General features: G+C 63.9%; 110 protein-coding genes, 1 tRNA gene and 2 pseudogenes (2 of these 113 cut by a window edge). 66 read left to right on the forward strand and 47 right to left on the reverse strand.

Annotation, left to right across the window (positions count from 1 at the left end; genetic code table 11):
- Positions 1-119 carry the 5' portion of a LysR family transcriptional regulator gene (locus tag IC761_RS03190; RefSeq protein WP_195801858.1) on the reverse strand. The gene continues 1,093 nt to the left of window position 1, outside the view, so only the first 119 of its 1,212 coding nucleotides appear in the window; it begins with the start codon at positions 117-119; the stop codon falls past the left edge of the window.
- Positions 120-288: 169 nt separating this feature from the next.
- Between IC761_RS03190 and IC761_RS03195 the strand changes: the two genes are divergently transcribed.
- The 4 genes from IC761_RS03195 to IC761_RS03210 all read left to right on the forward strand — a co-directional run bounded on the left by IC761_RS03195 (position 289) and on the right by IC761_RS03210 (position 4,751).
- Entirely contained in the window at positions 289-1,260 is a 972-nt protein-coding gene (locus IC761_RS03195) for a PDR/VanB family oxidoreductase (protein ID WP_195801859.1), read from the forward strand.
- Positions 1,261-1,280: 20 nt separating this feature from the next.
- Positions 1,281-2,387: a Rieske 2Fe-2S domain-containing protein gene (locus IC761_RS03200; protein ID WP_195801860.1), complete on the forward strand. Its 1,107-nt coding sequence runs from the start codon at positions 1,281-1,283 to the stop codon at positions 2,385-2,387.
- 79 nt (positions 2,388-2,466) lie between these two features.
- A complete protein-coding gene (locus IC761_RS03205; protein ID WP_195804534.1) occupies positions 2,467-3,621 on the forward strand; it encodes an ABC transporter substrate-binding protein in 1,155 nt (384 codons plus the stop codon).
- Complete coding sequence (locus IC761_RS03210) at positions 3,618-4,751, forward strand: 5-methyltetrahydropteroyltriglutamate--homocysteine S-methyltransferase (protein WP_210338511.1); 1,134 nt, start codon at positions 3,618-3,620, stop codon at positions 4,749-4,751. The genes IC761_RS03205 and IC761_RS03210 overlap by 4 nt, the downstream gene beginning before the upstream one ends.
- Before the next feature lie 21 nt (positions 4,752-4,772).
- Here IC761_RS03210 and IC761_RS03215 read toward each other — a convergent pair whose 3' ends face one another.
- From IC761_RS03215 to cyoA, 7 genes are read right to left on the reverse strand one after another with little or no spacing between them, the layout of a single operon-like run.
- Positions 4,773-5,306 (reverse strand): response regulator transcription factor, encoded by a 534-nt coding sequence (locus IC761_RS03215; RefSeq protein ID WP_195801861.1) that lies wholly within the window; start codon positions 5,304-5,306, stop codon positions 4,773-4,775.
- Positions 5,296-6,681, reverse strand: a complete 1,386-nt coding sequence (locus tag IC761_RS03220) for an ATP-binding protein (RefSeq protein ID WP_195801862.1) — start codon at positions 6,679-6,681, stop codon at positions 5,296-5,298. Before IC761_RS03220 ends, IC761_RS03215 begins: the two co-directional genes overlap by 11 nt.
- Positions 6,653-7,501, reverse strand: a complete 849-nt coding sequence (locus tag IC761_RS03225) for an SURF1 family protein (RefSeq protein WP_195801863.1) — start codon at positions 7,499-7,501, stop codon at positions 6,653-6,655. The genes IC761_RS03220 and IC761_RS03225 overlap by 29 nt, the downstream gene beginning before the upstream one ends.
- Complete coding sequence (cyoD, locus tag IC761_RS03230) at positions 7,498-7,878, reverse strand: cytochrome o ubiquinol oxidase subunit IV (RefSeq protein ID WP_195801864.1); 381 nt, start codon at positions 7,876-7,878, stop codon at positions 7,498-7,500. The genes IC761_RS03225 and cyoD overlap by 4 nt, the downstream gene beginning before the upstream one ends.
- Entirely contained in the window at positions 7,875-8,504 is a 630-nt protein-coding gene (cyoC, locus tag IC761_RS03235; protein ID WP_195801865.1) for a cytochrome o ubiquinol oxidase subunit III, read from the reverse strand. Before cyoC ends, cyoD begins: the two co-directional genes overlap by 4 nt.
- Positions 8,505-10,502: a cytochrome o ubiquinol oxidase subunit I gene (gene cyoB, locus IC761_RS03240; RefSeq protein ID WP_195801866.1), complete on the reverse strand. Its 1,998-nt coding sequence runs from the start codon at positions 10,500-10,502 to the stop codon at positions 8,505-8,507.
- Positions 10,503-10,527: 25 nt separating this feature from the next.
- Positions 10,528-11,688 carry a ubiquinol oxidase subunit II gene (gene cyoA, locus IC761_RS03245; RefSeq protein ID WP_195801867.1) on the reverse strand — a complete coding sequence of 387 codons (1,161 nt, stop codon included), beginning with the start codon at positions 11,686-11,688 and terminating at the stop codon, positions 10,528-10,530.
- 181 nt (positions 11,689-11,869) lie between these two features.
- Here cyoA and IC761_RS03250 point away from each other — a divergent pair, with 181 nt between their 5' ends.
- Both IC761_RS03250 and IC761_RS03255 read left to right on the forward strand, forming a co-directional pair.
- Positions 11,870-13,207, forward strand: a complete 1,338-nt coding sequence (locus IC761_RS03250) for an MFS transporter (RefSeq protein WP_195801868.1) — start codon at positions 11,870-11,872, stop codon at positions 13,205-13,207.
- A 57-nt stretch (positions 13,208-13,264) separates the two neighbouring features.
- Positions 13,265-13,666 (forward strand): c-type cytochrome, encoded by a 402-nt coding sequence (locus tag IC761_RS03255; protein WP_195801869.1) that lies wholly within the window; start codon positions 13,265-13,267, stop codon positions 13,664-13,666.
- Positions 13,667-13,676: 10 nt separating this feature from the next.
- Here IC761_RS03255 and IC761_RS03260 read toward each other — a convergent pair whose 3' ends face one another.
- Positions 13,677-15,068 carry a M48 family metalloprotease gene (locus tag IC761_RS03260; protein ID WP_246791429.1) on the reverse strand — a complete coding sequence of 464 codons (1,392 nt, stop codon included), beginning with the start codon at positions 15,066-15,068 and terminating at the stop codon, positions 13,677-13,679.
- A gap of 135 nt (positions 15,069-15,203) precedes the next feature.
- Positions 15,204-15,974 carry a thermonuclease family protein gene (locus IC761_RS03265; protein WP_438265079.1) on the reverse strand — a complete coding sequence of 257 codons (771 nt, stop codon included), beginning with the start codon at positions 15,972-15,974 and terminating at the stop codon, positions 15,204-15,206.
- Between the two features lie 278 nt (positions 15,975-16,252).
- Between IC761_RS03265 and IC761_RS03270 the strand changes: the two genes are divergently transcribed.
- From IC761_RS03270 to IC761_RS03280, 3 genes are all read left to right on the forward strand, one after another.
- On the forward strand, positions 16,253-17,458 hold the full coding sequence (locus tag IC761_RS03270; RefSeq protein WP_195801871.1) for an ABC transporter substrate-binding protein: 1,206 nt from the start codon (positions 16,253-16,255) through the stop codon (positions 17,456-17,458).
- A gap of 123 nt (positions 17,459-17,581) precedes the next feature.
- The gene (locus tag IC761_RS03275; RefSeq protein WP_195801872.1) at positions 17,582-18,373 is read left to right on the forward strand and encodes an enoyl-CoA hydratase; all 792 of its coding nucleotides are present in this window, start codon (positions 17,582-17,584) and stop codon (positions 18,371-18,373) included.
- A gap of 2 nt (positions 18,374-18,375) precedes the next feature.
- Entirely contained in the window at positions 18,376-19,128 is a 753-nt protein-coding gene (locus IC761_RS03280; protein WP_195801873.1) for a VOC family protein, read from the forward strand.
- Between the two features lie 190 nt (positions 19,129-19,318).
- Here the strand turns inward: IC761_RS03280 and IC761_RS03285 are convergent, their stop codons facing one another.
- From IC761_RS03285 to IC761_RS03295, 3 genes are read right to left on the reverse strand one after another with little or no spacing between them, the layout of a single operon-like run.
- Positions 19,319-20,137, reverse strand: a complete 819-nt coding sequence (locus IC761_RS03285; RefSeq protein ID WP_195801874.1) for an enoyl-CoA hydratase/isomerase family protein — start codon at positions 20,135-20,137, stop codon at positions 19,319-19,321.
- Between the two features lie 15 nt (positions 20,138-20,152).
- On the reverse strand, positions 20,153-21,313 hold the full coding sequence (locus IC761_RS03290; RefSeq protein ID WP_195801875.1) for an acyl-CoA dehydrogenase family protein: 1,161 nt from the start codon (positions 21,311-21,313) through the stop codon (positions 20,153-20,155).
- Between the two features lie 16 nt (positions 21,314-21,329).
- Positions 21,330-22,394, reverse strand: coding sequence for an acyl-CoA dehydrogenase family protein (locus tag IC761_RS03295; RefSeq protein WP_195801876.1), 1,065 nt, complete (start codon positions 22,392-22,394; stop codon positions 21,330-21,332).
- 235 nt (positions 22,395-22,629) lie between these two features.
- Between IC761_RS03295 and IC761_RS03300 the strand changes: the two genes are divergently transcribed.
- Positions 22,630-23,415 (forward strand): SDR family NAD(P)-dependent oxidoreductase, encoded by a 786-nt coding sequence (locus IC761_RS03300; RefSeq protein WP_195801877.1) that lies wholly within the window; start codon positions 22,630-22,632, stop codon positions 23,413-23,415.
- A 160-nt stretch (positions 23,416-23,575) separates the two neighbouring features.
- On the opposite strand, the gene IC761_RS03305 is transcribed toward IC761_RS03300, so the two are convergent.
- Together IC761_RS03305 and IC761_RS03310 are read right to left on the reverse strand one after the other, a co-directional pair.
- Positions 23,576-23,848, reverse strand: coding sequence for a GlsB/YeaQ/YmgE family stress response membrane protein (locus tag IC761_RS03305; protein ID WP_195801878.1), 273 nt, complete (start codon positions 23,846-23,848; stop codon positions 23,576-23,578).
- A 41-nt stretch (positions 23,849-23,889) separates the two neighbouring features.
- Entirely contained in the window at positions 23,890-24,483 is a 594-nt protein-coding gene (locus tag IC761_RS03310; RefSeq protein WP_195801879.1) for a YidB family protein, read from the reverse strand.
- A gap of 169 nt (positions 24,484-24,652) precedes the next feature.
- On the opposite strand from IC761_RS03310, the gene IC761_RS03315 reads away from it, so the two are divergent.
- Complete coding sequence (locus tag IC761_RS03315; protein WP_195801880.1) at positions 24,653-25,660, forward strand: 2-dehydropantoate 2-reductase; 1,008 nt, start codon at positions 24,653-24,655, stop codon at positions 25,658-25,660.
- A gap of 26 nt (positions 25,661-25,686) precedes the next feature.
- A complete protein-coding gene (locus IC761_RS03320) occupies positions 25,687-25,890 on the forward strand; it encodes a hypothetical protein (RefSeq protein WP_195801881.1) in 204 nt (67 codons plus the stop codon).
- Positions 25,891-26,039: 149 nt separating this feature from the next.
- Here the strand turns inward: IC761_RS03320 and IC761_RS03325 are convergent, their stop codons facing one another.
- Positions 26,040-26,669 (reverse strand): hypothetical protein, encoded by a 630-nt coding sequence (locus IC761_RS03325; protein WP_195801882.1) that lies wholly within the window; start codon positions 26,667-26,669, stop codon positions 26,040-26,042.
- Positions 26,670-26,873: 204 nt separating this feature from the next.
- Between IC761_RS03325 and IC761_RS03330 the strand changes: the two genes are divergently transcribed.
- The 5 genes from IC761_RS03330 to IC761_RS03350 all read left to right on the forward strand — a co-directional run bounded on the left by IC761_RS03330 (position 26,874) and on the right by IC761_RS03350 (position 30,706).
- Positions 26,874-27,896: an alpha/beta hydrolase gene (locus IC761_RS03330; RefSeq protein ID WP_195801883.1), complete on the forward strand. Its 1,023-nt coding sequence runs from the start codon at positions 26,874-26,876 to the stop codon at positions 27,894-27,896.
- Between the two features lie 95 nt (positions 27,897-27,991).
- On the forward strand, positions 27,992-29,497 hold the full coding sequence (locus IC761_RS03335; protein WP_195801884.1) for an AMP-binding protein: 1,506 nt from the start codon (positions 27,992-27,994) through the stop codon (positions 29,495-29,497).
- A 21-nt stretch (positions 29,498-29,518) separates the two neighbouring features.
- Positions 29,519-30,157, forward strand: a complete 639-nt coding sequence (locus IC761_RS03340; RefSeq protein WP_195801885.1) for an RraA family protein — start codon at positions 29,519-29,521, stop codon at positions 30,155-30,157.
- 23 nt (positions 30,158-30,180) lie between these two features.
- Positions 30,181-30,552, forward strand: a complete 372-nt coding sequence (locus tag IC761_RS03345) for a cupin domain-containing protein (protein WP_195801886.1) — start codon at positions 30,181-30,183, stop codon at positions 30,550-30,552.
- A 77-nt stretch (positions 30,553-30,629) separates the two neighbouring features.
- Positions 30,630-30,706 (forward strand) — tRNA-Arg (locus IC761_RS03350).
- Positions 30,707-30,744: 38 nt separating this feature from the next.
- Here IC761_RS03350 and IC761_RS03355 read toward each other — a convergent pair.
- Positions 30,745-31,335 (reverse strand): helix-turn-helix domain-containing protein, encoded by a 591-nt coding sequence (locus IC761_RS03355; RefSeq protein WP_195801887.1) that lies wholly within the window; start codon positions 31,333-31,335, stop codon positions 30,745-30,747.
- A gap of 204 nt (positions 31,336-31,539) precedes the next feature.
- On the opposite strand from IC761_RS03355, the gene IC761_RS03360 reads away from it, so the two are divergent.
- The 10 genes from IC761_RS03360 to IC761_RS03405 all read left to right on the forward strand — a co-directional run bounded on the left by IC761_RS03360 (position 31,540) and on the right by IC761_RS03405 (position 42,914).
- The gene (locus IC761_RS03360; RefSeq protein WP_195801888.1) at positions 31,540-32,772 is read left to right on the forward strand and encodes a dienelactone hydrolase family protein; all 1,233 of its coding nucleotides are present in this window, start codon (positions 31,540-31,542) and stop codon (positions 32,770-32,772) included.
- 100 nt (positions 32,773-32,872) lie between these two features.
- Positions 32,873-34,411, forward strand: coding sequence for an ABC transporter substrate-binding protein (locus IC761_RS03365; protein ID WP_195801889.1), 1,539 nt, complete (start codon positions 32,873-32,875; stop codon positions 34,409-34,411).
- Positions 34,412-34,441: 30 nt separating this feature from the next.
- Positions 34,442-35,449 (forward strand): ABC transporter permease, encoded by a 1,008-nt coding sequence (locus IC761_RS03370; protein WP_195801890.1) that lies wholly within the window; start codon positions 34,442-34,444, stop codon positions 35,447-35,449.
- Positions 35,442-36,329, forward strand: a complete 888-nt coding sequence (locus IC761_RS03375) for an ABC transporter permease (RefSeq protein WP_195801891.1) — start codon at positions 35,442-35,444, stop codon at positions 36,327-36,329. Before IC761_RS03370 ends, IC761_RS03375 begins: the two co-directional genes overlap by 8 nt.
- Positions 36,326-37,201: an ABC transporter ATP-binding protein gene (locus tag IC761_RS03380; protein ID WP_195801892.1), complete on the forward strand. Its 876-nt coding sequence runs from the start codon at positions 36,326-36,328 to the stop codon at positions 37,199-37,201. The genes IC761_RS03375 and IC761_RS03380 overlap by 4 nt, the downstream gene beginning before the upstream one ends.
- Positions 37,198-38,052 carry an ATP-binding cassette domain-containing protein gene (locus tag IC761_RS03385; protein ID WP_195801893.1) on the forward strand — a complete coding sequence of 285 codons (855 nt, stop codon included), beginning with the start codon at positions 37,198-37,200 and terminating at the stop codon, positions 38,050-38,052. Before IC761_RS03380 ends, IC761_RS03385 begins: the two co-directional genes overlap by 4 nt.
- Positions 38,049-38,768, forward strand: a complete 720-nt coding sequence (locus tag IC761_RS03390; protein WP_195801894.1) for an SDR family oxidoreductase — start codon at positions 38,049-38,051, stop codon at positions 38,766-38,768. Before IC761_RS03385 ends, IC761_RS03390 begins: the two co-directional genes overlap by 4 nt.
- Positions 38,769-38,814: 46 nt before the next feature.
- Positions 38,815-39,417, forward strand: a complete 603-nt coding sequence (locus IC761_RS03395; protein WP_195801895.1) for a VOC family protein — start codon at positions 38,815-38,817, stop codon at positions 39,415-39,417.
- Positions 39,418-39,653: 236 nt separating this feature from the next.
- On the forward strand, positions 39,654-41,660 hold the full coding sequence (locus IC761_RS03400) for an SPFH domain-containing protein (protein ID WP_195801896.1): 2,007 nt from the start codon (positions 39,654-39,656) through the stop codon (positions 41,658-41,660).
- Positions 41,661-41,774: 114 nt separating this feature from the next.
- Positions 41,775-42,914: an amidohydrolase/deacetylase family metallohydrolase gene (locus IC761_RS03405; protein ID WP_195801897.1), complete on the forward strand. Its 1,140-nt coding sequence runs from the start codon at positions 41,775-41,777 to the stop codon at positions 42,912-42,914.
- Positions 42,915-42,965: 51 nt separating this feature from the next.
- Here IC761_RS03405 and IC761_RS03410 read toward each other — a convergent pair whose 3' ends face one another.
- Positions 42,966-43,832 carry a LysR family transcriptional regulator gene (locus IC761_RS03410; protein WP_195801898.1) on the reverse strand — a complete coding sequence of 289 codons (867 nt, stop codon included), beginning with the start codon at positions 43,830-43,832 and terminating at the stop codon, positions 42,966-42,968.
- Between the two features lie 97 nt (positions 43,833-43,929).
- On the opposite strand from IC761_RS03410, the gene IC761_RS03415 reads away from it, so the two are divergent.
- Genes IC761_RS03415 through catA form a run of 3 tightly spaced genes read left to right on the forward strand, consistent with a single transcriptional unit; the run spans position 43,930 to position 46,370 of the window.
- Positions 43,930-45,105: a muconate/chloromuconate family cycloisomerase gene (locus tag IC761_RS03415; protein WP_195801899.1), complete on the forward strand. Its 1,176-nt coding sequence runs from the start codon at positions 43,930-43,932 to the stop codon at positions 45,103-45,105.
- A 3-nt stretch (positions 45,106-45,108) separates the two neighbouring features.
- Entirely contained in the window at positions 45,109-45,399 is a 291-nt protein-coding gene (gene catC, locus IC761_RS03420; protein ID WP_195801900.1) for a muconolactone Delta-isomerase, read from the forward strand.
- A gap of 41 nt (positions 45,400-45,440) precedes the next feature.
- A complete protein-coding gene (catA, locus tag IC761_RS03425) occupies positions 45,441-46,370 on the forward strand; it encodes a catechol 1,2-dioxygenase (RefSeq protein ID WP_195801901.1) in 930 nt (309 codons plus the stop codon).
- A 32-nt stretch (positions 46,371-46,402) separates the two neighbouring features.
- Here the strand turns inward: catA and IC761_RS03430 are convergent, their stop codons facing one another.
- Complete coding sequence (locus IC761_RS03430; protein ID WP_195801902.1) at positions 46,403-47,317, reverse strand: LysR family transcriptional regulator; 915 nt, start codon at positions 47,315-47,317, stop codon at positions 46,403-46,405.
- A 96-nt stretch (positions 47,318-47,413) separates the two neighbouring features.
- Between IC761_RS03430 and IC761_RS03435 the strand changes: the two genes are divergently transcribed.
- The 11 genes from IC761_RS03435 to IC761_RS03485 all read left to right on the forward strand — a co-directional run bounded on the left by IC761_RS03435 (position 47,414) and on the right by IC761_RS03485 (position 56,140).
- The gene (locus IC761_RS03435) at positions 47,414-48,598 is read left to right on the forward strand and encodes an acyl-CoA dehydrogenase family protein (RefSeq protein WP_195801903.1); all 1,185 of its coding nucleotides are present in this window, start codon (positions 47,414-47,416) and stop codon (positions 48,596-48,598) included.
- Between the two features lie 70 nt (positions 48,599-48,668).
- Positions 48,669-49,610, forward strand: coding sequence for an ABC transporter substrate-binding protein (locus IC761_RS03440; protein WP_195801904.1), 942 nt, complete (start codon positions 48,669-48,671; stop codon positions 49,608-49,610).
- 5 nt (positions 49,611-49,615) lie between these two features.
- Entirely contained in the window at positions 49,616-50,410 is a 795-nt protein-coding gene (locus tag IC761_RS03445) for an ABC transporter ATP-binding protein (protein WP_210338512.1), read from the forward strand.
- Positions 50,407-51,219 (forward strand): ABC transporter permease, encoded by an 813-nt coding sequence (locus IC761_RS03450; RefSeq protein ID WP_195801906.1) that lies wholly within the window; start codon positions 50,407-50,409, stop codon positions 51,217-51,219. Before IC761_RS03445 ends, IC761_RS03450 begins: the two co-directional genes overlap by 4 nt.
- Positions 51,220-51,256: 37 nt before the next feature.
- On the forward strand, positions 51,257-52,531 hold the full coding sequence (locus IC761_RS03455; RefSeq protein ID WP_195801907.1) for an aromatic ring-hydroxylating oxygenase subunit alpha: 1,275 nt from the start codon (positions 51,257-51,259) through the stop codon (positions 52,529-52,531).
- Entirely contained in the window at positions 52,528-53,022 is a 495-nt protein-coding gene (locus tag IC761_RS03460; protein ID WP_195801908.1) for an aromatic-ring-hydroxylating dioxygenase subunit beta, read from the forward strand. The genes IC761_RS03455 and IC761_RS03460 overlap by 4 nt, the downstream gene beginning before the upstream one ends.
- Positions 53,000-54,010, forward strand: a complete 1,011-nt coding sequence (locus tag IC761_RS03465; RefSeq protein WP_246791430.1) for a PDR/VanB family oxidoreductase — start codon at positions 53,000-53,002, stop codon at positions 54,008-54,010. Before IC761_RS03460 ends, IC761_RS03465 begins: the two co-directional genes overlap by 23 nt.
- On the forward strand, positions 54,007-54,540 hold the full coding sequence (locus IC761_RS03470) for a flavin reductase (protein WP_195801909.1): 534 nt from the start codon (positions 54,007-54,009) through the stop codon (positions 54,538-54,540). Before IC761_RS03465 ends, IC761_RS03470 begins: the two co-directional genes overlap by 4 nt.
- Before the next feature lie 5 nt (positions 54,541-54,545).
- Complete coding sequence (locus IC761_RS03475) at positions 54,546-55,100, forward strand: nuclear transport factor 2 family protein (RefSeq protein WP_195804537.1); 555 nt, start codon at positions 54,546-54,548, stop codon at positions 55,098-55,100.
- 24 nt (positions 55,101-55,124) lie between these two features.
- Positions 55,125-55,316: a hypothetical protein gene (locus IC761_RS03480; protein WP_195801910.1), complete on the forward strand. Its 192-nt coding sequence runs from the start codon at positions 55,125-55,127 to the stop codon at positions 55,314-55,316.
- Positions 55,313-56,140, forward strand: coding sequence for an alpha/beta fold hydrolase (locus IC761_RS03485; RefSeq protein ID WP_210338513.1), 828 nt, complete (start codon positions 55,313-55,315; stop codon positions 56,138-56,140). The genes IC761_RS03480 and IC761_RS03485 overlap by 4 nt, the downstream gene beginning before the upstream one ends.
- A gap of 40 nt (positions 56,141-56,180) precedes the next feature.
- Here the strand turns inward: IC761_RS03485 and IC761_RS03490 are convergent, their stop codons facing one another.
- Together IC761_RS03490 and IC761_RS03495 are read right to left on the reverse strand one after the other, a co-directional pair.
- Positions 56,181-57,326: an acyl-CoA dehydrogenase family protein gene (locus IC761_RS03490; RefSeq protein WP_195801911.1), complete on the reverse strand. Its 1,146-nt coding sequence runs from the start codon at positions 57,324-57,326 to the stop codon at positions 56,181-56,183.
- Between the two features lie 134 nt (positions 57,327-57,460).
- Positions 57,461-58,405 carry an SDR family NAD(P)-dependent oxidoreductase gene (locus IC761_RS03495; protein WP_246791431.1) on the reverse strand — a complete coding sequence of 315 codons (945 nt, stop codon included), beginning with the start codon at positions 58,403-58,405 and terminating at the stop codon, positions 57,461-57,463.
- A gap of 75 nt (positions 58,406-58,480) precedes the next feature.
- Here IC761_RS03495 and IC761_RS03500 point away from each other — a divergent pair, with 75 nt between their 5' ends.
- Positions 58,481-59,137, forward strand: a complete 657-nt coding sequence (locus IC761_RS03500; protein WP_195801912.1) for a TetR/AcrR family transcriptional regulator — start codon at positions 58,481-58,483, stop codon at positions 59,135-59,137.
- Between the two features lie 87 nt (positions 59,138-59,224).
- On the forward strand, positions 59,225-59,902 hold the full coding sequence (locus IC761_RS03505; protein WP_438265080.1) for an alpha/beta hydrolase family protein: 678 nt from the start codon (positions 59,225-59,227) through the stop codon (positions 59,900-59,902).
- Positions 59,903-59,905: 3 nt separating this feature from the next.
- On the opposite strand, the gene IC761_RS03510 is transcribed toward IC761_RS03505, so the two are convergent.
- Entirely contained in the window at positions 59,906-60,880 is a 975-nt protein-coding gene (locus IC761_RS03510) for a ketopantoate reductase family protein (protein ID WP_195801913.1), read from the reverse strand.
- 156 nt (positions 60,881-61,036) lie between these two features.
- Between IC761_RS03510 and IC761_RS03515 the strand changes: the two genes are divergently transcribed.
- Positions 61,037-61,840: an enoyl-CoA hydratase-related protein gene (locus tag IC761_RS03515; RefSeq protein ID WP_195801914.1), complete on the forward strand. Its 804-nt coding sequence runs from the start codon at positions 61,037-61,039 to the stop codon at positions 61,838-61,840.
- 129 nt (positions 61,841-61,969) lie between these two features.
- Here IC761_RS03515 and IC761_RS03520 read toward each other — a convergent pair whose 3' ends face one another.
- Positions 61,970-62,854 (reverse strand): LysR family transcriptional regulator, encoded by an 885-nt coding sequence (locus tag IC761_RS03520; RefSeq protein WP_195801915.1) that lies wholly within the window; start codon positions 62,852-62,854, stop codon positions 61,970-61,972.
- Between the two features lie 111 nt (positions 62,855-62,965).
- Between IC761_RS03520 and IC761_RS03525 the strand changes: the two genes are divergently transcribed.
- From IC761_RS03525 to IC761_RS03540, 4 genes are read left to right on the forward strand one after another with little or no spacing between them, the layout of a single operon-like run.
- Positions 62,966-64,330 carry an FAD-dependent oxidoreductase gene (locus IC761_RS03525; protein ID WP_195801916.1) on the forward strand — a complete coding sequence of 455 codons (1,365 nt, stop codon included), beginning with the start codon at positions 62,966-62,968 and terminating at the stop codon, positions 64,328-64,330.
- A 33-nt stretch (positions 64,331-64,363) separates the two neighbouring features.
- On the forward strand, positions 64,364-65,368 hold the full coding sequence (locus tag IC761_RS03530; RefSeq protein WP_195801917.1) for an ABC transporter substrate-binding protein: 1,005 nt from the start codon (positions 64,364-64,366) through the stop codon (positions 65,366-65,368).
- Positions 65,369-65,384: 16 nt separating this feature from the next.
- Positions 65,385-66,158 (forward strand): ABC transporter ATP-binding protein, encoded by a 774-nt coding sequence (locus tag IC761_RS03535; RefSeq protein WP_195801918.1) that lies wholly within the window; start codon positions 65,385-65,387, stop codon positions 66,156-66,158.
- Complete coding sequence (locus IC761_RS03540) at positions 66,151-66,969, forward strand: ABC transporter permease (RefSeq protein WP_195801919.1); 819 nt, start codon at positions 66,151-66,153, stop codon at positions 66,967-66,969. The genes IC761_RS03535 and IC761_RS03540 overlap by 8 nt, the downstream gene beginning before the upstream one ends.
- A 123-nt stretch (positions 66,970-67,092) precedes the next feature.
- Here the strand turns inward: IC761_RS03540 and gtdA are convergent, their stop codons facing one another.
- Positions 67,093-68,133, reverse strand: a complete 1,041-nt coding sequence (gene gtdA / locus IC761_RS03545; RefSeq protein ID WP_195801920.1) for a gentisate 1,2-dioxygenase — start codon at positions 68,131-68,133, stop codon at positions 67,093-67,095.
- 108 nt (positions 68,134-68,241) lie between these two features.
- On the opposite strand from gtdA, the gene maiA reads away from it, so the two are divergent.
- Complete coding sequence (gene maiA, locus IC761_RS03550; RefSeq protein ID WP_195801921.1) at positions 68,242-68,874, forward strand: maleylacetoacetate isomerase; 633 nt, start codon at positions 68,242-68,244, stop codon at positions 68,872-68,874.
- Positions 68,864-69,376 (forward strand): MarR family winged helix-turn-helix transcriptional regulator, encoded by a 513-nt coding sequence (locus IC761_RS03555; RefSeq protein ID WP_195801922.1) that lies wholly within the window; start codon positions 68,864-68,866, stop codon positions 69,374-69,376. The genes maiA and IC761_RS03555 overlap by 11 nt, the downstream gene beginning before the upstream one ends.
- Before the next feature lie 9 nt (positions 69,377-69,385).
- On the opposite strand, the gene IC761_RS03560 is transcribed toward IC761_RS03555, so the two are convergent.
- The 5 genes from IC761_RS03560 to IC761_RS03580 all read right to left on the reverse strand — a co-directional run bounded on the left by IC761_RS03560 (position 69,386) and on the right by IC761_RS03580 (position 74,626).
- Positions 69,386-70,999, reverse strand: coding sequence for a benzoate-CoA ligase family protein (locus IC761_RS03560; protein ID WP_195801923.1), 1,614 nt, complete (start codon positions 70,997-70,999; stop codon positions 69,386-69,388).
- The gene (locus IC761_RS03565; protein WP_195801924.1) at positions 70,996-72,150 is read right to left on the reverse strand and encodes an FAD-dependent monooxygenase; all 1,155 of its coding nucleotides are present in this window, start codon (positions 72,148-72,150) and stop codon (positions 70,996-70,998) included. Before IC761_RS03565 ends, IC761_RS03560 begins: the two co-directional genes overlap by 4 nt.
- 190 nt (positions 72,151-72,340) lie before the next feature.
- A complete protein-coding gene (locus IC761_RS03570; protein WP_195801925.1) occupies positions 72,341-72,556 on the reverse strand; it encodes a hypothetical protein in 216 nt (71 codons plus the stop codon).
- A 107-nt stretch (positions 72,557-72,663) separates the two neighbouring features.
- On the reverse strand, positions 72,664-73,467 hold the full coding sequence (locus tag IC761_RS03575; RefSeq protein WP_195801926.1) for a cysteine rich repeat-containing protein: 804 nt from the start codon (positions 73,465-73,467) through the stop codon (positions 72,664-72,666).
- 157 nt (positions 73,468-73,624) lie between these two features.
- A complete protein-coding gene (locus IC761_RS03580; RefSeq protein WP_195801927.1) occupies positions 73,625-74,626 on the reverse strand; it encodes an NADP-dependent oxidoreductase in 1,002 nt (333 codons plus the stop codon).
- Positions 74,627-74,838: 212 nt separating this feature from the next.
- Between IC761_RS03580 and IC761_RS03585 the strand changes: the two genes are divergently transcribed.
- Positions 74,839-76,134 carry a dicarboxylate/amino acid:cation symporter gene (locus IC761_RS03585; RefSeq protein ID WP_195801928.1) on the forward strand — a complete coding sequence of 432 codons (1,296 nt, stop codon included), beginning with the start codon at positions 74,839-74,841 and terminating at the stop codon, positions 76,132-76,134.
- A gap of 12 nt (positions 76,135-76,146) precedes the next feature.
- Positions 76,147-77,067: an amino acid ABC transporter substrate-binding protein gene (locus IC761_RS03590; RefSeq protein ID WP_195801929.1), complete on the forward strand. Its 921-nt coding sequence runs from the start codon at positions 76,147-76,149 to the stop codon at positions 77,065-77,067.
- Positions 77,068-77,266: 199 nt separating this feature from the next.
- Here the strand turns inward: IC761_RS03590 and IC761_RS03595 are convergent, their stop codons facing one another.
- Positions 77,267-78,076: an ATP-grasp domain-containing protein gene (locus tag IC761_RS03595; protein ID WP_195801930.1), complete on the reverse strand. Its 810-nt coding sequence runs from the start codon at positions 78,074-78,076 to the stop codon at positions 77,267-77,269.
- Between the two features lie 373 nt (positions 78,077-78,449).
- Here IC761_RS03595 and IC761_RS03600 point away from each other — a divergent pair, with 373 nt between their 5' ends.
- The 3 genes from IC761_RS03600 (at position 78,450) to IC761_RS03610 (ending at position 81,605) form a co-directional block, all read left to right on the forward strand.
- Positions 78,450-79,223 carry a ferredoxin--NADP reductase gene (locus IC761_RS03600; protein WP_195801931.1) on the forward strand — a complete coding sequence of 258 codons (774 nt, stop codon included), beginning with the start codon at positions 78,450-78,452 and terminating at the stop codon, positions 79,221-79,223.
- 410 nt (positions 79,224-79,633) lie between these two features.
- A complete protein-coding gene (locus IC761_RS03605; protein ID WP_195804541.1) occupies positions 79,634-81,259 on the forward strand; it encodes an FMN-binding glutamate synthase family protein in 1,626 nt (541 codons plus the stop codon).
- A gap of 106 nt (positions 81,260-81,365) precedes the next feature.
- Positions 81,366-81,605 (forward strand): PilZ domain-containing protein, encoded by a 240-nt coding sequence (locus IC761_RS03610; RefSeq protein ID WP_195801932.1) that lies wholly within the window; start codon positions 81,366-81,368, stop codon positions 81,603-81,605.
- A 192-nt stretch (positions 81,606-81,797) separates the two neighbouring features.
- On the opposite strand, the gene IC761_RS03615 is transcribed toward IC761_RS03610, so the two are convergent.
- Positions 81,798-83,096, reverse strand: a complete 1,299-nt coding sequence (locus IC761_RS03615) for a hemolysin family protein (protein WP_195801933.1) — start codon at positions 83,094-83,096, stop codon at positions 81,798-81,800.
- A gap of 205 nt (positions 83,097-83,301) precedes the next feature.
- Between IC761_RS03615 and IC761_RS03620 the strand changes: the two genes are divergently transcribed.
- Positions 83,302-85,377 carry a methyl-accepting chemotaxis protein gene (locus IC761_RS03620; protein WP_195801934.1) on the forward strand — a complete coding sequence of 692 codons (2,076 nt, stop codon included), beginning with the start codon at positions 83,302-83,304 and terminating at the stop codon, positions 85,375-85,377.
- A gap of 49 nt (positions 85,378-85,426) precedes the next feature.
- Here the strand turns inward: IC761_RS03620 and IC761_RS03625 are convergent, their stop codons facing one another.
- The 3 genes and pseudogenes from IC761_RS03625 to IC761_RS03635 all read right to left on the reverse strand — a co-directional run bounded on the left by IC761_RS03625 (position 85,427) and on the right by IC761_RS03635 (position 89,017).
- Entirely contained in the window at positions 85,427-87,436 is a 2,010-nt protein-coding gene (locus IC761_RS03625) for a carbohydrate porin (protein ID WP_438265081.1), read from the reverse strand.
- 371 nt (positions 87,437-87,807) lie between these two features.
- Positions 87,808-88,070: pseudogene (locus IC761_RS03630) on the reverse strand (hypothetical protein).
- Positions 88,071-88,210: 140 nt separating this feature from the next.
- Entirely contained in the window at positions 88,211-89,017 is an 807-nt protein-coding gene (locus tag IC761_RS03635) for a creatininase family protein (protein ID WP_195801936.1), read from the reverse strand.
- 139 nt (positions 89,018-89,156) lie between these two features.
- Here IC761_RS03635 and IC761_RS03640 point away from each other — a divergent pair, with 139 nt between their 5' ends.
- The 5 genes from IC761_RS03640 to IC761_RS03660 all read left to right on the forward strand — a co-directional run bounded on the left by IC761_RS03640 (position 89,157) and on the right by IC761_RS03660 (position 93,594).
- On the forward strand, positions 89,157-90,179 hold the full coding sequence (locus tag IC761_RS03640; protein ID WP_195801937.1) for an ABC transporter substrate-binding protein: 1,023 nt from the start codon (positions 89,157-89,159) through the stop codon (positions 90,177-90,179).
- Between the two features lie 103 nt (positions 90,180-90,282).
- The gene (locus tag IC761_RS03645) at positions 90,283-91,098 is read left to right on the forward strand and encodes an ABC transporter ATP-binding protein (RefSeq protein WP_195801938.1); all 816 of its coding nucleotides are present in this window, start codon (positions 90,283-90,285) and stop codon (positions 91,096-91,098) included.
- Positions 91,095-91,913 carry an ABC transporter permease gene (locus IC761_RS03650; protein WP_195801939.1) on the forward strand — a complete coding sequence of 273 codons (819 nt, stop codon included), beginning with the start codon at positions 91,095-91,097 and terminating at the stop codon, positions 91,911-91,913. Before IC761_RS03645 ends, IC761_RS03650 begins: the two co-directional genes overlap by 4 nt.
- On the forward strand, positions 91,913-92,902 hold the full coding sequence (locus tag IC761_RS03655; protein ID WP_195801940.1) for a 2-hydroxyacid dehydrogenase: 990 nt from the start codon (positions 91,913-91,915) through the stop codon (positions 92,900-92,902). Before IC761_RS03650 ends, IC761_RS03655 begins: the two co-directional genes overlap by 1 nt.
- Positions 92,902-93,594 carry an AprI/Inh family metalloprotease inhibitor gene (locus tag IC761_RS03660; RefSeq protein ID WP_195801941.1) on the forward strand — a complete coding sequence of 231 codons (693 nt, stop codon included), beginning with the start codon at positions 92,902-92,904 and terminating at the stop codon, positions 93,592-93,594. Before IC761_RS03655 ends, IC761_RS03660 begins: the two co-directional genes overlap by 1 nt.
- Positions 93,595-93,619: 25 nt before the next feature.
- Here IC761_RS03660 and IC761_RS03665 read toward each other — a convergent pair whose 3' ends face one another.
- On the reverse strand, positions 93,620-94,354 hold the full coding sequence (locus IC761_RS03665; protein WP_195801942.1) for a hypothetical protein: 735 nt from the start codon (positions 94,352-94,354) through the stop codon (positions 93,620-93,622).
- 309 nt (positions 94,355-94,663) lie between these two features.
- Entirely contained in the window at positions 94,664-94,843 is a 180-nt protein-coding gene (locus IC761_RS03670; RefSeq protein WP_210338514.1) for a hypothetical protein, read from the reverse strand.
- Between the two features lie 49 nt (positions 94,844-94,892).
- Between IC761_RS03670 and IC761_RS03675 the strand changes: the two genes are divergently transcribed.
- Complete coding sequence (locus IC761_RS03675; RefSeq protein WP_195801943.1) at positions 94,893-95,198, forward strand: YMGG-like glycine zipper-containing protein; 306 nt, start codon at positions 94,893-94,895, stop codon at positions 95,196-95,198.
- 40 nt (positions 95,199-95,238) lie between these two features.
- On the opposite strand, the gene IC761_RS03680 is transcribed toward IC761_RS03675, so the two are convergent.
- Positions 95,239-96,168, reverse strand: coding sequence for an AraC family transcriptional regulator (locus tag IC761_RS03680; protein ID WP_195801944.1), 930 nt, complete (start codon positions 96,166-96,168; stop codon positions 95,239-95,241).
- Positions 96,169-96,263: 95 nt separating this feature from the next.
- On the opposite strand from IC761_RS03680, the gene IC761_RS03685 reads away from it, so the two are divergent.
- Positions 96,264-97,082, forward strand: coding sequence for an SDR family oxidoreductase (locus IC761_RS03685; protein WP_195801945.1), 819 nt, complete (start codon positions 96,264-96,266; stop codon positions 97,080-97,082).
- 90 nt (positions 97,083-97,172) lie between these two features.
- Here the strand turns inward: IC761_RS03685 and IC761_RS36055 are convergent, their stop codons facing one another.
- Positions 97,173-97,298 (reverse strand): hypothetical protein, encoded by a 126-nt coding sequence (locus tag IC761_RS36055; protein ID WP_283814486.1) that lies wholly within the window; start codon positions 97,296-97,298, stop codon positions 97,173-97,175.
- A gap of 146 nt (positions 97,299-97,444) precedes the next feature.
- The gene (locus IC761_RS03690; RefSeq protein ID WP_195801946.1) at positions 97,445-98,218 is read right to left on the reverse strand and encodes an IclR family transcriptional regulator domain-containing protein; all 774 of its coding nucleotides are present in this window, start codon (positions 98,216-98,218) and stop codon (positions 97,445-97,447) included.
- 317 nt (positions 98,219-98,535) lie between these two features.
- Here IC761_RS03690 and IC761_RS03695 point away from each other — a divergent pair, with 317 nt between their 5' ends.
- Positions 98,536-98,877, forward strand: coding sequence for an EthD family reductase (locus IC761_RS03695; RefSeq protein WP_195801947.1), 342 nt, complete (start codon positions 98,536-98,538; stop codon positions 98,875-98,877).
- A 131-nt stretch (positions 98,878-99,008) separates the two neighbouring features.
- On the opposite strand, the pseudogene IC761_RS35780 reads toward IC761_RS03695, so the two are convergent.
- From IC761_RS35780 to IC761_RS03720, 5 genes and pseudogenes are all read right to left on the reverse strand, one after another.
- A pseudogene (locus IC761_RS35780) lies at positions 99,009-99,116 on the reverse strand (JAB domain-containing protein); the annotation flags it as partial.
- Between the two features lie 52 nt (positions 99,117-99,168).
- Complete coding sequence (locus IC761_RS03705) at positions 99,169-103,167, reverse strand: alpha/beta fold hydrolase (protein WP_195801949.1); 3,999 nt, start codon at positions 103,165-103,167, stop codon at positions 99,169-99,171.
- 114 nt (positions 103,168-103,281) lie between these two features.
- Positions 103,282-103,995 (reverse strand): RadC family protein, encoded by a 714-nt coding sequence (gene radC, locus IC761_RS03710; protein WP_195801950.1) that lies wholly within the window; start codon positions 103,993-103,995, stop codon positions 103,282-103,284.
- Positions 103,996-104,052: 57 nt separating this feature from the next.
- The gene (locus IC761_RS03715; RefSeq protein WP_195801951.1) at positions 104,053-104,925 is read right to left on the reverse strand and encodes an intradiol ring-cleavage dioxygenase; all 873 of its coding nucleotides are present in this window, start codon (positions 104,923-104,925) and stop codon (positions 104,053-104,055) included.
- Between the two features lie 113 nt (positions 104,926-105,038).
- Positions 105,039-106,694, reverse strand: coding sequence for an ATP-binding protein (locus IC761_RS03720; RefSeq protein WP_195801952.1), 1,656 nt, complete (start codon positions 106,692-106,694; stop codon positions 105,039-105,041).
- Positions 106,695-106,921: 227 nt separating this feature from the next.
- Here IC761_RS03720 and IC761_RS03725 point away from each other — a divergent pair, with 227 nt between their 5' ends.
- A complete protein-coding gene (locus IC761_RS03725) occupies positions 106,922-107,362 on the forward strand; it encodes an antibiotic biosynthesis monooxygenase family protein (RefSeq protein WP_195801953.1) in 441 nt (146 codons plus the stop codon).
- A gap of 116 nt (positions 107,363-107,478) precedes the next feature.
- On the opposite strand, the gene IC761_RS03730 is transcribed toward IC761_RS03725, so the two are convergent.
- Positions 107,479-108,447, reverse strand: coding sequence for an AraC family transcriptional regulator (locus IC761_RS03730; RefSeq protein WP_195801954.1), 969 nt, complete (start codon positions 108,445-108,447; stop codon positions 107,479-107,481).
- Positions 108,448-108,802: 355 nt separating this feature from the next.
- Here IC761_RS03730 and IC761_RS03735 point away from each other — a divergent pair, with 355 nt between their 5' ends.
- On the forward strand, positions 108,803-110,230 hold the full coding sequence (locus IC761_RS03735; RefSeq protein ID WP_195801955.1) for an outer membrane protein: 1,428 nt from the start codon (positions 108,803-108,805) through the stop codon (positions 110,228-110,230).
- 49 nt (positions 110,231-110,279) lie between these two features.
- Here IC761_RS03735 and map read toward each other — a convergent pair whose 3' ends face one another.
- Both map and IC761_RS03745 read right to left on the reverse strand, forming a co-directional pair.
- On the reverse strand, positions 110,280-111,098 hold the full coding sequence (map, locus tag IC761_RS03740; protein ID WP_195801956.1) for a type I methionyl aminopeptidase: 819 nt from the start codon (positions 111,096-111,098) through the stop codon (positions 110,280-110,282).
- Positions 111,099-111,217: 119 nt separating this feature from the next.
- Positions 111,218-112,188 carry the 3' portion of a mechanosensitive ion channel family protein gene (locus IC761_RS03745; RefSeq protein ID WP_195801957.1) on the reverse strand. 346 nt of this gene lie beyond the right edge of the window, so the window shows 971 of its 1,317 coding nt (coding positions 347-1,317); its start codon lies off the right edge, out of view — the gene reads right to left on this strand; the stop codon is at positions 111,218-111,220.

The raw sequence follows: 112,188 nt of genomic DNA on the forward strand, positions 1-112,188 counted from the left end.
CGGGACAGGCTGCTTTGGCTGGCGTTCAGCTGCTCGCTTGCGCGCGCAAGGCTGGCGCAACTCGCCACCGCGCTGATGACCCGCACCTGCTTGATGGTGAGGATGGGTGTTCGTTTCACGTGGGTGTTCTGGGCCTGCTGCCGGACCGATGCCTTCGGACGATCGGAGCAATATTCACTTTTTGCAAGGTCTATTTCAAAGCCTGCATAATTGCCCGCTGCCCTATTCTGCTAGCTAGAGACGATAATCATCGCGCCGCCGACGCGCCGGCGTCGCCCGGGAGGTCTCATGTCCGGCAAGGGTATCGATGCCGTCGTGCTCGCGCGCCGCGGCTTGACCGATCGCATCGCCGAATTCTGGATCGGACGCGCGGATGGCCACCCTCTGTCGATGGCGGAATCCGGCAGTCATATCGAGCTGCATTTCGGTGGCGGCAAACATCATTTCGCGCGGCACTATTCGATCGTCGGTCCGCTCACGCTTCACGATGCTCCCGAGCCCTTCTGGCGGATTGCCGTTCAGCGCGAGGATCGATCCCGCGGCTCCGCCTTCATTCACGACAATTTCGGTCCCGGTACGGCATTGACCGTTTCGCGGCCGATCAACGCCTTCAGACTGGCTCGCCATCAGGCGAACAGATTGCTGGTCGCCGGCGGCATCGGCGTCACACCCATGCTTGCGATGGCGCGTTCGCTGCGGATGCGGAATCTCGACTTCTCGATGTTCTATGCGGGCCAGGAGCGCTCCGCGATGGCCTATGTCGGAGAGCTGGGAGGCCTGTGCGGCAATCGCCTGACCCTCCACGAGAGTCGGCGTGACGGCATTCCCGGTTTCACCGGCCTGCTGTCCGGCCAACCCGCCGGGACCGAAGTCTATGTCTGCGGACCTGGCGCGATGATCGAGGCTTTGCGTGAGGCCGCATCCGCACTCGGCTGGCGCAAGGAGCGCGTCCGCTTCGAAGTCTTCAATGCGGCCCACAGGCCTGATGACAGAGATTTTGAGGTGCGGCTGTCGAGTGGCCACCGTGTGAAGGTTGGCGCCGGCATGACCATCCTCGAGACGCTCGAGCTCGCCGGCGTCGACACATTGTCGAGCTGCCGCCGCGGCGAGTGCGGTCTCTGCGTCACCGACGTCGCGGAATACGACGGCGAGCTTGACCACCGCGACCGCTATTTCAGCGACGAACAACATCGCGGAGGCCAGCAGATCGCGATCTGCTGCTCGCGGATCACCGGCCGCGCGCTTGCCCTCAACATTTAGCCCAACAAGGAAGGGTGCCGATGGATACGATCGACCTGTCCGGACCAACCGACGAGGCCATCTTTGCCGCGATGGAGCCGCAGGAGCCCGGCGATTTCGCTAACCACGCCACGCCGCTGATCCGCCATTGCTGGTATGCCTGCGCGCGCGCGAGCGAGATCGGCCGCACGCCGCTGGCGCGCAAATTGCTCGGGATCGATGTCGCGTTGTTCCGCACCGAAGCTGGCGCGCCGGTCGCGATGCGCAACCGCTGCCCGCATCGGTCCTTTCCGCTCGCCCGCGGCAAGCTCGTCGGTGACCGGCTGGTCTGCGGCTATCACGGCATGGAGTTCGGACCCGACGGGATCTGCGCCCATATGCCGGCACTCACCCAGGCGCCCGCGACCGCAACTGTCCAGACCTTTCCGATCGCGGACCGTGGGCCGCTCACCTGGATCTGGATGGGTGCGCCTGATCTCGCCGACGAAGCGCTGATCCCGGACACCTCGTGGCTCAGCGATCCCGCCTGGGGAACGGTGACCGGCAGCTTCCACATCAAATCCGACTACGTGGCGATGCACGAAAACCTGATCGACCAGACTCACTTTCCGTTCCTGCATCCGGGTACGGTGGGCACGCCGGAATACGCACGCTCGAAGCTCAGCGTCTCCACCGAGAACAACCAGGTGGTCATTCGCCGCGAGCTGAAGGACGCCCCGCCCCCGGGCGTCTACGGCAAACCGGCCAACATCATGCACAAGCGGGTCGATCGTGCGTCCGAGGCGCGCTTCGTCTCGCCTGCGCTTCACACCGCCTTTGCCAGCGTCCGCGATCCCGCGCCCGATCCGGGGCAGCCCTCGCTCTACCGTTACAACATCACCCACGTCTTCACGCCGGAGACCAACAATTCCATCCATTATTGGTGGTTCAACTCGCGCGACTATCGACCGGTTGATTCCGAGATCGACAAGTTCATGTTCGAGGCGCATTCGCAGGCCTATCACGAGGATGTCGAGGCCCTCGAATGGATCAGCGAGGTCGTACGGACCGACGGCGAGGCGCAATTCGATCTGAGCTTTGCGCCCGACAAGCCCGGCCTTATGGCCCGCCGCATCATGTATCGACTGTCTGCAAAGGAAGCGCGCTGAGCGCAGCGCAATCACTACGGATGACCAAAACAAAATTGAAGGGGAGAGACGCGTGAGCAAGCAATTGAACGTCTGGTGGATGGCTGCAGCGACGGCGCTGGGGCTGGCGACCGCGGCACAGGCTGCGGATCCCATCAAGATCGGTGTGATCATTCCAATGACCGGGCCGTTCCAATCGAACGGCAAGCAGATCGAAGCCGCCATCAAGACCTATACCAAGGAGAAGGGCGACACGGTCGCCGGCCGCAAGATCGAGTTCATCCTTCGCGACGATCGCGGCGCGCCGGATATCGCCAACCGGTTCGCCCAGGAGCTTCTCGCGCAGGACCGCGTCTCGATCCTGACAGGATTTGGCAACACGCCTGCGGCGCTCTCGGCGGCGGCATTCGCCGCCAAGGCCAAGGTACCGCAAGTGATCATGGTCGCAGCGACATCGTCGATCGTGGAAAAATCGCCCTACATCGTGCGGACCTCGCAATCGATCCCTCAGATCGCAAGCGTCATCGGCGAGTGGGCGCCGAAATCGGGTTCGAAGACTTTTGTGAGTATCGTGTCTGAGTACGGGCCGGGACTAGATGCCGAGGAATGGTTTGCCAAGACCGTCGAAGCGCATGGCGGCCGCGTGATCGAGAAACTGAAGGTACCGCTCGCCAACCCGGATTTCGCGCCGTTTCTCCAGCGCGCCGCCGATGCCAAGCCGGACGCACTCTTCGTGTTCGTTCCCACAGGTGCAGGCGGCAACTTCATGAAGCAGTTCGTCGAACGCGGCCTGGACAAGGCCGGCATGAAGCTGGTCGCGATGTCGGACCTGACCGACGATGATCTCCTCAACAACATGGGGGATGCAGCTGTTGGGGCCGTCACGGGCGGCCCCTATTCGGCGAGCCACGACTCGCCCGAGAACAAGGCCTTCGTCGCCCAGTTCAAGGCGGCCAATCCCGGCATGCGCCCCAACGTCGTCGCCGTGAGTGCTTGGGACGCTCTCGAACTGATCTATCGCGCCGTGGAGGCGACCAAGGGTGACACCAATGGCGATGCCCTCATCGCTGCCATGAAAGGGCAGAGCTGGAACAGTCCGCGCGGACCGATCTCGATCGATCCGGCGACCCGCGACATCGTCCAGAACATCTATATGCGCAAGGTCGAGCGCCACGACGGCGAGCTCTACAACATGGAGTTCGAAACTTTTCCGAACGTGAAGGATCCGGCGCATGGCGCGTCGGAAGGCAAATGACGGACCGCGGTCATATGAACGTCTCCTTGAACGCTGCGATCCGGGCCGACACGGTGGGCAGCCTGCTGCGACCGGATTATCTCCACGCGGCGCGGCGACGCTTTGAGCTGGGCGAGATCGATGCAGCGGCGCTGCATCGGACAGAAGACCGCGCGATCGCCGAAATCATCGCCTACCAGGAGGGGCTCGGGCTCCCCGTCGTCACCGACGGGGAGTTCCGGCGCGAGAACTGGTGGATTGACTTCGTCCGCAAGCTCGAGGGCGTCGAGATCGTCGCAGGCGGCGGGACCGCTTTCGCAACCAATGAGGCTCCGCGATATGTGCCGAAGTCGGTGCGGGTCTCGGGTCGTGTCGGCGCCGCCGCGCCGATCCTTACCGACGATTTCCGCTTCGTCCAGAAGCATGCCAAGACCGTTGCCAAGATCGCCGTGCCGTCGCCGACGCGGTTGCATTTCCATGGCGGTCGCAAGTCTGTCTCGGCAGAGGTTTATCCCGACATCGAGGCCTTCTTCGGCGATGTTGCGGCGGTGTACCGCCGCGAAATTGCCGCGCTGGAGGCCGCCGGCTGCCGCTACATACAGATCGACGATCCTTTGCTCAGCTATTTCCTTGATCCGAATCTGCGCGCCGAGGTCGTCGCCGATGGCGACGATCCCGACACCCGGCTGCGGCGCTACATCCGTCTCATCAACGATTGCATCGCGGAGCGGTCGGCAGCGACGACGATCGGCATCCATATTTGCCGCGGCAATGCGCGCAGCACCTGGCTAGCGGAAGGAACGTATGAGGGGCTCGCCGACAGCTGCTTCGCGCTACTCGATGTCGACCGCTTCCTGCTCGAATATGACGACGAGCGCAGCGGTTCGTTCGCGCCGCTGCGCTTTATGCCGAAGGGCAAGCAGGTCGTGCTCGGCTTGGTCACGACCAAGCATGCGCAGCTTGAGGACAAGGATGCCCTGAAGCGGCGCCTGGACGAGGCTGGGAGGCTGATTGATCCGTCGCTCCTCGCGCTCAGCCCGCAATGCGGCTTTGCCAGCGTGGTCGAAGGCAATCTGATCACGGAGGTCGACCAACGCGCCAAGCTCGCGCTGGTGGTGCAGACGGCAAGGGAGTATTGGGGGGCCGCGTAGGGGGCCGGGGCGACGGCGGCCCTATTTCACCGGCCGCTTCTCGAGCTTTCTTGCCAGCGTCCTCCGGTGCATGCCGAGCCGCCGTGCCGCCTCCGAGATGTTGAAATCGGTCTCGATCAGCGTCTGGTGGATGCGTTCCCATTCCAGCGTCTTGATCGAGGTCGGCCGCACATCCAGCGCGACCTCGGCGTTGCCTTCGGCCTTGTGGAAGGCGGCCTCGATGTCGTCGGTGTTGGAGGGCTTTGCCAGATAGTGGCAGGCGCCCAGCTTGATGGCTTCGACGGCGGTCGAGATGCTGGCGAAGCCGGTCAGCACCACGATCAGCATGTCTTCGTCGTGGGTGTGCAGCAGCTCGACACAGGCAAGGCCCGAGGCGCCGCCGAGCTTGAGATCGACCACGGCGTAGCCAAAAGAGCGCTCCTCCAGGACTTTCCGGACCTCTTCGATCGAGGCGGCAAGCACGACTTCGTAGCCGCGGCGCTCGAACGAGCGCTTCAGCGTGCGCGCGAAACCTTCGTCGTCCTCGACGACGATGAGCGAACGGTCAGGCGTCAAAGCTACCTCCGATCGCGAGCGTTGCCAGCGGCAGCGTGAGACGGACCGTGGCGCCGCGCTTCCTGTGGTTTTCGGCGGTCACGCTGCCTCCCAACTTGCGCACCACGTTCACCACCAGGAACAGGCCGAGCCCGCCGCCGGCGCGGCCCTTGCTCGACTGGTAGGGTTTTCCGAGCTGCGCCAGCATCTCCGGCGCGAAGCCCGGGCCACGGTCGCTGATCGACAGTACGAGATTGTCGCCCTCGCGCTCGGCCAGCAGCTCGACCCAGTCGCGCGAGACCTCATAGGCGTTGTCGAGGACGTTGAAGATCACCTGCTTCAGCGCGACGTCGGACACGATCGCGACGTCCTCGCCAAACGTGTTGACGAAATAGAGCGTCCGCGCCGATCGCGCGTTGCGCCATTCCTCGACCAGTGCAGTGACGAAGGCCGTGACCGTCGTCGGCGACGAGCCTTCGCCGCGCGCTTCGCCCGCCGACACCAGAATGCCGGTCACGATGGATTTGCAGCGTTGCAGCGAGGTCTCCATCTCGGTGAGATCCTCGGCGAGCTCCCGATCGCCGGCGAGATCGGGCATGCGGCGCCAATCGCTCAGAATGACCGAAAGTGAGGCCAGCGGTGTGCCGAGCTCATGCGCCGCGCCGGAGGCGAGCAGGCCCATGCGGACGATGTGATCCTGTTCGGCGGCATGCTGACGCAGCGCCGCCAGATGCGCATCGCGCTCGCGCAGGTTCCTGTTGATGCGGGTCACGAACACCACCAGCAGCACGGCGTTCAGCGCGAAGCCGAGCAGCATGCCGGTGACGGTGAGCGTATAGGTCTCGCTCAGCGGATTCGGCGGCAGGTCGAGCGGCCGATAGGCCAGGGTCAGCCAGACAAAGCACGCACAGGTCAACGCCACCAGCGACCAGGTCGAGCGGGCATCGAGCAGCACGGCGCCGAGCGTCACCTGGAGCAGGAACAGCGAGGTGAAAGGATTGGTGGCGCCGCCGCTGAGGTAGAGCTGCGCAGTCAGAGCTGCGACATCGAGCATCAGCGCGACCAGCAGCTCATTGTTGGTGATCGCAGCGCGATGGCGCACCCAGACCAGGCTCGAGACATTCAGGAACACCAGCGCGCCGATCACCGCACCCATCCGCGTGATAGGCAGCGGAATGCCGAGCCAGAAATGCACGCCGCCGATGGTGACGATCTGGCCGACCACCGCGGTCCAGCGCAGCTGGATCAGCAGCGCCATGTTCTTGCGATTGGTCTCGTCGTCGGTCGGCGCCGCGCCGATCAGCTCGCTGCGCGCGTCCGCCTGCGATTGCAGCGTGACGGCGGGCTCGCCGTAGGTGTTCCCGTCATCAGGTCGGTTCGACGATCGTTCCAGCATCTGATCCCGTCCTGCGTGCGACAGCATCAGAGCCGCCGGCCGGTTCGTGGACGAAGCGCTTGCGGCGGAACAGCCCGCCGCCGAATGTGACGAAAAGTCGACCTGCCAGCATGAAAGCCAGGGCAAACCACGTCAGCGCGTAGATCAGGTGGTTATTGGGAAAGCGGACCACGGTCAATCCGCCGATCGGACCGTTGCCGGCTTGTGATCCGGCGTCGGCATCGATGAAGAAAGGGGCGACGCCGTCGAGGTCGCGTGCTGCCGCAATCGCGGCGACATCACGCGAATACCAGCGGCCGTGGACGGGGTCGTTGTTGCGGAGAAAGCCGCCTTTTGGCTCCGTCATCCGCAACAGGCCGGTGATTTCGACCCGGCCGTCCTGATTGCCGTCCCGGCGCATCGATGCATCGCGCCGTTCGGACGGCACAAAGCCGCGGTTGATCAAGACCAGCGTGCCGTCGCTGCGCTCGAGCGGCGTCAGCACCCAATAGCCGGGGCCTTCCTCGGTGACGGCCTGAACCAGCGTCTCGCGGTCATGCAGGAAGTGGCCGGTGACCGCGACGTGCCTGTATTCGTCGTTGGCGGCGGTGACCGTCGGCCATGACGCGGGCGAGGGGATCGGCCGGGCCGCCGCATGAACCCGCTGCTCGACGCGGTCGATCAGCGCCAGCTTCCAGGTGCGGCGTTCGACCTGCCAGAGGCCGAGGCCGATCAGGGTGGCGAAGGCGATGAGCGAGAGAACCGTGAGCGACAAAGAGGGACGCGCAGCCCTTATTAGGCTGCGCGTTTCGCGTCCGTCGGATCTCACGGGATCGCTCACTTCATGCCCGTCATCTCGTGGATCGGCATCATGTTGCTGTTGAGGTGGTTCATCACCCACAGCGAACCGGACAGTGCGATCGCCACCATGACGATGGTGAAGATCAACGCCATCATGCTCCAGCCGTTCTCGGACTTGGGGCTCATGTGCAGGAAGTAGATCATGTGCACGACGATCTGCACGGCTGCGAAAGCCATGATCACCAGCGCAGTGATCTGCTTGCTCGGCAGCGTGCCGCTCATCACCAGCCAGAACGGGATCGCGGTGAGCACCACCGAGAGCACGAAGCCGAGCATATAGGTCGAGAACGTGCCGTGGGCGTGACCATCACCGTGGTGATGATCGTCCGCGTGGGCGGCGTGGGTGTCGGTGTTCATCGCAGAACTCCCAGGAGATAGACGAAGGTGAAAACGCCGATCCAGACCACGTCGAGGAAGTGCCAGAACATCGACAGGCACATCAGGCGGCGGCGGTTGGCCTCGATCAGGCCGAACTTCCAGACCTGCACCATCAGGGTCACCAGCCAGATCAGGCCGCAGCTGACATGCAGGCCGTGGGTGCCGACCAGGGTGAAGAAGGCGGACAGAAAGGCGCTGCGCTGCGGCGTCGCGCCTTCATGGATCATGTGGGCGAATTCGGTGAGCTCGATGCCGATGAAGGCGGCGCCGAACAGGCCGGTGATCGCGAGCCACATCTGGGTCTGGCCGATCTTGTTCTGCTGCATCGTCAGCATCGCAAAACCATAGGTGATCGACGACAGCAGCAGCATCGTGGTGTTCACCGCGACCAGGTCGAGATCGAACAGATCCTTCGGCGCGGGCCCGGCGGCGTAGTTGGCGCCGAGCACGCCGAAGGCGGCGAACAGCATCGCGAAGATGAGACAATCGCTCATCAGATAGATCCAGAAGCCGAGCGAGGTGCTGTAGCCTTCGGGATGCGGGTGTTCGTCGGCGAGATAGAAGACCGGCTCGCCGGTCTGGGCGGGATTGACAGAGACCGTCATTTACTTGGCTCCGGCGAGCAGTTGGGTGCGTGCTTCCTCGGTCTCCACGACCTTGTTGGCCGGAATGTCGAAGTCGCGGTGATAGTTGAAGGTGTGGCCGATGCCGACGACGAGCATCGCGGCAAAGCTGACGGCAGCAAGCCACCAGATGTACCAGATCAGGCCGAATCCCATCGCGGTGGCGAAGCCGGCGAGGATGATGCCGGTGCCGGTGTTGCTCGGCATGTGGATCGGCTTGAATCCGGCGAGCGGACGCTGGTAGCCGCGCTTCTTCATGTCCCACCACGCGTCGTTGTCGTGAACGACGGGGGTGAAGGCGAAGTTGTAGTCCGGCGGCGGCGAGGAGGTCGCCCATTCCAGTGTGCGCGCATCCCAGGGATCGCCGGTGACGTCCTTGAGCTGCTCGCGCTTGAGGAAGGAGACTGCGAACTGCATCAGCATGCTGAGGATACCGATGAAGACGAAGACGGCACCGATCGCGGCGATGACGAACCAGATCTGCAAGGACGGATCGTCAAACACGCGGAGGCGGCGGGTCACGCCCATCAGGCCGAGCACGTAGAGCGGCATGAAAGCGAGGTAGAAGCCGGTGACCCAGAACCAGAACGACATCTTGCCCCAGAACGGATCGAGCTTGAAGCCGAACGCCTTCGGAAACCAGTAGTTGATGCCGGCGAACGCACCGAACACGACGCCACCGATGATCACGTTGTGGAAGTGCGCGATCAGGAACAGGCTGTTGTGCAGCACGAAGTCGGCCGGCGGCACCGCGAGCAGCACGCCGGTCATGCCGCCGATCACGAAGGTCAGCATGAAGGCGACGGTCCACAGCATCGGCAGCTCGAAGCGGATGCGGCCGCGATACATCGTGAACAGCCAGTTGAACATCTTCGCGCCCGTCGGGATCGAGATGATCATCGTGGTGATGCCGAAGAACGAGTTGACGCTGGCGCCCGAGCCCATCGTGAAGAAGTGGTGCAGCCAGACCAGGTACGACAGGATGGTGATGACCACCGTGGCGTAGACCATCGAGGTGTAGCCGAACAGCCGCTTGCCGGAGAAGGTCGATGTCACTTCCGAGAAGACGCCGAAGGCGGGGAGAACCAGGATGTAGACCTCGGGGTGGCCCCAGATCCAGATCAGGTTCACGTACATCATCGGGCTGCCGCCGAAATCGTTCGTGAAGAAGTTGGTGCCGACGTAACGGTCGAGCGAGAGCAGCGCGAGCACGACGGTCAGGACGGGGAAGGAAGCGACGATCAGGATGTTGGTGCAGAGCGAGGTCCAGGTGAACACCGGCATCCGCATCATGGTCATGCCGGGGCAGCGCAGCTTGACGATGGTGCAGATCAGGTTGATGCCCGATAAGGTCGTTCCGACGCCCGCGACCTGGAGCGCCCAGATGTAATAATCGACGCCGACATCGGGACTGTAGCCGATGTTCGACAGCGGCGGATAGGCCAGCCAGCCGGTGCGGGCGAATTCGCCGATGAACAGCGAGGCCATCACCAGCACCGCGCCGCCGACGGTCATCCAGAAAGAGAAATTGTTCAGAAACGGGAACGACACGTCGCGCGCGCCGATCTGGAGCGGCACGACATAGTTCATAAGGCCGGTGACGAACGGCATCGCCACGAAGAAGATCATGATCACGCCGTGGGCGGTGAAGACCTGGTCATAGTGATGGGCGGGGAGGAAGCCTTCGGAGCCGCCGAACGCGAGCGCCTGTTGCGCGCGCATCATCAGCGCGTCGGCGAAGCCGCGCAGCAGCATCACGATGCCGAGGATCATGTACATGATGCCGATGCGCTTGTGGTCGACGGTGGTGAACCATTCGCGCCACAGATAGCCCCAGAGGCGGAAATAGGTGACGCCGGCGAACAGCGTGATGCCGCCGAGCGCGACCATCACGAAGGTGCCGACGAGGATCGGCTCGTGCAGCGGCAGCGAATCGATGCCGAGACGGCCGAAGATGAGCTTGAGTAGATCGGGAGACATGCGGGCTCTCTTTAGGAGTCTGACTTCAGGAGTCGGACTTGGGACGTTGTCCGAGGAAGAAGGACGAGGACTTCAGCGGCGTGAAGGTCGGCCGCTTCAGGCCTGCGCCGACGAGGGGCGTGGTGTCGACCGGCGCCTTGACCGCGGCCGTCGTCTGGCCTTGCGGCGCATCCGGCGTGCAGGTGCCGGCGACGAAGACAGGCTCGGGCCCGAGCGCGGTGCCGCGGCGGGCGTATTTGTCGTAGGCGAGCGGCAGCGTGTTGTTCAGGCCTTCGTGGCCCAGGCCGCCCTTGGCGTCGATTGCCATCATCTCGCTCTGGCACATCTTGCCGGTCTCGACGCACATGTTGAGGATCAAGCGGTAGAGATCGGCATCGACCGTGCCCCAGCGGCGCACTGGTTCGTTCTGGCTCGGCTTCTCGAGCTCAAGATATTCGGCGCGGCCGAGCGAGCCGCCCGCCGACTTGGCCTGCGCGATCCAGTCGTCAAAGCCCTTGTCGTCGAGACCGTGGAAGGCGAAGTGCATGCCGGAGAAACCGGCGCCGCTGTAGTTCGCCGAAAAGCCCTTATAGGTGCCGGCGTGGTTGATCACGGCGTGGAGCGACGTCTCCATGCCGGGCATCGCATAGATCTGTCCAGCGAGCGCGGGGATGTAGAACGAGTTCATCACCGAAGACGCGGTGATGTGGAAGTTGATCGGGCGATCGACTGGTGCGGCAAGGTCGTTGACGGTGGCAATCCCGTAGTCGGGGTAGATAAAGAGCCACTTCCAGTCGAGGGCGACGACGTCGACCTCGAGCGGCGCTCTGGCCTGATCCACTGCGCGCTGCGCATTGATCCGACCGATGTTGCGATAGGGGTCGAGCAGGTGCGTGCCCATCCAGGTCAGCGCGCCCAGGCAAACGATGATCAGCAGCGGCGCCGACCAGATCACCAGCTCGAGCTTGGTCGAGTGATCCCATTCCGGCTCGTAGCGGGCCGCGATGTTGGACTGGCGGTAGCGCCAGGCGAACAGCACCGTCAGCGCCATCACGGGGACGACGATCAGAAGCATCAGGACGGTGGAGATGATGACGAGGTCGCGCTGTTGCGCTGCGATGTCGCCGGCTGGCGCCAGCACGACGTAGTTGCAGCCGCTGAGCGCAACTGCCAGGGGTAGCAGCGCCAGGATCTTGAGACGGGACACGGGCCGAGCCTTTGAGAATGAGTTTTCTTTGCGGGGCCAAGGGGTAGCTGCGGCGCAGCAATCCGGACATTGGACAATTTGTCCAATGTTGCAGTGCGGGATGTTGGTTCAAACAGGGCCAGATTGCCTGGCGCCCCGCCGGGTGGTCGGCTTTGGTTTTCAGGACGTTAAGGGCGCACGCATGGCGACGGCACAGACCCCCGCAATGGCAGACCTCCACTCGGGCGAGCACGGCCACGACCAGGCCAGTCCCGGCGAGATCGCCATCGGCGTCATCATCGGCCGCACCTCGGAATTCTTCGACTTCTTCGTCTACGCGATCGCCTCGGTGATCGTGTTCCCGCGCCTGGTGTTTCCGTTCACGAGCGAGCTGACCGGCACCCTCTATTCCTTCATGATCTTCGCGCTGGCCTTCATCGCCCGGCCGATCGGCACCGTCATTTTCATGACGGTGGACCGGGAGTACGGCAAGACGGCCAAGCTGGTCTCGGCGCTGTTCCTGCTCGGCACCGCCACCGTGGCGCTCGCGTTCCTGCCCGGCTATCACGACATCGGCGTTGCGGCGATCTGGCTGCTGGCGCTGGCGCGCATCGCGCAGGGTCTGGCCTGGGGCGGCGCCTGGGACGGTATGGCCTCGCTCCTGGCGTTGAATGCGCCGGCCTCGCAGCGCGGCTGGTATGCGATGGTGCCGCAGCTCGGCGCTCCGCTCGGGCTGATCGTGGCGAGCGCGCTGTTTGCCTATTTCGCCGGCAACCTCTCGGCCGACGATTTCTTCGACTGGGGCTGGCGCTATCCGTTCTTCGTCGCCTTCGCCATCAACGTGGTGGCGCTGTTCGCCCGCCTCCGCATGGTGACGACGGAGGAATATGCCTCGTTGTTCGAGACCCGCGAATTGCAGCCGTCGCGCATCTCCGACACGGTCGCCCGCGAAGGCCAGAACATCATGCTCGGCGCGTTCGCGCCGCTCGCAAGCTTCGCGCTGTTCCACATGGTCACGGTGTTTCCGCTGTCCTGGGTGTTCCTGTTCACCCGCGAAAGCCCGGTGCGCTTCCTGATCATCGAGATCGTCGCCGCCGTGTTCGGCGTCGCCGCGATCGTGGCCTCCGGCATCATCGCCGACCGGGTCGGCCGCAAATCGCTCTTGATGGGATCGGCGATCGCGATCGCGATCTATAGCGGCTTCGCTCCGCAGCTGCTCGATGCCGGCGCCTTCGGCGAAACCATCTACATGGTGATCGGCTTCATCCTGCTCGGTCTCTCATTCGGCCAGTCCTCAGGCGCGATCGCCTCGAACTTCAAACAGATGTATCGCTACACGGCGTCGGCTCTGACCTCGGACATGGCTTGGCTGTTCGGCGCTGGTTTCGCGCCGCTCGTTGCGCTTCTGCTTGCGACCAATCTCGGCGTCATCGCCTCGGGTGCCTATCTGCTCTCCGGCGCGTTCTGGACCCTGCTCGCGCTCTGGCTCAGCGGCCAGCGCGAGGTGGGTGACATGGACGCGGGCGAATCGTCGAACTGACGGGAATAATATTCGATCGGGCCGATCCTGTTTGCGGGACCGCAAACAGGAGATTCCATGAGCATCTGGTCGAATTCCGTTCTCCGGCGAAGCACTGCAAGCCTGGCTCTCGCCACTGCTGCGATCGCGCTTCTGTGCGCAGCCGGCCCCGCCGGCGCGACCGGCAATGCCGCGCGCGGCCAGACGCTCTACAAGGGCTGCGCAGACTGTCACTCGATCAACGAGAACGGGGTCGGCCCGATGCACAAGGGCGTGGTCGGCCGCAAGGCGGGCAGCGTCGCCGGCTACGATTACTCGCCCGATCTGAAGAATTCAGGGATCGTCTGGACCGAGGACAATCTCGACAAATGGCTGACCGGGCCGCAGGCCATGGTGCCTGAAACCAAGATGTTCTTCGACGTGCCGGATGCACAGGATCGCGCCGATATCATCGCGTATTTGAAGGACAAGGCGCGGTAACGACCGCACCTCAATCCGTCACGATCTTCACGCGGTCGCGTACCTTCACTTGCGCGGTGCGATCGAGGCCGTTCAGCACGCGAAAGCGCTCCGCCGGGTGATCGACGCCGGCCATGCGATGCGACAGCGATTCCACGGTGTCGCCGGGCTGCACGGTGATGACCTTGATGCGCAGCGGTCGCGCGGCCTGGATCTCGTCGAGCGTCAGGCGGCGGAATGAATTGACCGTCTCGCGCGCATTGCGCTCGCTTTCGGTCGACTTCTGCCGCGTGGCGAAGATGAAGCGGTAGACGTCGCTGCCGAAGCGTAGCGCATAGACCTTGAACTGCCACTGGTCGCCCTTGGCGGTGGCGGACGCTGCCGGGAAACCGTTGATGGTGAGGTCCTCGGTGGAGGCCTTCTCGACGCCCTCCATCCAGCCCGAATTGAGGTAATCGCCGAGCGACTGCTCGGCCGGCACGCGGACCACGTCAAAGCGCATCGCCTGCGAGCCGCCTTCGCGCACGCCGATCACGGCCTGCGCGGTGTTGTCGAGCGTGAAATTGTCCGGTGCCTGGAAGGTGAAGCCGAGTTTTGGATGCAGGAAACGGCGGCCGCGGACGAAACCTTCACTGGGGTCCTCGCCATAAACGAGGTTGTCGATCGCGGCGAGATAGCTCTCGCGATCGCGCTCGGCGCCTTCCGGCGCGCCATACTGCCGTGCGATGGTCTGCGCATTCTGCACGCGCTCGGGCGTTGCCGGATGCGACGAGGTGAAGTCCTGCGCGCGCGGATCGAGCGAGCTCTTGCCGGCTTTCAGCTCGGCATTGCGCTCCATCGCCGACAGGAAGCGAGCGGCACCATACGGGTCGAAATGGGCCTTGGCGGAAATGCCGACGCCGATGCCGTCAGCCTCGAACTCTTGGTTGCGCGAGAAGCTCGCCATGGTCAGCTTGGTCTTGGCGAGCGCGAGCGCGGTGAGATCCGGATCGGTGCTCATGTCGGTGACGACGCGGGTGACGATCGCGGCCTGACGGGCCTGGTCCTCGCGCATCGCGGCGTGCTTGGACAGCACATGCGCCATCTCGTGGCTCAGCACCGAGGACAATTCCGACGTATCGCTCGCAAGCGCAAGCAGGCCGCGCGTGACATAGAGCTGGCCGTTCGGGAGCGCGAAGGCGTTGACCGCGCCGGAATTCAGGATGGTGACCTTGTAGCCCTGGTCGGGGCGATCGGAGGCGGCAACCAGCCGGTCGACGGTCTTGCTGACGAGCGATTCGAGCCTGGGGTCGTCATAGGTGCCGCCATAGCTCGCCAGGATGCGCTCATGCTCCTTCTCGGTCGCGGGCGTCTGAGCCACGGCCGGCTTCGGCTTCGGCATGGCGACCGTCGGCGAGGTCGCGGCGGTCTGGAACCGGTTCATGTCGCCGCAGCCGGCGAGGGCTGTGCCCAGAACGAGGCAAAGCACTACCGGCGCAGCCCGAAGGCGGCGTCCTTCGCCCTTTTTGTGCTGTTCTAGCACCCCATCCACGTCGCTTAACCCGTACCCGGCCCCATTTTAGGGCCTTACCCCTGTCGGCTCGTTTGCGCCCAGCAACTCGACCTGTCCCACCCGGAGCACATCGATACGCGGCCCCGTAGTCCCCTCTACCCAGCCCCGGACTCGAATACGCCGATTTTCCAAGGACTTAAGGGTAATCCCGGCGCTTTCGAACGCCGGTAACGTGCGCCTTGAAATAGTCACCGCAAAGCCGCGTGTCCAGTTCCGTCCGAAGTTGAGGTAGGTCATTGCCCCAGCTTGCCGGACCGACAGGACTTTGCCCTCGACCACCATAAAGCGCCCGATCCCCGCCAAAATATCGTCCGGACTTTCCGCGTTTTTTATGGCCGACGGGTCAGCCCAGTTGCCCTTTTTTTGGCGCCGCGCCTCGGCTTCTGACGCCATCAGGAACGCGGCGCAGTCCTTGTCGGCGATCTCGGCCGAAACGAGTGCGTCGCCCTGGGCAAGCAGCATAGCCTGCATGGAGCTGTCGCTCTCGCCGACGAAGATAAGCGCCGATTGGCGGCCGTAGCGATCGGGCGTGTCGTCTGTGCCGTGCAGGCTCACGTCGCGGCCGACGAGCTGCGATGTCAATGCCTGCTTCGTCGTTGCGGTGGGCTCGATGCCGGTGAGACGGATTTCGCGCCCGTCGTCGAGGCGCACGCTGCGCGCATCGACGATCGCCGCGACGCGACCTTCGCCCTGGGACTCGAATTGGCAGGGCGCTGCAAGCGCAGTGTGACCCGCGACGAGAAGACATGCGACGATGATGCGAGGCAGTTGCGCCACGTGACCCCGGGGAAGTTGTTGTGCGCTCCACTCTTAACTCACGCGAGGCTGGCGACGAAGGGGCGTGATGCTCCGCTTTCGTCACATACTCCGTCGTTGCGATCGCAGCGAAGCAATCCATTCCGCTTTGCGGAAAACGTGATGGCGGGACAGCGCATCTCCATGGCACCCGCGCTTGCTGCGTTCCCCTCCATGCGGCATGATTGCGGCAACAACGATTGCCAAAAGCAATAACCAAGCCGCCGTCAGAGACAGGCGATCAAGGGAGGTCATTTTCGATGAAGCATATTTTGTCGGGCATTTTTGCTGCCGCGTTTGCGCTCAGCGCGAGCGCCGCGCAGGCCCAGGACAAGCCACCCCTGAAGATCGGCGGCATCCTCGACATGTCGAGCCTTTACGCGGATATCACCGGCCCCGGCAGTGAGACCGCGGCCAAGATGGCGGTCGAGGATTTTGGCGGCGAGGTGCTGGGGCGCAAGATCCAGGTTCTCGCGGCCGACCACCTCAACAAGGCCGATCTCTCCGCCAACATCGCCCGCGACATGATCGACAACCAGGGCGTCGAGATGATCTACGACGTTGCTGCGTCGGCGACCGCGCTTGCCGCCGCCGAGATTGCCAAGGCACGCAACAAGATCATCATCTTCAACGGACCCGGTTCGATCCGCCTCACCAACGAGGCCTGCGGCCCCTATACCGTGCACTACGTGTTCGACACCTTTGCGCAGGCCAATGTGACCGGCCTTGCGGCCGTGAAGTCGGGGCTCGACACCTGGTTCTTCCTCACCGCCGACTACGCCTTCGGCCAGGATCTTGAGAAGGACACCAGCGCGGTCGTGACCAAGACCGGCGGCAAGGTGCTCGGCAGCGTGCGTCATCCGCTCAACACGTCGGATTTTTCGTCGTTCCTGCTCCAGGCGCAGGCATCCAGGGCCAAGGTGATCGGGCTCGCCAATGCCGGCGGCGACACCGTCAACGCCATCAAGCAGTCGGCCGAGTTCGGCATCATGAAGGGCGGCCAGAAGATCTCGCCGCTGCTCGCCTTCGTCACCGATATCGACTCGATCGGGCTGGAGACCGCGCAGGGCCTGCTGCTGGCGGAAGCCTTCTACTGGGACCTCAGCGACGAGACGCGCGCGTTCTCAAAACGCTTCACGGAGCGCATGAAGCGGCCGCCGACCTCGGCGCAGGCCGGCGTCTATTCCTCCGTGATGCATTACCTGAACGCCGTGAAGGCGGCCGGCACGACCGACTCGGCGGCGGTGATGAAGGTGATGAAGGAGACGCCGATCAACGACTTCTTCGCCAAGAACGGCAAGATCCGCGAGGACGGCCGCATGGTGCACGACATGTACCTGTTCGAGGTGAAGAAGCCGTCGGAGTCCAAGGGCCGCTGGGACGATTACAAGCTGCTCGCCACCGTGCCCGGCAGCGAGGCGTTCCAGTCGCTGGAGCAGTCGCGCTGTCCGCTGGTCAAAAAATGACGATGTCGCGTAGCGAGAACCCGGGATCCATCTGGCGGCGGTGACGGTTGAAGAATGGATTCCGGGCTCGCGACTTTGTCGCGTCCCGGAATGACTGCCCAAACAACAACAAGGGAGACACCCATGAGCGACGAGATGGTCCTGCAAAAGCTCGAAGGCGGACTGCTCACCATCACCATGAACCGGCCGGAGCGCAAGAACGCGCTCAATCCGGACATGGTGCGCGGGCTGGTCGAGGCGGCGCGGCGCGCGGCCGACGATCCGGAGGTGCGCGCGGTGCTGTTCAAGGGCGCCGGCGGCAGCTTCTGCGTCGGCGGCGACGTCAAGTCGATGGCGGAGGGCCGCGCGCCGCTGCCGTTCGAGCAGAAGCTTGCGAACCTGCGCCGCGGCATGGAGGTCTCGCGCATCCTGCATCAGATGCCGAAGCCCGTGGTGGCGCAGCTCGACGGGGCTGCGGCCGGTGCCGGCCTCTCGATGGCGCTGTCCTGCGACCTGCGCATCGCCTCTGAGTCCTGCAAGATCACAACCGCGTTTGCAAAAGTCGGCTTCTCCGGCGATTACGGGGGCACCTATTTCCTGACCCAGCTGCTCGGCAGCGCGCGGGCGCGCGAGCTCTATTTGATGTCGCCGGTGCTGACCGCGAAGGAAGCACATGCGATCGGCATGGTGACCAAGGTGGTGCCCGACGCAGAGATCGACGCAGCCGCGCACGAGCTCGCGCTGTCGCTGGCGCAGGGGCCGTCGATCGCGCTCGGCTTCATCAAGCGCAACATCAACAACGCCGAGCACCTCGCGCTGGAGGATTGCTTCGACGGCGAGGCGATCCATCACACCCGCTGCGGCGACACCGCCGATCACAAGGAAGCGGCGAAGGCTTTCGTCGAGAAGCGCAAGCCTGCCTTCAAGGGCGAGTGACGATGGCGCCCTATATGCGCCTCCGGCAGATCTGCCTGGTCGCACCGCAGCTTGCGCCTGTCATTTCCGACATTGCGGAGATCATGGGCCTCGCCGTCTGCTACCGCGACGGCAATGTCGCGAAATACGGCCTGGAGAACGCGCTGCTCCCGGTCGACACGATTTTGCTGGAGGTGGTGGCGCCGTTCAAGGACGGTACCACGGCCGGTCGCTTCATCGAGAAGACCGGCGGCCGCGGCGGCTATATGGCGATCTTCTGCTGCGACGATCCCGATGAGCGCGGGCGTCACGCCAATACGATCGGCGTGCGCACGGCGAACGTCATCGACCACGCGCCCTATCACGGTGTGCAGCTGCATCCTCGCGACTGCCGCGCCGCCTTCATCGAGTTCAACCACACCGCAGGCAGCGACGACATCCTGGGCGCTTATCCGCCGGCGGGGCCGGACTGGCAAAAATTCATTCGCAACGATGTGACGCAGGCGCTGACAGGTGTCGAGATGCAAAGCCCGGATCCGAAAGGGCTGGCGGAGCATTGGGGGAAGATCATTGGGGTCGAGCCGAACGGCGACGCTGAACTGAAGCTGCCCAACGCAACCTTCCGCTTCGTCAAAGGCGCGAGCGAAGTCATGAGCGCGCTGGAGTTTCGGGTGGTTGATGCCGCGAGCGTGCTGCATGCGGCGCGGGCCAAGGGGCTCGCTGTTGCGGGCAGCGAATTTCTGCTGGGGGGCGTGACGTTCCGGGTTTCCGCTTAAGCTGTTGCCGTAAATACTGCTGTCGTCCCGGACAAGCGAAGCGCAGATCCGGGACCCATAACCACAGGACATCGTTTGGCGAGGACTCGTAGTGACCAGCTGCGCGCCACAACTCCTTCCTGTGGTTATAGGTCCCGGCCTTCGCCGGGACGACAGGTGAGATTGCGGCCGCGCCCGCGTGATGCGGTGGTCACCGTCCCTTGAAATTGGCCGCGCGCCGTTCTTCCGTGGCCTTCACGCCTTCCTTGAAATCCTCCGTCGCGCGCAGACGGGTCTGCTCGGCGAGCTCGTGATTGGTCGCCGCCATCACGCGATCGGCCAACCCGGCGCGCATCGTGGCGCGGGTGGAGAGCAGGCCCAGCGGGGAGCATTCGGCGATCTCGCCGGCGAGCTTCATCGCGGCCGATTTCACCTGGTCCTGCGGCACCAGCTCGTTGGCGAGGCCCCACTTCACCGCCTCTTCACCGGTGACGCGGCGGCTGGTGTAGAACATCAGCTCGGCGTTGTTCTTGCCGATCAATTCAGGCAGCGTCGTCGTCAGGCCGAAGCCGGGGTGGAAACCGAGTTTTGTAAAATTCGCGGAGAAGCGCGCCTCGGGGCAGGTGACGCGGAAGTCGGCCGACACCGCGAGGCCGAGGCCGCCGCCGATGGCCGCGCCCTGCACGGCGGCGACGATCGGCTTCTTGGCGCGGAAGATGCGCACGGCCTGGATATAAAGATGGTTGATCGGGCCGAGGCTGTCGGCCGGATCGCCTTTTGCCTTCTGCTCGGCCTCGCGCGCTTCCTGCGCTTGCCGCGCCGGGTCACCGAAATTGGCACCCGCGCAGAACGCCTTGCCTTGCGCCGAGAGGACCGAGGCTCGGATCTCGATGTCCCGGTCGAACTCGTCGAGCGCATCGGCGATCTGGTTGATCAGCGAGATGTCGAAGAAGTTGAGGGGCGGGCGACGGATCTCGATGGTGCCGACGTGCCCGACCTTTTCGACGCCGATGTCTTTGTAGGTGCTCATGATGTCCTCGAAGGTTTAGCGGAGCCCAAGTCCGCGCGCGATGATGCCGCGCAGCACTTCCGTGGTGCCGCCCTGGATGGTGAGTTTCGGCGCGGTCTTGATGGCGAAGTCGAGCTGCCGCTCCAGCGTCTCGCGGTTGGTCGCGGTCTCCTCGACGAAGGCGGCGAGATCGCGCACACGATGCGGCAGCTGTTGCTCCCAGACCGTGCCGATGTCCTTGACGATCGAGGCCTCCACCACCGGCTCCTTGCCTGCGTGCAGCATGCCGGCCACCGAGACCGACATGCGCCGCATGGTGTGGAGCTGTGCCACCAGCCGGCCGATGCCTTCGGCGCTGCGGGTGTCCGGGTTGGGACCGACCGCGCGGACGAGTTCAGTCAGCACGTAATAGGTCTCGAGGAAACGCTCGGGCCCCGAGCGCTCATAAGCAAGCTCGCTCGTCGCCTGCTTCCAGGCGCCGTCGACTTCGCCGAGCACGTGATCGTCGGGCACGAAGAAGTCGGTGAAGACGACTTCGTTGAACTCGTACTGGCCGGTGATCTGGCCGATCGGATTCACCTTGATGCCTGGCTGCCTCATCTTGACCAAAAACTGAGTCAGGCCGTGACGGCGGTTTTCCTTGGTCGGCTGTGACGTCCGGAAGATCGCGATCATGTAGTCGGCGATGTGCGCCGACGAGGTCCAGATCTTGGTGCCGTTGATGAGATAGCCGCCATCGGTCTTGGCCGCGCGGGTCTTCGCCGCGAATAGATCGGAGCCCGAATTCGGCTCGCTCATGCCGATCGCAAAACAGATCTCGCCGCGGCAGATCCGCGGCAAAATCTCCATCTTGATATGCTCGGGCGCGTATTTCAAAAGCACCGGTCCGCTCTGGCGGTCGGCGACGAAGAAGCGCCGCGTCGGCGCATTGGCGACGCGCATCTCCTCGGTCACCACATAGCGTTCGAGGAAGGAGCGCTCCTGGCCGCCATATTTTTTGGGCCAGGTCATGCCCAGCCAACCCTTGGCACCGACCCGACGGGAAAATTCCGGCGCGTCGGTGTCTTCGCGGTTGGGCTTGTGCGGATCGAAGGTGCCGGCAGCGATCTCCTCGGCAAGGAACGCGCGCACTTCCTTGCGCAATTGCTCGCACGTCTCGGGCAGGCGGATCGGATCGAAACGAAGGGCAGCGGTCATGTGTTTCGTCTCCCGATCAGCGTGACGCCACGAGCGGCCACAATTCGTCGGCGCCGCGATTGGCCACCAGCCTGCCGAGCTCGACGGCCCAGTGGCTCTCGGACCCGAAATCGTCGCGCCAGGCCAGTGCCCGCAATGAATAACGATGCAGGATGTGCTCCATGGTGAAGCCGATCGCGCCGTGGACCTGATGCGCGATGCCGCCGCCTTTTTCCGCGGCTTCGGCGCAACGGATTTTTGCCGAGGCAGCTTCGAGATAGACTTCGTCGTCGAACGACTTTGCGTTTGCAATCGCATCGGCTGCAGAGGTTGCGGCCGCGAGTGCCGCGGCGGATTCGCCGGCAAGACGCGCGAGATTGTGCTGCACGGCCTGGAATTTCGAGATCTTCTTCTCGAAGGCGACGCGTTCGTTGGAATAGCGCACGGAGATGTCGAGCATGGATTCCAGAGCGCCCGCGATCTGGAGGCTGCGCGCGACGCCGCCCATCAGCATCAGTGTGGTCTGGTCAAAAGCCTTCGGCGCCGGCTTGATGGTGACGGGCTGCACCTTGTCGAGCGTGACGGTATCGCTGTGGTCGTAGCCGACATTGAGCCCGGATTCGATCCGGCCCTTCGAGGCATCGACCAGCGCGATCATGGCGCCATCCTCGCCGTGCGCCAGCACCGCAAAATGCTTGGCCGCCTTGGCAAAGGGCACGCCGCGACAGCGGCCGGACAGCGCACCGTTGGCGTCGAGCGTGATGCGGTCCTTTGGCGAAGCCGGCAGCACCGTCATCTCGCCTTCGGGCGAAGCGACCTTCGCTTGCGCGAGCAGCCAGCCCGCGAGCATGGTCTCGGCCAGGGGAACCGCGACTGCAAAGCGGCCGGCGGCGTTGAGCAGCGCAAAGCCGTCGGCGAGGCTCGCACCGGAGCCGCCGAGATCATCCGGCACCCATGACAGCGGCAATCCGGCCTCGCTCAGTGCCTGCCACAGCGGTGCCCGCCAGGAATCCCTCTTGTCGTTGTTGATGGTTTGCGGATCGGCGAGATCGGCGAAGATTTTCTCCGCGGTCTCGACGACGATATTGTCACTCTCCGCCACAGCGTTCCCCGTGTTTTTCCATTGGCGCGTCCTGCCTGGTCGGCGGCGCGCAGGTTCTTCTTGCGCCCGATGATCGGAAAAAGCCATGGCCCTGACAAGCGTTGATCGCAGGTCCATCTGCGGCGCCGGCATGGGCAGAAGATTAATTCCGCTTAGCGGAGTTTGCTCGATTTGCAGCGCACGGCAAACTCGCTAAACAGGGTGCCGACATCTTAGAAAAGGGAAGGAAATCCGGATGGCAAAGGACGGCTTGTGCGCAATCGTGACGGGGTCCGCATCCGGACTGGGTGCTGCGACCGCTGAAATTCTCGCCCGCAGCGGGGCGCGGCTCATCATCAATTATTCGTCGAGCCGGAAGGAAGCGGAAGCCACCGCGGAAGTCTGCCGCAAGGCCGGGGCCGCGGAGATTCTGATCGTGCAGGGCGACGTCTCGCGCGACGAGGACTGCCGCAAGATCGTAGCGGCCGCCGCACCCTGGGGCCGGCTCGACGTGCTCGTCAACAATGCCGGCACCACCAAGCACGTTACTTATGGCGATCTCGACGGATTGTCGGCGGAAGATTTCCAGCGGCTCTACGGCGTCAACACCATCGGTCCGTTCCAGATGGTGCGCGCCGCGCGCAGCCTGCTCGAGGCTGGCGCGAAGGCATCGGGGCGGACCTCGGCGGTCGTCAATGTGTCCTCCGTCGCAGGCATCAACGGCGTCGGCTCCTCGATGGCTTATGCCGCGAGCAAGGGCGCGCTCAACACCCTCACGCGATCGCTGGCGGTCGCGCTTGCGCCGCTGATCCGTGTCAACGCGGTCTGCCCGGGCTATATCGACACGCCCTGGTTCACCAAGGGCCGTGGCGAGGAAGGTGCGAAAAAGGTGCGCGACAACGTGGTGGCAAAGGTGCCGCTCAAGGTCGCCTCGAGCGCTGACGACATCGCCCAGCTCGTCTGCTTCCTGGCGCTGCCTGCTTCCGGCAACATGACCGGCGAGGCCGTGCGCATGGACGCCGGGATGCATCTGATTACGTGAGATCGCACGGTCCACGTGTCGTCCCGGCGAAGGCCGGGACCCATACTCCGAGAGCGTAGTTTGACCCGCGCTGGCAATTCCGAGTCTTCGCCACACCACGTCTTGTGGTTATGGGTCCCTGCCTTCGCCGGGACGACGCAGAATTTGTGGGGCGAGCCGGCTACCCCTTGATCACGCCGCTCGCCACCAGCCGGTGCCAGATGAACAGCACCACCACGGCGCCGATCGTGGCCATGATGAAGCCGGCCCCCTGGTCCGGGCTGTAGTGACCGATGGCCTGGCCGACGAAGGTCGCGAGAAATGCGCCGACGATGCCGAGGATGGTGGTGAGGATAAAGCCGCTCGGATTGTTCGGTCCCGGTGCCAGAAAACGCGCGATGAGGCCGGCGACGAAGCCGACGACGATGATCCACAAGATGCCGCCCGTGCTCATGTCAGTGCTCCCCTTCCTGGAACGCGTCGATCGGAGTTTGACTAAATTCTGCCCGAGAGCTCGTTCTCGGTCGGCAGCCGTCCGTCCGGCGTCAGATGATCGATCACCTGCGGCAGATACTGGCTGAGGCCGGAGAGCAGCTCGTCACGCGACAGGCCGCTCTGGGCGGACAGGCTCTGGATCTGGTCTGCGCCGAGCGCGTTGGCGAGATCGCCGGGAGCGATCGCCTTGTTCTCGCCCTTGCCGACCCAGGAATTGGCGGTGTCACCGTGTCCGCCCTGCTGGAGCTGGTTGAGGAGATCGCCGAGCCCGCCGCTCAGCACGGAGCCGGCCGCGCCGCCCGCGAGCAGGCCGCCGAGGCCGCCCTTGAGCAAATCGCCCATGCCGCCGCCGCCAAGAGCACCACCAAGGCCGCCGCCCGCACCTGCGTTCACTGGCGGGGGCACAGGGGTCGGTGCCGACTGCGGCGCTGCACCCGGCTGGCTTGCCGTCAGATGCTTGAAGGCCTTCCACCCAAGCAGGGCAATGATCGCCATGGTCATCGGCGACATGCCACCGGAGGATGATTGCGAGCTCGGCGTGCTCGGGCCGCGCGGGCCGTTCTGCATGCCGTTGAGGACGTCGAGTAGACCCATGGTGCTCTCCTTTGGCGTTCTCGTTCGGCGAGCTCTCGCCGATGACACCGCCCCCGGGCAAAAACATATGAGGCTCTCATGACGGTTACAAGGCAGATCCGCCCGGGCCGCGATGGGCAGCGGGCCTCGCCTCTGCTAACGAAAGCGGGTCTTTCGGGGAGCAAGTCAGGTGGTTACGGATCGACCGATCGTGGTGGCGGGCGCGGGTGCCATCGGCTGTTTTGTCGGCGGCAAGCTGGCGGCCTCCGAACGCCGCGTCGCATTGCTGGTGCGGCCGCGGGTGAAGACCGAGATCGAGCGTTTCGGCCTGCTTCTGACCGATTTCGACGGCTCCGAAACGAAGTTAGGAGCGGGTCACCTCGCGCTGTCGGAAGACCCCTCGATCTTCCATAGTGCCGGCATCGTGCTGGTCACGGTGAAGAGCGCGGATACCGCCGATGTCGCCGACCAGATCGCGCAGCATGCGCCCCAGGACGCCATCATCGTGTCCCTGCAAAACGGCGTCGGCAATGTTGCCATGCTGAATGAACGCCTCGGCGGGCGGTGCGTGCTTGCCGGCATGGTCCCGTTCAACGTGGTCGCGATGGGCGAGGGGCGCTTCCATCGCTCGAGCTCCGGCGACATTCATGTCGGCGAGGATGCCGACAACACGGCCGCAGCGCTCTCCGCACCGGGCCTCACCATGCGCGCGAGCCGCGACATCACCGGCGTGCAATGGGGCAAGCTGATCATCAATCTGAACAACGCGCTGAGCGCGCTGTCCGACGTGCCGCTCGCCGCGCAACTGGCGAACCGCGAGTGGCGAAAACTGTTCGCCGACCAGATGGCCGAGGGGCTGGCCGCGATGAACGCCGCCGGCATCACGCCTGTCTCGGCGACGCCGATCCCACTGAAATGGACGCCGGCGCTGCTGCGATTGCCCGACACGATCTTCAACGCGATCCTGGGACGGACGATGAAGATCGATCCGGAGGCCCGCTCCTCGATGTGGCAGGACCTCAAGCAGGGCCGCAGGACGGAGATCGACTATCTCCAGGGCGCAGTGATCGCGCTTGCCGAGCAGAACAATGTCGCCGTGCCGCTGATGCGCCGCATTGTTGCGCTGGTGAAGGAGGCGGAAAGCGCGGCCAAGGGCCCGCCCGGGCTCACGCCGCAGCAGATTCGCGGCGTGGCTTGAGGCTCGCTGGTCGAGGGAGGAGCGCGATGAAACATGGTTTGCTGGTCGGGCTTGCGCTAGCGGCGTTCTGCGGCGCATCGACGATCGCAGAGGCAAGGCCGCCGACCGTCATGAACTCTCCCGGCTATGACCGGCGATTGCAGGAGAGCAGGTCAGCCTTGGGCAATCCGACGACGGAGACTGCACCGGCCACGATTCCAAAGCGCAGCAAGAAGAAGCACACGAACTGAGGCCAGCGAGTTGCGCGGGTTGGCGCCACATTATCAGCAGCCGTAGGGTGGGCAAAGCGAAGCGTGCCCACCATTTTTCTTGCCGCAAGGTGGTGGGCAAGGCGCGCGAAGCGCGCGCCTTTGCCCACCCTACACACAGCGGCGGAAGCTCAGCCCTTCTTCGCCGGCTTGCTCGGCGTCGGGCTGAACAGCTTCTTCAAATCGTTCAGGCCTTCCGACAGGCGCGGCCATTCGCAGGAGAATGAGCCTTTGGCACATGCGCCTTTCGGCCGCGGCCGGGCGTCGGTGCCGGCAGCCTGCAAGACCTTGGGCCGCTCGACCGGGACTGGCACCGGCGCGCGCTCGGCCTCGGTCCGCAACGCGACCTGCTGGAGCTGTTGCTCCTGCTGCTCACGTTGTTGGCGCAGAGCCGTCTGGGCGGCTTCATTGCTGCGGCGCTGACTGGCGAGGTAAGCGGTATAGGATTCGTCGATCTTCTTCTGCTCCTCCGGCGTCGGATTGGGGCCGGCGATGTCGAAGGTGCGGTCCTGGAGGAAGTCGTAATAGGTGTAGCCGCCGCCCGCCTTGCGGCGGCCCGCGAACTTGGCGTTGCAGTCGGCAAGCGCCGAGGTCTTCTCGGTCTTGGTCGCGGCCTTCTCGGCAGCGTCGGCGCATTCCTCGAAATCGACCGGTGCGCGCTTCCACCATTGGGCTTGAGCATGCGGCAGCGTCAGCAGAAAAAATCCTGCTGCGGCAACGAGACGCGGCGCCGCACGACGCGATGCAACCACAATCGACATTCTACGAGAGCATTCCTTGCAGAACTCAACCCGAACTGAGTCGGGACGAATTTTTGCCCCTTTATCGCCGGCTTGTCACCCATGGAACCCGTGAATTTCATGGCTGGGATGCTGACATTTTTTGCTTGACGTGGCGCGGGAGTCACAGCCGCGTGGCATGCGATGCGCTTAGAGTTTGTCGATGTGAAATCGAAGGGAAATGTCATGAGGGCTTGGCTTGCCGCGATCGTATGTGTGCTGATGTCCGGCCATGCGCTCGCCGCCGATGAGGACGCGCCCAACCGCAAGCCGGTGAAGGCGATCGCCGACGCGCGGCTCGCGGTCGGCGGGCAAGGCATGCTGCCGCTCTATCTCTCCAGCGACTGGTCGATGCCACTGCCGGCGATCTCGCGCGCCATCATCGTGCTGCACGGACGCCTGCGCAACGCCGACGAATATTATATTTCGGCCCACACCGCGCAGGTCGCAGCGGGCAACGACGGCAGAAGCGCGCTCATGATCGTGCCGCAGTTTTTGGCGGAGATCGATATCGAGGCCTACAAGTTGCCCGCGGACACGCTGCGCTGGTCGCTGGAGGGATGGGAGGGCGGCGATGCCGCGCTCGCGCCGAACCCGGTGTCGTCCTTCGATGCGCTCGATGCGATCCTGGCAAAGCTCTCGGACCGGCGCCTCTTTCCGAATTTGAAGCAGGTGGTGGTCGCCGGCCATTCAGGCGGCGGCCAGGTCGCGCAGCGCTATGCGATTGCCGGCAAGGGCGAGGCGGCGCTGTCGCGCCAGCACATCGATGTTCGCTATGTCGTCGCCAATCCCTCCTCCTATGCGTATTTCAGCGCTGAGCGACCCGTGCCCGCGATTGCCGCGTCCTGTCCTGGCTACAACAATTGGAAATACGGCATGGACGAGCGCCCGCCCTATCTTGCAGACGCAACACCGACGGCGCTCGAGCAGCGCTATGTCGAACGCGACGTGATCTATCTGCTCGGCACTCTCGACACCAATCCGGAACATCCCGCGCTCGACAAGAGCTGCATGGCCAAGGCGCAGGGCCCCTACCGCTACGCCCGCGGCCACGCCTATGTCGATGCGATGGCCAAGCGCGATCACGGCACGCCCAATCACCGGGTGTGGGACGTCGCCGGCGTCGGCCATGACGGCGACAAGATGCTGACCTCGAAATGCGGCCTTGCCGCCCTGTTCGATATTCCGGGCTGCGGCGCGGAGCGCTGATGCGGATGCCTTGAAGGGTTCGCCCTTGCTGTTACACTTCGCCCTCGCGCGTCTCACCCTGAGGCGATGCCAAGAAGACGAAGTGGAAACGTCCGATGCTGCTGCCGCTCTCCGACGTGCCGCGCTGGTATGCGCAGCGCAAACCCGAAGGCACGATCGCCGTCCGCCATGGGCAGGACACGCTGACATGGGACGAGCTCGAGCGCGGCGCCAATCGCCGTGCGCGGGCATTCGCGGCCAAGGGCGTCAAGCCCGGCGATTTCGTCGCGATCGGCCTGCCCAACGGCAACGCGTTCTTCGAGATCTCGTTTGCGGTGTGGAAGTGTGGCGCGACGCCGACCTCGCTGTCGTGGCGGCTGCCGCGCGGCGAGGCCGCCGCCGTGCTCGACATCCTGAAGCCGGCGTTGGTGGTCGGCGGCGAGGCCGACTGGAATGCGCCAAACAGACTGCCGGCGGATTTCGTGCCCGAGGGCTTTTCCGACGAGCCGCTCGACCCGCCGGTGGCGCGCTACTGGAAGGCCATGACCTCAGGCGGCTCGACCGGTCGCCCCAAGGTGATCCTCGATCACCATCCTGCGGTGACGGATACCGTCGCCGCGCCGCCTCTCAACATTCCCTTCGGCGTCTCGCTGCTCAATCCGGGGCCGCTCTATCACAATGCGCCGTTCATCGTGTCGCACTATGCGCTGTTCACCGGCGGTCAGCTCACCGGCCTCGTCAAGTTCGACGCGGAGGAAACGCTGCGCCAGATCGAACGCGAGCGCGTGCAATGGGTCAATTTCGTGCCGACCATGATGCATCGGATCTGGGCGCTGCCGGAGAACGTGCGCAACGCTTACGACGTGTCGAGCCTCCAGACCGTGTTCCACATGGCCGCTCCGATGCCGCCCTGGCTGAAGGAGAACTGGATCGCCTGGCTCGGGCCGGAGCGGGTCTGGGAGCTCTATGGTGGCACCGAGCGGCAAGGCGCCTGCATCATCTCCGGCACCGAGTGGCTGACGCACAAGGGTTCGGTCGGCAAGATCGGCGAGATGGCGAAGCTCCGCATCGTCGGCGAGGACGGCAATGATGTCGCGCCCGGCGAGACCGGCGAGATCTATTTCCTCAACAATGACGGCAAGGACGCCACCTATCACTATCTCGGCGCCGAGCCGAAGCGCCGCGCCGACGGTTGGGAATCGCTCGGCGATATCGGCCGGCTCGATACCGAAGGCTATCTCTATCTCGCCGACATGGTGCTGCGCGGCGGCGCCAATATCTATCCGGCTGAGGTCGAGGCCGCGGTTTCTGAATGTCCCGGCGTGCGTTCCTGCGTGGTGGTGGGACTGCCCGATCCGGAATTGGGCCAGCGTGTGCACGCCATCATCGAGCCTGATCCCGGTGTGGGCGGCCAGGCCATCGCCGATGGCATGGCGGACTTTTTGAAGGACAAGCTCAGCCGCTACAAGCACCCGGAGAGTTTTGAGATCGTTAACGCCCCGCCGCGCGATGATTCCGGAAAAGTTCGCCGCACGCTGTTGCGCGACCAGCGTGCGGCGTGGATGAAGGAAGGGCGCGCCTTCCGGATCTTGCCGTCGAAGGCCCGGGCGCACGCCGACTGAAATCATGGAAGGACTGAACGCATGACCATCACCATCGCTGCCAACAGCGTGCCGAAACCGCCGGCCGACATCATCGCGGGGTTCAAGGCTGCACCGACCTCGATCATCTCGGACAATCTCTCCCGGCTGCCCGGCGCGGTGGGGCTAAAACCCTATCATCGCAGCGGCAAGCTGGTGGGGACGGCGTTTACGGTGCGTACCCGGCCCGGCGACAATCTCGCCATCCACCGCGCGCTCGAGCTGGTCGGTCCCGGCGACGTCATCGTGGTCGATGGCGGTGGCGACGAGACCCGTGCATTGGTCGGCGAGATCATGAAGAACATCGCGCAGTGGCGCCAAGCCGAAGGCTATGTGATCGACGGCGCGATCCGCGATGTCGCAGCCTTCGCCGGCGACGACTTTCCCTGCTTCGCCCGCGCCGTGATCCATCGCGGCCCCTACAAGAACGGTCCCGGCGAGATCAATGTGCCTGTCACGATCGGCGGCAGCGTGATCTCGCCCGGCGACATTGTGGTCGGTGATGAGGACGGCGTGGTGTCATTCCCCGCCGCCGGCGCGGCGGCGCTGCTCGAGGCGGTGCGCGTCCAGATCAGGCGCGAGGACGACACGCTGAAGGCGATCCGCGAGGGCCGCTACCAGGGCTCTTACGGCAAGTCATGATCGAAGCAGGCAGGGAGGATGGCGTGAGCCAGAAGCAAGAATTCCACAATCTCGACAATGCCGCCGACGGGCTGTTTCGCGAGCTCGCGGCGGGAGTCACCACGCGCATCTTCTCCGGCGAGCAGGCGATGCTATCGGTGGTGACGCTGGCGCCGCATGCGCAGGGCACGCTGCATCATCACCCCGAGGAGCAATGGGGCGTGCTGCTAGACGGCTCCGCCATCCGCGTCCAGGGCGGGGAGGAGATTGCCGTGAGGAAGGGCGATTTCTGGCGCACGCCGGGCAACGTGCCACACACCATGCGCGCCGGCCCCGACGGCGCCCGCGTGCTGGACATCTTTAGTCCGCCACGGCCGGAATACAAAAAGGCGGGGTCGGGGTTCGGGACGACGTGAGGCCAGTTGAGGGCTTCCGATCCCGCCACTGCTTTGATATGAACACCGCCAGGCAACCCGCCATGTGCGGGTTCCGCGGTCCCGTAGCTCAGCCGGATAGAGCGGCGGTTTCCTAAACCGTAGGTCGGATGTTCGAGTCATCCCGGGATCGCCATTCTCTCCATCTGCAATTCCGGGCGACGCGGCGCAGCTTCAGGGCTGATGCCGCCGCGTGATCGCGACCTGGGCGGCCTGCGTATAGAGGCTCGACACCAGCTCGAGGTGCGAGCCCGCGGCCTCCGCCTTGTCGGCCCAGCCGTCCAGCGCCTCCAGCATCGGGGGGAGCGTTGCAGCGCGCAGGCTCGCATAGGCTTCGGTGACGGTGTAGCCCCGCTCGGTCGCGCGGTAACGCGTCTCCTTGCGCGATGACGAACCCTCGGTCTCGATCAGGCCGGCCTTCACCAGCTTGCGGGTTGCGTATTGCAGATTGGGGACGTCGACGCGGTTGAGCAACTGGCCGATTTCAGAGAGCCGCTTCGGCTCGTCGCCCATGCGCACCACGTTGAGCACGGCGACGTCGTCGCCGGTCAGCGGCACGTCGCAGACGGCGGCAAGGCAGGCCGCCTTCCAGCGGTAATAGGCTTGCGCCAGCCGCTCCAGCCTGAACTCGAACTCGGAAAGCCGCCGTTCGGTCTCGGTGCGCGCCAGGTGCCATGAGCCGGCTCGCTCAGCTGCGGGCTGCTGCTTGTCTCTCGCGGCCGCGCCCGTTCGTCGCGCGGCAGCCTTCTGCGTCTTCCTCAACATCGTCTCCTGATTCCCGCCCTCGCTCACGGCCTGGGCAGGCTGTGCTCAATCTATGCTATTTACAAGTTCGATTCTTACATTAAAAATTCAATTAAGAAAGCATGATGAAAAGGCAAGCGCCTTCGCCTCATGCCGGACGCGTCAAACAGACGCGCCGGATGGGAGACGGCTCCAAGGGCTCAACGACGAGAGGGGACGATCACGATGGCCGGACAGTGGATCGACATCGCTGCCAAGGATGGCGGCACGTTCAAGGGGTATCTCGCGGTCCCAGCCTCAGGCTCCGGTCCCGGCATCCTGCTGTTGCAGGAGATTTTTGGCGTCAACAAATCGATGCGCGAGGTTGCCGACCACTACGCCGAGGAAGGCTATGTGGTGCTGGCGCCCGACCTGTTCTGGCGCATGGAGCCCGGCGTCGAGCTCGGCTACACCGAGGCCGATTTCGGCAAGGCGATGGGCTATTACCAGCGCTTCGATGCCAATCAGTCGATCAAGGACGCGGCCGACGCGCTGAAGGTTTTGCGCGCGCGTCCCGAATGCCAGGGCAAGGTCGGCGCGCTCGGCTTCTGTCTCGGCGGCAAGCTCGCCTATCTCGTCGCCGCCCGTACCGACGTCGACTGCGCCGTCAGCTATTATGGCGTCGGCATCGAGGCCGATCTCGGCGAGGCCGGCGAGGTCAAATGTCCGGTGGTCTTCCATTTCGCCGAGCTCGACCGCTTTGCACCGGCAGAGGCGCGTGCGCAGATCATGGCGGCTTTCAAGGGCCGGTCCGAGATCGAGTTCTATCTCTATCCAGGCTGCGACCACGCCTTCGCCGCACCGGAACGCACGAGCTTCGACAAGCCCGCGACGCTGATGGCCTATACGCGCTCGATCGCGCTGTTCCGGAAGGTGCTGGGCCCGCACTACGATCTCTCGGCGCTGTGGGACAAGCACACCGAGCTCGAATTCGCGACGCGTTCGGCCGAGCAGACCATGACGACCATGGTCGCCGAGCCCTATGTCAACCACATCCCGACCATGACCGGCGGCGTCGGCTATCGCGACCTGCTGCGCTTCTACAAGAACCACTTCATTCCGAAGACGCCGCAGGACACCAAGCTGGTGCCGATCTCGCGCACCATCGGCTCGGATCGCATCGTCGACGAGATGCTGTTCTGCTTCACCCATGACATCGAGATCGACTGGATGCTGCCCGGCGTGGCGCCGACCGGCAAATATGTCGAGATCCCACTGGTGGCGATCGTACGCTTCCGCGGCGACAAGCTCTACAACGAGCACATCTATTGGGACCAGGCGTCGGTGCTGGTGCAGATCGGGCTCCTGGATCCGAAGAAGTTTCCCGTCGCCGGCGTCGAGACCGCCAAGAAGCTGGTCGATGAATCGCTGCCGTCCAATACGCTGATGGCGCGCTGGTCCGAGAGCGCCGGGACATAAGCAGAACTGATTGACGGCGCTGCTCGCGGCGCCGGTTTCGCAAGTGCTCGCAATATCAAGTGCTCGCAATCTCTCGTTCATCGTGTTGGGGGTCATGAACATGTCGTCGCTCTCTCGTCGCTCGCTTCTCCAGCTCGCCGGTAACGCCGCCGCGCTGCCGCTCGCCTCGGGCCTCGCCGGTGGTGCGTTCGCCGCCACGCCGGGCACATTGACCATCGCCTACAACGTCAATCTGCCATCGTTCGATCCGACCGTCGGCCTCTCGGCCGTCAACCCGACCATCCAGTCGATCTATCAGGCGGTGTTCGATCCTTATATCGGCCAGGCGCCCGACCTATCGTTCAAGCCGGGCCTTCTGACCAAATGGGGCTGGAACGAGGATCGCAGCAAGATCACGCTGGAATTGCGCAAGGGCGCGACCTGGCATGATGGCTCGCCGGTGACGCCCGACGACGTCGTGTGGTCGCTCACGCGTGCGGCGGATCCGAAGGGCGGCAACCCGATCCAGTTCGTCTGGTCCAAGGTCGGCAATTACAAGATCGACGGCAACACCATCACCGGCGACGTGCTGGAGTTCGAGCCGACGCTGTTCAAATGGATGGCGTTCCTCACCGCCTACATCCTGCCCAAGGCCTATTACGAGAAGGTCGGCGCGGAAGGGTTCGAGAAGGCCCCGATCGGATCGGGCCCCTACAAGGTCGACGCCTTCGAGCGCAACGCGTTCCTCCGGCTGAAGGCGCATTCCGGCTATTGGGGTCCGAAGCCTGCCTTCGAAACCGTGGTGTTCAAGTTCATCACCGATCCCACCAGCCGCGTCGCGGAGATGGAATCCGGCGGCTCCGATCTCACCTTCGAGATTCCCTATGAGGAGTTCAACCGGCTGAAGGGCAAGCCGGGCCTCGCCGGTCAGACCAAGCCGGTCTCCGACATCGCGATGATCTTCCTCACCGACATCGATCCGATGCTCGACCGCAATGTGCGCCTCGCGGCAAACCACGCCATCGACAAGAAGGCGATCGTCGACCGGCTGCTCAAGGGCTACGGCGTGCCGATCGCGACGCTGGAGGCGCCGGGCTATGCCGCCTTCGATCCCTCCGTCAAGGTCGCCTACGATCCCGAGCTTGCCAAGAGCCTGCTCGCCAAGAGCGGCTACTCGCCGGAGAAGCCGGTCAAGTTCACGATCCAGACCACGCGCGGCTTCAAGCCGAAGGACTATGAGATGATCCAGGCGATCGTCGGCATGTGGCGCAAGGTCGGCATCGACGCCACCATCGAGGTCTACGAGATTGCAAAGCATTTCGAGCTGCGTGCGCGCCACGCGCTGGCGCCTGCCGCCTTCTACAATTGGGGCAACGCGATCGGCGATCCCTCGACCTCGACCGGCTTTGCGATGTTCGGGCCCTCGCCGCACTGCGCCTGGAAGGGCAAGGACCTCGTCGAGCGCATTGGGCCGTTGTGGGGCGAGAAGGACGAAGCCAAGCGCATCGCTGGCTACAAGGCGGTCGACAAATACATCGCCGAGGAAGGCGAGGTGATCCCGCTGTTCCAGTATGTGCAGCCGATCATCCACAAGAAGGGCCTCAAGGTCGTGTCGCAGTCCAACGGCATGATCCTTCCGCAGCTCGTCACGCCGGCTTAGGCCGCGGCATTAGAGAAGGGCGACACCCGGATGCGATGGGGCGAGCTGATCAGGCGACTCGTCCTCGTCCCGCCAACACTGTTCGGCGTGGCGGTGATCGTCTTCGTGCTGCTGCGCGTCGTGCCGGGCGATCCCATCGCCATGATGATCCCGCCCGGCGCCTCTGAGGCCGACATCGGCCGGCTGCGCGCGCTTTACGGCCTCGACCAGCCGATCCTCCGGCAATTTGCGACTTGGCTCGGCCAGGTCGCGAGCGGCGATTTCGGCCGCTCCATCAGCGTGCGGCAGAGCGTGCTGGAATTGTTGCTCGCGCGGTTGCCGGCCACGATCGAGCTTGCGCTGCTCGCGACACTGATTGCCGTTGTGCTCGGCGTCCTCGCCGCGCTGGTGGGCATTCTCGTGCGTGGGCGGCGTGCGGAATGGGCCGTCGATGGCGGCATCGGCGTGCTGCTTGCAATTCCGGATTTCCTCTGGGCGCTGATCCTGCTGCTGCTGTTCGGTGTGCTGATCCCGGTGCTGCCGATCTCCGGCCGGATCGATCCGGAGATCGACCTCAGCCTGCGCAGCAATTTCTACCTGATCGAGAGCGTTCTGACCGGCCGTTTCGATATCGCGTTCGCGCTCCTGCACCATATGATCCTGCCCGCGCTGGCGCTGGCACTGCCGTTTGCGGCTCTGGTGGCGCGCCTGCTGAAGGCGTCGCTGGCGGAGGCCGAGGATCAGGACTATGCGCAGATCGCGCGCGCACGCGGCTATTCGAGGCCGAACATCCTGCTGCACGAGGTGTTTCCCAACGCGCTGATCCCGACGGTAGCACTCGGCGGCGTGCAGGTGACGCTGCTGCTCGGCGGCACCGTGCTGGTCGAGCGTATCTTCTCCTATGAAGGCATCGGCAACATGGCGATCGACGCGGTGATCAACCGCGACTTTCCGCTGATCCAGGGCCTGGTGCTGACCTTTGCGGTGCTGTTCATCGCGCTCAATCTCCTGGTCGATCTCGTGGTGACCATGCTGGATCCGAGGCTGCGCCATGGCTGATATCTCAGTCGCCTCCATCGCTGCGCCGCCCTCGCGTCTGCTGGCGGGTCTGAAGCGGGGCGGTCCGCGTCTCTGGATCGGCGCCGCGCTGGTCGCCCTGTTGGTGCTGGCTGCAATCTTTGCGCCCGTGCTTGCACCGCACGACCCGCTCGAGCAGGATCTGATGTCGGCACAATTGCCGCCGGCCTGGATGACCGGCGGCGAGCCTGCCTATCTCCTCGGCACCGACAGCCTTGGCCGCTGTGTGCTGTCGCGCCTGATCTATTCGGCGCGAACCGCAGTGATGGTCGCATTGATCGCGGCGACGCTGGCCGCGGCGATCGGCGTCGCGCTCGGCCTGTTTGCTGGGAGTTTTGGCGGCTGGGTCGACCAGTCCATCTCGCGGCTGATCGACGTCTGGATGGCGTTCCCGCCCGTGCTGCTGTCGATCGTGCTGGCCGCAGTGATCGGCGCCGGCCTCACCTCGGTGATCGCGGCGATCGTGGTGGTCGACTGGACGCGCTTTGCCCGTGTGATCCGCGCCGAGACCATGGTGCAGCTCACGCGCGACTATGCCGCCGCTGCACGTGTTATCGGCTTGAGCCGGGCGAGGCTGCTGCGGCTGGAGATCTTGCCCAACCTCGTCCCGCTGCTGGTGACGCTGCTCGCCGTCGAGATGGGGATTGCGATCCTGGTCGAGGTCATCTTGTCCTTTGTCGGCATCTCGGTGGCCGGTGATACGCCGACCTGGGGCAGCATGATCGCCGAGGGTCGCCAGATCGTCTATCAGGCGCCGTGGATCATGGCGCTGCCGATCGTCTGCATCATCACGAGCGTGATCGGCCTCAATCTGTTCGGCGACGGCCTGCGCCTCGCGCTCGATCCGGTGCAACGCTCATGACGGCGACGCTTACAGTGGAAGGGCTGAAGGTCGCGATCGGTGCCGCCAATGTGCTGCGCGGTGTCAGCCTCGAGGTGCAGCCCGGCGAGGTCCGCGGGCTGGTCGGCGAATCCGGCGCCGGCAAGTCCATGCTCGGTCGTGCCGTGCTGGGGCTATTGCCGGCGAATGCGACCGTCACCGCAGGGCGCATCGCCTTCGAGGGCCGCGATCTCCTGGCCATGAGCGAGGCCGAGCGACGCAGCCTGCTCGGCCGCCGCATCGCGCTGATCCCGCAGGACCCGATGACCTCGCTCAATCCGGTCAAGCGCATCGGTGCGCAGATCGGCAATTTGCTGCGGCATCACCTCGGCCTGTCGAAGCGCGCGGCGCTGACGCGCGCCGGCGAGCTTCTGACCGAGGTCGCGATCCGCGAGCCGGAGCGGGTGCTCGCGCTCTATCCGCACGAGATCTCCGGTGGCATGCGCCAGCGCGTGCTGATCGCAATTGCGTTTGCTTGCGATCCCGCGTTGGTCATCGCCGACGAGCCGACCACGGCCCTCGACGTCACCGTGCAGCGCCAGGTGCTTCAGCTGGTTGAGCGGCTGCGTCAGCGCCATGGCAGCGCCGTGCTGTTTGTGACCCACGATCTCGGCGTGGTCGCAAAGATCTGCCGCAGCATGACCGTGCTGCATGCCGGCCGCGTGCTGGAGGAGGGTGAGACGACCAACGTGCTGACGCGGCCGCGCCATGCCTATACACGCGCACTGCTCGCGGCGACGCCGCGCGCCGACCGGCCGGCTGAAGCGCTGCGCCCGGTGCCGCCTGCGCTCATCGAGCAATTATGGTCGGAGGCGCACCGACTCGATCGTGTCCCTGCGGTGGGGGCGGCATGAGCGACATCCTGCTCCGCACCGGCAGCCTCCGCTTCGGCTATCCGCAGCGCAACGGCCTGTTCGGCAAGCCAACTTTGCGCGAGGTGATCAAGGGCGTCGATCTCGCCGTGCCGCGCGGCTCGGTGCTGGGTCTCGTCGGAGAATCTGGCTCCGGCAAGACCACGCTCGGCCGCCTGCTGGTGCGGCTGTTGAAGCCGACGTCCGGCGGTATCCAGTTCGACGGTGTCGAGATCGGCCAGCTCGACGAGGCCGCCATGCGTCCCCTGCGTGCGCGCATTCAGATGATTTTTCAGGATCCGCAATCCTCGCTCAATCCGCGGCTGCGGCTCGGCACGACGTTGACGCGCCCGCTCGGCGTGCACGGGCGGCTGAAGGGCAAGCGCGACCAGCGCGAACGCGCGGCGGCGCTGCTCGATCTCGTCGGCCTGCCGGGCGAATTCGCCGACCGCTATCCGCACGAATTGTCCGGCGGCCAGCGCCAGCGCGGCGGGATTGCGCGGGCGCTTGCGCTCGAGCCCGATTTCATCGTCGCCGACGAGATCGTGTCGGGCCTCGACGTCTCGACCCAGGCGCACATCCTCCTGCTCCTGAAGGAGCTGCGCGCGCGGCTCGGTCTCACCATGGTCTTCATCAGCCACGATCTCTCGGTCGTGCGTGTGCTGTGCGACGATGTTGCGATCCTGCATCGTGGCGAGGTGGTCGAATTCGGTCCCGTCGCGCGCGTGTTCGGCGCGCCGCAGCACGCCTATACGCGGCAATTGCTTGCCGCCATCCCGTTGCCCGATGTCGAGCCGGGCTGGCTCGACGAATCCACGGTTGTCACTCCCCAACAGCAAGGATCAGCCGCATGACCGAGACCATCAAGGGTTCCATCATCCTCGTCACCGGTGCCACCGGTGCGATCGCACAGGCGCTCATCGCCGAGCTGAAGGCGCGGGGAGCCGCGAAGATCTACGCCGCGGCGCGCGATGTTTCCGCTCTGACCGCCTCGGATGGCGTCGTGCCGGTCAAGATGGATGTCACCAGCGACGACGATGTCGTGAAGGCGGCAGGCCTTCTCGGCGACGTCACGCTGCTGATCAACAATGCCGGTGTCAACTACAACACCGGCTTCATGGCCGCGCCTGATGTCGCGATCGCGCGCGAGGAGATCGAGATCAACTATCTCGCGCCGCTGCGGGTGACCAAGGCCTTTGCGCCGGCGCTGATCAAGAACAAGGGAGCGGTGCTTAACATCCTCACCATCCTTGCGCGCGTGAACTTGCCGTTCATGGGGTCCTACTGCGCCTCCAAGGCGGCGGGTCTCAGCCTGACGCAAGGCTTGCGCGGCGATCTCGGCCCGATGGGCGTGCGTGTCGCTGCCGCACTTCCCGGCGCGGTCGACACCCGCATGACCGCGATGCTGACTATCCCGAAGATGACGACCGCGGATGCCGCGAAGGAAATCCTCGATGGTTTCGAGGCGGGCGAGGAAGAGATTTATGTCGGCGAGATGGCGCGTGGCCTTGCCCAAGGCCTCGCCCACGACCCCAAGGGCGTCGAGCGCCAGTTGGCGTCGCCGGGCTGAGTTTCACGTCGGATGTTGCGTAGCTGCGAACCATAAGGAAGCGATCATGACCCCGTTGCGAGTATTGCTTGCCTCCGCCGCGCTGTCGCTCGGCGCCTCGATCCTGCCGGCTTCGGCGGATTCTATTCCCGGCCTGCGCGGCCACGACCACACCGGCATCACCGTGCCCGACGTGAAGGCGGCGACCGCCTTCTTCACCGAGGTGCTCGGCTGCTCGCATGCGATGTCGTTCGGACCGTTCATGGACGACAAGGGCACGTTCATGCAGGACGCGGTCAACGTGAATCCGCGCGCCGTCATCGACGAGATCAGCATGATCCGCTGCGGCTACGGCTCCAACATCGAGCTGTTTCAGTATCAGTCGCCCGACCAGGCCAAGACGCTGCCGAAGAACAGCGACATCGGCGGCCACCACATCGCGCTCTATGTCGACGACATCGCGAAGGCGGCCGAGTATCTGCGGTCGAAGAACGTCAAGACGATGCAGGGGCCGATCCCCGTGAACGAAGGGCCGGCGGCCGGTCAGTCCATCCTCTATTTCCTGACGCCGTGGGGGATGCAGATGGAGCTGATCAGCTATCCCAAGGGCATGGCCTATGAGAAGAGCGCCAAGACCGTGCTGTGGTCGACGACCGAGCCGATGAAGTGACGCTCGTCGTAGACGAATTCGCGACTCGGTTTTTTCAGCCGCCGAGCGGACTCCTGACGCTCTGCTCGGCCGCGCAAATTCAGGTCCCGTCAAGTCCCCAATAAAAAAAGATTGGCAAGGCCTTACGCGACACGCTGCTTGCGGAGCAGCGGCTGTATTCACATCTCCGCTCCCGCAATTCTGGGCTGTGGCCTTGGTTAACACGGCCGCCCGGTTGCGAATTTTGGAGAAAAGCTATGGACCTCTATGGTTTCAATGGCGCCTGGCTGACCCAGCCGGCGCTTTGGGCCGCGGCAGCGATCGCGCTCGTGATCGTGCTGCGGATTGCCAATATCTTTCGTTACATCCCGAACAACCAGGTCGGCATCGTCGAGAAGCTCTGGACGACGAAAGGCTCGATCGAGGGCGGCTTCATCGCGCTGAACGGTGAGGCCGGTTACGAGCCGGAAGTGCTGCGCGGTGGCCTGCACGTGTTCTTTCCGTTCATGTACCGGATCCACAAATCGGATCTGGTCACGGTCGGACAAGGCAAGATCGCCTATGTGTTCGCGCGCGACGGCGCGGCGCTTGGCGCCTCGCAAGTGCTCGGTGCCAACGACAGCGAGGACAAATCGGACTTCCAGGACGTGCGCCGATTCCTGCTCGGTGGCGGTCAGAAGGGGCCGCAACGCAAGATCCTGCGCGAGGGCACCTATGCGATCAACACGACGCAGTTCGCGATCATCACCGACGATCGCGTTTATGGCCATGCCCTGAGCGAACAGGAGCGCGGCGTGCTCGATGCCATGCAGCTCACGATCGCCGAGCGCTGGGGCTTTACGCCCGTCGTGCTCGCGGCCGATCACGACCTCGTCGGCATCGTCACCGTGCATGACGGCCCGTCGCTGCCGTCAGGCGAGATCATCGCGCCCGAAGTCGGCGTCGACCTGCGCGATAGCGAGATCTTTCACAACAATTTCCAGGAGCCGGAGAAATTCCTGAGCGCCGGCGGCTATCGCGGCCGGCAGCTCCAGGTCATCGTCGAGGGCACCTGGTACATCAACCGCCTGTTCGCGACCGTCGAGGCGGTGCCGAAGACGGTGATCCCGGTCGGTAATGTCGGCGTCGTCATCTTCTACACCGGACCGCACAGCGGCGACGTGTCGGGTGAGCAATACCGTCATGGCGAACTGGTCCTCAACGGCGGCCGCGGCGTCTGGAAGGATCCGCTGCTGCCGGGCAAATATGCCTTCAACACCTATGCCGGCAAGATCGAGATCATCCCGACCGTCAATTTCATCCTGAAATGGGTGCGCGGCGAGGTCGGCGCGATGAAGCTCGACGAGAACCTGTCGGAGATCTCGCTGATCACGCGGGATGCGTTCGAGCCGACGCTGCCGCTCTCGGTGGTGATGCATATCGACTACAAGAAGGCGCCGATGATCATCCAGCGCTTCGGCGACGTGAAGAAGCTGGTCGAGCAGACGCTCGACCCGATGGTGAGCGCGTTCTTCAAGAACATTGCGCAGAAGATGACCTTGATCGAGCTGCTCCAGAACCGCGCCTCGATCCAGGAGGAATCGGCGGCGCAGATGAAGGCGAAGTTCGAGAGTTATTCGCTCGATCTCCAGGAGGTTCTGATCGGCACGCCGCGGGCTGCGGCCGGCGACCACACGATCGAGAACATCCTGATCCAGCTTCGCTCGCGCCAGATCGCGCGCGAGCAGATCGAGACCTATCAGGAGCAGGAAAAGGCCGCGGTGCAGGAGCGCGCGCTCAACGAGGCCAAGGCGACCGCGGCCGCGCAGACGGCGCTGACGCAATCGCTGATCCAGATCAAGGTCAACGAGAACGAGGGCGCCGCCGCGTTCGCCCGTGCGCAGAAGGACGCCGAGACCCGAAAGGTGACGGCGGCCGCGGTCGGCGAGCAGTCGCGCCTCGAGGGTCAGGGCGAGGCCGATCGCGTGCTTGCGGTCGGCACCGCCAATGCCCAGTCGACAAAACTATCGGTCGATGCCTATGGCGGGCCGGAGTTCAGGTTGGCCGAGCAGAATTTCACCAAGTTCGCGGAAGCCCTGACCAAGATCAACCAGCCCCTGGTGCCGCAATTCCTGATGTCCGGCGGACAGGGCGCAGAGAGCAGCAATGCGGGCCTGATCCCGACCGCGATGCTGAGCTCGATGTTCGGCCGCATGATGCCGGATGCGCTGGAGCGGCTGAAGGAAGAGGCGCCGAAGGCGGATCGCCGGACGAACGGGCACTGACCACGCCGGATTTGCTTCGCTGGTGTGAAAATTGCTAACAAGCGCCCCGGGCTGGAAGTGCGTCTTCCAGCCCGGTCTGTTCCCGCCTTTCACTTGCCTTACCCGGAGACGATGATGCCTTTCGACTTGATCCTGCGCGGGGGGCGGGTGATAGACCCGTCCCAGAAGCTCGATGCCGTGACCGACGTCGCCTTTGCCGGCGGCAAGGTCGCCGCGATCGGCGCCGGGCTCAAGGCCGACCCCGGCACCGAGATCCGCGACGTCTCGAAGCTCATCGTGACGCCCGGCTTGATCGATCTCCACACCCATGTCTATTGGGGCGGCACCTCGCTCGGCATCGATGCCGAGGAATTCTGCCGTCTCTCCGGCGTCACCACTTCGGTCGATACCGGCAGCGCAGGTCCCGGCAATTTCGCGGGCTTCCGCAAGCATGTGATCGAGCCAAGCCAGGTCCGCATCCTCGCTTATCTGCATGTCTCGCATGCCGGCATCTTCGGCTTCTCGCACCGGATCATGGTTGGCGAGAGCGAGGAGTTGCGGCTGATGAACCCGATCGAGGCGGCCAAGGTGGCCGACGCCAACCGCGATCTCATCGTCGGCATCAAGGTGCGCGTCGGCCTGCATTCCTCGGGCACGTCGGGGGCCGTCCCGCTCGACATCGCGCTCCAGGTCGCCGACGAGGTCGGCATGCCCCTGATGGCCCATATCGACCATCCGCCGCCGAGCTACGAGGAGGTGCTGGCTCGCCTGCGTCCTGGCGACGTCTTGACCCACGCGTTCCGGCCGTTCCCCAACACGCCGGCGACCGCGCAGGGCACGGTGAAGAAGGCGGTGCTGGACGCGCGCGAGCGCGGCGTGCTGTTCGACATCGGCCACGGCAAGGGCTCGTTCGCGTTCAAGACCGCGCGTGCCATGCTCGCCAACGGCTTCTATCCCGACACGATCTCCTCCGACATCCATCAGCTCTGCATCGACGGACCGGCCTTCGACCAGGTCACGACCATGTCGAAATTCCTGTGCATGGGCATGGAGCTGTCGGACGTGATCGCGGCCTCGACGGTGAATGCCGCGATGGCGTTGCGCCGCCCCGAGCTCGGCAGCCTCAAGCCCGGCAGCGCCGGCGACGCCACGCTGATCTCGGTGAAACAAGGCCAGTTCGACTATGTCGACGTGGTCGACGAGCACCTGATCGGCGATCGCAAGATCGTCTCCGAAGGCGTCGTCGTCGGCGGCCGCTGGTGGCATCCGAATTGAGATCGGCGCAGCGACGGGGGTGGCGCGTGCCTCATGGTCCCGCCCGAGGCGTCAGGCGACCAGCTCCAGGAGCGCCGCCAGCAGCTTGGAATTGTCGTTCCTGCGATAGCTCATGATGATCGGCGTGCGCATCGTTGCCTCGTCGAGATCGAGGTAGCGGATGTCGTCCCGCCCGAGCCGGCGGACCGACGCGGGAACGAGGCAGATGCCGGCGCCGGCGGCGACCAGGCCGAGCGCCGTCTGCAGCTCCCGCACCTCCATGCCGATGGTCGGTTCGATACCCGCATCTGCATAAAAGGACAGAACCTGGTCGGCGAAGCTCGGGCGCGGCGAATTGGGATAGAGGATCAGGGGCTCGCCGAGCGTTTTGCGCAGCCGCACCTTGCGTCCCTTCGCCAGCGCGTGGCGCAGCGGAACCGCGACACAGAGCGGTTCCTCGCGGATGACCCTTCGCGCGATCGCATCGTCCTCGAAACGTAACCGCCCGAAGCCGACGTCGATGCGGCCGTCCTTCAGCGCCGCGATCTGTTCCAGCGTGATCATCTCGACGAGATGGACGTCGGCATCGGGAACGGCGAGGCGGAAGCGCCGGATCAACTCGGGAAGCGCGTCGTACAGCGTCGAGGCGACGAAACCGATGTTGAACTGACGTACCATGCCCTTGGCGATGCGCCGTGTCATCGCTCTCGCCTCATCGGCCCGGTTCAGGATCTGTCGCGCCTGCTCGAACAGGTATCGGCCCGGTTCGGTCAGGGTGAGAGGCCTCGATCGATGCAGCAACTGGACGCCGAGCTCGCGCTCGAGCTGTTGTATCTGGCGGCTCAGGGGCGGCTGCGCGATGTGCAGCTTTTCGGCGGCGCGGCTGAACGAGCCCTCCGCGGCAACCGTCGCGAAATAGCGAAGGACGCGCAACTCCATCGTCCATACCTCCAGGGTATAAAGATAGACCCGATCGGTCTTGGGCGGCAAGGCGGGCGCTTCGTATCATCGCGTCAAAGCCTAAGGAGCGCCGCGCGTGCCAGCCTCACCCGTCAAGATCGAAGCGGTCGAGACTTTCCTCGTCGATCTGCCGACCATTCGCCCGCACCATCTGGCGATGACCACGATGGACGGGCAGACGCTGATGCTGGTGCGGATGACGATGTCGGACGGCACCATCGGTTGGGGCGAGGGGACCACGATCGGCGGTCTCGCCTATGGCAGCGAGAGCCCGGAGGGCATGAAGCTAGTCATCGACACCTACATCACGCCGATCCTGCTCGGCTGCGATCCCGATCGGATCGGCCAGGCCATGGCGACGATCGGCAAGGCGGTCCAGGGCAACAATTTTGCCAAATGCGCCGTCGAGACGGCGCTGTGGGACGCGCTCGGCAAGCGCACCTCGCTTGCCGTCTCCGAACTGCTCGGGGGACGCCAGCACGATCGGCTGCCGGTCGCCTGGACGCTTGCGAGCGGCGACACCGCGCGCGACATCGCGGAAGCCGAGGAGATGCTGGCGCGGCGGCGGCACAATATCTTCAAGCTCAAGATCGGGCGGGGCGACCCGCACCGCAACATCGCGCATGTCGCCGCGATCAAGCGCGCGCTTGCCGACAGGGCCAGCATCCGCGTTGACGTCAACCAGGCCTGGAGCGGCGCGCGCGCGTCCTATCTGCTGGCGGCGTTGCTCGATGCCGGCGTCGATCTCGTGGAGCAGCCGATCGCCATGAGCAATGTCAAGGGCATGGCGCGGCTTTGCCGCGAGAGCGCCATTCCGATCATGGCCGATGAGGCCCTGCATGGCCCCGAAAGCGCGTTCGAATTCGCGCGCGAGGCTGCGGCTGACGTGTTCGCGGTGAAGATCGCGCAGTCCGGCGGGTTGTTTGCGGCCGGAGAGGTTGCCGCAATCGCGCAGGCCGCCGGCATCGGTCTGTACGGCGGCACGATGCTGGAGGGTGCGATCGGCACGGTCGCCTCGGCGCATCTATTTGCGACCTTCGGCCGGCTCGAATGGGGCACCGAGCTGTTCGGACCGCTGCTCTTGACGGAGGAGATTCTCGTGCAGCCCCTCGACTATTCCGAGTTCAGCCTGGCCGTGCCCTCAGGGGCAGGGCTCGGCATTGCCCTCGACGAGGAGCGGCTCGCCCGCTTCCGCCGCGACCGCCAGGAGCGGTCGTTCCACGTGCTGCCCAAGTTGAAAACAGCGTCGTAGACCATGCTCTTTCATGTCCAGATGGATGTTCGCCTGCCGCACGACCTGCCGGACGAGACGGCCTCTGCGCTGAAGCAGAAGGAACGCGAGCGGGCCGAGCGGCTCCAGCGCGAAGGCAAATGGCGGCACCTGTGGCGCGTCGCAGGGCGTTACGCCAATGTGAGCATCTTCGACGTCTCGGGGCCTCAGGAACTGCACGAGATCCTGTCCGGCCTGCCGCTGTTTCCGTTCATGGACATCGCGGTGACCCCGCTCTGCCGCCATCCATCCTCCGTCCACGCGGATGATCGATAGGCGGGCTCGAAGACGTCAAGCAACACACAAGGAGGAAGCCGATGCCAGCCAACCTGATCAACAGAACGATCATCAAGGAACTCGCCGCAAAGGCCGCAGGGCTCGATCAGGATGGCGGTGGTGCCCGCCTCAAGCAGGTGGTCAATCGCCTGCTCAACGACCTGATGGTGGCGATCGACGATCTCGACATCTCCATGGACGAATTCTGGGCCGGCGTCGGCTACCTCGGCGAGGCCGCCAAGGCCAACGAGCTCGGCCTGATCGTGCCGGGGCTGGCGCTGGAGCATTTCCTCGACCTGCGGCTCGATGAAGCCGAGCGCCGCGCCGGTCTTGCGGGCGGCACCGCGCGCACCATCGAAGGACCGCTCTACGTCGCCGGCGCACCGCTTGCTAGGGGCGAGGCCCGTCTCGACGACGGCACCGACGAAGGCGAGATCCTGTTCATGGAGGGCCAGGTGTTCGACATGGCGGGCAACCCGGTCGCCGGCGCCATCGTCGACGTCTGGCACGCCAATTCCTTCGGCTTCTACTCCTTCTTCGGCCCGCCGCAATCGTCCTACAATCTGCGCAGGCGGATCGAGACCGACCGCGATGGCCGCTATCGCTTCCGCTCCATCATGCCGTCCGGTTATGGCTGTCCGCCCGGGTCGAACACCGAGACGCTGCTTGCCCGGATGGGCCGCCATGGTCAGCGGCCGGCGCATATCCATTTCTTCGTCACGGCGCCGGGCTACCGCCAGCTCACGACGCAGATCAACATTGACGGCGACAAATACCTGCACGATGACTTTGCCTTCGGCACGCGCGACGACCTGATCCCGCCGGTGGAGCGTGTCAGCGATGCTGCCGAGATCCACAAGGCCGGGCTCAACAAGCCGTTCGTGCGGATCGGCTTCGATTTCAGAATCACGATCGAGGTGGCCGGAGCGCCCGCAACGGTGGTTCAGCGCGAGCATGCCGTCGCGGCCTGAGTCGTCGGCCGCATCGGGAAGCGATCTCCCGCTCAACGACGGCGTGCGAACATCTCCACCATGGTGTCGCGCAGCCAGTTGATGCCGACGTCGCTTCCGAAGCGCGGATGGGTGTGGACCTTGATCTCCACCGGCGGGAGGTCGAATGGAAGCTGGAGCAGGCGAAAGTCCCGCTTGCTGTAGAACTCGCGCCCGACGGTTTCCGGGAAGATCACGGCGAGATCGCTGTCGCGCACGATCTCGGGCGCGACGGAGAAATGCCCGAGCCGCACGGCGATCTGCCGCTTGATGTCGTTGTCCGAAAGCCATTGCTCGATCATCGCGTGGCCGGGCGCGTTGCTGCCGGCGTGGACGTATTGCAGGCTGACAAAGCCGGCCTTGGTGAGCTTCGCCCGCCCGATCGGATGGCCGCTGCGCACCATGCACACCAGGCGGTCGTTGATCAGCGGTGTGCTGACGCATTCTCCTTCGAGATTCTTGATGTAGCCGAGCGCGAGATCGACCTCGCCGGCGCGCATTGAACCGATCACGGTGTCCATCGCCAGCGGCACGACGTCGAGCCGCACTGCCGGCGCGATGCGCACGAGCTTCGCCATGAGGCGCGGCAGATAGAAGACCTCCGAGACGTCCGACATTGCCACGCGAAACACCCGTTGTGTCACCGCGGGATCGAACGCGACCCGCTCCTGGATCGCACGGTTGATGATGCCGAAGGCCTGATCGAGCGGCTCGTGCAGGCGGATGGCTGCGTCGGTCGGCAGCATGCGGTTGGCGGCGCGCACGAACAACGGGTCGTCGAAATGATCGCGCAGGCGGCGCAGCGCGTGGCTGATGGCGGGCTGGGTCAGTCCGAGCCGATCGCCAGCGATGGTGAGATTGCGCAGGTCCCAGATCGCCAGGAACACGCGCAACAAATTGAGGTCGAGCCCTGAATGAGTACTGTTCATAGTACGGATTATGACTATGAATTTGACTTAGATCAATGCGTTCTAAAAACTGTTCTGACCGGAGCAACGATGCCCCGGCCGGGACGTGGAGCGGCGATGCGGGATCATACCGGAATTGCGATGGCGGCCCGCCAGACGGTGGCAGAACCGGCAACGACACCGTTGCAGGATCTGGTCGCCGAGATCGCTGCCCGCCGCGACGAGTTCGACCGCCTCTCGCACATCCCCCGCGAGATCATTCGCAGCATGAAGCGCGCCGGGATTTTTCGCGCGGGCACTCCCAAGCGGTTCGGCGGCAATGCGTCGCCGCCGGCCGAGTTTCTGCGCATGGTCGAGACGATCGCGGTCGCCGACGGCTCGGCGGCGTGGGTCGCCGCCTTCGGTTCGGCCAACACCTATATTGCGGCGCTGCCGGTCGAGACCCAGCGCTTGATCTATGCCGACGGGCCGGATCAGGTCTATGCCGGCGGCCTCTATCCGCTTCAGCCGGCGCGCGTGGTCGAAGGTGGCGTGCGCGTCACCGGCCGCTGGCGCTTTGCGAGCGGCTGCATGGGCGCCGACTGGATCGGCGTCGGCATCTCGGCCGACCGGCCACTGCTCGCCACGCAGCCGGAAGCCACCACCTATATGGCGGTCGCGCGCGCGAACGAAGTCGAGATCGTCGAGAACTGGGACGTGGTCGGGATGCAGGGCACCGGCAGCCACGACACCCGCGTCACCGACAAGTTCTATGCGCTCGACTGGATCTGCGCGCGCGGAGCGCCGGGTCTCGTCGACGAGCCGCTCTATCGTTATCCCGCTCTGTCCTATCAGGCCGAGGTGCACGCGGCCGTCAATATCGGTCTTGCCCGCGCGGCGCTCGACGTCGTGACCGAGATGTCGGGCGGCGCCAAGATCATGCCGGGCGCGGCGCGACTGGCCGATCGCTCCTACTACAAGTCGGAGCTCGCGCGCGGCGAAGCCAGCTGGCGCAGCGCGCGCGCGTTCTTCTACGAATCCGCGGAGCGCGCGTGGAACGTGCTGCTCGCCGGCGATCCGGTTCCGCGCGAACTCGAAAACCTGCTGCGCCTCAGCGCAACGCACGCGGCGCACACCTCCGCCGAAATCGTCCAGCAGGCCTACCGCATTGCCGGCATGGCCGCGATCCACAAATCACACCGGCTGCAACGCATCGTGCGCGACTCCATGGTCGTGACGCAGCACGCCTCGCTCAGCGAGGGAACCTACGAAGCAGCCGGAGCTCTCTTTGCCGGGGTCATGCCAGGGATGCCCTACCCGTGAAACAATCTGGCATGACGTGGTGCGCAGCTTGCATCGGTTTCACGGAAACCCTGTTCCGAGAGGCAATGAGATGAAACTCCCCGCACTGTCCCGACGTGCCTTCATGGCGAGCACGCTTGCCGCCGCTGCGATCCGCCCCACGAACCTGCGCGCGGAGGACGCGCCGATCAAGATCGGCGTCGGGTCCGACCCGGTCTTCTCCTCGTTCTATCTCGCCGCGCATGAGAAGATGTTCGAAGCCGAGAAGCTCAACGTCGTCGTGCAGCTCTACACCGACGGCGGCGAGGCGCTGAACGCGCTGGTCGCCCAGCAGGTCCACCTCGGCGCTGCCGTCGAGCCCACGCACATGGTGCGCTTTGCGCGCGCCGAGCTGCGGCCGCTCGCGATCGTCTACCAGTCGGGCCGCTACATCAAGCTGGTGACCGGGAAGGGCGTCGAAGGTCTCGACAAGATCAAGAAGTTCGGCATCGTCGCCGGCTCGGTCAGCGAGTACTGCACCCTGCTTGCCATGAAGAAGATCGGACTCGCTCCGGGCGCGGTGCAGATGGTGAAGAGCGGCCCGCCGGAATTGCCGGCGCTGCTGGCGCGCGGTGACATCGACGCGTTCTTTGCCTGGGAGCCATGGCCGACCAACGGCGTCAAGCAGGGCGGGCACGTCGCGATGACCAGCAAGGACGCCGGCTACACCGACACGATGTGGGTCACGGCGGCAGGCGGCTGGTTCGACGGCAACGCCGCAGCGGCGCGCGGCATCCTCAAGGTGCTTGCGCGATCCTGCGAGATCGTCATCAGCGACCCCCAGCGCGCCGCGGCCGCAGTTCAGGCGGTGACGAAAATTCCGGTCGCGCAGACGCTCAATGCGCTGAAGGACATGGATCCCGGCGTGCGCGATTTCACCGACGCGGATTTTGCCAGCTATGACGGTATCGCGGCGTTTCTGGCCGACCAGAAGGTGACGCCGACGGTGGTCGATTTCCGCCGTTACATCCAGCGCGGCTTCTACAAGGCGTGATGTCCATGACCGGTTCATCCATCGCCATCAACCAGCTCAGCCTGACGCTCGACGGCAACGAGATCGTCTCGCAGATCGACCTCCAGATCGCCGCGGGGGAGTTCGTCTGCCTGCTGGGGCCCAGCGGCTGCGGCAAGTCGACCCTGCTCAACGCCATTGCGGGCTTCGTTCCCGCAAACGGCCATATCCGCGTGGCCGGGAAAGCCGTCAACGGCCCGGGCGTTGACCGCGGCGTCGTCTTCCAGTCGTCCGAGGCGCTGTTCCCGTGGCTGACAGTCCGCGAGAATGTCGAATACGGTCCGCGCCTGAGGGGCGTTTCCTCGCGCAAGCGCGCCGAGCTCGCCGACCATTACCTGTCCCTGGTCGGCCTTTCGCATGCCGCCGACAAGTTTCCTGATGCCTTGTCAGGCGGCATGCGTCAGCGCGCTCAGATCGCCCGCGTGCTCGTTAACGAGCCCTCGGTCGTGCTGATGGACGAGCCGTTCGGAGCGCTCGATGCGCAGACGCGCGAGGTGCTGCAACGCGAGCTCGACCGGATCTGGCGCGCGACCGGCTGCACCATCGTGTTCGTCACCCATGACATCTGGGAAGCGATCCTGCTCGCCGACCGTATCGTGACGATGACCGCTGGCCCGCGCGCCACCATCAAGACGATCGAGACGGTCGGCCTGCCGCATCCGCGTGATCCGGCCGATCCGTCCAGCCTCGCGCTCTATCGCCGCCTCCGCGACGACATCGGCGCGGAAGTCACCCGCGTGCTGCGCGCCCAGGGGCTTGCGGTCGGGGAGGTCGCGGCATGAGCGAGGCTGTGCAAGTGACGTCGAACAAGCGGACTTCGCTGCGTTTGCGCCTGTCGCCTCGGCTCAGCAGGATTGCCGCGTCCGTGGTCTCGATCCTGTGCGGCCTGTTCGTCTGGGACATGCTGTCGCGCTACAGCTCTCCCTTGTTCCTGCCGTCGCCGGCCACGACCTGGGATGCCGCCAAGGAATTGCTGGCGGACGGGACGCTGGTCGCCTCGGTGCTGGCGTCCTCGGCGCGTATTGCCTGCGGCTGGGCGCTCGGCGTCGCCGTCGGCATTCCGCTTGGCATCGTGATGGGGCGCTTTGCGCCGATCCGGCAATTTCTCGACCCCTATATCGAGTTCTTCCGGTTCATCCCGCCGATTGCCTTCGTCACGCTGGCCGTGATCTGGCTCGGCCCCGGCGAGCAGGCCAAGGTGGCGCTGATCTTCTACACCACCGTCTTCATCGTGACGCTCAACACCATCGCCGGCGTGCAGGCGGTCAATCCGCTGCGGCTGCGTGCGGCCGCAAGCCTCGGTGCGGGTCCGCTCCAGATGCTGTTGACGGTGATCCTGCCCTCGACCGTGCCGTTCATGGTCACCGGCGCGCGCATCGCCATGGGCAATTCCTTCCTCACGGTGGTGTCGGCGGAGATCGTGTCGGCCGACAATGGCCTCGGCGCCCTGATCTGGACGGCGCGGAATTTTGCCCGCACCGAATGGGTGTTCGTCGGCATCCTCGCGCTCGGCATGCTCGGCTACCTGTTCGACCGCGTGCTCCGGATTGCGGTGTCGCTGCTCCTGAAACGCTACCAGCCGACGACCTGACGCGAGACGTTCGCCAGAGAGAGATGAGGATTTGACGATGAACATCGCGACCCCTGTGGTGCCCGACTACGCGGCGCTGGTGCACGCCGACCGCGCGCTCACCACCATGTACACCGATCCCGCGATCTTCGAAGCCGAGATGGCCAGGGTGTTCGAGCGAACCTGGGTCTGGGTTGCTCATGGCAGCGAAATCGCCGAGCCCGGCGATTTCAAGATGGCGATGGTCGGCCTTCAGCCGGTGATCGTCGTGCGCGACCGCAAGGGTGTCGTGCACGTGCACGTCAACCGTTGCCGGCATCGCGCGGCGACGGTGTGCGAGGTCGCCAAGGGCAAGACCAACAGCTTCGTCTGCCCGTATCATGGCTGGAGTTATGCGCTCGACGGTTCGCTGCGCGGATTGCCCTACGAGGCCGGCTATGCCGGAACCATCGACAAGAAGCAGTTTCCGCTGAAGTCGCTGCGCGTCGAGGAATATGCCGGGCTGATCTTCGCGACCTTCAAGGACGACATCGCGCCGCTGACAGATTTTCTCGGTGGCGCGAAGAAATGGATCGACCTGTTCATGAAGCAGGGCGCGGGCTATCCCCTGACGTCGCTCGGCGAGCACAGGTTCAGCTTCCCCGGCAACTGGAAGATCCAACTCGAGAACACGACCGACGCCTATCACTTCCCGCTCGTGCACAAGGCCTTCCTGACCGCGACCGACAGCGAGACGGCCGCGACGATGGACATCATGAACAACGGCGGCTATGTCGAGGATCTCGGCAACGGCCACAGCGTGATGGTCATGGTGCCGGATCTGGTCGACCTCGACGACAATCTCGAGGCGCCGATCCCGAAGAAGTTCGAGGCACTCGCCGCGGAGCTCACGGCCGAAGGTCATCCCGATCAGGAGGTGCGCCGGATCGTGCGTGCGGTCGGCGGTACCGGCTTCAACCTGAACCTGTTCCCGAATCTCGGCTGCTCGGCGGCGTTCTTCCGTGTGCTTCAGCCGATCTCGGTCGACGAGACCGAGGTCAGGCACGTCGCGCTCGGGATGAAGGGAGGGCCTGCCGCCGCCAATCGCGCTCGCCTGCGCATCCACGAATTCTTCCAGGGCCCGATGGGCTTCGGCAGCCCTGATGACGCCGAGGTGTGGGATCGCGTGCAGCACGGTGCGCAGGGCGGCAAGGAGCTCTGGCTGATGCTCAACCGCGGGCTTGCAGGCGAGGAGGCGTTGCCCGACGGGCATCTCCGCAGCGACGTGAGCGCGGAAACCGGCATGCGCGCAGCCTATCGGCAGTGGAAGGCCATGATGGAGGTAACGTCATGAATGCGCCCGTGATGATTCCGGCCATTGGCCTCGACGAGGCGATGCAGCTCGTCTTCCTGGAGGCGGATCTGCTCGACCATGCCTGCTACGAGGAGTGGCTCGCATTGTGGACGGCGGATGCGCGCTATGTCGTGCCGATCGATCCCGGTGCGACGGATTTCGAGAACAGCCTCAACTACGCCTATGACGACCACGAGATGCGGCGCAAGCGCACCGAGCGTTTGCTCAACGGCCAGTCGATCTCGGCCTCACCCGTGGCACGCACCATCCGACAATTGTCGCGCTTCCGGATTCTCGAGGCCGGCGAGACCTGGTGCGAGCTGCGCTGCGCCCAGATCCTGACAGAGCATCGCCGCAGCCGCACGCGAACTTACACCGCCAATCTCACCTACCGTCTGGTCCGCGCCGAGGGCGCGCTCAAGATCGACCTGAAGGTCATCCGCCTGATCAACTCGACGGAGGCGCTCGGTGGTATCAGCTACATTCTCTGAGGCGGCCGTCGCCGCTCCGGTTGTTGCCGGAATGGAGGCGGCGCTCACTCTCGTGATCGCGCGGCGCGAAGAGCAGGCCTCCGGTATCGTCGTGCTCGATCTCGTCGATCCCGACGGCGGCGCGCTGCCGCCCTTCGAACCTGGTGCGCATGTTGACGTCGAGGTTGCACCCGGCCTGGTGCGGCAATATTCGCTCTGCGGCGATCCCGCCGACACCAGCACTTACCGGCTCGGGATTCTGCTCGATGCTGCCTCCCGCGGTGGATCGCGCGCGATTCATGCCGATTTCCGTGCCGGCGCGTCCGTGCGGATCGGCAGGCCGCGCAATCTCTTTCCGCTCGCGGCCAACGCGCGCCGCTCGATCCTGATCGGCGGCGGCATCGGCATTACGCCGATGGTCGCGATGGCGCATCGTCTGCACCATGTCTCGGGCGACTTCACGCTGCACTATTGTGTGCGGTCGCCGGCAATGGCGGCGTTCGCAAGTGAACTCCAGGAAGCGCCGTTCCGCGATCGCGTTCATCTGCATGTCGACGATGGCGCCGCGGCGCAGCGCTTCGAACCCGCGCGCGAGCTTCCGCCGCCGGCCGATGACGTCCATCTCTACGTTTGCGGGCCGGACGGATTCATGGCCTCCGTCATCGCGGCGGCGGAACGGCTCGGCTACGGCGCGGCGCAGATCCACCGCGAATATTTCAAGGCCGATTTCGATCGTACCGGCGAGGCGTTCGAGGTCGTGCTTGCGCGCAGCAACCGGCGCATCGCCGTCGATGCCGGCAGCACGATTGTGGCCGCCCTCGCCAGGGCCGGTGTCAAGATCGAAACCTCTTGCGAGGAGGGCATTTGCGGCACCTGCCTGTGCAACGTGCTTGCCGGTCTGCCTGATCACCGCGATGTCTACCTCACCGACGAAGAGAAGGCCGCAAACGACCAGATGCTGGTGTGCTGTTCGCGATCGAAAACGCCCGAACTGGTGCTCGACCTATGACCGGTCTGTCCGAAGCTGGCGTCCAGAAGCGGTTTCGCGATGCCATGGCGAGGCTCGGGGCCGCGGTGAACATCGTGACCACGGACGGGCCGGCCGGCCGTCACGGGCTGACCGCATCCGCGGTGTGCAGCGTGACCGACACGCCCCCGACCGTGCTGGTCTGCGTGCGGCAACAGGCCGGCGCGCACGACGTGCTCAAGGCCAATGGCGCGCTCTGCGTCAACGTCCTGGCCGGCCGGCACGAGAATTTGTCCGCCAAATTCGGCCGGTCCGGGCTCAGCGTCGATCAGCGCTTTGCCGACGCGACCTGGAAGCGGCTTGCCACCGGCGCACCGGCGCTGGCCGATGCCGCCGCCAGCCTCGACTGCCGCATCGTGGGGGTGACCGAGGTCGGCACGCACACCGTGTTCTTCTGCGAGGTGCAGGACATGGTGGCGGCGGCCGAGCCGGAAGGACTGATCTATTTCAACCGGACCTATCATCACATCGGTCCGATCCCGCAATCCCAAGCCAGCGAGGCCCGCGCGTGAGCAGCATGAACCTGGAAACCGTCATCAATTCGCTCTCGGACCGCGTGGCGATGCTGGAGGCCGAAGCCGACATCCGCCGCATCCAGGCTCGCTACATGTTCCTGTGCGACACGCCCTGTCCGGAATTCGGCGTCGAGACCGACGCCCAGCGCATCGAGTTGATCCTCGGCCTCTACACCGAGGATGCGGTTTGGGAGGGCGTCGGCGCCTATTACGACAACCAGTTCGGCCGTCGCGTCGGCAAGGCCGCGCTGCGCGAGCATTTTCAGGCGTTCTGGGGCCAGAAGCGCGATCCTGCCCTCCTGCTCAACGTGCACTATCTGACCTCGGAGCAGATCCACGTGCGCGGCAATGAAGCCGACGGGCAATGGGTGCACTGCCAGCCCTGGATCTTCTCGGATGGCTCCTCGCTGCTCCGCTCCAGCCGGCTCAACAACCTGTTCCGCAAGGTCGATGGCGTCTGGAAGGTAGCGCGCACGCGCACGGAGAATGTATTCGTGGCGCCGCTCGCGCCCGGCTGGGCGAACAACATCCCGGATCGCTCCGTGCTGATGCGGTGACGCGTGAGTGACGGGACGGTGCCGATGACTTCGCAGGCGGAGATGTGGAAGAGCTACGCGTTCCAGGGCTTTACGGTCGTTGTGATCCAGCGCTGGAACGATCCTTTCGGCATGCCGATGGTGCGCATCGCCGATGTCGGCGACGAGGACCGCGCTGAAGGTATGCCTGAGGCCGTCTTCCTTGCGCAAGCCTCGCCGCTTCCGGCATCGTCATGAACGCGATGGCCCCAGGCGCGGCAATCATCGAGCGTCGTTTCATTGCGACAGCGCGGGCGCGAATCCACATCGCGGCTGCCGGCGCCGGCAGGCCGCTGCTGCTGCTGCACCAGACGCCCCGGTCCTGGGACGAATTCCGCGAGGTGCTGCCGCGTCTCGGCACCCGCTACCGTGCTATCGCGATGGACACCGTCGGCTTCGGCGACTCCGATGCGCTGCCGTTCGCGGAGAACTCGATCGAGGCCTGGTCGGCCTGCGCCTTCGACTTGCTGGACGCGCTCGACCTCCGCGAGGTGGCGGTCCTCGGCCATCACACCGGCGCGGCCATCGCCATCGAGATGGCGGCGTCGCGACCCGAACGGATTGCGGCCATGGTGCTGTCGGCGTCGCCCTATGTCGATGCCGAGCGAAGGATGCAAAAGGCCGGCAAGCCGGTGGTCGACGAGGCGACGCGCACGGCAGATGGCAGTCATCTCCTCAGCCTCTGGCGGATGCGTCAGCCGGATTATCCGGACGGCGACATCGACCTGCTCGAACGCTTCGTGATCGATGCCCTCAAGGCGGGCCGGCTGGCCGCCGAAGGCCACCATGTCGTCAATCGCTATGTGATGGAGCAGCGACTGCCGCTGGTCGCGTGTCCGACCCGCATCATCGCGCCGACCGCCGATCCCCATGCCTTTCCCGTTGCCCGCAAGGTGGCGGGCGCGATCGCCGGTGCGAGCCTGGTCGAGATTGCGGGCGGGATGGTGCCGTTTCCGAACCAGATGCCGGAAGAGCTGGCCTCGGCCGCGCTTGCCTTCCTGGAGCGGCACTATCCGCCGTAGCCGTGAGGAGAGAACCGCGGCGCGGCCTGCAGCGACCTGATTAAAGCGATCTGGCGATCAAAAGCTTCATGATCTCGTTGGTGCCGCCATAGATCTTCTGGATGCGGGAATCGATGAAGATGCGCGAGATCGGGTACTCCTGCATGTAGCCATAGCCGCCGAACAGCTGGAGACATTCGTCGGCGGTCTGCACCTGCTTGTCCGAGCACCAATATTTCGCCATCGACGCCGTGACGGTGTCGAGGTCCTTCGCGACCAGGCGCTCGATGCACCAGTCGACGAAGACGCGCGCGATCATCGCTTCCGTCTTGCGCTCGGCAAGCGTGAAGGCGGTGTTTTGGAAATCCATCAGCGGCTTGCCGAACGCCTTCCGCTCCTTGGTGTACTCGGCGGTGAGCTTGACGGCGCGCTCCATCGAGGCGACAGCGCCGACCGCGAGCGCAAGCCGCTCCTGCGGCAATTGCTGCATCAGCTGGACAAAGCCCTGGCCTTCCTCCTTGCCGAGCAGGTTTTCCGGCGGCGCCGTGACATTGTCGAAGAACAATTCCGACGTGTCGGAGGCGTGCAGGCCGATCTTGTCGAGATTGCGCCCGCGCTTGTAGCCGTCGGCGCCTGAGGTCTCGACGACGATCAGTGAAATGCCCTTGGCGCCCGCCTCTCCGGTGCGCGCGACGACGACCACGAGATCGGCGGCCTGGCCGTTGGTAATGAAAGTCTTTTGCCCGTTGATGACGTAGGAATTGCCCTGTTTCTTCGCGGTGGTCTTGACCGCTTGCAAATCCGAGCCGGTGCCGGGCTCGGTCATGGCGATGGCGCCGACCATCTCGCCTGAGGCCATCTTCGGCAGCCAGCGCTTCTTCTGCTCCTCCGAGCCGTAGTTGAGGATGTAGTGCGCGACGATGGCGCTGTGCACGGAGACGCCGGTCGTCAGCTCCGGCACCGTGCTTTCGAGATCATCCAGCACGGCGGCGTCATAGGCGAAGGTCGCGCCGAGGCCGCCATATTCCTCCGGCACGCTGGCGAGCAGCGCGCCCATTTCGCCGAGCCCGCGCCAGGCGAAGCGGTCGACCATCTTCTGCTCGCGCCATTTCTCGGCGTGCGGCGCCAGGTCCCTGGCGAGATATTTCCGGAACTGGTCGCGGAAGACATCGAGCTCTTCTGTCATCCAGGAGGAGCGGTAGGACATGGCGGCCTCGATCGTTGATGGCGATGTGCCCGCTCAGCCGTGCCACAAGGTCGGACGTGGGCGCAAGCCTGCCGCCGTGCTACGCCTGCCGAAGCTGCCAATGATTGTGTCTTGAGGCTGCGCCGGCAGATGCGCTATCCCGCCTGCGCGGTTTTGCCGCCGTCGACGACGAACTGGCCGCCCGTCGTGTAGGGATGATCGTCCGAGGCGAGCACGAGCGCGAAGGCTGCAATTTCCTCCGCGGTGGCCACGCGCTGCATCCCCGGCACGTGGATCTTGGCCCATTGCGCGATGGCCACGTGCCAGGCCGCATCGGGGAGATTTTCCATGCCGGCAAGCCTGCGGATGAACGGCGTGTCCGTGGTGCCGGGGATCAGCGTATTGATGCGGATGCCATACTGGGCATATTCGAGTGCCGCGGCCTGAACCATGCCGACAAGCCCGCGCTTGGCCGCGGAATAGGCCGAGCGCTTCGCCGTGGTGGCGATGGCGTTGGACGACGAGGTGACGACAATCGATCCACCCTTCTCCAGCATGTGTGGAATCTGGTACTTCATCGACAGGAACACACCCCGCAGGTCGGTATTGATCACGTCATCGAATTCTGCCGCGCTGTACTGATGCAGCGGCTTTTCGATGGAGATTCCCGCATTGTTGAAGGCCACGTCGAGCCGGCCATGAAGATCGATCGTCTTGTCGACCAGCGCCTTGACCTCGGCCTCGTTGCGGACGTCGGCCCGGACGAACGCGGCGTCGCCGCCGCCCGCCTTGATCAGGTCTTCCACCTTCGCCCCGCGTTCGACATTGCGTCCGCAGAACACGACCTTGCCACCTTCGGCAGCGAACATCAGCGCGGCGGCGCGGCCGATGCCGGAGGTGCCCCCTGTCACGATGATGGCCTTGTCGGCGAAGCGGCGCCTGCCGCTCGGCTTCTGCTGCGGCAGCGTCGCGCCCTGGCCGAGCGCGATGCCGCCGGCAAGGCCGCCGACGGCGCTTGCGAGCATGCCCAGCGCGGCGCTGCCGACGAGATGACGCCGCTTTACGCGCGGGAGTGCGGTGCTATGCTGCATTTCGGCCATTTCGAACTCCCGGCGAGTCAATCTAAACAGTGTTAAGATAAATAACCCCCAATCTGAACAGTGTCAAGTTTACGCATGACGAAACCGATCGCGTCCGCGCGCACCAGGTCGAGCCACAAGGTTCCGAAGCCGGAGGCCGGCTATCATCATGGTGAGCTTCAGGAAGCGCTGATCGCGGCCAGCGAAGCCATTCTCGCCGAGCGTGGCGCCGAGGGTTTCACGCTGCGCGAGGCCGCCCGCCGCGCCGGCGTGTCCCCGGCCGCGCCGTCGCATCATTTCGGCAATGCGCAGGGCCTGCTGACCGAGGTGGCGATCCGCGGCTATGATGCGCTTGCCGACGCGTTGCGGGACGCTGCGTCCCGCAAGCAGGATGCGCGCGCAAAGCTCCACGCTCAGGGTCTGGCCTATGTCGAATTCGCGCTGAAGCATCCCGGCCGCTTCCAGATGATGTTTGCCAACAAGCGCCTCGTCGCCGACGATTCGCGCCTCAGGCAGGCGAGCAGGGCGGCCGGCCGCGAGTTCGAGATCATCATCGCCGAGCTTGTCGGCGGGACGCCGAGCCAGGCGAAGACCGCGGCTGCGGCAGCCTGGTCAACCGTTCACGGCTTTGCCAAGCTTGCCCTGGAAGACAAATTCGGTTCAGTGAGGAACGAGGCCGGATACCGCGAGATCATGACGACGCTCAATCACGTCCTGAACTATCTCTGGCCAGCGAGCGGCGCGTCCCGCTAGAGCGTTTTCCAGCGAAGTGGATACCGGTTCGCGTGAAGAAAGCGCTCAAAACAAAGCTCTTAGTGAAGATCGAGGGTCGAACGCGTCATGATGGCCAAGGCGACTGAGCTCAAGCTCGACATTGCGCGCATCGGCACGGTCTCCGCGATCCTGATGCAGCCGGACAATGCGCGCGCCTGCTACGTTTTGGCGCATGGCGCGGGTGCGGGGATGCGGCATGCATCCATGGAGAAGATCGCTGCGGGTCTTGCCGATCGCGGCATCGCGACGCTCCGCTTCAATTTTCCCTACATGGAGAACAAGCAGGGCCGGGCCGACCAGCCGGCGGTCGCGCACGCCGCCATCCGCGCGGCGGTCGAGGAGGCGGCACGGCTGTGCCCTGGACTGAAGCTCGTCGCGGGCGGAAAATCGTTCGGCGGGCGCATGACATCGCAGGCGCAGTCCAAGGCGCCATTGCCCGATATCAAAGGGCTCGCCTTTCTCGGCTTTCCCTTGCATGCCGACAAAAAGCCGTCGACGGAGCGCGCTGCGCATCTCGGCGGCGTCGGCATCCCCATGCTGTTCCTGCAAGGTACGCGCGACGGGCTCGCCGATCTCGGCCTCCTCAAGCCCGTCGTCGAAGGTCTCGGGGCGAAGGCGACGCTGCATGAGGTCGAAGGCGGCGATCACTCCTTCGCAGTGTTGAAAAAGTCCGGCCGGACCAACGAAGAAGCATTAACAGAGGTACTCGATACGCTCGCGGCCTGGATCGACGCACTCGGCTAAAACTCAGGCCGAATAAAGCCCCTTGTCGCGAGCCTTCTGGATCGCGAGTGCTGCGATCAGGTCGAGCGTCGGCGTTGACAGGCCGGCGGTGCGCGCGAAGGCGGCGGGCGCCTTCACCAGCACGTCGATCTCCATGGCGCGGCCGAGCTCGTAATCCTGGAGCAGCGAGGGCTTGTGATTGGGGGCGGGGCCACTGCGCGTGACGCGCTTGACCTCGGGGATGAAGTGCTGGGCGATGTCGTTGGCCTCGGTCAGCATGCGCGGAATGACCTCGGCGAAGGCCGGGTCGTCGCGGACGCCGCGTGCGGTCTGGCCGGTGAGCAGGCACAGCACTGACAGCGACATGTTGGTCAGGAGCTTTGACCAGATTGCCTCGCGAATTTCTGCGACCGGTGGCGATTCCAGCCGCGCATCGTTCAGCACGCCGCGGAGCTTTGTGATGCGCTCGCAATTGCGGTCGTCGCATTCACCGATCAGGAGGCGGTTGCGGTCCGGGGTCAGGTTCTGCACCACGCCGGGCGCGATCACCTCGTTGGAGGAGAAGACGACGCCGCCAATGATCCGCTCCTTCGGGATGCAGGCGCGCAAACGCCCGCCCGGGTCGAGGAAGGAAATATCGGGCGGCGTCGGGTGCCGCGGCGGCAGGCCGATACCGTACCACCAGGGAATGCCGTTCTGGGCGAACACGATCGCGGTGTCATCTTGCAGCAGCGGCTTGATGCTGGACACCATCCCCTGGAGCCCGGTCGCCTTCAGCGTCGAGATCACCACGTCCTGCGGACCGAGCTGGGCCGGGTCGCCGGAGGCGTTCACCTTGGCGGTGACCTCAGAATCGCCCACGCGCAGCTTCAGTCCGTTCGCGCGCACCGCTTCGAGATGCGCGCCGCGCATCACGCACGCGACCTCGTGGCCGGCGCGTGCAAGCCTGACTGCGAGATGACTTCCGACGGCGCCCGAGCCGAAAATGCAGATGCGCATAAATATGTCCCGTCCCTGATCCCTGTCGTCGCCCGGCGGCAGCATGACACAAGCCGCCATGCGATGGGCGCGACCGCCCCACGCCGGAAAGATATGGATCGGGATGTATCGCCTCGTCCATAGTGCGCGGCAGTCAGTATGACCGGAGGATCGCCGATGACCGCCAACCCCGTCCTGTGGACCCTCGACGAACGCGGCGTCGCGACCGTCACGCTCAACCGGCCGGAGGTCAACAACGCCTATGACGGTGCACTGATCGCCGGCGTCCTCGCGGCGATGGATGATCTGGGCAAGAAGCCCAATCTCCGTATCGTCGTGCTACGGGGCAACGGCAAGCATTTTCAGGCCGGCGCCGACCTCAAATGGATCAATAGCGTGCGGCCGCAGTCCGCCGAGGCCAACGAGGCGGCGTCCCAGGCGACCTTCGAGGCGGTGCAGCGGCTCAACACCCTGCCGATCCCGACGGTCGCGCTGGTGCAGGGCGGTTGCTTTGGCGGCGGTACCGGCGTCATTGCGGCCTGCGACGTCGTGATCGCGGCGGACAACGCCCTGTTCTCGATCACCGAGGTGCGCTGGGGGCTGACGGCTGCGATCATCATCCCGCAGCTCTGCGACGCCATTAGTGTACGGCAAGTCCGCCGTTACGCGCTCACCGGCGAACGTTTCGGCGCTGAGGACGCCCGCCGCATCGGCCTCGTCCATGAGGTGGTACCGCTCGCCGATCTCGAAGCCGCTGGCAGCAAGGTGGTCGACCAGCTGCTGGCCAACGGCCCTGAGGCGATGGCCGAGACCAAGCGGCTGGCGCTGGAGAGCTCGTTCGGCGGCATGGCCGTGGACGATGCGGCCTATGCGCGGCTCGTGCAACTGCACTCGCTGAAGCGCCAGAGCGCGGAGGCGGCGGAGGGGCTGGCGTCGTTTGCGGAGAAACGCGCGGCGAATTGGGGAGGTGGGAAAGGCTGAGCGTTGCCTGCCCAGCAGATACTGCAACTGTAGCCCGGAAGGAGCGAAGCGCAATCCGGGGCCGGCATCCCCGCATTCCGCTTCGCTCCATGCGGGCTACGGCCACCGGGACCGCATACTTGACGCCCTTCACAGCGACGGCGCGAGTGACGTTTTCAGTAACGCTAGCAGCGCCTGCACCGCGGCCGCGTTGCGCCTGCGCTCGGGGATCGCGGCCTTCACCCACAATTCCGGAATCGGGAAATCGCGCAGCACCGGCTTGAGCGCGCCGTCGCGCAGGGCATCCGCAACGAGATAATGCGAGATCAGCGCGATGCCGTTGCCGGCGATCGCACTGCGCGCCAGCACGTGACCCTCGTTGGACGAGAGCAGCGGGCTGACCTGGATGCTGATGCGGCCGCGGGGCCCGTCGAAGATCCATTCCGGTCCGGTCGGCAGGAAGCTGAGGCAGCGATGCTCGACGAGGTCGCGCGGATGTCTTGGGGTGCCGTGCTTCTTCAAATAGGAAGGCGAGGCGCAGAGCAGCCGTTTCAGTGCGCAGAGCGGCTCGTCGACCACTCCGCCGAAGGAATGCGGAAAGGCGCCGATGGCGATGTCGAATCCTTCCGTGACCGGATCGACCGGGCGGTCGATCAGCACGATATCGAGCTTCAATCGCGGGTTCTGGGTCTGGAATACGCTGAAAGCATCCGCAAGCCGCGCCACCGTCAGCGAGGTCGGCGCCTTGATGCGGAGGTGATCGACCAGGTCGTGGCCTTTCTCGCCCATGCGCGACAGCAAATCGGTGGCATCGGTGACGACGCCCCGGGCGCGATGCACATAGCGCTGGCCGGCGTCGGTCAGCCGCAATTGCCGGGTCGACCGGTGAAACAGCGGCGTGCCGATCCGTGCTTCCAGCTGCGTGACGCGCTTGGCCACGACCGAAGTGGACACATTGAGCTTTCGCGCGGCGGCAGAGAAGCCGGCCGTGTCAGCGGTGGCGAGGAACGCCTGAAGGTTCACCAGAATGTCCATCTCGACCTTTCGCGATTCGCGAAAGCTGATCGCTTATTTTGATGGATTGTAGCCTGCTCTGCGTTAATTCATAGTCGCCGCCAAGCAAGAGATTTCGGGAAGGGACGCGCCATGCGGGCCACGACGATCGAAGAACCGGCACGCCAGGTGCCGCTCTATGGTGAGTATGAAGTCGCAGTCCTCGGCGGCGGCCCCGCCGGCATCGTGGCGGCGGCGTCCGCCGCGCGCGCGGGGCGCAAGACGCTGCTGATCGAGCGCTACGGTTTTCTCGGCGGCATGGGGACGGCAGCAGGCGTCACCAATTTCTGCGGACTGCATGGGAATGTCTACGGTCAGGCCCATCGGCTGGTGCAGGGTATGGCATCTGAGCTGCTGGCGCGAATCGACCGGCTCAACGGTCTCAACGCGCCGCATCTGATCCTCGGCAAGGTCTTTGCCCAGGCCTATGACACCGCGGCCTACAAGATCGCGGCCGACGAGTTGCTCGCCAGTCACAAGGTACATATCCTCTTCCACGCGCTCGGGGCGGGCGTGGTAATGGGCGATAGCGGCCGCATCGACGCGCTGATGGTCGAGACCAAGGCCGGTCGCCAAGCGGTGCGGGCCGAGATCTTCATCGACTGCTCCGGCGACGGCGATCTCGCCGTGTGGGCCGGCGCGCCGTTTGAAATCGGCGACGAGCACGGCCATCCGCTCTACCCGTCGATGATGCTCCGCCTCAACGGCATCGACCCCGAGAAGGCAGGCGATGCCTGGCGCACCATCCCGCAATTGATGGAAAAGGCGCAGGCCGCCGGCACGCACAAGTTTCCGCGGAAAAGCGCGATCGTGCGGCCGCAAAAGTCCGGCATCGAATGGCGGGTGAACTTTACCCAGGTGGCGCGCGAAGACGGTCACGCCATCAACGGCGTCGAGCCCGACGATCTCACCCGCGGCGAGATCGAGGGCCGCAAGCAGGCGCTCGCAGCGTTCGAATTCCTGCGCACTGTCCCGGGCTTTGAAAAGTCCTACATCGTCGACCTCCCGCCGCAGCTCGGCATCCGCGAGACCCGCCGCATCAAGGGTGGCTACCAGCTCAGCGGCGAGGACGTGCTGACTTGCGCCTCGTTCGACGATTCCATTGGCGTCAATGGCTGGCCGATCGAGGCCCATGTTCCCGGCGACGTCGTCTTCACCTTCCCGCCGATCCCGGAATCGCGCGGCTATAACGAATTGCCCTACCGAATGCTGGTGCCCGAGGGCGTTGACAATCTGCTGGTCGCCGGTCGCTGCGCCTCCATGACCCATGAGGGCCAATCGGCCGCGCGGGTTTCCGGTGCCTGTTTCGTGATGGGGGAGGCGGCCGGTTCCGCCGCGGCGCTCGCACTCTCCGGAAACCGGATTCCACGTGAGATCCCCATTGAAAAATTGCAGGAAACGTTGAAACAACAGGGCGCCTTCATCGGACGGGATCAGCCCGTGCCGGAAGGACTGTAACGGACTGCAAACAGCGACGACGGAGGAAACGGGATGATCGGGATTGCGCGGCTCGCAGCTGCCGGCCTGGTGGCGATCATGGCGATGGGCACGGCCCGGGCCGAGGACGCGCTGAAGGCCAAGATCGGCGTGCTCCGCCTGTCGTCCTCCGCGCCCGTCTTCATTGCGCAGGACAAGGGCTATTTCCGCGAGGCCGGCCTCGACGTCGAGCTGAAATTCTTCGATGCGGCGCAGCCGATCGCGGTCGCGACCACCTCGGGCGACGTCGATTTCGGCGTCACCGCGTTCACCGCGGGTCTCTACAATCTCGCCGGCAAGGGCGTGCTGAAGGTGATCGGCGGCATGAGCCGCGAAAAGGCCGGCTATCCCCTGATCGGCTATTTCGCCAGCAACAATGCCTACGCCGCCGGGCTGAAGACGCCGAAGGACCTCGCCGGCAAGCGCATCGCCGTGACGCAGGTTGGTTCGTCCTTCCATTATTCGCTCGGCCTGCTCGCGGACAAATACGGCTTCAGGCTCGCCGACGTGAAGATCGTGCCGCTGCAATCGCTGTCGAATGCGGCCGCCGCGCTGAAGGGTGAGACGGTCGACGCGGCATTGCTGCCGATCTCGACGGCGCGAAAGCTGATGGATGACGGCGGCGCGAAGTTTTTGGGCTGGGTCGGCGACGAGACGCCCTGGCAATTGGGTGCCGTGTTCGCCTCGCCGAAGACGCTGACCAACAAGGTGCTGGTGACAAAATTTCTCGGTGTGCTCGCCAAGGCTGACCGCGAATATCACCACGTCATCCTTGCCGCGATGAAGGACGGTGTCGCGCCGATCAACGAGCAGACAAAACCGCTGCTGGAGATCATCGCCAAATATACGAATCTGCCGGTGGAGCAAGTGGTCGGCAATTGCGCCTATATCGATCCGGACGGCAGGCTGGATGTGAAGAACGTCGACAACCAGATCAAATGGCTGCAAGAGCAGGGCTTTGCCGACAAGGGCTTTGACGCGAATGCGATCATCGCCAAGGACCTTGTGAAGGCGGATTGAGAGTAGAACGCAGCACATGGACCTGATCGCCAACCATATCAGCCACCACTTCGGCGACCTCGCCGTGCTCGACGACATCTCCTTCGCAGTCAGCGCGGGCGAGGTCGTGGCGATCGTGGGGCCGTCGGGCTGCGGCAAGAGCACGCTTCTGTCGATCCTCGGCGGGCTGTTGCAGCCGACCTCGGGCGCGCCTGAGCTGCGCGGCGCGCCGCCGGCGGACAGCCTCAATCCGCTGACCTTCGTGTTCCAGGATTTTGCACTGCTGCCCTGGGCGACGGTGGAGGAGAACGTCGAATTCCCGCTGCTGCATACCCAGCTCTCGGCTGCGCAACGCCGCGCGCTGGTCGACGACGCGCTGCGTCGTACCGGCCTGACCGACTTTCGCGCGACTTACCCAAAGCAGCTCTCCGGCGGGATGCGCCAGCGCGTCGGCATTTCGCGCGCGCTCGCGGTGAAGCCGGCCATTCTCCTGATGGACGAGCCGCTGTCGGCGCTGGATTCGCAGACCCGCGAGCTGCTGATGGAAGATTTCGTCCGCCTGCTGGCCGATGGCGGCATGGGCGCGGTCTATGTCACCCATAATCTCGAAGAGGCCGCGCGGCTCGCGGATCGCATCGTCGTGCTGTCGCGCCGGCCGGGGCGAATCCGCGAGGTCGTGGCCGTGCCGATAACGCGCGCCGAACGCGGCGAGACCGCGGCGCGCGAAGAACTGCTGGCGCTTCAAAATCAGATCTGGTCGCTGATCCGCAACGAGGCGATCGATGCCGAGCGAGAGGTCCAGCATGCTTGATCGCGCGACGACATCCGCAAAGGATGACACGACCCGGCGCGTCCACTTTCGCGGCGCAGGCTTCGTTCCTGCGTCGAGCCGCTTTGGCGGCTGGATCGCGCTCGCCCTCGTCATCGTGATCTGGCAGGCTGCCGGCAGCGCCAGGCTCGTCAATCCGCTGTTCCTGCCGGCGCCATCCGCGATCGTACGGGCGATCTACGAGCTCGCGATGTCGGGCGCGCTCTGGCAGCATCTGTCGGCCTCGCTGCTGCGCATCGGCGTCGGCTGGCTGCTCGGGACGGCGGCCGGCGTCGCCGTCGGTTTTGCGATCGGCCTGTCACGGCTGGCACGCAGCGTCGGCATCACCTTCATCTCGGCGCTGTTCCCGATCCCGAAGATCGCGCTGCTCCCGCTGTTGATCCTCTGGCTCGGCATCGGTGAAGAGCCGAAGATCGCGACCATTGCGCTCGGCGTCTTCTTTTCGACCGCGATCTCGGTCTATAGCGGCGTCGACGCGGTGCCGCGCAATCTCATCCGCATGGCGCAAAGTTTCAACGTCCCGTTCGCCACCATCGTGCGCAAGGTGATCTGGCCGGGCGCGCTGCCCGCGATCCTCGCCGGCTTCCGTATCACGGCGTCGGTCGCGCTTCTGCTCGTCGTCAGTGCCGAGATGATCGGCGCGCAATACGGCATCGGCGCCTTCGTGCTGCAGGCCGGCAATCTGATGCAGACGGATCAGCTGCTCGCGGGCGTGGTGATCCTGTCGGTGTTCGGGCTTGTGGTGGGGAAGGTGATCAATCTCCTCGAGACCAAGCTGTTGCACTGGCGATAGCCGCAATCCGCGCTGCCGTAGGGTGGGCAAAGCGAAGCGTGTCCACCAATTCTTGCAATCCTCGCGGAGGCGTGGTGGGCACGGCGCGTTGCGCCTTTGTCCACCCTACGAGACCGGTGACTGTCACGCGTTCCCGCGATCCTCGCGAAACAGATCCAGCTTTTGCTGCACCGGCCGATCCGAGAAGCTGAACAGCACGGCATCCTCATCCGTCTCGTGCGTCACCCATTGCCAGCTCGGCACCACGAACAGATCGCGCGGGCCCCATTCGAAAACGGCATCGCCGATGTGGCTGCGGCCACGGCCTTCGATCGGACAGAACACCGTCGCGTCGGTCGCGCGATAGCGCGCGGTCTTGAAGCCCTTGGGCAGCAGCTGGATGAAGGTCCCGATGGTCGGCATCGCAAAATCGCCGGTCTCGGGGTTGCTGAATTTCAGCTTCAGCCCGTGGCAGGCGTCCCACTCCCGGCTCGTGCGAGCCTTCTCCAGCGCCTCGCGGGTGTAGGCATAGGGATAGCTGAAGATCGGCGAGGTTTTTGAGCTTCGCTTCACGTCGACTGGAAGCAAATTGTGGCCGTAGCGCGCGAAGCTGTCGCCGGCGGGCTTGGTGATCTTCTGCTGGTCTTCCGTCGAGCCTTCCGCAAAGGAGCAGTCGAAGAACTGAACCAGCGGAATGTCGAGGCCGTCGAGCCAGAACATCGGTTCACTCGTTTCGTTCGAATGATCGTGCCAGGTCATCGACGGCGTGATGATGAAGTCGCCGGGCTCCATCGCAGTGCGTTCGCCGTCCACGGCCGTGTGCGCGCCCTTGCCTTCGAGCACGAAGCGCAGTGCCGACTGGCTGTGGCGATGCGCGGGCGCGACGTCGCCCGGCACCACCATCTGCACGCCGGCATAGAGCGAGGTCGTGATCTTGGATTGTCCGCGCAGACCGGGGTTCTCGAGCACGAGCACGCGCCGCTCGGCCTCTTTGGCGGTGATGAGCCTGCCGGCCTCGGTCATGTAGTCGCGGATGGTGTCGAACTTCCAGAGGTGCGGCCGGCAGGCGCTCTTCGGCTCCGGCGTGATCAGATCGCTCATCACCGTCCACAGCGCAGTGAGATTCTCGCCGTCGATCTTCCTGTAAAACGCCTCGCGTTCCGGCGTCTTGGTCACGGCTTCCATGGCGCGCCTCCCTGTGGTTCTTTTGCCAATTGACAGTATACTTACAGTCTAGGTAGCGTCAACGTGACGAACGCCGTACAAGGACAAGAAACCGAGAGGGAGGTCTCGATGAAGCTGCACGGCTATTTCCGCTCCAGCGCCGCTTACCGCGTGCGGATTGCACTGAACCTCAAAGGCCTTGCCGCCGAGCACCTGCCCCATCATCTTCGCAAGGGCGAACAATGCGCGCCCGCCTATCTCGCCATCAACCCGCAAGGCCTGGTGCCGGCGTTAGAGAATGATGCGGGTGCGGTGCTGACCCAATCGGTCGCCATCATCGAATGGCTGGAAGAGACCCATCCCAATCCGCCGCTGCTGCCGAAGGATCCTTTGCAGCGTGCCAAGGTGCGGGCGTTCGCGATGGCGATCGCCTGCGACACCCACCCGGTGCAGAATCTGAAGGTGCTGGCGCGCCTGCGCGAGCTTGGCCTGCCCGAGGAGAAGGTTCAGGACTGGGCGGCCTGGGTCAACCGCGAGGGGCTGTCGGCCTGCGAGACGCTGATCAAGGACGAGAGGGGGCCGTTCTGCTTCGGGGGCACACCGACGCTCGCCGATCTCTGCATTGTACCACAGCTTGCCAACGCCCGCCGGTTCGGCGTCGATGTGTCGGCCTATCCGCGGCTGCTCACGGCGGAAGCCGCCGCGAAGGCATTGCCCGCCTTCGCCAACGCCGTACCGGAGAAGCAGCCCGATGCCGAGTAAGCCTCTCCCTCCGATCACGATGGACGCGGTCTACGCCGCGCCGGGATATCTGTTCCGGCGCATGCAGCAGATCGCGGTCTCGATCTTCATGGAGGAGTGCAAGGCGTTCGATCTCACACCGGTGCAATATGCCGCGCTGATCGCGATCCACACCCATCCCGGCATTGACGCGACGCGGCTGTCCGCTGTGATCGCCTTCGACCGCTCCACGCTCGGCAGCGTGATCGAGCGGCTCCAGGCCAAGGACTATATCGAGCGCAAGCCCGCACCCGAGGACAAGCGAATCAAGCTGCTTTATTTGACCAAGTCGGGCACCGCGATCCTGCGCGAGATCATTCCGGCCGTCGAGGGTGCGCAGGCGCGCATGCTGGAGCCGCTGAAGCCCACTGAGCGCAAGGCACTGATGAGTTTGTTGGTGCAGCTCGTCGATCTCAACAACGAGGCCTCACGCGTGCCGCTGCGGGCCGAGGACGCGCTGGAGCACCTGGGCAAGGCGGGGTGAGGGCAGCCCTCACATCCGCAACAACGCCTGCCGATCAATCTTCCCCGTACCCGTCTTCGGCAGCTCGTCAATAAAAATCACCTCGCGCGGATATTTGTAGGGCAAGAGTTTGCCCTTCACATAATCCTGGAGTCGCCGCGTCGCCTCGTTCTGGTCGGCGGCGCGGTTGTTCATCACCACCACGGCCTTCAGCGTCATGCGGCGATCCGGCAGCTCCGCGGCGAACACCGCGCATTCCCGGATGTCGGGATGGTCGGCGAGGCACAGCTCGACCTCGAGCGGGTAGACCCACTGCCCGGAGATCTTGATGAGATCATCGGCGCGGCCGCGGAAGAAATGAAAACCGTCGCTGTCGCGGACGAAGCGGTCGCCGGTGTAGATCCACCCATCCTCGCGGATGGTTTCGGCGGATTTGTCCGGCCGGTTCCAGTACAGCGGCGTGTTGGAATCGCCGCGCACCCACAAAATGCCTTCCTCGTTGTCGCCGACCTCGCTTCCGTCCTTGTCGCGCAGGGTGACCTCGTAGCCGGGCACGCGCAGGCCTGCGGCGCCGAGCTTCTTCTGTTCGGGGCGGTTGGAGAGATAGATGTGCAGCACCTCGGTCGAGCCGAGACCTTCGACGATCTCGAGGCCGGTGAGCGCCTTCCAGCCGTTGAAGACTTCGGCCGACAGGACTTCGGCTGCCGAGAGCGCCATGCGCAGCGACGAGAAGTCGGTCTTGTCCGCCCCCTCGGCCTTGGTCAGCGACGTGTAGAGCGTCGGCAGGCCGAAGAAGACCGTCGGCTTGTACTGCTCGATGGCAGCAAAGATCGCCGCAGGTTTGGGTTGGCCCGGCAGCAACAGCGTGGCTGCGCCCGCCGAGAACGGAAAGGTGACGGAATTGCCAAAGCCGTAGGCGAAGAAGATTTTTGGCACCGAAAAGCAGATGTCGTCCGGCGTCAGCTTCAGCACGTTCCGCGCAAAGGCAATCTCGCTATAGGCCATGTCGTGCTGGAGATGCACGATGCCCTTGGGCCGGCCGGTCGAGCCGGACGAGTACATCCAGAACGCCATCTCGTCGCGATGCGTATCGGCTTCGACCAGCTCAATCGGGAATTGCGCGAGCCAGCTTGCAGCGGCCAGCGCCTGCGGCGCAGCATGGTCGCCGACCTCGCCGTTGACGACGATCAGCGTGCGCAGGCTCGTGTCCTTGCACGCCTCCGCATTGAAGCGCGCGCAGAACTCGGACTCGGCGACCGCAACACGCGCGCCGGAATCGGCGAGATAGAATTGCAGTAGATCCGGTGGCGTCAGCGTGTTGATCAGGAGCGGCACGAAGCCGGCACGCACCGCGCCGAAGAAGGCGGCCGGATAGGCCGGCGTGTCGTCGAGGAACAGCAGCACGCGGTCGCCGCGCTTCAGGCCGAGCGAGGCAAAGCCGTTGCCCCAGCGGCCGGCCTCGGCACAGAGCTCGGCATAGGTCCGCGTGCCCGCAGGCCCGATCAGCGCGAGCTTGTCGCCGCGGCCGCTGGCGAGATTGTCGAACAGCACACGGCTGGCGTTGTAGACTTGCGGAACGGCAAAGCCGATCTCACGGGCGCCGGCGCTATCGGCGGGCACCCGGTCGCGAATCTCGTTGCTCATTCAGCGTCTCCGCCTGCCGCATCCCCGTCGTTCTTCGCGGCCTCGTAGCGCGCCATGAAGGCCGGTGACATCGCGCGCAGCCGTGAATCGTCGATGCGGCCGGAGCGGGTGACGTAGCTATAGGCAAAATCCAGCAGGCCGAGCTGCATGTGCTGGGCAAAATGCTCGTACCAGAAGGCCGAGGTGCGCGCGGCATTGACGAGCTTCTGCACGATCGGCTTTCGCGCGGCCTGGTAGCGATGCAGCGCCGTCGTCAGATGCGCATCCGATTCCAGCGCCTTGACCAGTGCGATCGCGTCCTCGATCGCGAGCCGCGTACCCGAGCCGATCGAGAAATGCGCCGAGTGCAGCGCGTCGCCGATCAGCACCATGTTCTTGAACGACCAGTGCTCGTTCCAGACCCAGGGAAAATTGCGCCAGACCGACTTGTTGGAGACGAGGCAATGGCCGCCGAGCGTGTCGGCAAACACTTCCTCGCAAATACCCTTGGACTGTTCGACATCCTTATAGGCGAAGCCATAGGCCTGCCAGGTGGCGTGGTCGCATTCGACCAGGAAGGTGCTCATGTTCGGCGAATAGCGATAGTGGTGCGCATTGAAGGCGCCGCGGTCGGTCTTCACGAAGGTCTGCGACAGCGTGTCGAAACGCTTGGACGTGCCGTACCAGACGAATTTGTTGGAGGAGTACGACAGCGAGGTACCAAAATCGCCCTCGTAAGCGCGGCGCACCAGCGAGTTCAGCCCGTCGGCGGCGACGATGAGGTCGTGGCCGTTGAGCTGGTCGATGGCATGAATTGGCGTGTCGAAGCGCGGCGTGACGCCGGCGTCGAGCGCGCGCTGCTGGAGGAACTGCAACAGCTCGAGCCGGCCGATCGAGGAGAAGCCGACACCATCGAGCGCGACGCTGTCGCCGTGCAGGCTGAGCGTGATGTTCTCCCAGCTCTCCATATGCGGCGCGATCGCGTCGACCGTCTCGGGGTCGTCGGCGCGCAGGAACTCCAGCGCCTGATCGGAGAACACCACGCCAAAGCCCCAGGTCGCGTCGGCCGGGTTCTGTTCGAACAGGTCGACTTGATCCTCGGGATGACGCTTCTTCCAGAGATAGGCGAAGTAGAGCCCACCGGGCCCCCCGCCAATCACGGCGATCCGCAACGTCTGCCTCCCTAATTGACAGTATACTTACTATCTAGGGGTAGACTAATGGGCTCCGGCCTGTCGCGCCAGCGGAATTATCGGCTAGGCGAGGCGCGCCGAAGCTCAACTTCGGACACGCGCTGTCCACGCGTCCGAACCCGTCAGCTGCAAATCATAGCCAAATGAGGCCGGGTTGACCACAAGCGCGTCAGACGCAGCGCTTCACCCAGACCCCGTTGACCAGCACGGTGGTGCAGCGGACCGCCGGTACGGGCCTGCGGACCGCGACGGCGCCGTTCGGTCCGGCGCACCCGGCGCGGTAGACGCCGCGGGCGCACACCACCGCATTAGCATCGGTGGTCTCAAACGTCATGGTCGCCGCAAAGGCGACGAGTGCAGAAGCGATCAGTAGCATCGAGCGCATGTTGTCCTCCCGGTCTTGTGGTGATCGAAATCGGATATAGGCAAAGGTTGGTCGCGCCAGGCGCGCGAAAATTCATTCACGCGCCGCGCGTCATTGTCGCGCAGTCGTTATCGCGCGGCGAACGGCGCGAGCACGTCCTTGCAGCCGGGCGACAGCGACGCGGCATTGCTGGCGATGCATTGCACGATGCGGCCGCCGCCGGGCTCGACGCCGGCGCAGAGTGTGCGGATATCTGCGCCGCAGGCCGACCGGACGATGAACAACTCCTCGCGCGGCCGCAGCGGGCGCAGAACGATCACGGCAGGCGCGGCTGCCGGCGCTGCCGCAGGAGCCGCGCCTGCGGGCGCTGCTGCGGTGCCGCCGCCGGACGCCGCATTCACGGCCTTCGCACAGGCGGCCGACACCTTCGCCTTGTTCTTCTCCAGACATTCGAGCGCGGGCGCGCCGCCCGGCGGCACACTGGCGCAGACCTTTGGATAGTCGGAGCGGCAGGCGCTCTTGATCGCGGAGACCTGTGCGCTGCTCGGCTTCTTTGGCGCGGCCGCTTTCGGAGCGGCTTCGGCGGCCGGCTTCGCCGCGGGCTCGGCGGCCGGCGCAGCTTCGGTCTTTGCCGGTTCAGATTTGGCGGGCGCCGCCTCTGTCTTCGGAGCCGCCGCCGGCTCAACCGCGCGAACTGCGGTCTGGCATCCCGACGACAGGCTCGACATGTGGCTCTGGAGACATTGATACGCTTCCATGCCGCCGGGCGTCACGCTCGAGCAGTGCGCCATGAAGTCCGAGCGGCACGCGGACCGGATCGCATTCTTTTGAGCCTCGGTCGGCGCTTGCGCGAATGCACTTGTTGCAGTTGCGAAGAGCGCAGCGGCGAGCAACGCGCTTCGCGTCGAAACGTGTTTCAACGTGTTAAACATCTGACCGATTTCCTGCCCTGTCGGTAATGCCGACGTTTATTAAATGTGATGCAAGCTTAATCATCGCGAGTGTGATGCCTCGCGAGCGGTATCTTTGGCCGCTTTGACCACTCCCGCAAGTAGATAATACCTGCGGAATTGCGACGTAACTACGTCGTCAGAGCTTGACCATGCGCTTGCCGCGGTTCTCGCCGGCGAGCAATCCGATCAGCGCCTTCGGCGTGTTCTGCAATCCGTCGATGATGTCCTCCTGCACCTTCAGCTTGCCGGATTTCACCCAGGCCTGGAGCTCGGCGAGCGCGCGCTGGCTCTCCTTCATGTAGTCCATCACGATGAAGCCCTGCACGACGAGCCGTTTCACCACGATCAGGCCGGGCACGCCGCGCGGGCCATGCGCCGATGGCGCGCCGTCATATTGCGAGATTGCACCGCAGCAGGCGATACGGCCGTAATTGTTCATCTGTGGCAGGCAGGCTTCGAGAATGTCACCGCCGACATTGTCGAAGTAGACGTCGATGCCCTTTGACGCGGCGGCGCGCAGCGCCTTGAACACCGCGCCGTCCTTGTAGTCGACGGCTGCATCGAAGCCGAGCTCGGAGGTCAGCCAGTGGCATTTGTCGGCGCCGCCGGCGATGCCGATCACACGGCATCCCTTGATTTTCGCGATCTGTCCGACGATCGAGCCGACCGAGCCCGCGGCGGCCGAGACCACGACCGTCTCGCCTTCCCGGGGCTTGCCGACCTCCAGCAGGCCGAAATAGGCGGTGAGGCCGGCGATGCCGAACACGCTGAGCAGATGCGTCATCGGCTCGAGCTTCGGCATTTTCGTCAAATGCTTTGCGGCGACTGCTGCAAACTCCTGCCAGCCGGTGTCGCCGAACACGATGTCGCCGGCAGCCAACCCCGGTGCCTTCGAGCTGACGACCTCGGCGATGCCGCCGCCGGCCATCACGCTGTTGGCTTCGACCGCGGAGCGATATGTCGCGCCGTGCATCCAGGCCCGGTTGGCGGCGTCGAGCGAGATGTATCGCACGCGCAGCAAGGCCTCGCCGTCCTTCGGCTCCGGCATCGCGCCCTCGACCATCTTGAAGTGTTCGGGGCCGAGCTTGCCGCTGGGCTTTTCCACCAGAAGAATTTGGTGATTGATCTGTCCACTCATGGCGTTCCCCTTGTTGATTGTTTGACGATTATTGATGCAGCTGCCGCAAACAAAACGTGCAAGTCGCATTCGTTGTGCGCTGCATGAAGGCTAGATCGCCGTCCTCGGTTTCGCAACGGGAACATCCGGTCGCCGCGACCACGCGCCAAGCGTGTTGCGTCCTTGTCATATCTGCGACATCATGAAGCGGCCGGTGTCGTGGGGGTCTTTCAATGTCGAACAGGTTTACGCAATACATTTTGGGCGCGATGGTGCTGGGCATCATCATGGGCTCGGCGATCTTCAACTTTCTGCCCGATACGCGGGGAGATTGGGCCTCGTCCATCAACCTGATCGCGGTGATCTTCCTCCGCCTGATCAAGATGATCATTGCGCCCCTGGTGTTCGCGACCCTGGTCGGCGGCATTGCCCATATGGGTTCGGGCTCCAAGCTCGGCCGCATCTTCGCCAAGACCATGGGCTGGTTCGTCAGCGCCTCCTTTATCTCGCTGATGCTCGGCCTCGTGATGGTCAATCTGCTCCAGCCCGGTGCCAACTTCCCCGGCACGTTGCCTGACAAGGCGCAGTCGACCGGCCTGCCGGTCTCGGCCTTCTCGATCGAGAAATTCCTCACCCATCTGATCCCGACCTCGATCGCGGACGCGATGGCGCAAAACGAGATCCTCCAGATCGTGATCTTTGCGGTGTTCTTCTCGGTGGCGATGGGCGCATTGCCCGAGCGCTCCAAGCAGATCCTGTCGCTGATCGACGATCTCGGCCACATCATGCTGAAGGTGACGAGCTATGTGATGCTGTTCGCGCCGTTCGCGGTGTGGGCCGCCATCACCGCCACCGTCGCCAAGAACGGCCTGCTGGTGCTGTGGAAGCTCATCGTGTTCATGGGCGGCTTCTATCTCTCGCTCTTCATCCTCTGGGGCATCCTGGTGGTCGTCGGTTTCGTCGTGATCGGACCGCGCTACAGCCATCTCCTGAGGCTGATCCGCGAGCCGCTGATGATCGCGTTCTCCACGGCGAGCTCGGAAGCGGCCTATCCGAAGACGCTGGAGGGGCTGAACAAGTTCGGCGCCTCGTCGCGGATCTCGAGCTTCGTGCTGCCGCTCGGCTATTCCTTCAATCTCGACGGCACGATGATGTACTGCACGTTCGCCAGCATCTTCATTGCGCAGACCTATCACATCGAGATGTCGCTCTCGACCCAGCTCGCGATGCTCGCGACCCTGATGATCACCTCGAAGGGCGTCGCCGGCGTGCCGCGCGCCTCCCTGGTCGTGATTGCCTCGACACTGTCGCAGTTCGGCATCCCCGAGGCCGGCCTGCTCATGATCATGGGCATCGACACCTTCCTCGACATGGGCCGCAGCGCCACCAACGTGATCGGCAATACGCTGGCGACCTCGGTCGTGGCGAAGTGGGAAGGCGAGCTTGGGCCCGAGCATGCGATGGGACCGAGCGATGCCGTGCCGGGCGATATGGTGCCCGGCGAAGTGCCTGCAATGGCCGGCCACTGACGGGAGTGCGTCATGCGCCCTTTGACGGCGATTTCGGGCGGCCTGTTGCTGGCAGCGTGCCTGCTGGCAACCGGCGCCTCCGCCCAGACCGGCGGCAGCGAAGGGCTTAGCCCGACGCTGTCAGCCATCAAGGCCGCCCACACCGTGCGGCTCGGCTATCGCGAGAGCTCGCCGCCGTTCTCCTTCCTCGACCAGGCCAACCGCCCGATCGGGTACAGCCTCGAATTGTGCGAGGCCGTCGTCGAGGAGATCGGCGTCGAGGTCGACGATCCCAATCTCAAGATCGATTACGTCAAGGTCACCTCGGACGATCGCATCGACGCGGTGCTTCAGAACAAGATCGATCTGGAATGCGGCTCGACCACGGCCAATGCCGAGCGCGGCAAGCGCGTCGCGTTCTCGCCCCTGATGTTCGTCGCCGGCACCAAGCTGATGGTGCCGAAGGCCTCCAGCGTGCAGGCGCTGGTCGATCTGAAGGGCAAGACCGTCGTGGTGACGAAGGGCACCACCAACGAGCAGGCGATCCAGGCGGCCGACAAGAAGTCGTCGCTGGGGCTGAACATCGTGGTCGGCGCCGATCACGAGCAATCGTTCCAGATGCTCGCCGATGGCAAGGCCGACGCGTTCGCGACCGACGACATCCTGCTCTCGGGCCTGATCGTCCGCCACAAGGCGCAGGACAAGTTCCGCGTCACCGGCGATTATCTGTCCTACGATCCCTACGGCATCATGTTCCGCAAGGGCGAGCCGCAGCTCTCGGCCGTGGTCGAGCGCACCTTCCGCAAGCTCGGCTCCAACCACGACCTGGTGCCGCTCTACAACAAATGGTTCATCGCCCGCCTGCCCACTGGCGAACGGATGAATGTGCCGATCTCGTTGCAATTGGAAGAAGCCTTCAAGGCAATGGACGATTCCGCGAGCGCGAATAATTAGTGACCTCGCTTCCCCTCCCCTGGAGGGGAAGCGTATTTGAGTGCGCTGTCTCTGCGGCACATCCTTCGAGACGCCCGCCTTTAGCGGGCCCTCAGGATGAGGACGGAGAGCGCGGCTGCGCAGTGTCAATAACACCGATGCGGTTAGCCTCATCCTGAGGAGACCGCGAAGCGGTCGTCTCGAAGGACGAGGCGCTTGCTCAGGCCCCGCCGCTCTCCCCAAACACCCGATTCAGCGCCGCGTCATACGTCGCCTGCACCAACTGCGGATGCAGCTTCGCCAGCGCCTCCATCATCACGCCGGAATTGATCTCGAGCACGCGCCAGGTGCCGTCCACGCGCACCACGTCGATTGACGCAAAGGCAATGCCGATCGAACTCGCGGCATCGATCGCGAGCTTCACGCAAGTCCTGCGAACCTCGCCGTCCTCGAGCAGCACCGGCTTTGCACCGGCGTCGAGATTGTGCCGCCAATCCGAGCCACGCTGCTTGCTGTAGACGACGAGGGGCACGTTATCGAGCAGGATCACACGGACCTCGTTCTCGATCTCGACATAGGGCGAGATCACGAGCCCGCTGCTCATCGAAAAGACCTCGCCGGCCGCGTGGTTGAGCTCGGCCTCAGTCGTCACCTTGAATACCGAGCGCCCCGATGTCCCCTCGTTCGGCTTGACCACCACGCCTTGCGGATTGTCGCGAAGCAGCCCGAGCATTGTCTCTCGCCAGGCGGCGCCGACAACTTTCTCGCCTAGCTTAGGATTGAGGAAGAGGTGATGGGCGATGCACGGCACATCTGCCAATCCAAGCGCCTCGGCGGTGGCCGATTTGTCGTTGGCGAGGCGATGCGCGATCGCGCTGTTGAGGCCGATGTCGTAGCCGAAGGCGAAGCGGCGCGTCTCGCCCCTGCGCATCGCGATCAGCCAGCCGCCGGCACGGACATCGACCGTAATGTCATGGCGTGCGCAATAGCGCCTGATCGCCTGGGCGAAGGTCCGCTCGTGAATGGGCATGCGTCGTGTCGGTCCATGGCGTCGAAAGCCGCAAAAATGCGGGAAACGGCGCCAAACAGGGGTGAAAATCAGAGCTATTGTTAATGAAATTCTCGCGAGCGCGCTGGAAATTAAGTGCTGTGATCGAGCCTTGGAGGGAAAAGAAATTGCCCGCCCGGCGCCCCGCGCAGCAGATCCGTTAATGATGCGGCCAGTTCCGCCGCAAATGCCGGTTTGATCGGCATCAATTGCATCCCAAACGAGGTTGATTATTGGCCGATATCGCGTAGATCACACGCGAAATCCTCCGCCATGACAAATGGTGTTCGCCCCGCTTTCGGGGGCCGGGCAACGCTTTGTCCTGAAACCGCAGCTATTCGGAATATCGAAAACCATGAGCGCGTTCTACCGAGAGAAGGTCCTTTCCGTCCACCACTGGACCGACACGCTGTTCAGCTTCCGCGCCACGCGCGACACCGGCTTCCGCTTCCAGAACGGCCAGTTCGCCATGATCGGCCTCGAGGTCGATGGCCGGCCGCTGCTGCGCGCCTACAGCATGGCGAGCGCCAATCACGAGGAAGAGCTCGAATTCTTCTCGATCAAGGTTCAGGACGGCCCGCTCACCTCGCGCCTCCAGAAGATCAAGGAAGGCGACACCATCCTGGTGGGCCGAAAGGCGACCGGCACGCTGATCACCGACAACCTGATTCCCGGCAAGCGGCTGATGCTGCTCTCGACCGGCACCGGGCTGGCGCCGTTTGCGAGCCTGATCAAGGACCCCGACGTCTACGACCGGTTCGAGACAATCGTGCTGGTTCACGGCTGCCGCCAGGTCTCCGAGCTCGCCTATGGCGAGAAGCTCGTCGCCAATTTGCGCGAGGACGAGCTGTTCGGGGAACTGCTCGCTGACAAGCTGATCTATTATCCGACCGTGACCCGCGAGCCGTTCAAGAATCGCGGCCGCATCACCGACCTCATCAACTCGGAGCAGATCTTCAACGACATCGGCCAGGGCCCGCTCGATATCGCGACTGACCGCGTGATGATGTGCGGCAGCCCGGCGATGCTGGAAGAGCTGAAGGTGATGTTCGAGAGCCGCGGTTTCGCCGAGGGCGCGGGCAACAAGCCCGGTCATTTCGTGATCGAGAAGGCGTTCGTCGAGCGCTGATCGGCGCTCGGCAGACTTCCTGCGTCCTGGACCAGCGGAGCGCTGATCCAGAACCCATTACCCCAGGCGGCTGCCATCTTGCCTTAGACGCACGCCAACCACCATCCTCACCATCCTCCCGCGATCTTGCTATTGGCAGCGCTTGCGCGGGCGCTGCCATAAGCTCGCGCCAATGCGAGCTCCACGGTCACCGATTTGTCATTTCATTGAATCTATTGCTGTTTGGATCTGTTGCACTGCAACAGTGCGCGCCCGATGGATTGATTTGCGGCGTGCGAATTCGGTAGCCTGATGACCAAGCCGCGTCATATCCATAGACGGGGCGCGGGCGTATCGTACCCCGTCATTCTGACGAGAGGGATGTGGTTGTGGCCGACGATAACAAGACACAAGCTTCGACCGAGGGTCTCATGGAAACCCTGCTGCTTCCATTTTCGCCGCGCTTCATCATCCTGACGATCTGCGCGGTCGTCACCGCGCTTCTGATCGGCATCGGCATCGCCGACCGCAAGATCTTCGACATCCTGCTGATCCCGATCGTCATCTTCGGCGCGCTGACGCTGCTTGGCGTCCGCGATCTCATGCAGAAAGGCCACGCGGTGCTGCGCAACTATCCGATCTCGGCGCATATCCGCTTCCTGCTCGAAGAGATTCGCCCGGAGATGCGACAGTACTTTTTCGAGAGCGAGAAGGACGGCATGCCGTTCTCGCGCGACATCCGCGCGGTGGTCTACCAGCGAGCCAAGATGCAGCTCGACAAGCGTCCGTTCGGCACCCAGGAGGACGTCTACCACGAAGGTTACGAGTGGATGCATCATTCGGTGGCGCCGAAAGCGCATGCCGAGGAGAAGTTTCGCGTCACCATCGGCGGGCCGGATTGTGCAAAACCCTATTCGGCCTCGGTGTTCAACATCTCGGCGATGAGCTTTGGCGCGCTCAGCCCGAACGCCGTGCGTGCGCTCAATGCCGGCGCGAAGAAGGGCGGCTTTGCCCACGACACCGGCGAGGGCGGCTTCAGCCCCTATCACCGCGAGATGGGCGGCGACGTCATCTGGGAGATCGGCTCCGGCTATTTCGGCTGCCGACATCTCGACGGCACCTTCGACCCCGAAGCGTTCGCGCGCGTCGCCGGCCAGGACCAGATCAAGATGGTCGAGCTCAAGATCAGCCAGGGCGCCAAGCCCGGCCATGGCGGCGTGCTGCCGGCTGCAAAGGTCTCGGAGGAGATTTCAAAGATCCGCGGCGTTGCGATGGGCGAGGACTGCATCTCGCCGGCTTCACACCGCGCCTTCTCGACGCCTGTCGGCATGATGCAGTTCATCGCCGAGATGCGACGACTCTCCGGCGGCAAGCCGACCGGCTTCAAGCTCTGCATTGGCCATCCCTGGGAGTTTCTCGCGATCTGCAAGGCGATGCTGGAGACCGGCATCTATCCGGACTTCATCGTCGTCGACGGCAATGAAGGCGGCACCGGTGCAGCGCCGCTGGAGTTCATGGATCATCTGGGCATGCCGATGCGCGAGGGCGTGAACTTCGTTCACAATGCGCTGATCGGCATCAATGCGCGCGACCGCATCAAGCTCGGCGCCTCCGGCAAGATAGCGACCGCCTTCGACATGGCGCGTGCGATGGCGATCGGCGCCGACTGGTGCAACTCGGCGCGCGGCTTCATGTTCTCGCTCGGCTGCATCCAGTCGCTGAGCTGCCACACCGACCGCTGCCCAACCGGGGTGGCAACCCAGGATCCGACGCGCGCGCGTGCGCTCTACGTGCCGCTCAAGATCGATCGCGTACATAATTATCACCATGCCACGCTGCACTCGCTGACCGAGCTGATTGCTGCGGCCGGTCTCGAACATCCGCAGGAGCTACGTCCGATTCACTTCAGCCAACGGACGTCGACGACGAAGGTGCAATCCTTTGCGCAGCTCTATCCGGCGCTGCGGCCGGGGGAACTGCTCGAAGGCACCGAAGATCCGCGGTTCCGCGACGCCTGGCGGATGGCGCGGACGGATACATTCCAGCCGGCGCCGTGAAGCGCCGGTCCACCGAATGATACCACCAAGCCGTGTGGTCGTGAAAATTGCAGGGAACAGGAGCGTGCTTTAACGTCTGTGTCAGCTTCGGGTGTAAATTGGCCCCATGGACGAGCGACGCGACAAAGCCAGGCACCGCGTGCTGAAAGCCGGAACCATCGAGTTCGGCGGCGGCGCGATCGACTGCACCGTCCGCAATTTCTCCGATACCGGCGCGGCGCTCGACGTCACGAGCCCGGTCGGCATCCCCGACCAGTTCACCCTGTCGATCAAGGCCGACGGAGCGCATCTGCCCTGCACGGTGGTTTGGCGCAAGGAGAAGCGGATCGGCGTGAGGTTCGGGTGAGCGCCTGGCGCAAGCTCGCGCAACAAATTCCGGTGTCGTCCCGGCGAAGGCCGGGACCCATACTGCGTGATTTATCGATAGCGCGCAGGTCGTGGTACCGCGCAACTACCAGTCTTAGCCAAAACTCAATTTGGTGGCCATGGATCCCGGCCTTCGCCGGGACGACGGTGGAGAGTTGAGTGGGCTCACAACTCATCCCGTCTCGACTTCACCCAGCCGGCTCGCCAAAATCTTGTCGATCCGTCGCCCATCGAGATCGACCACCTCGATATGCCAGCCGCCGAGGTCGAAGGCGTCGCCGACATTGGGCAGCACGTTGAACTGTTGCAGCACCAGGCCCGCCACCGTGTTGTAGCGATGATGCGGCGGCAGCTCGACGCCGAGCAGGTCGCCGAACTCGTCGACCGGCATCCAGCCGGAGATCAGCAGTGAGGAGTCCGCGCGCCTGACATAGGCCGGCTCCGGCGGGCCTTCCTCGGAATGGAAGGCGCCGACAATCGATTCCAGGATATCGGCGGCCGTGACCACGCCTTCGAACGCGCCGTATTCGTCGTGCACCAGACCGATGTGCACCGGCGCGGCCTTGAGGATCGCGAGCACGTCGCGCGCGTCGGCGGAGGCCGGGATGATCGGCGTCTCGCGCACCAGCGCGCGCAGATCGGGCGTGCGCTCGCGCATATAGGCAACGAGCAAATCCTTGGCCTGAAGCACGCCGATCGGCTTGTCGCGATCGCCGTCCGAAACAGGAAAGCGCGAATGCGGGCTGTTCGCGATCAGCGCCTGGATCGTCTCCTGATTGTCGCCAAGGTCGATCTCGTCAACTTCAGTGCGCGGCGTCATCACCGCGCCGACCGGCCGGTCGCCGAGCCGCATCACGCCGGCGATCATCTCCTTCTCGCCGGGCTCGAGCACACCGGCATTTTCAGCCTCGGTGACGAGGTGATGGATTTCGTCCTCCGACACCTTCTCCTCGGACTTGCCGCCATGGCCGAGCAGGGTGAGGATCAGCCTGCCGGAGAGATCGAGCAGAAACACCAGCGGCAGCGATATCTTCGCGAGCAAGTGCATTGCCGGCGCGACCTTCACCGCAATGCTTTCGGGGTCGCGCAGCGCCACCTGCTTCGGCACCAGCTCGCCGACGATCAGGGTCGCATAGGTGATGAGGGTGACGACGATGCCGACGCCGACGATGTCGGCAATGCCGGTGGAGAGACCGAGCTCGGCCAGCCATTGTGTCAGCCGCTGTCCGAGCGTCGCGCCGGAGAATGCGCCCGAGAGCACGCCGACCAGCGTGATGCCGATCTGCACCGTCGAGAGAAACTTTCCGGGATCGGAGGCCAGCATCAGCGCGCGCTCGGCGCCGCGCACGCCCTTGGCGGCAAGCAAAGACAGCCGCGCAGGGCGAGACGAGACCACGGCGAGCTCCGACATGGACAGCAGGCCGTTGATGACGATCAGGACGACGACGACGATGAGTTCGACCGAGAGCATTGATGGTCCGCAGTAAGGGAGTATGGCCCGATGGCCGATCGAGCCTTGATATAGGCATTTGGATGCCAAGCCGGCGAATTCGGCGCCTCCAATGAGCCGCGACCAGATGACACCCCGCGGAACTACGGATCCTGCCGTTACTTAACGGCGCCTTAGCCGCCGCCAGCTAGGTTCCCTGCATTTGCTGATTGTATTGGTGACCAGGATGCGGATCGGGAAGCTTTTCGCGCTGTCGATGCTGACGGTGACGGTTTTTGCAGTCATTCTCGGCACCCAGGTGCTGGTGCCCCAAGCGCGCATCTACACGAACCGCTCCGAGGCGATCAAGGCGGTCGACGCTTTCGGCGCAATTCTGGTGGTCAGCCAGTACGTTGCGGGTTATCGCGCGCCCTACATCTCGCCGATATTCCAGGAAAATCCGGCGACGCCGGCTCAGCTCGAGGCCTGCGCGAAGGCGTCGAAGGCCTCCGATACGGCCTTCGAGAATGCAAGGCGGGCCATCCTAGCGCTGGACGCCGCCGGACCGATGGCTGCCGATCTCGAGCGAGCTGCACGCCGGCTGAATGAGATTCGAACGGCGGCGGATCGCGCCATGGGCGTACCCCTGAGCGCACGCGATGGCGCCGCCATCAAGAACTTCCTGCCTGGCGTCGCCGAGATCATCGGCATTCTCGAGCCGATCATGAATCGCCTCGAAGCCGGCATCGCCACTTCCGATTCCTCGCTCTCGGCTTTGCTGAGCGTGGCCCGGACGGCGCAGGATCTGCGCGTCTCGGCCGGCGGCCGCGCCGCCACGCTGTCGCCCGCGCTGACCGCCCGCCGTCCGCTGACGATCGCCGAATTCTCTCTGATGGACCGGTTGCAGGGCCGCCTGGAGGCCGATCGCGAGCGCGTCGAGGCCGGCATCGATCAGCTCGGCAGTCCGCCCCGGATTGCCAGGGCGTTCAAGGACGCCATCGAGGCCTATTTCGGACATGCCGCCCTTGTGGTCGAGAAGGAGATGCCGGCGGCGCGCAGCGACGGCAAATACGGCCTCACCAACGATGACCTCGCGACCGCCGTGGTGCCGGCCGTGCAGATGTTCTTCGGCGTACGCGACGCGGCGCTGGCAGAGGCGACCGAACGGGCCACGGCGGCCCGCGACGGCGCGCTGGTGGTGCTTGCGCTGGCCGGCATTGCGGTGCTGGCGCTGCTCGGCACGCTCGCCGGAGTAACGGCGATGCTGCGCAGCCGGGTGGTGACGCCGCTTGCGAAGCTCGCCGGCGTGATCAGCACGCTTGCCGCCGGCAGGCACGAGGTCGAGATTCCCGCGACCGGGCGCAATGACGAGATCGGCCAGGTCGCCGGCTCGCTGCTGCTGTTCAAGGACTCGCTGATCGCCAAGGCCGCTGCCGACGATGCAGCTGCCGCAGAGGCCGAAGCGAAGCTCAAGCGCAGCCAGCGCATGGACCAGATCGCGCGTGAGTTCGAAGCCATGATCAGCGACGTGATCAACACCGTGTCCTCGGCGTCCGCCGAGCTGGAATCGTCCGCGGGAACGCTGACGAGCACGGCCGCGCAATCGGAAAAAATCACCGCAACCGTCGCAACCGCCTCCGAACAGGCCTCCACCAACGTGCAGACCGTCGCTGCGGCCGCGGAGGAAATGGCCTCGTCCGTCGACGAGATCAGCCGGCAGGTTCAGGACTCCGCGCGCATTGCCAGCGAAGCGGTGCAGCAGGCGGGGCGGACCAACGACCATGTCGGCGAGCTGGCCAAGGCGGCCGGGCGAATCGGGGACGTCGTCGAGCTCATCAGCCAGATTGCGGGCCAGACCAATCTCCTGGCGCTGAACGCGACCATCGAGGCGGCGCGCGCCGGCGAGGCCGGACGCGGCTTCGCGGTCGTCGCGTCCGAGGTCAAGGCACTCGCCGAGCAGACCGCGAAGGCCACCGGCGAGATCAGTCAGCAGATCAGCGGAATCCAGACGGCGACGCAGGATTCGGTCGGTGCGATCAAGGCGATCGGCGATACCATCACCCGCATGTCCGAGATCGCGTCGGCCATCGCCTCGGCGGTCGAGGAGCAAGGGGCGGCGACGCGGGAGATCTCGCGCAACGTGCAGCAGGCTTCGCGCGGCACCCAGCAGGTCTCCGCCAGCATCGTCGATGTGCAGCACGGCGCGAGCCAGACCGGATCGGCCTCGTCCAATGTGCTTGCGGCAGCCAAGTCGCTGTCCGGCGAGAGCAGCCGTCTCAAGCTCGAGGTCGGCCGGTTTCTCGACGCGATCCGGGCGGCATAGTGCATCACCGACCTTCGAAGATAGCCAAATCCGGTGGCCTGCCTTCAGGCTAGAACTCCGCGTGCAGGCGGCCCGAGAAGATCGACACTGGCCCACGATCCGCGTTGTAGGCGGGATTGACCACGAGCTGATAGTCGGCGGTCAGCACGACGCCCTTGATCACCGAATAGGCGTAGTAAGCCTCGAGGATACGCTCATTGCTGTAGTTGAGCTGTCCGTCGCCGATCAGGAGGCCGACGCCGCCGGCAGCCAGGAAATCGCGATGCGCGGCCGACAGGCCGTTGATCGCGCCGCCGATGCCGACCGTGTCGTCCGGACGCCCCCAGCTTCTGCCCTTGATCGACACGCCGCCCGACAGGCTGCGGTCGACGTCGGTGAAGTTCAGGATCTGGTTCTGACCGTCATTCCAGCTTGCGCGGGCAAACAGCCCGACGTCGGTGACGATCTGCTGCTCGAGATTGACATAGAAGCCGTATTTGAGCCGGGTGCGCTGGGTTGCGGCGACGATGTCGTTGATGTCGAGCGCCGGGTTCGCGGCGGCGAGGTCCACCACGTCGCGATAGTTGGCGGTGTTGCCGCTGTTGGCGAAGACGCCGAAGCGCAACTTGCCGGGCTGCTCGAGGATCGTATGACGCTCCTCGAACTCGACCACCGAGCCGCCGGTCTTGAAGGTGAGCACGTCGCTGTTGGGGGCCGACGGCACCTGGAACAGGCCGGCACGGATCGCCCAATCCTTGCGGTTGAGCTCGACCACGGCGCCGCGGGTGTAGCCCGGCAGATCCGCGGGGAAGTCGTACGCGGCGGACGCCCACATCGCCCAGTTCATGAAATCGGCGCGCGGGTCCTTTGCGTAGGAATTGCCGTCGAAGAAGTCGCCGACGGCGAAACGGCCGACGATCAGCGTGACGCGATCGATGTCGCGTTTTCCCGCGAGCTGGTTCGGGCCGTCATCGACCGTCTCCTGCTCGCCGCCGAGACCGAAGGTCTGCTTGAAATAGTAGCGCTGCGCGCGGATCTTCGGGAACGGCGCGCCGGCCTTCTGCGCCTCGCCGTTGGAGAAGCCGGCAAGTCCGAGCGTGCCGTTGATGCCAAAGCCCTGCGCGAGCTCGGGATTGAAGTAGAACTCGCCGCCGTCCCAGAGCCGCGCGCCGAGGAACGCCGTCGTCGTCCACGTCGCCTGAAACTGGCCGCCGCCGGGAAGGCTCTGCGGGCTCGCATAGGGCGAGTGGATCGGCCCGTAGCCTTGCGGCAGCACGGTTGTCTGGGCGTGGACGTTCCAGTCGTCGGATTCGGGGAGCCTGGTTTTTCCGTCAACCACGGGCATCCACGGCGTGTCGCCGAACTGGTAGTTCAGGCCGAGCTTGAACAGATGGATGCGCGGATCGACATTGACGCTGCCGAGGCCAAAGCCGCTGAGATCGTACGTCTTGCGCGACAGATCGACATAGTCGTATTCGGCCTTCGCAGTCCAATTGCCGCTGACGGCGTATTCGAGACCGAGGCCTGCCGTCCATCCCGCCTGATAGTGACCGACCGGAAACAACGGGGTCACGCCATCGCCGTCGTTGACGTTGATGCGGGTGTGACCCCACGCGAAGCCGCCGGTGACAAAGGGCATGAAGCGGTCGAAGGCATAGCCGATGCGGCCGCGCACGGTACCGACATAGTCGATCGTGGTATGAAAGGCTGCCGGTGAATTTGCGAGCGCCGGACCGTCGGCGGGACTCGGGAATGTGGAGTCGGCTTCGATCCCGAGCACCACGCGGTTTGCGAGCTGGCGGTTGTAGCCAAGCTGATAGCCGCCGGTGAGTCCGGTGGCGCTGTGCGGCAGCACCACGCCCTGCTCGGGCAGGGGATTGGTGCCGGGCCCGAAGCTCGCATCGCCATAGCCGAAATGGCCGCCGACATAGAAGCCGGTCCAGTCGTACACGGCCCTCGCTGCGGCGCGCGCCTTCAGCGGCAGGTCGGCGGCGAAGCTCGCACCCGGCAGGACCAGCACGCCGGTGGCGATCGCCGCCGCCGTCCGCAACAATTGCTGTCGGTAACCCCTCAACGTCAAAACGCACGCCCCCAAGACGCAAATATGCCCCAGCCACTCCGACATCCCTGCCGATTCGCGGCGATCCTGTCATCAGGTTCCGGCTGATCGCTCGATCCGACGAGATGATCCCGACGCAATGCGATTTCGCCCAAGCCACTGCACTTGCAGAGAACCTTATTGCTAGTAATTCGCAATAGCAACTGGGCTGGAATGTCGCACAAGATGGTTGGCATCCTTGTGTGACTGGACTGCAACAAATCCCCGGTCCTGAAAATGGATGACCCCGCCCGGGGGGGACGGCCGGGCGGGGTCGGGGGCACGACACGGGGTGGATGAGGCGCCCGTGTCGAACGCAGGATCCACGTGAGATCGGACCTCAGCTCGTCAAATCAGTAGCAAGTACGAACGCTGCCCAGGTAATGGCCGAAGGCGTCATACCGCGCGGACCAGCCGCAGCGGTGATAGCCGCCGTAATAGGGCTGGTTGCTGGCGGCGATCGCGGTGCCGACGACGGCGCAGTGGCGATGCCGACGCCCACACCCACGCCCCAGCCGAGCGGCTTGGCTTGGGCGGCCGATGTGGTGGAAGCGACGCCTGCGGTGACGGTGAGCGCCACGAGAACGACGGTGGCAATTTTGGTCTTGATCGACATTTCAAAACTCCATCCGGGTTGAGACAGTCCGTTGTGGCCCGCTTGCGGAGTTGGACGGAGGATTGCCGAAACCGGTTCGAACGCGGCCGGAGCGGTCGTCACGCCCGGCTCTTTTCTCAACAATTCCAAGAAGATGAAATCTAGCCCAGGGGACCCTTGGCGAGGCTCTTCACGTCGAAGTTATCAACCTCGGCCAGCAGCTCGCAGAAGGCGCGCGCGCCTTGGTCGATCAACTCTTCGCCCTTCCCGGCCATCGCCAGCGTTGCATTGCCGACGGCGCCGCTCGGGTTGAGATCCTGCGCTTGCCAGGCGAACGGCGCGGGTCGCTGCGTCGACAGCCAGCGATATCGTGCCTCCATTGCGATGCTGCTCGCAGGAAAATCCGCGATCGCATTTGCGCGCACCTGATCGGGATAGCGCGCCAGCATGATCGAGGTCTCGACGGCGCCGCCGTGGATGCCGTGACGCACCTCATCGGCCGGGAACAGCTTGTCCGCCCCCGACAGGCGTGACCAGGACGTCGTCACAACGAACAGTTTTTGATGCGCGCGCAGATCCTGCGCGACCAGCATCATCGCCGCGCTGTTGCCGCCATGGCTGGTGATGATGACGAGCTTCTTCACACCGCGTTTCGCGATGTCCTCGCCGATCGCGGTCCACTTCCTCAGCGCGACCTCGCTCGGCAGCGTCTGCGTGCCCGGATAGTCGATATGCTCGGTGGAAATCCCGATCCGCTCGACAGGCAGGAAACTGGCTGGAACACTCTCGGGTAAAAGCGCGCGCACGCGCGCCAGATAGGCGTCTGCGATCAGCACGTCGGTCTCGAGCGGCAGATGCGGGCCGTGCTGCTCGGTCGCCGCCAGTGGCAGCACCGCGATCCAGCGCGACGTGTCCGCAGGGCTCGCGTCAGCCCAGCGGATCTCGGTCCAGTCGCGGGAAGGCGTCATCAAGGTTTCTTTGCCCGAATTTGTCACGTAGTTTGGAGTTATCAGGGGACGCGGGCCCGGCCAGCCAGCGTCCCCGAACTTCTTGCGGTTTTATCGCGTTGTTTTCACATCGGCCAGCCATGATCGACGGAGTGCATTCATGAGCCCCTCCCATCTGCGACGAGCGTTAACGGCGGGCTTCATGGCCGCTTTGGTCTGGGGCGTCCCGGTGCGCGCCGAGACGCTGGACAAGGTCACGTTCGGCACCAATTGGGTCGCCGAGGCCGAGCATGGCGGCTTCTTCCAGGCGGTCGCCGACGGCACCTACAAGAAATACGGGCTCGACGTCACCATCGTTCCGGGTGGCCCGAACGAGAACAACCGGATGCTCCTGATCGCCGGCAAGATCGATTTCTTCATGGCCGCGAATACGCTGATGTCGTTCGACGCGGTCTCCAACAACGTCCCCGTCGTGACGATCGCCGCGATCTTCCAGAAGGATCCGCAGGTGATGCTGACGCAGCCGGACGCGAAGGTCACCAAGATCGAGGAATTGAAGCCGCTGACGCTGTTCGTCTCCAAGGAAGGTATGACCAGCTATTTCCAGTGGCTGAAGTCCGAATACGGCTTCAGTGAGAAAAACGTCCGCCCCTATAATTTCAATCCGCAGCCCTTCATCGCCAATCCCAAGAGCGCGATGCAGGGCTACGTTACCTCCGAGCCCTTCGCGGTCGAGAAGGCTGCCGGCTTCAAGCCCAACGTGCTGCTGCTTGCCGACAACGGCTTCAACACCTATTCGACCCTGATCGAGACCCGCCGCGACCTGGTCGATAAGAGAGCCGACCTCGTGCAGCGCTTCGTCGATGCCTCCATCGTCGGCTGGTACAATTACATCTACGGTGACAATTCCGCCGGCAATGCCATGATCAAGAAGCTCAATCCGGAGATGACCGACGAGCTGCTGGCCTATTCCGTCGCCAAGATGAAGCAATATGGCATCGTCGATTCCGGCGACAGCCTGAAGGACGGCATCGGCGCGATGAGCGACGATCGCTATACCTCCTTCTTCAACAAGATGGTGAAGGCCGGCGTCATCAAGCCCGATCTCGACTTCCGCAAATCCTACACATTACGCTTCGTCAACAAGGGCGTCGGCGCCGAGCTGCGCCCCGCCAAGCCGTAACCATGCAAATATCGAAGCGAGACGTGGCGGCGTCGTCCACCTCTCCCCGTCGGGGAGAGGTGAAAGACGTTGCTCGACCGTGCCCCGCAACGACCAACGATCAATGGTAGAGAGCAAAACTTCGTCCACGGTCGAGGCCGGCCTGACGGCGCTTGCCGTCAGCCTGCGCGGTGTGACGAAGGCTTATGACAACGGCGTCATGGCGCTCGGCCCGCTCGATCTCGCCGTGCGCAAGGGCGAGTTCATCTCGCTGCTCGGGCCCTCCGGCTGCGGCAAGTCGACGGCGCTGCGCCTGATCGCAGGCCTCAGCGCGCCGTCGTCCGGCACGATGCGGGTGGCGCGCCACGAGGGGCCGGTGCAGCCGGGCCATGGTATCGGCTTCGTGTTCCAGGAGCCGACCTTGATGCCCTGGACCAGCGTGCGCGAAAACGTGCGGCTGCCGCTCAAGCTTGGTGGCATCCCCAAGGCAGAGGGATGCGCGCGCGCCGATGCGGCGCTGTCCAGCGTCGGCCTCGCCGATTTCGCCGACGCCTTTCCGCGCGAATTGTCCGGTGGCATGAAGATGCGGGTGTCGCTGGCGCGCGCGCTCGTCACCGATCCCGACATTCTCCTGATGGATGAGCCGTTCGCGGCACTCGACGAGATCGCGCGCTTTCGCCTCAACAACGACCTGCTCGCGCTGTGGCGCGGCCTTCGCAAGACCGTCATCTTCGTCACCCATTCGGTGTTCGAATCCGTCTATCTGTCCCAGCGCGTCGTGGTGATGACGGCGCGACCCGGCCGCATCCAGGCCGATCTCCGCATCGAGACGGTCGAGCCGCGCGGCGAGGAGTTTCGTACCTCGGCCGCCTATTCCGATTATTGCCGGCGTGTGTCGGCCGCGCTGGCGCCGTCCTATTCGGGACAGTCGACGCTGTGAGCGCGCAAGCCCCCATCGCCACCAGGCCGTCCGGTGCGCAAAGCGCAGTGCGTTTCGTAGCGCCTGTCATCCTATGCGCATTGGGGCTCCTCGCCTGGGAACTCGTCGTCCGCGTCAAGGAGATCCCGCCTTACGTGTTGCCGGCGCCCTCGGCCATCGTCCTGACGCTGATCAGGGACTGGGCCGTGCTGTCACAATCGCTCGCCACCACGCTTCTGACGACGCTTGAAGGGTTTGTGGCGGCGAGCCTCGGCGGCATTGCGCTTGCGCTGTTGTTCAACCAGTCGAAATGGGTCGAATACTCGCTGTTCCCCTATGCCGTCGTGCTTCAGGTGACACCGGTGATCGCCATCGCGCCACTGCTCCTGATCTATCTGGAGCAGCAGACCGCGGTCGTCGTCTGCGCCTTCATCGTTGCCTTCTTCCCGGTGCTCTCAAACACCACGCTCGGGCTGAATTCGGTCGACCGCAACCTCGCCGGCCTGTTCCGGCTCTATGGCGCCTCGCCGCCTCAGACCCTGCGTTTCCTGAAGCTGCCCGCGGCGCTGCCCTATATCCTCGGCGGTCTGCGCATTGCCGGCGGGCTCTCGCTGATCGGCGCGGTGGTCGCGGAGATCGCAGCGGGAACGGCCGGTGCTGGCTCGGGGCTCGCCTACAGGATCGCCGAATCCGGCTACCGGTTGAACATACCCCGCATGTTCGCGGCGCTGCTTTTGTTGTCGCTGGCCGGGATTGTCATCTATGGGGTGCTGGCGCTAATTTCCCACCTCGTTTTACGGCGCTGGCATGAAAGCGCGCTTGGAAAGGACAACTGATGACCGCCGGTTCGATTTCGTCCGACAAGATCGATGTACTGATCTATGGGCCGGTGCGGCCGATCCTCGAAAACGGTTTCTCCGATCATTTCGTCGTCCACAAGGCCGAGACGCGCGGTGACCTCGAGCGGCTGACGCCGGCGATCCGCGACAAGATCCGCGGCGTGGCGGTGACCTATCACACGGTGCGCGCCGACAAGGATTCGCTGTCGCAACTGCCGAGGATCGAGATGGTGGCGAGCTTCGGCGTCGGCTACGACCACATCGACGCTAAATACGCGGCCGAGCACAACATCATCGTCACCAACACGCCGGACGTGCTGACCGAGGAGGTCGCCGACGTCGCGATGGGGCTGCTGATCTCCACCGTCCGCGAATTCGTCAAGGCCGACCGCTATGTGCGTTCCGGTCTCTGGCAGACGCAGAACTATCCCTTGAGCGTCGGCTCGCTGCGCGACCGCAAGGTCGGCATCGTCGGCATGGGGCGGATCGGCCAGGCGATCGCGCGCCGGCTTGATGCCTCGCTGGTGCCGGTGGTCTATCATTCGCGCAATCCGTCTAAGGACGTCTCCTACAAGCACTATCCCGATCTGATCGAGATGGCGAAGGCGGTGGACACGCTGATGGTGATCGTGCCGGGCGGCGCCTCGACCAACAAGATGGTCAACGCCGAAGTGCTCAAGGCGCTCGGCCCGCGCGGCGTGCTGATCAACGTGGCGCGCGGCTCTGTCGTCGACGAGCAGGCGCTGGTCCAGGCCTTGAAGAGCGGCACCATTCTCGCCGCCGGCCTCGACGTGTTCGCGGCCGAGCCCAACGTGCCGGACGAGCTCAAGGCCATGCAGAACGTGGTGCTGCTGCCGCATATCGGTTCGGCCTCGGTGGTGACGCGCAACGCCATGGACCAGCTCGTGGTCGACAATCTCAAGTCCTGGTTTGCCGGCAAGGCGCCGTTGACGCCGGTTGCGGAAACGCCGTTCAAGGGGCGCTGATGACCACGCTTCGGGTCGTCGCACTGCTGATCGCGGCATGTGCCGCCGCGATGACTCCTGCGCTCGCGCAGGATGCGACGACCCTGAAGAAGGAGATGGTCGGGCAGTGGGAGCTCTCGACCACCGAACGCAGCAAGACCTGCGTCGTCACGATGAAGGGCGATGTCGCCGCGCAGGGTTTCAAGCTCGAGCTGGAGCCGGCCTGCAAGACCGCGCTACCCTTCACCAAGGACATCGTCGCCTGGAGCGTCAAGGGCCTCGACATCGTCCGCTTGCAGGATGCGACCGGGGAATCCGTGATCGACTTCACCGAGGTCGAGGCCGGCATTTTCGAGGGCCTGCGGCAGGGCGAGGGCGTCTACATCCTGCAAGACCTCGCCGCCGCCCGTTCGATGGCCAAGTCGATGGACCAGATGATCGGCGACTGGGCCATGGTGCGCGGCAACGGCCAGCCGATCTGCGGATTGACGCTGACCAACACGGAAGCCGAGCAGGACAATTTCCAGGTCTTCCTCAAGCCGAAATGCGATGCCGCGATCGCCCAGTTCAACCCGACGCAATGGCGGCTCGAGCGCGGCCAGATCATCCTGATGTCCAAATCCGGCGAGGTCTGGCAGTTCGAGGCCGACGACAACGCGCAATGGCGGCGCGTCCCTGACACCGCCGATCCGCTGATCATGTTGCGTCAATAGGCGCCGGCCTTTGCGCAGGTCGCTTCTATGCCGCCGCCCGCGGCGACGCCTTGGACATCGCCATCATGTCCTTGCGATACTCGCTCCGGTGCATCGTCCGCACCTCGACGTTTTTGAAGTGGCGTTCCTTGGCGCGTGAGCCGTAGATCTCGTGCGCGGATTTTCCGTTGCTCACGATCTGATAGCCGTTCTTGAGGGTCTGGAAGGGACGCTTGACCTTCTTGAGATGGTCGAACTGCACTGCGCCGGGCTTGTGCCAGGACTCGAAGAAGGCCGGATGCACGAAGTCGCTGACTTCGATTCCGTCGATTGAATAGATTTCTTCCTCGACCGCGTCGCACATCTCATAGGCGTAGAACTTGCCGTCGTCGCTCTGGGCCCAGAGCTGGGCACCGGGATCGATCAGCATTTCCAGAAGCTCATGCGACGCCGTTGTGCTGACCTTCTCGCCGGCCGAGATCGTGGTCTTGACGAACACCTTGGAGACCGGCTGACCGTTCTTGGTGAGATCGTGATAGCCGAGCGCGTCGGCTTCGTCGGCATCGTCGAGGAAGACCACCTGCCACTCGCCGGGCCTGGCCTTCTTGGCGACGTACAGCTTGGCCGGATATCCCCATATCGGAACGAAGTCGCGTTGAAGCTGCTTGGTCAGGGCTGCGACCAGCTTGGTCAGGTCGACGCCCAGAGGCGTCCTGGACATATTCACGAAGGCGATCGTTGGAAACTGTCCCTGATTGAATGCAGCGGCTCTGATGACCATGCGATCCTCCAAATTGTGTGCTCTAAAATGAAGCTCGATTGTGCAGGCCTGGATGTGCAGGCCTGGATGTGTAGGTGTGGATTGGCTTCGGTCGGAATCCAAAACGGCGCCGTCGCAGGGCCCATTCGCAGGGCCCATTCGCAATGGCTCTGCACTTCAGGTCGGCCAATTCAGCCGGCCCATGGCGAGCGCCGCCCGCAATCCGCAACAGAAAATCATATTGGTAGTGGCAATAAGTATAACGACTATAGGTAGCGCCGCTGCTGGCTGTCAAGTGACACGTCATCAGCCTGCCTGTGGCGTACCAGCTCAAACTGCTGCGGTCACCCGCGTCGGCATCGGCTGCCCCGCAAGAGCCGGCGCAACGTCGTTTTCAAACGTCTTCAACGGCGCGCCGATCGCCTGGTGCATGTCGAGATATTTGTAGGAACCGAGGCGGCCGCCGTCCCCATGGCGCGTCAGGCTGCAAGGGCCGGATTGCGCTGGCATCACATCTCAACCGGCGCTATGACGGGCGCCTGAACAGGGAGGATTCGGAATGCTTCGAGGTTTTGGAATTGCGGCATGCCTGACCGTGGCCATGGCGATCCCGGCCCATGACGCGGTGGCGCAGGACGCTGTCGGCGGCGCCATCATCGGCGGTGTCGGCGGAGCGATCCTGGGTGGTGCGCTCGGCGGTGGCCGTGGCGCCGCGATCGGTGCGGTCGTCGGTGCCGGCACGGGTGCCGCCATCGCTTCCGAAGGCGAGCGCCGCCGCTCGGGTTATTACGCGTATCAGCGCGGCTGCTACATGCAGCGCCCGGACGGCCGCTACGTCCCGGTCGATCCGCGATACTGCTACTGAGCGACCGTCGCATTGACGCCGGCATCGGACGGCCTCGCCCCTAGGCGGTAAGCACCAAGTTGGCCCGAATATATTCGCCCGGAGCCTGCCCTACTTCTCTGCGGAAAGCCGTGTTGAAGGCGCTAGCGGATTGATAACCGACCGTCGCGGCAACGACGTCCTGCGGCAATCGCTTCCTCTGGAGGATATCCTTGGCAACGGCCATCCTCCATTTGGTGAGATAAGTCATCGGAGGCATACCGACGAGACGGCTGAAGCGCTCGCTAAAGGCTGTCCGTGACAGGTGTGCCTCCTCTGCCAGCGATGCGACGCTCCAGGGGCGTGCAACATCGGCGTGAAGGCTTGTCAGTGCCCGCCCGACCCGGTCGTCCGCCAGACCGTTAAGGAGACCGGGGCGCGCCGAGGCATCGCCTTGTTCGGATCTGTAGCGCAACGCCTCGATCAGCATGACTTCGATCAAGCGCTGGATAATGAGGTCGCGTCCGGGTCGCTGGTCGAGCGCTTCGCCCCGCAGCGAGCCAAGTGTATCGGCAATCCGGCGCGCGGTGTTGTCGGCGCATTTGACATGAATCAGTGCTGGCAGGATCTGCGTCAGCATTTCCGAGTTGGGTGCGCCGAACCGAAAATACCCGCCGAGGAGCCGGAAATCGGGCGTGCCGGTCTTGGGACCGAGCTGGGTCTCCGCGAGAATCGCGGCCGCCGGACAAGCCTGCATATCATCAGGTTCGACATCGGGATCGCTTGCGATCACGAAGCCCGGGCCGGTCGGCAATAGCGTGAAATCCCCTTCGCTCAGTTCGACAGGCTCGCAACCGTCAGCCCGGAAATGGCATTTGCCGGTCACCACGACACCAAAGCCGGGGATGCCGGAGCGGGCATAGCGGGCGGCCCAGCAGCCCGAGCCACTCACCAGTTTTGATACAACGGTTTGAGGCCGCATCAACGCGACAAGGGAAGACAGCGGATCCATTCCGTACGATCTCCAAAGAAATGCGGACGCACAATTATAGGAAGTCCTGCCGCGGATAGCTAGTTTCCATCCCAGTCTCACGAGGATGGCAACGCATGAAAACGGTTCTGATCACTGGTAGCTCGTCGGGTTTCGGCAAGGCGACCGCACAACTTTTCCTCGCCAACGGGTGGAACGTCATTGCGACAATGCGCCAGCCTCAAGACGGCCTCTTCGCCGCAAGCTCGAATAATCTGCGCGTGGCCGCGCTCGACGTGACCGATGCGCGGAGCATTCGGATGGCTGTCAGCGAGGCGGTCAATGCTTTCGACGGCGTCGATGTCCTCGTCAACAATGCCGGCTTCGGAGCTTTCTTGCCGCTCGAAACGACCTCGGATGAGCTGACCCGCCGCTTGTTTGAAACCAACACGCTTGGCACCATCGCAATGGTCCATGCCATCGTGCCGCATATGCGTCAGCGCGGTTCGGGCACCATCGTCAACGTGACATCCAGCGTCGTCTTCAATCCCTCGCCACTGGTCTCCGTGTATACCGCCACCAAAACAGCTGTCGAGGGCTTCTCGGAGGCGCTTCATTATGAGCTCGCGCCGTTCGGCATCCACGTGAAGTTGGTGGAGCCTGGCTACGGACCGGACACGAAGTTCCGAACGAGCATGATGGCGTTCAACGATGCGAACTCGTTTCCGGCACCTTACCAGCCGCTGCTGGACGCCCGGATGAGCAATCTCCCCGAGGCCACAACATCTCTCGAAGACGTCGCCAATGCGGTGTTTCGGGCGGCGAACGATACCGGTGCAACCCTCCGTTATCCGGCCGGACCCGACTCGGTCGCCAGCGCGAAGATGCGTGCCGGATTGAGCGAAGATGATTTCCTGGCGTCGAAACGCGGGGCCTATGCAGTGCCGCGGCAGTAGTCCTCGAACGCTCGTCGTCGCTCGCCGGACGCGCAGTGTTCCGGCGACGATGCGGCCCGTTTCAGGAATGCGGAAGCAAAGCGTTGCTGCTCAACCCTTGATCGGCTCCTCCGGCATGACCTGGCGCAGCGGCTCCGGGGAGATCGATATCTGGCCGGTAAAGGGGCGGTCATGCGCGTCGATCAGCACGGGCAAATTGTGCAGCCAATCGCTCATGCTGTTTCTGCTACGTGATTCGCAGACTTAAATCAGCCGCATCCCTCGCATGCCCGTTTCTGCCGACGATGATGTGATCGTGCACGGCAATCCCGAGCGGCTTTCACCCCGGGCGACACTTCAATTCAGGATTTCGATCGGTGGGGTCAACCGGCGGTATCGAGTGTACGGACGGCCTCACGTAGATAATTGAGGACTTTGCTTCGCATGTCTTTGGCGCTCATTTGCGATGTGTGGGCACTCACGCACACCGCATAGCGACGACCAACCCGTGCATTGCGAACGGGCATGGCCATTGAGACCAAGCCGTTCTCGATCTCCTGATCGACAAGGCTGTATCCACTGCGTTGGATCTCCTTCACCACAGCTATGAGGCGCTTGGGGTCCGTTTCGGTTTTCGGCGTGAGCGGCTTGGTGCGCTTGCTGCGTATAATCCGCACCATTTCGGCGTCCGGCAGGCCACTCAGAATTGCGCGGCCCATTGAAGTGCAAAAGGCCGGCAGGCGGTTTCCGATTTCTGAACGGATCGTCACCAACTGATCGGCCGGAGCTCTGGCGACGATCACGATTTCTTCGCCGTCGAGCACCGACATCAAAGCTGACAGTCCCGATTTCGACCTGAGCTCGCGCAGAACAGGCTCCGCGAGCTGAACAATCGTTTGCGACGACAGATAGGCATATCCCAGCCGCAGGACACGCGGTGTGAGATCGAAGGTATGCCCGTCAAAATCGGCGTAGCCTGACGCCACCAGGCTGCGCAGGACCCGCCGGGCAGTCGCCTTTGTCGTGGAGACCGCCTCCGCGACCTCGGTGATAGAGAGCCGCCTCCGCCGTTCCGAGAAAATCTCGATAACTGCCAGACCTCTGATGAAAGAGGATAGCTGTTCTTTATCTCGGCCTTCCGGCGTTGGATTGTCCATTCATAAGTCCTTGTCGCGCCCTCATACGAAATGTGCAGATCGATCACAACCGACATTGACAAGGTAGATCTCGTAACTGTAGGTTCGCTAAATAACACATAGTTCGTATAGCGAACCAATGAAATCTGATTCTTGCGGGGACGATGTTCGCGAGCGGCAAAAAGCAAAGCCTGAAAAAACGACGTCTCTGATGGCCTTTGCCGTGCTCGCTGCAGGTCCCCTGATCGGTTGTCTCTACATGTTTGCGATCCGCGAGACATCGTCGGCGGTCACGAGAATTCCCGGGCGACGACGACAATGATGACAAGGAGAACCGCATGATCAAGATCAACGTGATGTACCCGTACACCGAAGGCGCGCGCTTCGACCACGCCTACTACCGCGACCGGCACATGCCGTTGGTGAAGGCCAGGCTGGGCAGTGCCTGCGCCTACTACACCGTCGAAAAAGGCCTGGCCGGCAGAGCGCCCGGTGCATCGCTCACCGGTGCACCGCCCGCCTACGTGGCAATGTGCGCCTTCATCTGTGATTCGGCCGAAAGCTTCCAGGCCGCCATGCAGAAGCATGGCGCCGAGATCCTGGGCGACATCCCCAACTACACCGACATCGCGCCGGTGCTCCAGTTCAGCGAGGTCGTCGTCGAGCGGTCGGATCGTTGAACGCACCGGATCGAGTCTGACGCACCCGGGCGCGTGGTATCGACCAAAAGCAGTCGTGACAAACTCGTCGTCATCAATCAGCGCCGGGTCGCCTGGTGATGGCGGTCAAACTGGCGACCGACCGGGCATCCTCAGATCAGCCGCATTCCCCTTAAGCTCGCGTGTCCGCTCTTGCCGACGATGATGTGATCGTGCACGGCAATGCCGAGCGGTTTTGCGATCTCGATGATGGCCTTGCTAAGTTTGAAGATCGACGAAATATGTCGTCGTGGTTCATTGTGCAGGCATGATTTACGATAGTACTTCTGGAATAGCCGACCCGTGCTCAATAAGATTCGCGAGAAGACCATAGTCCGAATCGCTTGAGGTTCGCAGCACGTTGACGAGCGCTGATCGCGCGCTCGATTTGGCTAGCATAGTAAAAGTTTCGCGGTGCTGTCCCCAGCTCTGTCTTAGGTGCCCCGGCGGAACGGTATCAATCCATCGCGCTAGCGCACCGACAAGTTCGTCATGGCGTTGCATGCGACACAGGAGGGCGAGCCTAGTATTTAGGAAGAAATGCGAGTTGGGCTCCATAGACAACGCCCGATCAATGAGCCGCAAGCCCAAATCGAGATTGGCGCTGTAGAGAAAGGAGTCCCAAGCTAGGTGATTAAGGTCATCGGCAAGTGTGACGCTGCCCATCAATTCCGCCTGCAACTCCCGGGCGCGGTCAGCATTGCCAAATTGCGCCTCAATAGCTATTAGCCAAAAAGTGCACTCGTTTCTCTGCTCTTGTGCAAGTAAGAAGGATTGGTTGTGCACTCTCGCGAGAATGACTCGGGCAGATCGCTCGCGATTCGGAAGCTGCGTAAGGAGGAAATAGCCGTATTTTAGTAGTGCGTCCAAATTGCGGCTGTTAGCCAAGACTGCTTTGCGGAGAATAGATCTCCTCTTCTCTTTATCGACTGGCATATGTTGGATTGCGTCGATTAGCGTATTCCATGCCCAATCGAAATCTGGATGCAGCTGTACGACCTCTTCGAGAAGTCGCAACTGTTCTTGCCATTTTCCTTCGTGATATAAGTTGTGCGCTATGAATAATTTTCCTTCCACTAGATCCGGATCGAGTTCGATTGCCCTTTCATAAGCTGCATTTGATTCTGAATACATCCTAAGATTGTGAAGCAGTTTGCCATAGTCCAACCAGGCTGCACCAGCTCGCGAATTTTCTAAACCTCCAAACCGACGCAAGTTCTCGATTGCCCTCTGTGCAACATCCTGCTGGTCTTGATTGATGCTGTAACTCGCAGCTAATCTGAGATACGTCGATATCACCTGCTCGCGGTTTGGAACGTCTTCCATGAAATAGGACAGGGCGTTTTCGAGATTTGCCAAAGCCGATCGTTGCTCCTCCCTCCTTATTTCTTTTTTGGCGCTTCCAAGGTCGGCGCCCTGGTTTAGATCGTCAGCCGCTGCTGCCTCGATTCCGATTACCAGACTCCAGCATGCTTGTATGGCCGGAGGCCATTTTTCTACGTTAGCATGCCGTAACAAGGACAACCCATTGGGACTGCTCCCCAGCCAGTATGCGCTTGGCGCCTGTTCGAGTTCGGCAACAGCGTTTAGCGGTAAACGTGATTGGTCCTCTGAGCGATGCCACTCCAGAAGTGAGCCGCGTCCTTCGTCTCCAAACCGAATTCGTCTGACGGAGGGGTCGGCTAGATGAAGTATTGCAGCTTGCAGTCTCGCTTCAAAAGCTCCGTCTGGGTCGCGCCAAACTAGAAGTGAAGCATAGGTGGTGAGCCAGGCGTAAAGACTCACTACGGATTTTAATGCCTCGTCCTTTTTGCGAAGCAAGAGATCAGTCGATCGTTCGAGAACCGATGCGAGAAGCGTATGAGGTTGCTGCCGCCAAGCTTCGCGGAAAAACATCGCGGGTTCGGGCTGCACACTTCCGCCATCAATGAACTCTATTTGTTGTCCGAGCTCAATCAGCCGATTCCTGCGCTCTTGCTTGCCGCCCCACCAGAGTTCTTGGAGTTGCTCAACATAGCCACCATCTGTCAAGGTTAGGAAAATGACATCACGTAGAGCAACATCGTCGCCTTGTCGTCGCTCGAGGTGAAGCAAGAATCGCGCAGCAACCCTTCCAATGATATGCTGCGCCAATTGGCTTTTGCTTAACAAAGGTTCTGGAGTACCCAAATCAGTGAGCAGTGAAGGCAAGTCGGCCGGATCGTCCAGCATGGCCAAGATTAGGGCGACGGCCATTGGTACTCCAAGAGTAGCAGCGATGATCTGATCGGCCATCTGAGGGGTCATTTGTGCGGCCGTCGGTAACTTCTCTAGCATCTCCCAAACGTCGGAACGCGTGAACCTGACGTTGCTTGCAAATTGCTCGGGTTTAAGCCGATCCCTCAACGTCTCGGTCCATCCCGAGAACGCGCGGTGAGGCGATCGATGGTCGGGCTCGAAGCGGCTCGCAACAACTACAAGCAAACGTGCGCCATGGTTGAATAGTTGGTCGAACAATCGAAGCAGGTTCCAGTCCAATCGCCAGGAGAGGACTTCGAGCGTGTCGAGGAAGAGAACGATCTCTTTGCGCTCCAATGTAGGCACTACTGCCGCGACAAGGTGATCGATCAGGTAGTTGCTAGGGTCTGAGACTGCCGGGGGCTCGCTGAAATCCAAGCCCCTAATCCAGCGCGATAGCGTTCCGTCCCACGCCGTCAGATCGAAGTGTTCTTCTTGGCTTCGCCTGATTGACCGCAGCTGTACGAGTACCTTCCGTACAAGGGGCTGTTCATTTAGCAGGCTCAGTAGTAACTCGCATTCTTGGTCACGCAACAGTTCGTCCTCTGTTCTGAGGTGATCGGACTGTTGAGCTGGCATTACGGGATAGGCATCAGACGGTTGCGCCAGCATCAACGAGATCAGGCGCTCGACCGTAACATCGAAGCGACGTTCGAGCTTTGCGCGTCGTGCCTCCTGAGTTCGGACCGCGGTGCTCGCTGCATGATATGCCTCGAACCCATCCGCGCTGAATGCGCTGACGAATGCGTGCGCAATAGCGTCGAGTACGTCAACGACCGTGCGCGGTTGATCGGTCAGTGGTGCTCGATGGCGGTTCGTTCGGTCGTCCCAGTCGATTAAGTGGTTCTCGATACCATCAGGTATGTCGAGCATAGCGCGTCGAAGGAAAAAACTTTTGCCCATGCCGCCCATGCCGTGAACCCAATAGACGCCACTGCGGCCGGCGCGTAAGCGTTGTATGAGCTCACTGATTTCTTGTCGGTAGCGAACTCGGCCAACAAATTGCCGAGATATCTGTTCCCGAAAATCCTCATCAGTTGCCCTCGTTCTGGTTGACTTCACGGGAGAGGGGGGAGATACCCCTGTCGTGGCTTTTAGAGGACTTGGTGCGGCGAGTTGGTGTTTGATGGCCCAATCTACTAATCTTCTGTGACTCTCGTCGGACAGGTTGGAAGGCTTAACAATACTGCTATGTGACGCATCGTATATTCGGTACCACTCGGGCCAATATCGAGTCGCGGATGCTTCTGAAACGATCGTGGGAAAGAACGGTATGATTCCTCGTGTCTCTACGAGGCTCACTCCAGTTAGCTGAAATCCTTTCTGCTCGGCGATGAACCTTCTAAAGTCACGATCAAGCCTCACCAGGCCTGTTCCTCCCCAAGCTAGTGCGCTGAGCTGTTGGTACCTTAAAGCCCATGCGATGGGAGCGGCGAGATTGGCCCAAATCGATCCCCAACTTGGAGACCCGCAGAGAATAACACCGACCTGTTTATCCTTGAAGACGTCCTTTTCCGACAGGAGAAGCTGGCGGACGACAATGCCTCCCTGGCTGTGACAGACGAAGACTATCTTCGACCTGTCGAGCGGCGGATTCGGATTTCCAGCATCCCGTAGACCTAGCATCACATGCTGTGCGGCGTCGTACACATCGAACTTGCCTGCCGCAGGACCTGCTGGATAGCCCGATACAAAGACGGAGGGATGGCCGAGCCGACTTTCTTCGGCGACCATCGACGGCCAGTACGTTCGTGTCTTTTTATTTAGCCAGCAAGAATCGCTTGATGAATTAATCCCATGCACGAAGACAAATATTGTGACAGGTGAGGTCCTACTAATCCATTGGGTTTCCATCGTGCAAAATTCCGTCACTAAGAATTCAATCGAAATGAGAACTAACCAGTAGCGACGCCATGCGACATGTTCTCCGCATACCCCGGGGCCGCCCGCTGCAATTTGGGCGCCGATAGGGAGCCGTCGCGTCGTGTTGACCATTGTGACGCAACCTATGGTTAGAAGGCAAGGAGAGGTTGCGCCGAGCGCGAATGGGCCATTCTCTGCCGATCTTCCACCGGCAGGGGGCAGGTCCTATGGGAACCGCAAAGCACCCTAAATCAGCCGCATCCCGCGCAGGCTCGCGTGTCCGCTCTTGCCGACGATGATGTGATCGTGCACGGCAATGCCGAGTGGTTTTGCGATGTCGATGATGGCCTTGGTCATCTGGATGTCGGCCTGCGAGGGCGAGGGATCGCCTGAGGGGTGGTTGTGAACCAGGATGAGCGCGGTCGCCGATAGCTCCAGCGCGCGCTTGACCACCTCGCGCGGATAGACCGGCGTGTGGTCGACGGTGCCGGTCTGCTGCACCTCGTCGGCGATCAGCTGGTTGCGCTTGTCGAGGAAGAGCAGCCGAAACTGCTCCTTGTCGGCAAACGCCATGCTGGTGCGGCAATAGTCGATTACCTCGTTCCAGGACGACAGCGCGTTGCGGCCGTTGACCTCGCCCTTGGCGACGCGCTGTGCGGCCGCCGCGATCAGCTTGAGCTGGTTGATGGCGGCTTCGCCGACGCCGTCGATCTCGCGCAGCCGCACCACCGGCGCATGGACGACCTCGGCGAACGAGCCGAACGTCTTGATCAGCGTTTTCGCCAGCGGCTTGGTGTCGCGCCGGGGCAGCGCCGGAAACAGCGCCATCTCCAGCAGCTCATAGTCGCTGAGCGCATCCGCGCCGGCGCTGTAGAAGCGCTCGCGCAGCCGCTCGCGATGGCCGAGATAGTGCGGCGTGTCCTCAGGCCCAGTCTTGTCGTGGTCCGTCTTGGCTGGCATTGCGCGCGCAGCATCGCCGCCGGGCGCCGCCATTGCAACCGCCAATTGAGGCGTCGCTCACTGCGAGCGCTTCAACCCCGGCACCAGCGCCGCCAGCCGGTCCTTGATCTGACGGCCGAACATCGGCCCGCCCATGCCTCCGGGCGGCGGGCCAGGGGGCATGCCAGTCGGCGGACCGCTGCGCAGGCCCGGCGGAGGTGGCGGCGGGCCGACACGCCCGACGGTGGCGTTGGCGCGGCGGTCGACGCCGAGCGTCAGGGTCGCGACATAGCGGTCGCGCTCCTCCTTCACTGCACAGAAGGCGCGATGCTCGGGGTCGGAGCGTTCGATGACGTGATCGTTGGCGTTGATCACCATGCGCTGGCGCGCGCGGTCGCCGTAATCGGGCACGTTGGTGTAGATGAACTCGTTCAGCGCGTCGGGCAGGAAGGTCTGTCCGGTCAGCACGTTGCGATCGCTCAAAAACACCTTGAAATGGATGTGCGTGGTGCGGCCGTCGTACCAGCCGGGATAGATGGTGTTGAAGGTGACCCAGCCGGAATCGTCGGTCGTCTGCGTGCCGCGCAGAAATGTGTTGCTGGTCGCATCGATATTGTGCGCGTCGCCCTGGCCGGCGAACGCCGAGTAAAGCCCCTTGGCGTCGCAATGCCAGATATCGACCCGCGCGCCATGGATCGCCGTGCACGTGCCTGCCTCGATCACGCGCAGTCGCAGGGTCAGCGGCACGCCCGCCTTGCCCTCGGCGACGTCGGACCGGACGAGCTTTGGGTCGGAATAGAACGGCCCTTCCTCCGCCTGCGGCGTCAGGATGCAGGCAGGCTCGCTTGCAGTTGCCGCAGGCTCGGAAGCCGCCTCTGCGCGGGTTTGCAGCAGACCCGCAGCGCTGACCGAAACGAACCCAAGGAAGCCGCGGCGCGTCGACGTGCTCACTTTGTCTCTCCTGCCTGTCCGAAGAGACATCGTCATCGGCAAGCAGCATGGCAAGATCGGGCCGCGAAGGTGACGATGGTCGGTCGATCTGTTTCCGATCGTGTCGCAATCGCTCAGGCCGTCGCGGGCTTCTGCGTCGCGATAGACTTGGTCGCCTCGATGCCCGGCTCGAAATCCAGATATTCGGGCGGCCGGCGTGCCAGGCGCGCCCGCTTGATGCCCGCCTTCACGAATTCCTCGATATGAGCGGGAACGAGGTGCAGGCGGCCAAAATCGCGGGTCAGGGTCTGTCGCAGCCGGCGTCGCGTCAATTCGTCGTTGACGCCGAAGCGGTCGAGATACAGCTCGAGAATGCGCAGCTTGTCCTCGTCGCTGGGATAGCCCATGCGGATATGCGCATCGAAACGCCCGGCTCGTTTTGCGAGCGCTTCGTCGATGGCCTCGGGATGGTTGGTCGTGGCGATCGTGATGATGTCGTCATAGGCCGAGCCGCCGGACAGAACCTGAAGCAGCTCACCGGTGACGTCGTCCTTGTTCGTGCCCGCATAGGGATTCTGCCTGCTCTTGGTCATGAGATCGAGATCTTCGAGAATGACGACGGCCGGAGCCAGCGTCTGCGCCAGATGGTAGACTGCGCGGATGTGTTCGACCGCCTCGACGATCAGAATTGTGGCCTCACCGGCGACGTCGTTGACGAAGCACTCGATCGCCGTCGATTTTCCGTCGCCGGGCGGGCCCGACAGCAGCAGTCCGCGCCGGATGCTGAGGCCTTCGGCCTTCAACATGTCGCGGTTGCGGATCGACGCGGCGATGAAATCGAGCTCGCGCCGGGCATGCTCGTGCGGGACGATATCGGCCCAGGAGCGATCCGACATGCGCGAGCGGACGGTGCGCAGGTCGCGGTTGATGAGCACCACCCTGCCTTTGAACGGGGTCGATTCGCGCAGCAATTGGCGAACCAGCGAGACAACGGCCGCCTCGTCCTGCTCGCGATAGATCAATCCGACGCTGTCCAGCGGATTCTGGCCGTAGGAACGGCGCTCGGCCATCTGAACGACAAGCATGAACTGCGCGCCGGTTTCCGGGACCGTGCCGCGGAAGACGCTGCGTGGACGTATCACCTGCAACTCGCCGTCGATGGTGAGTGTGACCTTGTTGGGGCGCCAGGCCGGGATCACGGCGTTGCGCTCGGCCGAGCCGAGGCCGGGAAGCTCGCTCAACCACATCCAGCCGGGAATGTCGGCCAGCTTCCGGGTCAGGATCGCGATCGTGGCATCGTCGGTCGAAAGCGAGAGCGTGCTCGGGTCCTTGCCGCCGCAGAAGATGCGGAACAGGGTCGAATAGCCGATCTGCGGCGTCGCCGAACGTTTGATCTGCTTGTGCTGGGCCACGATGTAGCCAAGGGCGGCCGACATGGTCGCAAAGCCCTTGATGGTGTCTTCCGGTATCTCGGCGAGCAACTGGTCCCGGAGCGTCAACGATGCCGCGGCGGATTCGGCGTAGAGCTTCTTGATCAGCGGATCGCTGGCAACGGCGGCCCCTTCGCTGACTTCATAGACGCCGTAAACAAACTCGCCGTCCGCGTCGGTGCCATAGACTGTGGCCGTCACGTTGAGCGAGGATGCGAGGATCTCGGCGGTCTTGCGGGCCTCGGTCACCCCCTTGACCAGCCGCTCCTCGATCACCGGCTTGCCGGCGATCTCCGAATTGCAGCGAACCGCGTATTTCTGGCCCGTCGACGAACGTTCCTGCTCAACCTTGAACCACATGTCCCGCGGACCTCCAGCGCGCCGGCTGCCTCCGGCGCCGACGTTTCCCTATCAGACAACTTTTGCGTGTTCCAGAGCGGGCAGTCGATCGCGATGCCGCGGCCGGGCGCGGCAAAGGAGGTGGTGAAAAAAACTGGCGCCGGCTGTCTTCATGCCCCGGTCTCGTTCGTCTCTCCGTCGTTGGCCCGCCGCGTGGCGGGCCGTGCTTCCGCAAAAGGAGAACATCGATGTCTCGGACCAAGCCTGCCTCATCGCGTCGTGCCGTCGTGGCCACCGGCCTGGGCGCCGGCGTCTTGCTCGCCGCACAAGCGGTTCCGTCCTACAGCCAGAACAGGAGTTCGAAAACGGAGGCGACCATTCGCCCCGGCAGTGACATCGTGACCCTCGTCAACGTCTTCACGGTCGATCCGGACAACCAGCAAAAGCTGGTGCAGCTGTTGAAGGAGGGCACCGAGTCGTTTTTCAGCAAGCAGCCCGGATTCATCTCGTCCAGCGTCCACGCCAGCAAGGAGGGCAAGCGTGCGATCAACTACTCGCAATGGGCAAGCGCAGGCGACATCGAGAATTTCCGCAAGGATCCGAGATTTGCGCCGTACATCCAGAGCCTTGCCGCGCTGTCGAAGGCTGAGACGATCCTGTGCGAGGTCGTCGAGGTCAATCACGCCTGATCTTGGGCGGGGCGCACCTCGACCCCGATGTCCCAGGGGGCGGTTCGCGAGACCGCCCAACTGGCCCTCGACCGTCTTGCCGCCGGCACCTGCTGACCGGGTGCGCGCCACGCTGCTCAGGAATCGGCGAGGTCGCGCACGTCTCCAGGCGTCGCGGCAAAATTCCGACGGAAGATGCGGTGAAAATGCGAGACGGTCGAAAAGCCGCAACTATGGGCGATCTCGATCACGCTCAAATGGGCATAACGTTGCGATCGCAGCATCTCGTGGGCCTGCGCCAGACGACGGCGGAGCATTTCGTCCGTGAACGAGGTCCCGGCTTCGGCGAGCAGCACCTGCACCTGGCGCGGCGACACCGCAAAGCGACGCGCCAGCGTCTTCAGCGAGAAGCCCGGCTTCATGAAATGGCGGTCGATTTCGGCGAGCATCGCCTGAAGCCGCGCTGCGCGCAGGCTTGGAGCTTCACCGGGGCAATATCCTTGCGACGCAACGGTCGCGGCGATCAGGTCGGCGACATGGTCGGCCGCGAACCACGACGTGTCGGCGGCGTCGGGATCGTGGTGCGCGAGCAGCGCATCGACATAGGTGTTCGTCAGGGCCAGCAACGATGCCGAGCCAGGGATCAGCGTCATGAAGCATGCCGTCCCGCCGTGTCTGCGTTTGCGCAGCTCCTGCCGCGGCAATTGAAGGGCCACGAAGTCGCAAATATCGCGTCTGCCGATCTCGATCGCGGACGCCTCGCACTGCTCGATCAGGACCGCTGAGTTCGTCGTGCAGGTGACGCGGACGCCTTTCTGTTCGACCAGCATGCATTCCCTGCTCCTGTTCATCAGAAGCACGACATTGTCGGTATTCTCGGCGGCAATCTCCGTTCTGGTCCGTGCGATCGTCTCAACGGTGCCGGAAATGCGCCCGACCGCGGTATGCCCGAGTTGCATGATCCGGAGCTGGCCGTCGAAGGGAAGATCGGATCGCGCGTCGGCCCGCAGGCGCACATAGCCTGACGACAGCAGATCGACCCATTGCTCCCTGCGCAAGGCTTCGTGGCCCGGCAGGTCGTTCGAATCGAATCTGATCGTCTGCATTCGTTGCCCGACCCCCGTGGTTCGTGCCGTGCACTATATGAGAATCGGGAACCGCAGGCCATTCGCAAAACGCGACGTCTTTTGCGCAAAAAGCGTCATTTGCGCGAAAAGCCAACTCTGTCGCGATTGATGTCGCAATCGCCCGTGTTGCAGCAACACCGCAGCCACGGACTATCGCCCGCCATCTGCTCCGGTTTGCGCGAAACGAAATGCGCGCTTCGTCAAACGCGACGACAGAACGTCGCAGCCTCCACTAGCCTTGCGATCGTGAATTGGCGCGTGCGCGCGCTCCGCGCATCGGGGCTTGGAGGAAGACGTGTTTGGTTTGAGATATTTTACTGTGGCTGCCGTATTGATGATTGCAGCGTTGGCCGCGCCGGCGGGGGCGGCCGATATGGCGGCGAGCCTTCCGGTCAAAGCCCCTGCCGTCGGTCCGCTCTACGACTGGAGCGGCTTCTTTGTCGGCGTCAACGCCGGTTATGGTCTCGGACGGGATCCCACATCGAGCAACGATGTGCTCTTCGGCAGCACCAGCAATTTTTCGATCGGGCCGCAGGGCGTTCTGGGCGGTGTCCAGGCCGGCTATAATTGGCAATCCGGACATGTGGTCGTCGGTGCGGAGGCGGATTTTCAAGGAAGCGCGCAGCGCGATTCGGTTTGCGTCTCGCGCTGTCTCATCAACTTTCCTGGCTTCAACGCCGCCTCCCAGATCGACGAGAGCCTGTCTTGGTTCGGCACTGTTCGCGGCCGGCTGGGCTGGGCCCAGGGCCCCGCGCTGTTCTATCTGACGGGCGGCTTGGCCTACGGCCGGGTCGAAAACACGGTTACGCGATCCGAGACGGCCAATCCAACGCAGACATTCCGCGTTGGTCAGGTCAACACCGGCTGGACCGCCGGCGTCGGCATGGAGACGGGGATCGCGCATGGCTGGAGCGTCAAGGCCGAATATCTCTATGTCGATCTCGGCAGCATCACCAATTCCTACATCTATGGTTTTTTTGTCGTTCCAGAAACAGTCTCGAGCAATATCCGCGACCACGTGTTTCGTGTTGGCCTGAACTACCGGCCGTCCGATCGCAGCAATGCCTATGCGGCGATGCCGCCGCCCGCGCCGGTCGTGTCGTCCTGGGCCGGGGTGCATATCGGTCTCAACACCGGTTATGCGGTGGCGCGGAATCCGACCTCCGATCTGATGGTCGGGCTCGCTCCGATGAACGAGAGCTTCAATCTCGACCCTTCCGGCTGGATCGGCGGCGGTCAGGTCGGTATCGATAGGCAATTCGGCAGCTGGGTGGCAGGCCTCGAGGCCGACATTCAGGCGAGCTCGCAAAAATCGTCGTACAACTGTCTCAGTTGCAGCGAGGCGGGTCCGTTCTCCTCGCTGATCTATTTGAAGATGGATCAGAGCCTGCCGTGGTTCGGGACCGTGCGCGGCCGGCTCGGCTGGAGCACGCCGACAACGTTGCTATACGCGACTGGCGGCTTCGCCTATGGGCAAGCCAATCTGCGGGTCAGCTACTACAATAACAGTTTCGTGGGACCGGACTTCTCCACGACCGTCACTCAGTCGGGCGTGAAGTCCGGCTGGACTGTCGGTGGCGGTAGCGAGATGAAGCTCGGCGGAGCATGGTCGGCGAAGGTGGAATATCTCTATGTCGATCTCGGCAGCCAGTCGGTCAGCTTCGTCCATGACATGGGGCTCGGCTTTACCAGAACCATCACGGACTCAACGAGCGTGCACGAGCAGGTGGCTAGGGTCGGCCTGAACTATCGGTTCGATTGACGCACGTCGCGATGACGTTGGATCCCGACGTCATCGCGCATTTGGATGCTTAGCCGATCTGCTTCTCGCCGTGCCGCTCCGACAGCGTAAAGATCTCGACGCCGGTGGCGGTGACGCCGACCGAGTGCTCGAACTGCGCCGACAGCGAGCGGTCGCGGGTCACCGCGGTCCAGCCGTCGGAGAGAATCTTCACGTGCGGCTTGCCGAGATTGATCATCGGCTCGATGGTGAAGAACATGCCGGGCTTGAGCTGAACGCCCTCGCCGGGCCGGCCGATATGGATGATGTTCGGCTCGTCGTGGAACATGCGCCCCAGGCCATGGCCGCAGAAATCGCGCACCACGCTCATGCCCTGCGGCTCGACGAAGCTCTGGATGGCGTGGCCGATGTCGCCGGTGGTGGCGCCGGGTTTTACCGCGGCGATGCCGCGCATCATCGCTTCATACGTCACCTCGATCAGCCGCTCGGCCTTGCGAGCGATCGCGCCGACCGCATACATCCGGCTGGAATCGCCGTACCAGCCGTCGACGATGAAGGTGACGTCGATGTTGACGATGTCGCCTTCCTTGAGCGGACGGTCGCCGGGCATGCCGTGGCAGACCACGTGGTTGAGCGAGGTGCAGGTCGAGTAGCGGTAGCCGCGATACATCAGCGTCGCCGGATAGGCGCCATGGCTGAAGGCGAACTCGCGGACGAACTCGTCGATGCGCTCGGTCGGCACGCCGGGCCCGATGATGTCGGTGAGCTCGTCGAGGCACTTCGCCACCAGCGCGCCCGCCTTGCGCATGCCGGCAAAGGCGCTCGGGCCATGCAGCTTGATCTGTCCGGTCTTGCGCAGGGAGGTATCGGTGGCTTCGACGTAGCTCATGCGGGCGCTATCTTCTGGGATGTCTCGATGTTGGCGGAAAGGCTTGATTTCAGGACCAATTTAATGATTGCGGGCCTGCGTGCAAGCTTAGCCTACCCGCCATGCGCCCGAAAGCCGGCTCAATTCGGGACTTCTACGGTGGTTTCGACCGGTAGCGCGCCGCCGCGGACGCGGATTTCGCGGACGGGGTAGGGAACCCGGATGCCCTCGCGCTTGAAGGCGTCCCACAGCGCCAGCATCACGTCGCTTTTGACATTGTCCATGCCGTCGGGGTCCGCAATCCAGAAGGTCAGCGAGAACTTCATCCCGGCCTCCGCGAACTCGGTCAGGATGCTGTTCGGCGGCTTGCCCTTCTGGGCGCGGGGATGGGCGGAAGCGGTTTCGGCGGCGAGCTTGCAGACCAGTTTCGGGTCGGCGTCGTAATTGGTGCCAAAGGCGATCTTCACCAGCGTGTTCTTGTCGGTATAGGTCCAGTTGACGACCTTCTGGGTCACCAGATCCTCGTTCGGCACCAGGAACTCGCGGCCGTCGCCGGCGGCAACCGAAATATAGCGCGTCTTCATCGCGCTGATGCGCCCGGTGTTGTCGCCGATGGTGACGAGATCGCCCGGCTTCACCGATTTGTCGGCGAGCAGGATGATGCCCGAGATGAAGTTCGCGACGATTTTCTGGAGGCCGATACCGATGCCGACGCCGACCGCGCCGGAGAACACCGCAAGCGCCGACAGGTCGATGCCGACCGCGCCGAGCGCGATCACGACCGCGATGACCAAAAGCCCGATGCGGATGATCTTGACCAGCAGCACCTGGATCGACGGCGTCAAATCGGTCGCCGAGTTGATCTTGCTCTCGGCAAAATTGCTGGCGATGTTGGTGAGCCAGAGTGCAATGAGCAGCAGCGCACCGGCCTTGATGACCAGCAGCGGCGTCAGCCGCAGCCCGCCGAGCACGATCGCATAGGAGTCGAGCAGGTCGACCGTCGTATCGAGCTGGCCGATGATCGACAGCGCGGCGACGAACCACGCGGTCACCGACACCAGCTTGACGATGAAAGCGTTGCGCAGCACCGAGGTCACGAGCCGGATCGCCA

The organism is Bradyrhizobium commune (assembly GCF_015624505.1).
GTDB classification, from domain to species: Bacteria; Pseudomonadota; Alphaproteobacteria; order Rhizobiales; family Xanthobacteraceae; genus Bradyrhizobium; species Bradyrhizobium commune.

Bases quoted from the DNA above. Each gene is read 5' to 3' on its own strand.
- IC761_RS03485 (WP_210338513.1), top strand. From the start codon at position 55,313: ATGAACGCGATGGCCCCAGGCGCGGCAATCATCGAGCGTCGTTTCATT.
- IC761_RS03380 (WP_195801892.1), top strand. From the start codon at position 36,326: ATGACGGCGACGCTTACAGTGGAAGGGCTGAAGGTCGCGATCGGTGCC.
- cyoC (WP_195801865.1), bottom strand. From the start codon at position 8,504: ATGACGGTCTCTGTCAATCCCGCCCAGACCGGCGAGCCGGTCTTCTAT.
- IC761_RS03685 (WP_195801945.1), top strand. From the start codon at position 96,264: ATGAAAACGGTTCTGATCACTGGTAGCTCGTCGGGTTTCGGCAAGGCG.
- IC761_RS03370 (WP_195801890.1), top strand. From the start codon at position 34,442: ATGCGATGGGGCGAGCTGATCAGGCGACTCGTCCTCGTCCCGCCAACA.
- IC761_RS03260 (WP_246791429.1), bottom strand. From the start codon at position 15,068: ATGAACCGGTTCCAGACCGCCGCGACCTCGCCGACGGTCGCCATGCCG.
- IC761_RS03535 (WP_195801918.1), top strand. From the start codon at position 65,385: ATGGACCTGATCGCCAACCATATCAGCCACCACTTCGGCGACCTCGCC.
- IC761_RS03330 (WP_195801883.1), top strand. From the start codon at position 26,874: ATGAGGGCTTGGCTTGCCGCGATCGTATGTGTGCTGATGTCCGGCCAT.
- IC761_RS03655 (WP_195801940.1), top strand. From the start codon at position 91,913: ATGACCGCCGGTTCGATTTCGTCCGACAAGATCGATGTACTGATCTAT.
- IC761_RS03340 (WP_195801885.1), top strand. From the start codon at position 29,519: ATGACCATCACCATCGCTGCCAACAGCGTGCCGAAACCGCCGGCCGAC.
- IC761_RS03555 (WP_195801922.1), top strand. From the start codon at position 68,864: ATGCCGAGTAAGCCTCTCCCTCCGATCACGATGGACGCGGTCTACGCC.
- IC761_RS03200 (WP_195801860.1), top strand. From the start codon at position 1,281: ATGGATACGATCGACCTGTCCGGACCAACCGACGAGGCCATCTTTGCC.
- IC761_RS03560 (WP_195801923.1), bottom strand. From the start codon at position 70,999: ATGAGCAACGAGATTCGCGACCGGGTGCCCGCCGATAGCGCCGGCGCC.
- IC761_RS03275 (WP_195801872.1), top strand. From the start codon at position 17,582: ATGAGCGACGAGATGGTCCTGCAAAAGCTCGAAGGCGGACTGCTCACC.
- IC761_RS03705 (WP_195801949.1), bottom strand. From the start codon at position 103,167: ATGGTCAACACGACGCGACGGCTCCCTATCGGCGCCCAAATTGCAGCG.
- IC761_RS03500 (WP_195801912.1), top strand. From the start codon at position 58,481: ATGACGAAACCGATCGCGTCCGCGCGCACCAGGTCGAGCCACAAGGTT.
- cyoB (WP_195801866.1), bottom strand. From the start codon at position 10,502: ATGTCTCCCGATCTACTCAAGCTCATCTTCGGCCGTCTCGGCATCGAT.
- IC761_RS03620 (WP_195801934.1), top strand. From the start codon at position 83,302: ATGCGGATCGGGAAGCTTTTCGCGCTGTCGATGCTGACGGTGACGGTT.
- IC761_RS03505 (WP_438265080.1), top strand. From the start codon at position 59,225: ATGATGGCCAAGGCGACTGAGCTCAAGCTCGACATTGCGCGCATCGGC.
- IC761_RS03375 (WP_195801891.1), top strand. From the start codon at position 35,442: ATGGCTGATATCTCAGTCGCCTCCATCGCTGCGCCGCCCTCGCGTCTG.
- IC761_RS03450 (WP_195801906.1), top strand. From the start codon at position 50,407: ATGAGCGAGGCTGTGCAAGTGACGTCGAACAAGCGGACTTCGCTGCGT.
- IC761_RS03305 (WP_195801878.1), bottom strand. From the start codon at position 23,848: ATGAGCACGGGCGGCATCTTGTGGATCATCGTCGTCGGCTTCGTCGCC.
- IC761_RS36055 (WP_283814486.1), bottom strand. From the start codon at position 97,298: ATGAGCGATTGGCTGCACAATTTGCCCGTGCTGATCGACGCGCATGAC.
- IC761_RS03640 (WP_195801937.1), top strand. From the start codon at position 89,157: ATGAGCCCCTCCCATCTGCGACGAGCGTTAACGGCGGGCTTCATGGCC.
- IC761_RS03430 (WP_195801902.1), bottom strand. From the start codon at position 47,317: ATGAACAGTACTCATTCAGGGCTCGACCTCAATTTGTTGCGCGTGTTC.
- IC761_RS03460 (WP_195801908.1), top strand. From the start codon at position 52,528: ATGAATGCGCCCGTGATGATTCCGGCCATTGGCCTCGACGAGGCGATG.
- IC761_RS03455 (WP_195801907.1), top strand. From the start codon at position 51,257: ATGAACATCGCGACCCCTGTGGTGCCCGACTACGCGGCGCTGGTGCAC.
- cyoD (WP_195801864.1), bottom strand. From the start codon at position 7,878: ATGAACACCGACACCCACGCCGCCCACGCGGACGATCATCACCACGGT.
- IC761_RS03365 (WP_195801889.1), top strand. From the start codon at position 32,873: ATGTCGTCGCTCTCTCGTCGCTCGCTTCTCCAGCTCGCCGGTAACGCC.
- IC761_RS03410 (WP_195801898.1), bottom strand. From the start codon at position 43,832: ATGGAGTTGCGCGTCCTTCGCTATTTCGCGACGGTTGCCGCGGAGGGC.
- IC761_RS03585 (WP_195801928.1), top strand. From the start codon at position 74,839: ATGTCGAACAGGTTTACGCAATACATTTTGGGCGCGATGGTGCTGGGC.
- map (WP_195801956.1), bottom strand. From the start codon at position 111,098: ATGAGCTACGTCGAAGCCACCGATACCTCCCTGCGCAAGACCGGACAG.
- IC761_RS03400 (WP_195801896.1), top strand. From the start codon at position 39,654: ATGGACCTCTATGGTTTCAATGGCGCCTGGCTGACCCAGCCGGCGCTT.
- IC761_RS03320 (WP_195801881.1), top strand. From the start codon at position 25,687: ATGAAACATGGTTTGCTGGTCGGGCTTGCGCTAGCGGCGTTCTGCGGC.
- IC761_RS03205 (WP_195804534.1), top strand. From the start codon at position 2,467: ATGGCTGCAGCGACGGCGCTGGGGCTGGCGACCGCGGCACAGGCTGCG.
- IC761_RS03435 (WP_195801903.1), top strand. From the start codon at position 47,414: ATGCGGGATCATACCGGAATTGCGATGGCGGCCCGCCAGACGGTGGCA.
- IC761_RS03300 (WP_195801877.1), top strand. From the start codon at position 22,630: ATGGCAAAGGACGGCTTGTGCGCAATCGTGACGGGGTCCGCATCCGGA.
- IC761_RS03390 (WP_195801894.1), top strand. From the start codon at position 38,049: ATGACCGAGACCATCAAGGGTTCCATCATCCTCGTCACCGGTGCCACC.
- IC761_RS03355 (WP_195801887.1), bottom strand. From the start codon at position 31,335: ATGTTGAGGAAGACGCAGAAGGCTGCCGCGCGACGAACGGGCGCGGCC.
- IC761_RS03525 (WP_195801916.1), top strand. From the start codon at position 62,966: ATGCGGGCCACGACGATCGAAGAACCGGCACGCCAGGTGCCGCTCTAT.
- IC761_RS03475 (WP_195804537.1), top strand. From the start codon at position 54,546: ATGAACCTGGAAACCGTCATCAATTCGCTCTCGGACCGCGTGGCGATG.
- IC761_RS03325 (WP_195801882.1), bottom strand. From the start codon at position 26,669: ATGTCGATTGTGGTTGCATCGCGTCGTGCGGCGCCGCGTCTCGTTGCC.
- IC761_RS03480 (WP_195801910.1), top strand. From the start codon at position 55,125: ATGACTTCGCAGGCGGAGATGTGGAAGAGCTACGCGTTCCAGGGCTTT.
- catA (WP_195801901.1), top strand. From the start codon at position 45,441: ATGCCAGCCAACCTGATCAACAGAACGATCATCAAGGAACTCGCCGCA.
- IC761_RS03670 (WP_210338514.1), bottom strand. From the start codon at position 94,843: ATGCCAGCGCAATCCGGCCCTTGCAGCCTGACGCGCCATGGGGACGGC.
- IC761_RS03570 (WP_195801925.1), bottom strand. From the start codon at position 72,556: ATGCGCTCGATGCTACTGATCGCTTCTGCACTCGTCGCCTTTGCGGCG.
- IC761_RS03290 (WP_195801875.1), bottom strand. From the start codon at position 21,313: ATGACCGCTGCCCTTCGTTTCGATCCGATCCGCCTGCCCGAGACGTGC.
- maiA (WP_195801921.1), top strand. From the start codon at position 68,242: ATGAAGCTGCACGGCTATTTCCGCTCCAGCGCCGCTTACCGCGTGCGG.
- IC761_RS03360 (WP_195801888.1), top strand. From the start codon at position 31,540: ATGGCCGGACAGTGGATCGACATCGCTGCCAAGGATGGCGGCACGTTC.
- catC (WP_195801900.1), top strand. From the start codon at position 45,109: ATGCTCTTTCATGTCCAGATGGATGTTCGCCTGCCGCACGACCTGCCG.
- IC761_RS03575 (WP_195801926.1), bottom strand. From the start codon at position 73,467: ATGTTTAACACGTTGAAACACGTTTCGACGCGAAGCGCGTTGCTCGCC.
- IC761_RS03510 (WP_195801913.1), bottom strand. From the start codon at position 60,880: ATGCGCATCTGCATTTTCGGCTCGGGCGCCGTCGGAAGTCATCTCGCA.
- IC761_RS03520 (WP_195801915.1), bottom strand. From the start codon at position 62,854: ATGGACATTCTGGTGAACCTTCAGGCGTTCCTCGCCACCGCTGACACG.
- IC761_RS03690 (WP_195801946.1), bottom strand. From the start codon at position 98,218: ATGGACAATCCAACGCCGGAAGGCCGAGATAAAGAACAGCTATCCTCT.
- IC761_RS03590 (WP_195801929.1), top strand. From the start codon at position 76,147: ATGCGCCCTTTGACGGCGATTTCGGGCGGCCTGTTGCTGGCAGCGTGC.
- IC761_RS03645 (WP_195801938.1), top strand. From the start codon at position 90,283: ATGGTAGAGAGCAAAACTTCGTCCACGGTCGAGGCCGGCCTGACGGCG.
- IC761_RS03695 (WP_195801947.1), top strand. From the start codon at position 98,536: ATGATCAAGATCAACGTGATGTACCCGTACACCGAAGGCGCGCGCTTC.
- IC761_RS03250 (WP_195801868.1), top strand. From the start codon at position 11,870: ATGGCGACGGCACAGACCCCCGCAATGGCAGACCTCCACTCGGGCGAG.
- IC761_RS03675 (WP_195801943.1), top strand. From the start codon at position 94,893: ATGCTTCGAGGTTTTGGAATTGCGGCATGCCTGACCGTGGCCATGGCG.
- IC761_RS03255 (WP_195801869.1), top strand. From the start codon at position 13,265: ATGAGCATCTGGTCGAATTCCGTTCTCCGGCGAAGCACTGCAAGCCTG.
- IC761_RS03280 (WP_195801873.1), top strand. From the start codon at position 18,376: ATGGCGCCCTATATGCGCCTCCGGCAGATCTGCCTGGTCGCACCGCAG.
- IC761_RS03210 (WP_210338511.1), top strand. From the start codon at position 3,618: ATGACGGACCGCGGTCATATGAACGTCTCCTTGAACGCTGCGATCCGG.
- IC761_RS03405 (WP_195801897.1), top strand. From the start codon at position 41,775: ATGCCTTTCGACTTGATCCTGCGCGGGGGGCGGGTGATAGACCCGTCC.
- IC761_RS03725 (WP_195801953.1), top strand. From the start codon at position 106,922: ATGTCTCGGACCAAGCCTGCCTCATCGCGTCGTGCCGTCGTGGCCACC.
- IC761_RS03615 (WP_195801933.1), bottom strand. From the start codon at position 83,096: ATGCTCTCGGTCGAACTCATCGTCGTCGTCGTCCTGATCGTCATCAAC.
- IC761_RS03335 (WP_195801884.1), top strand. From the start codon at position 27,992: ATGCTGCTGCCGCTCTCCGACGTGCCGCGCTGGTATGCGCAGCGCAAA.
- IC761_RS03310 (WP_195801879.1), bottom strand. From the start codon at position 24,483: ATGGGTCTACTCGACGTCCTCAACGGCATGCAGAACGGCCCGCGCGGC.
- IC761_RS03490 (WP_195801911.1), bottom strand. From the start codon at position 57,326: ATGTCCTACCGCTCCTCCTGGATGACAGAAGAGCTCGATGTCTTCCGC.
- IC761_RS03600 (WP_195801931.1), top strand. From the start codon at position 78,450: ATGAGCGCGTTCTACCGAGAGAAGGTCCTTTCCGTCCACCACTGGACC.
- IC761_RS03540 (WP_195801919.1), top strand. From the start codon at position 66,151: ATGCTTGATCGCGCGACGACATCCGCAAAGGATGACACGACCCGGCGC.
- IC761_RS03730 (WP_195801954.1), bottom strand. From the start codon at position 108,447: ATGCAGACGATCAGATTCGATTCGAACGACCTGCCGGGCCACGAAGCC.
- IC761_RS03195 (WP_195801859.1), top strand. From the start codon at position 289: ATGTCCGGCAAGGGTATCGATGCCGTCGTGCTCGCGCGCCGCGGCTTG.
- radC (WP_195801950.1), bottom strand. From the start codon at position 103,995: ATGCCAGCCAAGACGGACCACGACAAGACTGGGCCTGAGGACACGCCG.
- IC761_RS03270 (WP_195801871.1), top strand. From the start codon at position 16,253: ATGAAGCATATTTTGTCGGGCATTTTTGCTGCCGCGTTTGCGCTCAGC.
- IC761_RS03635 (WP_195801936.1), bottom strand. From the start codon at position 89,017: ATGACGCCTTCCCGCGACTGGACCGAGATCCGCTGGGCTGACGCGAGC.
- IC761_RS03720 (WP_195801952.1), bottom strand. From the start codon at position 106,694: ATGTGGTTCAAGGTTGAGCAGGAACGTTCGTCGACGGGCCAGAAATAC.
- IC761_RS03385 (WP_195801893.1), top strand. From the start codon at position 37,198: ATGAGCGACATCCTGCTCCGCACCGGCAGCCTCCGCTTCGGCTATCCG.
- IC761_RS03735 (WP_195801955.1), top strand. From the start codon at position 108,803: ATGATTGCAGCGTTGGCCGCGCCGGCGGGGGCGGCCGATATGGCGGCG.
- IC761_RS03515 (WP_195801914.1), top strand. From the start codon at position 61,037: ATGACCGCCAACCCCGTCCTGTGGACCCTCGACGAACGCGGCGTCGCG.
- IC761_RS03660 (WP_195801941.1), top strand. From the start codon at position 92,902: ATGACCACGCTTCGGGTCGTCGCACTGCTGATCGCGGCATGTGCCGCC.
- IC761_RS03595 (WP_195801930.1), bottom strand. From the start codon at position 78,076: ATGCCCATTCACGAGCGGACCTTCGCCCAGGCGATCAGGCGCTATTGC.
- IC761_RS03220 (WP_195801862.1), bottom strand. From the start codon at position 6,681: ATGCTGGAACGATCGTCGAACCGACCTGATGACGGGAACACCTACGGC.
- IC761_RS03445 (WP_210338512.1), top strand. From the start codon at position 49,616: ATGACCGGTTCATCCATCGCCATCAACCAGCTCAGCCTGACGCTCGAC.
- IC761_RS03395 (WP_195801895.1), top strand. From the start codon at position 38,815: ATGACCCCGTTGCGAGTATTGCTTGCCTCCGCCGCGCTGTCGCTCGGC.
- IC761_RS03605 (WP_195804541.1), top strand. From the start codon at position 79,634: ATGGAAACCCTGCTGCTTCCATTTTCGCCGCGCTTCATCATCCTGACG.
- IC761_RS03580 (WP_195801927.1), bottom strand. From the start codon at position 74,626: ATGAGTGGACAGATCAATCACCAAATTCTTCTGGTGGAAAAGCCCAGC.
- gtdA (WP_195801920.1), bottom strand. From the start codon at position 68,133: ATGGAAGCCGTGACCAAGACGCCGGAACGCGAGGCGTTTTACAGGAAG.
- IC761_RS03495 (WP_246791431.1), bottom strand. From the start codon at position 58,405: ATGGCCGAAATGCAGCATAGCACCGCACTCCCGCGCGTAAAGCGGCGT.
- IC761_RS03285 (WP_195801874.1), bottom strand. From the start codon at position 20,137: ATGAGCACCTACAAAGACATCGGCGTCGAAAAGGTCGGGCACGTCGGC.
- IC761_RS03610 (WP_195801932.1), top strand. From the start codon at position 81,366: ATGGACGAGCGACGCGACAAAGCCAGGCACCGCGTGCTGAAAGCCGGA.
- IC761_RS03440 (WP_195801904.1), top strand. From the start codon at position 48,669: ATGAAACTCCCCGCACTGTCCCGACGTGCCTTCATGGCGAGCACGCTT.
- IC761_RS03665 (WP_195801942.1), bottom strand. From the start codon at position 94,354: ATGGTCATCAGAGCCGCTGCATTCAATCAGGGACAGTTTCCAACGATC.
- IC761_RS03680 (WP_195801944.1), bottom strand. From the start codon at position 96,168: ATGGATCCGCTGTCTTCCCTTGTCGCGTTGATGCGGCCTCAAACCGTT.
- IC761_RS03530 (WP_195801917.1), top strand. From the start codon at position 64,364: ATGATCGGGATTGCGCGGCTCGCAGCTGCCGGCCTGGTGGCGATCATG.
- IC761_RS03470 (WP_195801909.1), top strand. From the start codon at position 54,007: ATGACCGGTCTGTCCGAAGCTGGCGTCCAGAAGCGGTTTCGCGATGCC.